At 43.7% G+C, this 115,343-nt stretch carries 102 protein-coding genes and 1 tRNA gene; 57 read left to right on the top strand and 46 right to left on the bottom strand.

Annotation, left to right across the window (positions count from 1 at the left end; translation table 11 throughout):
• Nucleotides 1-32: 32 nt before the first annotated feature.
• Together JMV76_RS12120 and JMV76_RS12115 are read right to left on the bottom strand one after the other, a co-directional pair.
• Nucleotides 33-827 carry a YdcF family protein gene (locus JMV76_RS12120; protein WP_201502862.1) on the bottom strand — a complete coding sequence of 265 codons (795 nt, stop codon included), beginning with the start codon at nucleotides 825-827 and terminating at the stop codon, nucleotides 33-35.
• Between the two features lie 109 nt (nucleotides 828-936).
• The gene (locus JMV76_RS12115) at nucleotides 937-1,842 is read right to left on the bottom strand and encodes a LysR family transcriptional regulator (protein ID WP_201502861.1); all 906 of its coding nucleotides are present in this window, start codon (nucleotides 1,840-1,842) and stop codon (nucleotides 937-939) included.
• Between the two features lie 157 nt (nucleotides 1,843-1,999).
• Here JMV76_RS12115 and JMV76_RS12110 point away from each other — a divergent pair, with 157 nt between their 5' ends.
• The 6 genes from JMV76_RS12110 (at nucleotide 2,000) to JMV76_RS12085 (ending at nucleotide 9,511) form a co-directional block, all read left to right on the top strand.
• Nucleotides 2,000-2,389, top strand: coding sequence for a RidA family protein (locus tag JMV76_RS12110; RefSeq protein WP_201502860.1), 390 nt, complete (start codon nucleotides 2,000-2,002; stop codon nucleotides 2,387-2,389).
• 48 nt (nucleotides 2,390-2,437) lie between these two features.
• Nucleotides 2,438-3,913 carry an aldehyde dehydrogenase family protein gene (locus JMV76_RS12105; protein ID WP_201502859.1) on the top strand — a complete coding sequence of 492 codons (1,476 nt, stop codon included), beginning with the start codon at nucleotides 2,438-2,440 and terminating at the stop codon, nucleotides 3,911-3,913.
• A 151-nt stretch (nucleotides 3,914-4,064) separates the two neighbouring features.
• A complete protein-coding gene (locus JMV76_RS12100) occupies nucleotides 4,065-5,054 on the top strand; it encodes a membrane dipeptidase (protein ID WP_201502858.1) in 990 nt (329 codons plus the stop codon).
• A gap of 196 nt (nucleotides 5,055-5,250) precedes the next feature.
• Nucleotides 5,251-6,936, top strand: coding sequence for a BCCT family transporter (locus JMV76_RS12095; RefSeq protein WP_201502857.1), 1,686 nt, complete (start codon nucleotides 5,251-5,253; stop codon nucleotides 6,934-6,936).
• Between the two features lie 126 nt (nucleotides 6,937-7,062).
• Complete coding sequence (locus tag JMV76_RS12090; RefSeq protein WP_265090304.1) at nucleotides 7,063-8,802, top strand: hypothetical protein; 1,740 nt, start codon at nucleotides 7,063-7,065, stop codon at nucleotides 8,800-8,802.
• Nucleotides 8,786-9,511 (top strand): DUF3726 domain-containing protein, encoded by a 726-nt coding sequence (locus tag JMV76_RS12085; RefSeq protein ID WP_201502856.1) that lies wholly within the window; start codon nucleotides 8,786-8,788, stop codon nucleotides 9,509-9,511. The genes JMV76_RS12090 and JMV76_RS12085 overlap by 17 nt, the downstream gene beginning before the upstream one ends.
• A gap of 169 nt (nucleotides 9,512-9,680) precedes the next feature.
• Here the strand turns inward: JMV76_RS12085 and JMV76_RS12080 are convergent.
• Nucleotides 9,681-9,771 (bottom strand) — tRNA-Ser (locus JMV76_RS12080).
• A gap of 128 nt (nucleotides 9,772-9,899) precedes the next feature.
• On the opposite strand from JMV76_RS12080, the gene JMV76_RS12075 reads away from it, so the two are divergent.
• The 3 genes from JMV76_RS12075 (at nucleotide 9,900) to JMV76_RS12065 (ending at nucleotide 11,782) form a co-directional block, all read left to right on the top strand.
• Nucleotides 9,900-10,793, top strand: a complete 894-nt coding sequence (locus JMV76_RS12075; protein WP_227690363.1) for a DNA/RNA non-specific endonuclease — start codon at nucleotides 9,900-9,902, stop codon at nucleotides 10,791-10,793.
• Between the two features lie 84 nt (nucleotides 10,794-10,877).
• Nucleotides 10,878-11,141: a hypothetical protein gene (locus JMV76_RS12070; RefSeq protein WP_201502855.1), complete on the top strand. Its 264-nt coding sequence runs from the start codon at nucleotides 10,878-10,880 to the stop codon at nucleotides 11,139-11,141.
• Nucleotides 11,142-11,398: 257 nt separating this feature from the next.
• Nucleotides 11,399-11,782: a DUF2147 domain-containing protein gene (locus tag JMV76_RS12065; protein ID WP_045445845.1), complete on the top strand. Its 384-nt coding sequence runs from the start codon at nucleotides 11,399-11,401 to the stop codon at nucleotides 11,780-11,782.
• A gap of 111 nt (nucleotides 11,783-11,893) precedes the next feature.
• On the opposite strand, the gene JMV76_RS12060 is transcribed toward JMV76_RS12065, so the two are convergent.
• The 4 genes from JMV76_RS12060 to JMV76_RS12045 form a co-directional block, all read right to left on the bottom strand.
• Nucleotides 11,894-13,156 (bottom strand): ammonium transporter, encoded by a 1,263-nt coding sequence (locus JMV76_RS12060; protein ID WP_045452414.1) that lies wholly within the window; start codon nucleotides 13,154-13,156, stop codon nucleotides 11,894-11,896.
• A gap of 75 nt (nucleotides 13,157-13,231) precedes the next feature.
• Nucleotides 13,232-13,570, bottom strand: a complete 339-nt coding sequence (locus JMV76_RS12055; RefSeq protein WP_010197981.1) for a P-II family nitrogen regulator — start codon at nucleotides 13,568-13,570, stop codon at nucleotides 13,232-13,234.
• Between the two features lie 455 nt (nucleotides 13,571-14,025).
• On the bottom strand, nucleotides 14,026-14,880 hold the full coding sequence (locus tag JMV76_RS12050; protein WP_201502854.1) for a universal stress protein: 855 nt from the start codon (nucleotides 14,878-14,880) through the stop codon (nucleotides 14,026-14,028).
• 174 nt (nucleotides 14,881-15,054) lie between these two features.
• A complete protein-coding gene (locus JMV76_RS12045) occupies nucleotides 15,055-16,554 on the bottom strand; it encodes a SulP family inorganic anion transporter (protein ID WP_087813692.1) in 1,500 nt (499 codons plus the stop codon).
• A gap of 662 nt (nucleotides 16,555-17,216) precedes the next feature.
• On the opposite strand from JMV76_RS12045, the gene murD reads away from it, so the two are divergent.
• Together murD and ftsW are read left to right on the top strand one after the other, a co-directional pair.
• Nucleotides 17,217-18,653: a UDP-N-acetylmuramoyl-L-alanine--D-glutamate ligase gene (gene murD, locus JMV76_RS12040; RefSeq protein WP_201502853.1), complete on the top strand. Its 1,437-nt coding sequence runs from the start codon at nucleotides 17,217-17,219 to the stop codon at nucleotides 18,651-18,653.
• 317 nt (nucleotides 18,654-18,970) lie between these two features.
• A complete protein-coding gene (gene ftsW, locus JMV76_RS12035; protein WP_226950337.1) occupies nucleotides 18,971-20,167 on the top strand; it encodes a putative lipid II flippase FtsW in 1,197 nt (398 codons plus the stop codon).
• 92 nt (nucleotides 20,168-20,259) lie between these two features.
• Here the strand turns inward: ftsW and gluQRS are convergent, their stop codons facing one another.
• The 6 genes from gluQRS to JMV76_RS12005 form a co-directional block, all read right to left on the bottom strand.
• A complete protein-coding gene (gene gluQRS, locus JMV76_RS12030) occupies nucleotides 20,260-21,204 on the bottom strand; it encodes a tRNA glutamyl-Q(34) synthetase GluQRS (RefSeq protein WP_201502852.1) in 945 nt (314 codons plus the stop codon).
• A gap of 247 nt (nucleotides 21,205-21,451) precedes the next feature.
• Nucleotides 21,452-21,889, bottom strand: a complete 438-nt coding sequence (gene dksA, locus JMV76_RS12025) for an RNA polymerase-binding protein DksA (protein WP_045445865.1) — start codon at nucleotides 21,887-21,889, stop codon at nucleotides 21,452-21,454.
• A gap of 493 nt (nucleotides 21,890-22,382) precedes the next feature.
• Nucleotides 22,383-23,228 carry a metallophosphoesterase gene (locus tag JMV76_RS12020; protein ID WP_201502851.1) on the bottom strand — a complete coding sequence of 282 codons (846 nt, stop codon included), beginning with the start codon at nucleotides 23,226-23,228 and terminating at the stop codon, nucleotides 22,383-22,385.
• A gap of 250 nt (nucleotides 23,229-23,478) precedes the next feature.
• Nucleotides 23,479-24,297, bottom strand: coding sequence for a metal ABC transporter permease (locus JMV76_RS12015; protein ID WP_055125361.1), 819 nt, complete (start codon nucleotides 24,295-24,297; stop codon nucleotides 23,479-23,481).
• 106 nt (nucleotides 24,298-24,403) lie between these two features.
• Entirely contained in the window at nucleotides 24,404-25,201 is a 798-nt protein-coding gene (locus tag JMV76_RS12010) for a metal ABC transporter ATP-binding protein (protein WP_227690360.1), read from the bottom strand.
• 80 nt (nucleotides 25,202-25,281) lie between these two features.
• Entirely contained in the window at nucleotides 25,282-25,875 is a 594-nt protein-coding gene (locus JMV76_RS12005; RefSeq protein WP_201502850.1) for a Fur family transcriptional regulator, read from the bottom strand.
• Nucleotides 25,876-26,160: 285 nt separating this feature from the next.
• Here JMV76_RS12005 and JMV76_RS12000 point away from each other — a divergent pair, with 285 nt between their 5' ends.
• The 13 genes from JMV76_RS12000 (at nucleotide 26,161) to JMV76_RS11940 (ending at nucleotide 39,218) form a co-directional block, all read left to right on the top strand.
• Nucleotides 26,161-26,961, top strand: coding sequence for a metal ABC transporter solute-binding protein, Zn/Mn family (locus JMV76_RS12000; RefSeq protein WP_227690358.1), 801 nt, complete (start codon nucleotides 26,161-26,163; stop codon nucleotides 26,959-26,961).
• 291 nt (nucleotides 26,962-27,252) lie between these two features.
• Nucleotides 27,253-27,651: an ATP synthase subunit I gene (locus JMV76_RS11995; RefSeq protein WP_201502848.1), complete on the top strand. Its 399-nt coding sequence runs from the start codon at nucleotides 27,253-27,255 to the stop codon at nucleotides 27,649-27,651.
• A gap of 684 nt (nucleotides 27,652-28,335) precedes the next feature.
• On the top strand, nucleotides 28,336-29,202 hold the full coding sequence (gene atpB / locus JMV76_RS11990; RefSeq protein ID WP_055125357.1) for a F0F1 ATP synthase subunit A: 867 nt from the start codon (nucleotides 28,336-28,338) through the stop codon (nucleotides 29,200-29,202).
• A 33-nt stretch (nucleotides 29,203-29,235) separates the two neighbouring features.
• The gene (gene atpE / locus JMV76_RS11985; protein ID WP_010197960.1) at nucleotides 29,236-29,484 is read left to right on the top strand and encodes a F0F1 ATP synthase subunit C; all 249 of its coding nucleotides are present in this window, start codon (nucleotides 29,236-29,238) and stop codon (nucleotides 29,482-29,484) included.
• A gap of 117 nt (nucleotides 29,485-29,601) precedes the next feature.
• Complete coding sequence (locus JMV76_RS11980; protein WP_045452424.1) at nucleotides 29,602-30,072, top strand: F0F1 ATP synthase subunit B; 471 nt, start codon at nucleotides 29,602-29,604, stop codon at nucleotides 30,070-30,072.
• A 13-nt stretch (nucleotides 30,073-30,085) separates the two neighbouring features.
• The gene (locus JMV76_RS11975) at nucleotides 30,086-30,709 is read left to right on the top strand and encodes a F0F1 ATP synthase subunit delta (protein ID WP_201502847.1); all 624 of its coding nucleotides are present in this window, start codon (nucleotides 30,086-30,088) and stop codon (nucleotides 30,707-30,709) included.
• 93 nt (nucleotides 30,710-30,802) lie between these two features.
• Complete coding sequence (gene atpA / locus JMV76_RS11970; protein ID WP_055125356.1) at nucleotides 30,803-32,347, top strand: F0F1 ATP synthase subunit alpha; 1,545 nt, start codon at nucleotides 30,803-30,805, stop codon at nucleotides 32,345-32,347.
• A 226-nt stretch (nucleotides 32,348-32,573) separates the two neighbouring features.
• Entirely contained in the window at nucleotides 32,574-33,455 is an 882-nt protein-coding gene (atpG, locus tag JMV76_RS11965) for a F0F1 ATP synthase subunit gamma (RefSeq protein ID WP_045445883.1), read from the top strand.
• A gap of 50 nt (nucleotides 33,456-33,505) precedes the next feature.
• Complete coding sequence (gene atpD / locus JMV76_RS11960; protein WP_045452427.1) at nucleotides 33,506-34,939, top strand: F0F1 ATP synthase subunit beta; 1,434 nt, start codon at nucleotides 33,506-33,508, stop codon at nucleotides 34,937-34,939.
• Between the two features lie 104 nt (nucleotides 34,940-35,043).
• The gene (locus tag JMV76_RS11955; protein ID WP_021812807.1) at nucleotides 35,044-35,460 is read left to right on the top strand and encodes a F0F1 ATP synthase subunit epsilon; all 417 of its coding nucleotides are present in this window, start codon (nucleotides 35,044-35,046) and stop codon (nucleotides 35,458-35,460) included.
• A gap of 656 nt (nucleotides 35,461-36,116) precedes the next feature.
• Nucleotides 36,117-36,833 (top strand): response regulator, encoded by a 717-nt coding sequence (locus tag JMV76_RS11950; protein WP_045445894.1) that lies wholly within the window; start codon nucleotides 36,117-36,119, stop codon nucleotides 36,831-36,833.
• A 314-nt stretch (nucleotides 36,834-37,147) separates the two neighbouring features.
• Nucleotides 37,148-38,836, top strand: a complete 1,689-nt coding sequence (locus JMV76_RS11945; RefSeq protein WP_201502846.1) for an ATP-binding protein — start codon at nucleotides 37,148-37,150, stop codon at nucleotides 38,834-38,836.
• A 202-nt stretch (nucleotides 38,837-39,038) separates the two neighbouring features.
• Nucleotides 39,039-39,218, top strand: a complete 180-nt coding sequence (locus JMV76_RS11940) for a hypothetical protein (protein WP_045452429.1) — start codon at nucleotides 39,039-39,041, stop codon at nucleotides 39,216-39,218.
• A gap of 76 nt (nucleotides 39,219-39,294) precedes the next feature.
• On the opposite strand, the gene JMV76_RS11935 is transcribed toward JMV76_RS11940, so the two are convergent.
• Nucleotides 39,295-40,773 carry an ATP-binding protein gene (locus JMV76_RS11935; protein ID WP_201502845.1) on the bottom strand — a complete coding sequence of 493 codons (1,479 nt, stop codon included), beginning with the start codon at nucleotides 40,771-40,773 and terminating at the stop codon, nucleotides 39,295-39,297.
• Between the two features lie 494 nt (nucleotides 40,774-41,267).
• Here JMV76_RS11935 and rpsP point away from each other — a divergent pair, with 494 nt between their 5' ends.
• From rpsP to rplS, 4 genes are all read left to right on the top strand, one after another.
• Nucleotides 41,268-41,537, top strand: coding sequence for a 30S ribosomal protein S16 (gene rpsP / locus JMV76_RS11930; protein WP_045452431.1), 270 nt, complete (start codon nucleotides 41,268-41,270; stop codon nucleotides 41,535-41,537).
• A 186-nt stretch (nucleotides 41,538-41,723) separates the two neighbouring features.
• Nucleotides 41,724-42,257, top strand: a complete 534-nt coding sequence (rimM, locus tag JMV76_RS11925) for a ribosome maturation factor RimM (RefSeq protein WP_045445903.1) — start codon at nucleotides 41,724-41,726, stop codon at nucleotides 42,255-42,257.
• Nucleotides 42,258-42,344: 87 nt separating this feature from the next.
• Entirely contained in the window at nucleotides 42,345-43,115 is a 771-nt protein-coding gene (gene trmD, locus JMV76_RS11920) for a tRNA (guanosine(37)-N1)-methyltransferase TrmD (RefSeq protein ID WP_087813637.1), read from the top strand.
• Nucleotides 43,116-43,297: 182 nt separating this feature from the next.
• A complete protein-coding gene (gene rplS, locus JMV76_RS11915; protein ID WP_045445905.1) occupies nucleotides 43,298-43,690 on the top strand; it encodes a 50S ribosomal protein L19 in 393 nt (130 codons plus the stop codon).
• A 275-nt stretch (nucleotides 43,691-43,965) separates the two neighbouring features.
• Here rplS and JMV76_RS11910 read toward each other — a convergent pair whose 3' ends face one another.
• On the bottom strand, nucleotides 43,966-44,523 hold the full coding sequence (locus tag JMV76_RS11910; RefSeq protein WP_198330012.1) for a DUF4442 domain-containing protein: 558 nt from the start codon (nucleotides 44,521-44,523) through the stop codon (nucleotides 43,966-43,968).
• 515 nt (nucleotides 44,524-45,038) lie between these two features.
• On the opposite strand from JMV76_RS11910, the gene JMV76_RS11905 reads away from it, so the two are divergent.
• Together JMV76_RS11905 and uvrC are read left to right on the top strand one after the other, a co-directional pair.
• Nucleotides 45,039-46,565 carry a DUF3360 family protein gene (locus tag JMV76_RS11905; protein ID WP_201502844.1) on the top strand — a complete coding sequence of 509 codons (1,527 nt, stop codon included), beginning with the start codon at nucleotides 45,039-45,041 and terminating at the stop codon, nucleotides 46,563-46,565.
• Nucleotides 46,566-46,707: 142 nt separating this feature from the next.
• Nucleotides 46,708-48,552, top strand: coding sequence for an excinuclease ABC subunit UvrC (gene uvrC / locus JMV76_RS11900; protein WP_201502843.1), 1,845 nt, complete (start codon nucleotides 46,708-46,710; stop codon nucleotides 48,550-48,552).
• Nucleotides 48,553-48,617: 65 nt separating this feature from the next.
• On the opposite strand, the gene JMV76_RS11895 is transcribed toward uvrC, so the two are convergent.
• From JMV76_RS11895 to lgt, 4 genes are all read right to left on the bottom strand, one after another.
• Nucleotides 48,618-48,971, bottom strand: coding sequence for an energy transducer TonB (locus JMV76_RS11895; RefSeq protein ID WP_201502842.1), 354 nt, complete (start codon nucleotides 48,969-48,971; stop codon nucleotides 48,618-48,620).
• 11 nt (nucleotides 48,972-48,982) lie between these two features.
• Nucleotides 48,983-49,552: a dihydrofolate reductase gene (locus tag JMV76_RS11890; protein ID WP_201502841.1), complete on the bottom strand. Its 570-nt coding sequence runs from the start codon at nucleotides 49,550-49,552 to the stop codon at nucleotides 48,983-48,985.
• 75 nt (nucleotides 49,553-49,627) lie between these two features.
• Nucleotides 49,628-50,518, bottom strand: a complete 891-nt coding sequence (locus JMV76_RS11885) for a thymidylate synthase (protein WP_201502840.1) — start codon at nucleotides 50,516-50,518, stop codon at nucleotides 49,628-49,630.
• 74 nt (nucleotides 50,519-50,592) lie between these two features.
• Complete coding sequence (gene lgt, locus JMV76_RS11880; protein ID WP_087813630.1) at nucleotides 50,593-51,477, bottom strand: prolipoprotein diacylglyceryl transferase; 885 nt, start codon at nucleotides 51,475-51,477, stop codon at nucleotides 50,593-50,595.
• Nucleotides 51,478-51,754: 277 nt separating this feature from the next.
• Here lgt and JMV76_RS11875 point away from each other — a divergent pair, with 277 nt between their 5' ends.
• The 3 genes from JMV76_RS11875 (at nucleotide 51,755) to JMV76_RS11865 (ending at nucleotide 55,710) form a co-directional block, all read left to right on the top strand.
• Nucleotides 51,755-53,386 (top strand): DUF4139 domain-containing protein, encoded by a 1,632-nt coding sequence (locus JMV76_RS11875; protein WP_227690356.1) that lies wholly within the window; start codon nucleotides 51,755-51,757, stop codon nucleotides 53,384-53,386.
• 96 nt (nucleotides 53,387-53,482) lie between these two features.
• Complete coding sequence (locus JMV76_RS11870; protein ID WP_201502838.1) at nucleotides 53,483-54,367, top strand: NRDE family protein; 885 nt, start codon at nucleotides 53,483-53,485, stop codon at nucleotides 54,365-54,367.
• Between the two features lie 248 nt (nucleotides 54,368-54,615).
• Nucleotides 54,616-55,710 (top strand): NAD(P)-dependent alcohol dehydrogenase, encoded by a 1,095-nt coding sequence (locus JMV76_RS11865; protein WP_201502837.1) that lies wholly within the window; start codon nucleotides 54,616-54,618, stop codon nucleotides 55,708-55,710.
• Between the two features lie 96 nt (nucleotides 55,711-55,806).
• Here JMV76_RS11865 and JMV76_RS11860 read toward each other — a convergent pair whose 3' ends face one another.
• Nucleotides 55,807-56,328: an RNA pyrophosphohydrolase gene (locus tag JMV76_RS11860; RefSeq protein WP_045452438.1), complete on the bottom strand. Its 522-nt coding sequence runs from the start codon at nucleotides 56,326-56,328 to the stop codon at nucleotides 55,807-55,809.
• 519 nt (nucleotides 56,329-56,847) lie between these two features.
• Here JMV76_RS11860 and JMV76_RS11855 point away from each other — a divergent pair.
• Entirely contained in the window at nucleotides 56,848-57,261 is a 414-nt protein-coding gene (locus JMV76_RS11855) for an OsmC family protein (protein ID WP_055125345.1), read from the top strand.
• A 14-nt stretch (nucleotides 57,262-57,275) separates the two neighbouring features.
• On the top strand, nucleotides 57,276-57,701 hold the full coding sequence (locus JMV76_RS11850) for an MAPEG family protein (RefSeq protein WP_201502836.1): 426 nt from the start codon (nucleotides 57,276-57,278) through the stop codon (nucleotides 57,699-57,701).
• Nucleotides 57,702-57,743: 42 nt separating this feature from the next.
• On the opposite strand, the gene JMV76_RS11845 is transcribed toward JMV76_RS11850, so the two are convergent.
• The 7 genes from JMV76_RS11845 to JMV76_RS11815 form a co-directional block, all read right to left on the bottom strand.
• Complete coding sequence (locus JMV76_RS11845; protein ID WP_201502835.1) at nucleotides 57,744-58,769, bottom strand: tRNA dihydrouridine synthase; 1,026 nt, start codon at nucleotides 58,767-58,769, stop codon at nucleotides 57,744-57,746.
• A 104-nt stretch (nucleotides 58,770-58,873) separates the two neighbouring features.
• Entirely contained in the window at nucleotides 58,874-60,373 is a 1,500-nt protein-coding gene (locus JMV76_RS11840; RefSeq protein ID WP_055125342.1) for a UvrD-helicase domain-containing protein, read from the bottom strand.
• Between the two features lie 218 nt (nucleotides 60,374-60,591).
• Complete coding sequence (gene tatC, locus JMV76_RS11835; protein WP_201502834.1) at nucleotides 60,592-61,476, bottom strand: twin-arginine translocase subunit TatC; 885 nt, start codon at nucleotides 61,474-61,476, stop codon at nucleotides 60,592-60,594.
• Nucleotides 61,476-62,171: a Sec-independent protein translocase protein TatB gene (gene tatB, locus JMV76_RS11830; RefSeq protein ID WP_201502833.1), complete on the bottom strand. Its 696-nt coding sequence runs from the start codon at nucleotides 62,169-62,171 to the stop codon at nucleotides 61,476-61,478. The genes tatC and tatB overlap by 1 nt, the downstream gene beginning before the upstream one ends.
• Before the next feature lie 41 nt (nucleotides 62,172-62,212).
• Entirely contained in the window at nucleotides 62,213-62,455 is a 243-nt protein-coding gene (gene tatA, locus JMV76_RS11825; protein WP_045445916.1) for a Sec-independent protein translocase subunit TatA, read from the bottom strand.
• 188 nt (nucleotides 62,456-62,643) lie between these two features.
• Nucleotides 62,644-63,504: a bifunctional phosphoribosyl-AMP cyclohydrolase/phosphoribosyl-ATP diphosphatase HisIE gene (gene hisIE / locus JMV76_RS11820; protein ID WP_201502832.1), complete on the bottom strand. Its 861-nt coding sequence runs from the start codon at nucleotides 63,502-63,504 to the stop codon at nucleotides 62,644-62,646.
• A gap of 113 nt (nucleotides 63,505-63,617) precedes the next feature.
• Entirely contained in the window at nucleotides 63,618-64,061 is a 444-nt protein-coding gene (locus JMV76_RS11815; RefSeq protein WP_055125338.1) for an acyl-CoA thioesterase, read from the bottom strand.
• Between the two features lie 598 nt (nucleotides 64,062-64,659).
• Here JMV76_RS11815 and rpmI point away from each other — a divergent pair.
• From rpmI to JMV76_RS11790, 5 genes are all read left to right on the top strand, one after another.
• Complete coding sequence (gene rpmI, locus JMV76_RS11810) at nucleotides 64,660-64,857, top strand: 50S ribosomal protein L35 (protein WP_010197866.1); 198 nt, start codon at nucleotides 64,660-64,662, stop codon at nucleotides 64,855-64,857.
• A 150-nt stretch (nucleotides 64,858-65,007) separates the two neighbouring features.
• Nucleotides 65,008-65,364, top strand: a complete 357-nt coding sequence (gene rplT, locus JMV76_RS11805; RefSeq protein ID WP_025651520.1) for a 50S ribosomal protein L20 — start codon at nucleotides 65,008-65,010, stop codon at nucleotides 65,362-65,364.
• 344 nt (nucleotides 65,365-65,708) lie between these two features.
• Nucleotides 65,709-66,764, top strand: coding sequence for a phenylalanine--tRNA ligase subunit alpha (gene pheS / locus JMV76_RS11800; RefSeq protein ID WP_201502831.1), 1,056 nt, complete (start codon nucleotides 65,709-65,711; stop codon nucleotides 66,762-66,764).
• 71 nt (nucleotides 66,765-66,835) lie between these two features.
• Complete coding sequence (gene pheT, locus JMV76_RS11795; protein WP_201502830.1) at nucleotides 66,836-69,250, top strand: phenylalanine--tRNA ligase subunit beta; 2,415 nt, start codon at nucleotides 66,836-66,838, stop codon at nucleotides 69,248-69,250.
• Nucleotides 69,251-69,497: 247 nt separating this feature from the next.
• Nucleotides 69,498-69,797 carry an integration host factor subunit alpha gene (locus JMV76_RS11790; protein ID WP_045445928.1) on the top strand — a complete coding sequence of 100 codons (300 nt, stop codon included), beginning with the start codon at nucleotides 69,498-69,500 and terminating at the stop codon, nucleotides 69,795-69,797.
• A gap of 234 nt (nucleotides 69,798-70,031) precedes the next feature.
• Here the strand turns inward: JMV76_RS11790 and JMV76_RS11785 are convergent, their stop codons facing one another.
• Nucleotides 70,032-70,388, bottom strand: coding sequence for a hypothetical protein (locus JMV76_RS11785; RefSeq protein WP_045452446.1), 357 nt, complete (start codon nucleotides 70,386-70,388; stop codon nucleotides 70,032-70,034).
• Between the two features lie 522 nt (nucleotides 70,389-70,910).
• On the opposite strand from JMV76_RS11785, the gene ypfJ reads away from it, so the two are divergent.
• Entirely contained in the window at nucleotides 70,911-71,801 is an 891-nt protein-coding gene (gene ypfJ / locus JMV76_RS11780; protein ID WP_201502829.1) for a KPN_02809 family neutral zinc metallopeptidase, read from the top strand.
• 188 nt (nucleotides 71,802-71,989) lie between these two features.
• On the opposite strand, the gene JMV76_RS11775 is transcribed toward ypfJ, so the two are convergent.
• The 3 genes from JMV76_RS11775 to trxA form a co-directional block, all read right to left on the bottom strand.
• The gene (locus JMV76_RS11775) at nucleotides 71,990-72,229 is read right to left on the bottom strand and encodes a hypothetical protein (RefSeq protein WP_055125335.1); all 240 of its coding nucleotides are present in this window, start codon (nucleotides 72,227-72,229) and stop codon (nucleotides 71,990-71,992) included.
• A gap of 567 nt (nucleotides 72,230-72,796) precedes the next feature.
• On the bottom strand, nucleotides 72,797-74,065 hold the full coding sequence (gene rho, locus JMV76_RS11770) for a transcription termination factor Rho (RefSeq protein WP_055125334.1): 1,269 nt from the start codon (nucleotides 74,063-74,065) through the stop codon (nucleotides 72,797-72,799).
• 526 nt (nucleotides 74,066-74,591) lie between these two features.
• Nucleotides 74,592-74,918 (bottom strand): thioredoxin, encoded by a 327-nt coding sequence (trxA, locus tag JMV76_RS11765; RefSeq protein ID WP_201502828.1) that lies wholly within the window; start codon nucleotides 74,916-74,918, stop codon nucleotides 74,592-74,594.
• Between the two features lie 369 nt (nucleotides 74,919-75,287).
• On the opposite strand from trxA, the gene JMV76_RS11760 reads away from it, so the two are divergent.
• Both JMV76_RS11760 and JMV76_RS11755 read left to right on the top strand, forming a co-directional pair.
• Nucleotides 75,288-76,001, top strand: coding sequence for an RluA family pseudouridine synthase (locus JMV76_RS11760; protein ID WP_201502827.1), 714 nt, complete (start codon nucleotides 75,288-75,290; stop codon nucleotides 75,999-76,001).
• 53 nt (nucleotides 76,002-76,054) lie between these two features.
• The gene (locus JMV76_RS11755) at nucleotides 76,055-77,680 is read left to right on the top strand and encodes a flavin-containing monooxygenase (RefSeq protein ID WP_201502826.1); all 1,626 of its coding nucleotides are present in this window, start codon (nucleotides 76,055-76,057) and stop codon (nucleotides 77,678-77,680) included.
• A gap of 34 nt (nucleotides 77,681-77,714) precedes the next feature.
• On the opposite strand, the gene JMV76_RS11750 is transcribed toward JMV76_RS11755, so the two are convergent.
• The 3 genes from JMV76_RS11750 to JMV76_RS11740 all read right to left on the bottom strand — a co-directional run bounded on the left by JMV76_RS11750 (nucleotide 77,715) and on the right by JMV76_RS11740 (nucleotide 82,205).
• Nucleotides 77,715-78,656 (bottom strand): D-2-hydroxyacid dehydrogenase, encoded by a 942-nt coding sequence (locus JMV76_RS11750; protein WP_201502825.1) that lies wholly within the window; start codon nucleotides 78,654-78,656, stop codon nucleotides 77,715-77,717.
• A 200-nt stretch (nucleotides 78,657-78,856) separates the two neighbouring features.
• A complete protein-coding gene (locus tag JMV76_RS11745; RefSeq protein WP_045445938.1) occupies nucleotides 78,857-79,813 on the bottom strand; it encodes a response regulator in 957 nt (318 codons plus the stop codon).
• Between the two features lie 79 nt (nucleotides 79,814-79,892).
• Nucleotides 79,893-82,205 (bottom strand): sensor histidine kinase, encoded by a 2,313-nt coding sequence (locus tag JMV76_RS11740; protein ID WP_201502824.1) that lies wholly within the window; start codon nucleotides 82,203-82,205, stop codon nucleotides 79,893-79,895.
• A 657-nt stretch (nucleotides 82,206-82,862) separates the two neighbouring features.
• On the opposite strand from JMV76_RS11740, the gene rapA reads away from it, so the two are divergent.
• Both rapA and JMV76_RS11730 read left to right on the top strand, forming a co-directional pair.
• Nucleotides 82,863-85,751 (top strand): RNA polymerase-associated protein RapA, encoded by a 2,889-nt coding sequence (rapA, locus tag JMV76_RS11735; RefSeq protein WP_201502823.1) that lies wholly within the window; start codon nucleotides 82,863-82,865, stop codon nucleotides 85,749-85,751.
• 496 nt (nucleotides 85,752-86,247) lie between these two features.
• Complete coding sequence (locus JMV76_RS11730; RefSeq protein ID WP_045452453.1) at nucleotides 86,248-87,150, top strand: acyl-CoA thioesterase; 903 nt, start codon at nucleotides 86,248-86,250, stop codon at nucleotides 87,148-87,150.
• A gap of 115 nt (nucleotides 87,151-87,265) precedes the next feature.
• Here JMV76_RS11730 and mutY read toward each other — a convergent pair whose 3' ends face one another.
• Nucleotides 87,266-88,534: an A/G-specific adenine glycosylase gene (gene mutY, locus JMV76_RS11725; protein ID WP_201502822.1), complete on the bottom strand. Its 1,269-nt coding sequence runs from the start codon at nucleotides 88,532-88,534 to the stop codon at nucleotides 87,266-87,268.
• A gap of 391 nt (nucleotides 88,535-88,925) precedes the next feature.
• On the opposite strand from mutY, the gene JMV76_RS11720 reads away from it, so the two are divergent.
• Nucleotides 88,926-89,441 (top strand): GlcG/HbpS family heme-binding protein, encoded by a 516-nt coding sequence (locus JMV76_RS11720; protein ID WP_265090303.1) that lies wholly within the window; start codon nucleotides 88,926-88,928, stop codon nucleotides 89,439-89,441.
• A gap of 157 nt (nucleotides 89,442-89,598) precedes the next feature.
• On the opposite strand, the gene ylqF is transcribed toward JMV76_RS11720, so the two are convergent.
• From ylqF to JMV76_RS11695, 5 genes are all read right to left on the bottom strand, one after another.
• Nucleotides 89,599-90,555, bottom strand: coding sequence for a ribosome biogenesis GTPase YlqF (ylqF, locus tag JMV76_RS11715; RefSeq protein WP_201502821.1), 957 nt, complete (start codon nucleotides 90,553-90,555; stop codon nucleotides 89,599-89,601).
• A 124-nt stretch (nucleotides 90,556-90,679) separates the two neighbouring features.
• On the bottom strand, nucleotides 90,680-93,739 hold the full coding sequence (locus JMV76_RS11710) for a DUF2339 domain-containing protein (RefSeq protein WP_201502820.1): 3,060 nt from the start codon (nucleotides 93,737-93,739) through the stop codon (nucleotides 90,680-90,682).
• Nucleotides 93,740-93,893: 154 nt separating this feature from the next.
• Nucleotides 93,894-94,364 (bottom strand): hypothetical protein, encoded by a 471-nt coding sequence (locus JMV76_RS11705; RefSeq protein WP_201502819.1) that lies wholly within the window; start codon nucleotides 94,362-94,364, stop codon nucleotides 93,894-93,896.
• 139 nt (nucleotides 94,365-94,503) lie between these two features.
• Complete coding sequence (locus JMV76_RS11700) at nucleotides 94,504-95,295, bottom strand: SDR family NAD(P)-dependent oxidoreductase (protein WP_201502818.1); 792 nt, start codon at nucleotides 95,293-95,295, stop codon at nucleotides 94,504-94,506.
• A 273-nt stretch (nucleotides 95,296-95,568) separates the two neighbouring features.
• Nucleotides 95,569-96,309 (bottom strand): dienelactone hydrolase family protein, encoded by a 741-nt coding sequence (locus JMV76_RS11695; RefSeq protein ID WP_201502817.1) that lies wholly within the window; start codon nucleotides 96,307-96,309, stop codon nucleotides 95,569-95,571.
• 315 nt (nucleotides 96,310-96,624) lie between these two features.
• Between JMV76_RS11695 and JMV76_RS11690 the strand changes: the two genes are divergently transcribed.
• A complete protein-coding gene (locus tag JMV76_RS11690) occupies nucleotides 96,625-97,098 on the top strand; it encodes a YcgN family cysteine cluster protein (protein ID WP_227690375.1) in 474 nt (157 codons plus the stop codon).
• A gap of 79 nt (nucleotides 97,099-97,177) precedes the next feature.
• Here the strand turns inward: JMV76_RS11690 and JMV76_RS11685 are convergent, their stop codons facing one another.
• Nucleotides 97,178-98,524 (bottom strand): Lnb N-terminal periplasmic domain-containing protein, encoded by a 1,347-nt coding sequence (locus JMV76_RS11685; protein WP_201502815.1) that lies wholly within the window; start codon nucleotides 98,522-98,524, stop codon nucleotides 97,178-97,180.
• A gap of 261 nt (nucleotides 98,525-98,785) precedes the next feature.
• On the opposite strand from JMV76_RS11685, the gene JMV76_RS11680 reads away from it, so the two are divergent.
• The 5 genes from JMV76_RS11680 (at nucleotide 98,786) to JMV76_RS11660 (ending at nucleotide 106,285) form a co-directional block, all read left to right on the top strand.
• Complete coding sequence (locus tag JMV76_RS11680) at nucleotides 98,786-99,685, top strand: CBS domain-containing protein (protein ID WP_045445952.1); 900 nt, start codon at nucleotides 98,786-98,788, stop codon at nucleotides 99,683-99,685.
• A 243-nt stretch (nucleotides 99,686-99,928) separates the two neighbouring features.
• Nucleotides 99,929-101,512: an apolipoprotein N-acyltransferase gene (gene lnt, locus JMV76_RS11675; RefSeq protein WP_201502814.1), complete on the top strand. Its 1,584-nt coding sequence runs from the start codon at nucleotides 99,929-99,931 to the stop codon at nucleotides 101,510-101,512.
• A gap of 180 nt (nucleotides 101,513-101,692) precedes the next feature.
• Nucleotides 101,693-102,130, top strand: a complete 438-nt coding sequence (locus JMV76_RS11670) for a hypothetical protein (RefSeq protein ID WP_060491940.1) — start codon at nucleotides 101,693-101,695, stop codon at nucleotides 102,128-102,130.
• A gap of 375 nt (nucleotides 102,131-102,505) precedes the next feature.
• Nucleotides 102,506-104,068: a peptide MFS transporter gene (locus JMV76_RS11665; protein WP_201502813.1), complete on the top strand. Its 1,563-nt coding sequence runs from the start codon at nucleotides 102,506-102,508 to the stop codon at nucleotides 104,066-104,068.
• Nucleotides 104,069-104,467: 399 nt separating this feature from the next.
• Nucleotides 104,468-106,285 carry an aminopeptidase P family protein gene (locus JMV76_RS11660; RefSeq protein ID WP_201502812.1) on the top strand — a complete coding sequence of 606 codons (1,818 nt, stop codon included), beginning with the start codon at nucleotides 104,468-104,470 and terminating at the stop codon, nucleotides 106,283-106,285.
• Between the two features lie 124 nt (nucleotides 106,286-106,409).
• Here the strand turns inward: JMV76_RS11660 and JMV76_RS11655 are convergent, their stop codons facing one another.
• From JMV76_RS11655 to JMV76_RS11645, 3 genes are all read right to left on the bottom strand, one after another.
• Complete coding sequence (locus tag JMV76_RS11655; RefSeq protein WP_201502811.1) at nucleotides 106,410-107,282, bottom strand: hypothetical protein; 873 nt, start codon at nucleotides 107,280-107,282, stop codon at nucleotides 106,410-106,412.
• Between the two features lie 115 nt (nucleotides 107,283-107,397).
• The gene (gene fabF, locus JMV76_RS11650; RefSeq protein WP_201502810.1) at nucleotides 107,398-108,777 is read right to left on the bottom strand and encodes a beta-ketoacyl-ACP synthase II; all 1,380 of its coding nucleotides are present in this window, start codon (nucleotides 108,775-108,777) and stop codon (nucleotides 107,398-107,400) included.
• Between the two features lie 96 nt (nucleotides 108,778-108,873).
• On the bottom strand, nucleotides 108,874-110,211 hold the full coding sequence (locus JMV76_RS11645; protein ID WP_201502809.1) for an anhydro-N-acetylmuramic acid kinase: 1,338 nt from the start codon (nucleotides 110,209-110,211) through the stop codon (nucleotides 108,874-108,876).
• 119 nt (nucleotides 110,212-110,330) lie between these two features.
• Here JMV76_RS11645 and tyrS point away from each other — a divergent pair, with 119 nt between their 5' ends.
• From tyrS to JMV76_RS14900, 4 genes are all read left to right on the top strand, one after another.
• Complete coding sequence (tyrS, locus tag JMV76_RS11640; RefSeq protein ID WP_201502808.1) at nucleotides 110,331-111,542, top strand: tyrosine--tRNA ligase; 1,212 nt, start codon at nucleotides 110,331-110,333, stop codon at nucleotides 111,540-111,542.
• A 130-nt stretch (nucleotides 111,543-111,672) separates the two neighbouring features.
• The gene (locus JMV76_RS11635; RefSeq protein ID WP_045452466.1) at nucleotides 111,673-111,903 is read left to right on the top strand and encodes a DUF1653 domain-containing protein; all 231 of its coding nucleotides are present in this window, start codon (nucleotides 111,673-111,675) and stop codon (nucleotides 111,901-111,903) included.
• 191 nt (nucleotides 111,904-112,094) lie between these two features.
• A complete protein-coding gene (locus tag JMV76_RS14905) occupies nucleotides 112,095-112,244 on the top strand; it encodes a hypothetical protein (protein ID WP_227690354.1) in 150 nt (49 codons plus the stop codon).
• 107 nt (nucleotides 112,245-112,351) lie between these two features.
• Nucleotides 112,352-112,750: a hypothetical protein gene (locus JMV76_RS14900; RefSeq protein ID WP_227690352.1), complete on the top strand. Its 399-nt coding sequence runs from the start codon at nucleotides 112,352-112,354 to the stop codon at nucleotides 112,748-112,750.
• A gap of 24 nt (nucleotides 112,751-112,774) precedes the next feature.
• Here the strand turns inward: JMV76_RS14900 and JMV76_RS11625 are convergent, their stop codons facing one another.
• Nucleotides 112,775-113,527: an SDR family NAD(P)-dependent oxidoreductase gene (locus JMV76_RS11625; RefSeq protein WP_201502807.1), complete on the bottom strand. Its 753-nt coding sequence runs from the start codon at nucleotides 113,525-113,527 to the stop codon at nucleotides 112,775-112,777.
• 80 nt (nucleotides 113,528-113,607) lie between these two features.
• On the bottom strand, nucleotides 113,608-114,255 hold the full coding sequence (gene upp / locus JMV76_RS11620; protein ID WP_045445969.1) for a uracil phosphoribosyltransferase: 648 nt from the start codon (nucleotides 114,253-114,255) through the stop codon (nucleotides 113,608-113,610).
• A gap of 403 nt (nucleotides 114,256-114,658) precedes the next feature.
• On the opposite strand from upp, the gene JMV76_RS11615 reads away from it, so the two are divergent.
• On the top strand, nucleotides 114,659-115,225 hold the full coding sequence (locus JMV76_RS11615; protein ID WP_353511612.1) for a DNA glycosylase: 567 nt from the start codon (nucleotides 114,659-114,661) through the stop codon (nucleotides 115,223-115,225).
• Nucleotides 115,226-115,343 lie beyond the last annotated feature (118 nt).

The raw sequence follows: 115,343 nt of genomic DNA, 5'->3' as shown, positions 1-115,343 counted from the left end.
GCTTGTTCAAACTGGTGAAATATACACCTCCATCAATACTCTCCTAACAACCAGCCACTGACAAAGGCAAAATACTCGCGAAACCAAGCGTTATAACGAATGGATAAAGGTGTGGGACTGGCGACGGTGATCGGTTGTGTATAGCCCTGATGTCGCGCAATGCTGGCCGCGCGAATGCTATGAAAGTCACTGGTAACGATGGCGATAGGATCAGTGATAGATAGCCCTTTTGCTTCTAACAACGCTCGGCTGTTAGCGAGGTTTTCTTCCGTACTGGTACTTTTACCTTCTTGTAAAATGCGTTCGAATGGCACGCCATGTGCCTCATGCAAATATGTGGCCATGATATCGGCTTCGCTACGTGTACGCTGAAAACCAACGCCACCACTGGTTATCACCAAAGCATCTGGTTGTGTCTCGATAAGGGGCACAGCGGTGTCCAAGCGCTTGGCGAGCGTCGGTGTCGGCTTACCTGCAACCGTGCCAGAGCCTAATATAATAATCGCTGCCACTGTCGGTGCAGGCTGCTTGCTAAGCGCAATCTGCTGTTGTAATGACCAAATAAATAGAGCGAAGCTCAACAACCAAAGTATAAATACAGCCCATAACCCATACCAAAGGCGGTTAAAGCCATAATGTTGGCCGCAAAACCTGCGTATTGCATGCCAAAACATCCCATGTATGACAAAAACCATGCCGAGTAAAAAAGGTACAACCGAGCCGAAATTAACTTTACCGACGACCATCAATGCAGCGCAATCGATGATAAGTATGATGCCGATAACAGATAAGAGGCCACGAGTAACGGAAATTAAACCTTTAGACATAGTGAAAGACGCTTTTATTCAAGTGAATGGAATTTCTGATAGTGGCTTATAAAAGTAGGCGGTAATGAGCTATGTTTTAACCCATTATTAATCTATTTTTAACCTGTCTTTATAAAATATAGTGATTCTGGACATATTGAATGCACAGTTCATGAAACGCTTGTGCTGGCGGTGAAATCGTTTTATTTGCCAATTTAAAAATACCAATTTGTCTGTCTAAGGCAGGTTCAAGTAAGTCGAGCCATACCAATTCTGGCTCATTCGACGGAAAGGCGAGCTTGGGTAGGGTGGTTATGCCAAGATCATTGCGTAATAATGAAAATAAGGACGTAATATTCTCGACTGTGTAACGCGCATTGCGGTTGAGCACCTCGGCGGGTGTGTTTTCGAGCAGTCGACAAGTGCCATTATAAATAAAAGGCTGGGTCATCAGTTGTTGCCATTTAAGCCCTGCTTTTTGTTGGTTTCTTGACGGTTTTACTGGTTGATTTAACGAATTGCTTTTTAAGCAGACCACGCCAATCGGGTCAGATATGAGCAAGGTGAAATCTATATTTGATTGGTCGATACTGGTGCAGTTGCCCAATGCCAAATCGATTTCACCTGCCAATAAACGATTGGCCACACCGACAGAGTTATCATCTATTAGTACAATCTCGACATCAGGATATTTCTTGGAGTACTCAACCAACACGCTAGGCAAGAGTTTTGTCACCAGTGATGGCACGCTTGCAATCCTTATTTTGCCTTTATCGCCAGCGGCTGCTCCTTTTAAATCATCCTCTAGCGCTTGATAAACCGTCATAAACTGCTCAATTTTGGGTAAACAAGTCTCGCCAAAAGGCGTGAGTGTTGCTTTATTTCCTCCTTCAAATAAGCGCTGACCCAGTGTTTTTTCCAATTCCTTTATCGAGGCAGACAACGCCGCTTGCGAGCGATTGGCTCGATCCGCCGCCGCCCGAAAGCCGCCTTCCTCTACCACGCATAAAAAGTGACGTAATTGCTGTAATTTCATAGGCTTATTCTTCACCACTATTAATATATAAGATATCGTCTATGATAGATTAAATCTATCATATTCTAAATTTAATTAGTTAGATTTATCGTTAGTACTTGGGTAGGATAACTCTATAGCAATCGCTGCCCAATCATTGATCAAAGGATATGACGACATGACGACTCATTCAACCAAACAAGCCATCAAAACCTCACTTTATGCGTCTAAAGCCCCTCTAGAATGGGCGATCACTGGCAATGGTACGTTGTACACCGCGCAGATTCCTATCGATGAAAATGGTGATGTGGTTGCAGGTGGTATTGAAGCGCAAACCCGTCAAACGTTAGACAATCTCAAGCACACACTAGAATGTGCCAATGTTGGTATGGATTCGGTACTACAGGTCATGATCTATGTGACCGATCGCGACTATCTAAAAACGGTCAATCAAGTTTATGCTGAATACTTTGAAGCACCCTATCCAAATCGGGCAGCGCTCGTGATAGCAGGACTGGCTCGTGAAGAAATGCTGGTTGAGCTGGTCGTATATGCCGCTGTGCCTTAAAACTAATTTTAATATTCCATCTTTTAATACTTTATCAAGGAAGCTCTTATGTCAGCACACACTGCCCAACAGATATTGCAGCAAGACCCAACCAAATCACTTTATATCAATGGTGAATGGCAGGCGGGCGTAAATACCGTTGCCAATATTAACCCATCTGATATCACTGACACTATCGGTGAGTTCGCACAAGCCAGTGGCGATCAAGTCAAAGAGGCAATAGCGGCGGCGCGTCACGCTCAGCCAAAATGGGAAGCGACTCCTTTAGAAAAAAAGCAGTCTATCCTACAAGCGATTGGCGATGAAATGATTGCTCGCTGTGATGAGCTAGGTACGCTGTTGTCTCTTGAAGAAGGCAAGCCGTTTGCGGAAGGTCGCGGCGAGATTTACCGCGCAGGTCAGTTCTTTCATTATTATGCCGCCGAAGTGTTGCGTCAAATGGGCGACCTTGCCGACTCTGTACGTCCGGGTGTGAAAGTTGAGGTCACCCGCGAAGCTGTCGGTGTGGTCGCGATTATTTCACCTTGGAACTTCCCAACCGCCACTGCTGTGTGGAAAATCGCCCCAGCCTTAGCCTTTGGCAATAGCGTCATTTGGAAGCCTGCGAATTTAACCCCTGCCAGCGCGGTTGCATTGGCCGAAATTATTCACCGTCAAGGCATGCCTGAAGGTACATTTAACTTGCTATTAGGTGGCGGCTCTAGCGTTGGTGATGCGCTTATTAATTCTACAGATATCGATGCGGTTAGCTTTACGGGTTCTGTGCCAACAGGTCGCAAGGTCGCTGCTGCGACGGCACCGAACTTTATTCGTTGTCAGCTTGAGATGGGCAGCAAAAATGCCTTGGTTATCGCTGACGATGCCGATTTGCAAGTTGCTATTGATGCGGCGGTGGCTGGTGCGTTTGGTGGTTCGGGACAAAAATGTACCGCTTCTTCGCGACTCATCGTAATGGATAGTATTCATGATGCCTTCGTCGAAGGTGTGGTCGCAAAAATGAAAACTTTAAAGGTCGGTCATGCGCTTGATGACGGTATCTTTATGGGTCCTGTTGTCGATGACAAGCAGCTGGCGTCAAACATGGACTGGATCGAAAAGGCCAAGCAATCAGGTGCAAATTTAGCCTTTGGTGGTGAGCGTTTAGAGATGCCGCATGACGGCTACTATATGTCGCCTACGTTATTTACCGAGACGGACAACAGCTGGGATATCAACCAAGAAGAAGTGTTTGCACCGCTCGCTTGTGTCATGCGCGTCAAGAATTTAGAAGAAGCGATTGCGATGACCAATGATACGCGCTTTGGTTTGACAGGCGGCATCATTACGCAAAGCTTGCGTAGCAGCGCGATATTTAAAGAGCAAGTACAAGCTGGCTGCGTGATGGTCAATCTAGCGACTGCGGGTACCGATTACCATGTGCCGTTTGGTGGTCGTAAAGAGTCGAGCTTTGGCCCGCGTGAGCAAGGTCAATACGCTAAAGAGTTTTATACCATCGTCAAGACTGCTTATCAAAAAGCGTATTGATTTTTAGTAAAGGGTAGCTTTTGTAGGCTGGGTTTTTAACCCAGCATCGTAATTTTGCAAAGTCTTAAGCTGGGTTAAAAACCCAGCCTATGCCAAAATTTACTTAGAAAACAGCCGACACTATTTGTAAAAGCATAAAAAGGGAATTGATATGTACCAAAATCATATCGTCATCGACGGATTACAGTATAGCCATTGGGATCGCGACTACTTCAAGATGCTAAAAGATAGTGGTATCAATGCAGTACACGCAACCTTGGTCTATCACGAAGATGCGCGTCAGACCATGACACGTTTCGCTGAATGGCACGCACGTTTTGAGCAAAATGCTGATTTGATTTTACCCGTGTACTCGGTTGCTGATATCAAAACGGCAAAAGAGCAGGGTAAAGTCGGTATCTTTTTTGGGGCACAAAACTGCTCACCAATTGATGACGAAATTGGCCTGATTAGCGTCATGCGCCGCTTGGGTTTATTAATTATGCAACTGACTTATAACAACCAAAGCTTACTAGCGACTGGCTGTTATGAGCAGAACGATAGCGGTATTACGCGTTTTGGTCAGCAAGCCATCGCTGAGATGAATCGCGTCGGTATGATTATCGATATGTCGCACAGCGCTGAGCAATCAACGCTTGAGGCGATAGAAGTCTCCTCGCGTCCGATATGTATCAGCCATGCCAATCCAACGACTGCGCACGATGCCCTGCGTAATAAATCAGATACGGTCATTAGCGCCTTAACCAAAGCGGGCGGGCTGTTAGGTTTTAGCTTATATCCGTTTCATTTGCCGAATGGTAGTGATTGTACGCTTGATGACTTCTGCACCATGATTGCCAATTGCGCTGATAAATACGGTGTCGAGCATTTATCCATTGGTAGTGACTTGTGTCTCAATCAACCCCAAGCCGTGCTTGAGTGGATGCGTAATGGGCGCTGGTCAAAAGCGATGGACTATGGTGAAGGCAATGCCAATAATTCAGGTTGGCCAGATACCTTGCCGTGGTTCGCTGGCAAGGAGGGTATGGAAAACATCTATAACGGTTTGCTAAAACATGGCTTTAATGAGATTGACGCTGGAAAAGTCATCGGTCAAAACTGGTTTGATTTCCTTGGAAATGGCATAAGGCCTTTAGCATAAAGGATAATTCTAGCAAGTTATCGCTAAAAATCGCTATAGGACGACAGACGTTTTATAGCGCATACCCATTTGAAATAGATAGCTTTGAAGTAAATGCCTTTGAAATCAATAATATAGTGAGGTTATCTGGTTATATCCTCATTGCGATACCTCTGATTTAAAACGCAACATTAGCCTTAGCATATGGAGCCACATCATGGCCGATTTAAAGGGACTTAACCAAGGTGAGCAAGGATGCTCAAACGCTGCCAATAGCACAGCGGATAAGGTCAGCACTGTACCAGCTGCTGCCGATATTGATGCGTTGGGGCTAAAAAACCCGGCCTTTCGGTATAGTGGCGGGTTTATTACGATTTTTGTGCTCATGGCGATTTTTGCAGAAGCACAGTTAGCAACGATCGTGGATGTTGGTTTTAAATGGTCGGCCAATATCTTTGGCCCTTTTTGGCAAATTCTGCTTCTCGCTACTTTCGTCATCGCTTTAGCGGTTGGTGCAGGTCGCACGGGTCGTGTGATTTTGGGCAACTTACCAAAGCCTGAAATGGACAATTTCAAGTGGATGGCCATCCTATTTTGTACATTGTTGGCTGGCGGTGGGGTTTTTTGGGCGGCGGCAGAACCTATTGCTCATTTTGTGTCAGCGCCTCCTTTATACGGTGAGTCACCAGACTTGCAACAACGAGCATTTAACGCCTTATCACAATCTTTTATGCATTGGGGATTTTTGGCGTGGTCGATTGTCGGTAGTTTGACCGCGATTGTGGTCATGCATTTGCATTATGACAAAGGCTTGCCGCTGAAACCTCGCACACTTCTTTATCCTATGTTTGGTGAGCGCGTACTTACTGGTCAAACGGGCGCGATTATCGATGCTTGTTGTATCGTCGCCGTTGCCGCTGGTACGATTGGTCCTATCGGTTTTCTGGGTCTACAGACCAGCTATGCCCTCAATACCTTGTTTGGTATTCCTGATACTTTTGCCACCCAACTTATCATTATCATATTCGCGATTGCGCTTTATACCTTATCAGCGATCAGTGGTCTTGCTCGAGGCATGCAATTGCTCAGCCGCTTTAATGTCATCTTGGCAGTTGCGCTGATGGTCTTTATTTTGATATTTGGGCCGACCAATTTTATCGTCAATGGTTATATTCAAGGTGTCGGCACGATGGTCGATAACTTTATTCCGATGGCCACTTTTCGCGGTGATGAAGGCTGGCTTGGCGGTTGGACCGTGTTCTTTTGGGGTTGGTTTTTGGGTTATGGCCCGATGATGGCCATCTTTATCGCTCGTATTTCACGTGGTCGTACCATTCGTCAATTGATTACCACCGTATGTATTATTGCGCCGCTCGTTACCTGCTTTTGGTTCACCGTCGTTGGTGGTTCGGGTCTGGCGTTTGAGATTGCCAATCCGGGCAGTGTCAGTAGCGCCTTTGAGGGCTTTAACTTACCTGGTGCACTATTAGCCGTTACCCAGCAATTACCCTTTCCTTTAATTACCTCGATATTATTTCTAATTTTAACCACCGTTTTTATCGTCACGACAGGCGATTCGATGACCTATACCATCAGCGTCGTCATCAGTGGCGAGCGTGAGCCAAACGCCATGATTCGTACCTTTTGGGGCATCATGATGGGTGTAACAGCGATTGTTTTAATCTCGCTTGGTTCAGGGGGCGTGACCGCATTACAGTCCTTTATCGTGATTACCGCTGTGCCAGTCTCTTTTATCCTGCTGCCATCGCTATGGAACGGACCACAAATTGCCCAGCAAATGGCGCGAGAGCAAGATTTGTATCGACCTAATCAGGTAGAGGTAAGACATAAAATCAGCGAAGAAAAACGTGCTAAGGAAAAGCTTACTCAAAAAACTGATTGATCACCAAACGGTCAAGGTCAAAACAACGATCCTCAAAACGGCTGAATATTTATTTACCAATAGATATCATCATTGAGATTATTAACAAAGCTGCTGGCTCAGTATATTAGGTAAGGTAGTGAAATTATGAATATGATTCATGCAAATAATGAAAGCATTAACGTCAAGCCGCCCCAACTTACCACTGAATTTCGTACTCGTGACGTGATTATGAATGCAGAAAGGTTGGGCGCGATGCACCAAACTCGCATTAGCTTTGTGCGCACGTTACTGCGTAAGATTGATAGAGAGCAATGGACGCTCAGTACCCATTTGTGGGGTTTGGATGAGCAAGGCTATGGCACGGTTATTTATCGCCTCAATACCCCAGAGCATCTGTATCATCTGGTGGTTTTTTGTAATGAGCTGGCTGATGAAGAGCGTAATGATAGGGTGATTGCCCAAAAATGGGATGTGACCTTTGGTCTGGTCTTTGGTGAGATAAGTGAAGAGTTACTGGATAATCTACAAGCCAACGTACCGCTGCAAGAAGCAGGTCGCAACTCTAATATGGTGATGGTGCTGGCACGAGCAAATAAAAGCGTACGGGTCTTTGATCATATCGTTAGCTCACTCGCCATTGGTCAGCAACCAGATTTAGATATACTTGCGCAAGTGGGTTATATATTGCGCACTACTGCCGTCTATGGCAATGGTAAGTTTGGTATTTATGACTTTAAACCGTTAGATCACAGTGCAGATTTTGATCAATCCTTTCGAGCGCAGATGTGTGCCGTGTATTTGCTGCGTGAGTTTAGCTTAGATTGGGTCGATTATTTGGCAAAGCAAAAAGGGGGTGATAATGCCATTTCGCTACATCCAGAGATTAAGCGTTACTTGGGAGTTGGTAACGCCACCGGTCTGGGCATGGCACCGTATCTAATCAACCATCCTTGTGTCGTCGATCAATGGCTAACTACCCGTGAAGAAGCGTTGCAAGTGACACTGATCTACCAGATTGAACCCAAAAAAACCGTATATTTTGCCAGTTTAATCAAACGTGCTATTCAGCATTTTAGCGAGATTGTTACCATCAATGAGTCGCAAATCAAACTCAATGAAGCGGTCGTTGCAGAATTAGCCGTATTACAAAATAATTTGATGGCAACCATTAATCACTACAGTACATGGGCGGAGTTCTTACAAGCTCACCATCATCTAAGCCTTGAGAGCCAAGAAGTGATTATCTCTTGCTTGATGGAGCTTTATCCTGAGCGTGTCGATGCGTTTCAAGAAAAAATAAATGCCGATGAAACGCTGTCGCTACCGAAAGGCAAGGTGATCCAAGATTTAATCGATGTATTAGAGCGATATTATCAGTGGGCGATTAATATTGATTTTAGCCAGCCCGATAATAGCCATTGGTTTTGGTATCGTTCGGTGGATAAAGAAGAGCCAAGGATGGGCGTGCGCGGGCAAGAACCGGGTGCTGATCGTGAGCTTGCATTAGACATCGCACGGCAAGCAAATAAGCTGTATCTCGCGTTGAAACCCACCGATCCAAAGCAGCTCATTTCAGAGTTCATCTTAAATCAGCCAAAATATCGCTCGATTGCGCGCCGCGTTTGGACGATAGGACATAAGCCACTGGGCGATATTCAGATGAATGTCTTGCATAAAACCGCATTACCCATGCACCTGTTACGGTGTAAATTATCGATGTTTGGTGCCACCAAGTTCGATCCCAGATCAGATCGCTGGGTGCGGATCACCTTGTTTCAAGGTGCGCCTTTGTTTGCAGAAGTGCATAGTGATGAATGGCTGTTTCCTTTATTACCCGATTTATCGAAAGAGCAGGGAGGTTTGACTCATGATCGTATCGCATAATGAAATCGTGACGATAGTACACAAAGCCTTTACTGGGATGCACCGTGAAGTAGGCGAAGCGGATGTGATTGCTACTATGGTCGCTGAGTTACAGATGGCGGGCTTGGACGGTATCAGACACTTTAACAATGCCAGTCCGTATATCTTAACTGAGCACGATACGCCAATCGATATCGTCCATCAACAAGACGGCGCTATTCGTTTAGATTTGCATGGTAGCAGCTTGGCTTGTCACTTGCCGACTATCATCGATTATGCGCTTGAAAAAATGGGTGATTTGGCGCATTTTCATATTTATTTACAGAACTGTCATAACCGCTGGTTGGCTTATAGCGAGCTGGTGGGGCTGGCTGCCAAAGGCTTTGCTTGTCTGGCTAAATGGGACAATGGCTCTGTGCCCAAGCATACATTATTTACGTTAAATCAAGGTTTTGTGTATCCTGATTTATACTTTTTTGACCAAGCACAAGCCAATTATAATACCAATGATATGATTATTGAAATTGCGACCCAAAATTTTGATATTGAACAGGACATACAGCATTTCAATCATAAAATATCGACAGATGAGCTATTTGAAACCCATCAGCGCGCATGGAAAGAAGGCATCTATGTCGACGATGAGCAGTGGGCGATACTCAAAAAAACGGCTGCGGCGATGTTGGTAGAAAATAGCGAAACATCAAGTAAAAGTGCGGGAGGGGCGTAAGCGAGAGGAATGTAATAAATAAAAGGTTACAAAATGACATAGGCAAATAGATTAAGCCAAAAAGAGGTTTATAATTAAAAATTTCAGAAAGTATTTTGGATTAAAAGGTATTTCGGAGTTGTTTGAACAGATGGGAAAAGCTAGAGGCTTTGATTAAGCAGAATAAGATTGGCGGTGAAGGAGGGATTCGAACCCTCGATACGCTATTAACGCATACACACTTTCCAGGCGTGCGGTTTCAGCCACTCACCCACTTCACCGTTTTTAGACGGCTTAGTATAGCGGATACTGTCTAGAATGTCACGACTTGCACCTTATCTTTCTTTATTTACAAACGCCTGCTACGATAGCGTATACGTAATGACAAGTATAGATGGTTGAAAGTTGAATGATAAGTTTCGGTAGGCTCAATGCCCGTTTGAAAAACAGTATTACAATGACCGTGATGGCGGTGGTCGTAAGCATAACTTCAGCGCATGCTGATGACTTTACTCAGTGTAGCGAGTCTTTTTATGGCGGTGTCTATCCTGAGTTTATTAATACCAAGCTAAGCAACAAAACCCAAGCTTTATGCATGGATGGTTTTGCCGTTATGTATTCTGGCGTATCGCGTACACCGCTTTGGTCGGCAGAATATTTGGATCGCAAGCGTTTACAACAAGCAAAAGAAATCGATCGTGAAGACAGCTTTCATGAAGAAAGTAGGTTACCAAAATCCGCACGTGCTTCATTGTCCGACTATTCAGGCTCTGGCCATGATCGCGGGCATTTAGCGCCCAATGCCGATATGGCGAATCGCAGTCAACAATATGATAGCTTTAGTCTTGCCAATATCGCCCCGCAGTCACCGCGCAACAATCGCTATATCTGGCGTAATATTGAATCAGCCACTCGCTATTTGACCCAGCAATATGGAGAGGTTTATAGCATTACTGGAGTAGCCTTTACTGGAAAAACAACCAAGCAATTGGCAGATCGTGTACTGGTGCCCAGCCATTTTTTTAAAGCCGTCTACATACCAGCGATTAATCAAGCAGGGGTCTATTATGCACCCAATGATGAGTCAGAACGCATAGAGGTTATTAGTGTTGATGAACTCTCGACCAGAATTGGTATCGATGTGCTGCCCGTCTTGGATGCCAAAACCAAAACACAGGCATTTGATCTGCCATTAAAGGCGGGTGAAAGCTCCGAGTTGCCCGATGAGCCAACAGAAGAGCCGGCCTGGATGCTGTTTGTTTGGGCGATTCTTGAGTGGGTAATCGTCCAATTGCAAGCATAATGCCTTTATGACACAAGTCTATATATAATAAAAGGCACAAAAAATCCAAAAATTACGCAAGGTACTAATAAAAAGGAGAATCAAATGATTGATCCATTTGCCAATGACCACCAAAGCATGCAAATTGGTGAGCTTATCATCGAAAACCAAACAGATAAAATTATTATATATGGCGATATTGATTTGACTCTTGATGCTACTGGATATGAGCAAGCGCAACAGTTACATGAACTAACAAGCAAGATTCTTCAGGCGTTTGAAAATAATTCTATTTACAATAATAGTCAGCATAAGTCAAAAGAAAAAGATGACCGGTTGGATAAAAATATCGACAATCCTTTTTTATAACTATTTGATATAGTTCAATTTTTATAGAAATAATAAACTATAAAAAAATTACTAGGCAAAAGCTTAAAATTGCTTATAATGAGTCAAGACATCGCTTATGTCGTATAAAATTTTGATGAGCAGTTTTTTTAGATGCGCTAACCACTCGCAAAGAGTAGAAAGTCGCATAGCTGTTAATAGGGATTTTAGCGAAGGATAAGCCTAGGAGATCAGAAACATAACGTTTCGAGTAATCATTGTATGAAGGGAATCAGTCTATGAAATTATTTACCAAAACCACTCTAGCTGTTGCAGGTATCAGTTTAGCAAGCATGGCATTCGCCGCTGATCCTTTGGCCAATACCACGTGGCAGACATTTGATGAAGGTAAGCCAAAAGGTACCGTAAAGATTACTGAGTCAAACGGTGTACTAACAGGTACGCTTATTGCTACCAACTCAGCCAAAGGTAAAAAGCACGTTGGTACGACCATTATTAAAGGCTTAAAGTCTGATGGTGGTGGCAAATATAGTGGCGGTACGATCACTGATCCTGAAAAAGGCAAAGACTATCGTATGACCGCAAACTTGAGTGGCAACACCTTAAATCTAAAAGGTTATATCGGTCCATTCTCACGCAGTCAAACGTGGAAAAAGAAATAAACCGATAGCTTATTTTTAGTATTAGACCTAATATTTATAAATAAAAATCCCGCAATACCTTTTGGTAATGCGGGATTTTTAGTACATATATTTTAATATTGGCTTCAGAGCTTATCTCACAAATTCTGGATATGCTTCCATACCACACTCTGCTATATCCGCACCTTCATACTCATCTTCTTCAGAGATACGCAGACCAATCACTAATTTGATAACCGCCCAAGTGATTAAGCTGGCGATGAATACCCAAGTAAAGATAGTGGCTGCACCAGCAATCTGACCTACGAACGATGCTGCTGGGTTGGTAATCGGTACGATAAGTAGACCGAACAGACCGACTACACCATGAACTGAGATAGCACCCACTGGATCATCTATTTTTATTTTATCCAATGCTAAGATAGATAGCACAACGATAACGCCAGCGATCAAACCAAACAGTGTTGCTTGTAATGCAGATGGGGTTGAGGGTTCTGCTGTGATAGCGACTAATCCTGCGAGTGCACCATTTAAGAGCATGGTTAAGTCGGCTTTGCCAAAGATGATGCGTGCTATTATTAAAGCACCAATTGCACCGCCTGCCGCTGCTGCATTGGTATTCAAAAACACCATAGCAACCGAGTTAGCACTGGCAATATCACCCAGTTTTAGCACCGAGCCGCCATTGAAACCGAACCAACCCATCCAGAGAATAAGTGTTCCAAGCGCTGCCAGTGGTAAGTTGGCACCTGGAATGGCGCGTATTTCACCATTAGGGCCATACTTGCCTTTACGTGCACCTAATAATAATACCCCTGCCAATGCAGCCGCAGCACCCGCCATATGGACGATACCGGAACCTGCAAAATCAGAAAAACCCATGTCGCCTAAATTGAACATCCCAAATACATCATTGCCACCCCACGTCCAGCTACCCTCTAATGGATAAATGACACCAGTCATCACCACAGCAAATAATAGGAACGACCACAGCTTCATGCGCTCAGCCACCGCTCCTGAAACGATCGACATACAGGTTGCAACAAACACCACTTGGAAGAAAAAATCCGACGCAGCGGAGTAAACAGAATCACCGTCAAAGCCATTTTCAGCGGAGGCTGCTAGGGCATCTGCTACCAGCGTTTCATTACCCGCGATACCGCTCAAGAATAGGTTGCCACCATACATAATGGCATAGCCGCATATCATGTACATGGTACAAGCGGTGGCAAAAAGTGCGATATTTTTGGTTAAAATCTCAACGGTGTTTTTTGAGCGGACGAGTCCAGCTTCTAACATGGTGAAGCCTGCTGCCATCCACATGACGAGCGCCCCGCACATTAAAAAGTAAAACGTGTCAAGTGCGTACTGGAGCTCGAAGATTTGATTTTGCATGTTAATTCCCCCTTGAATTGATGCAATACAGCTATCGGTATGATCTATAAATCTGTGTCTATATGGCCTTGCGCGTTAGATAGCGTCAGGGCCTGTCTCGCCCGTACGAATACGAATAACTTGCTCGAGTGCAGTGACAAAGATTTTGCCGTCACCAATCTTGCCCGTGCTAGCGATGCGAGTGATCGCTTCGATAGCAGGTTCGACCATCTCATCAATAACAGCCACTTCGACTTTTACTTTAGGTAAGAAGTCCACCACGTATTCTGCGCCGCGATAGAGTTCTGTGTGACCTTTTTGGCGACCGAAACCTTTGACTTCAGTAACAGTGACACCTTTAACACCGATGTCAGAAAGCGCTTCACGTACATCATCGAGCTTAAACGGTTTTAAGATCGCAGTGATTAGCTTCATAAAATATTCCTTATTTGTGTGATGCCGCAGGTTGATCGAAGCATTGTGGTGCATCGTATCGCTGCCATGCTAACTATTAGTCATTCAAGAACTGTGCCAATTTACTCAAGGGGGATAGGTAAGATTGGATTTGTTTGTTCAAAAACAGCCATAGTTATGGCAAAAAATACTGGTTATGCTGCAATGGTATAAACCACCGTTATGAGCATAGAGAATGCGAATTAACCTTTAGCGTTGAACTGACGAAAACTTTATTATAACCAACTTTTTAGGTGCTTGGGGAGACCATCCATCTATTTCCTGTGATGATTTGCTAACCTAATTTGGCATATGAAACGAATCACTTGAGGAGAAAGTAGGGAAAATTGTGTGATACGGTAAGCGGCAGAGCTTAACATGGATGTATAGGCTCTGCGCTCAAAGAGAGAGGGGTGGCTGTGTAGATCGGCTAAAGCCTATACCTTTGGGAAGAGTAGGTAGGGGGTTTTGGTGCTACCGAGCAGTTTTTTTGTGTCGCTACCTTTTAGAAGTTCACGCAGACGAGATTGGCCAAAGGCACCGGTCATCAGCATACCGATATCATTTTCATTTTGATAATAATTCAAAGCTGAAGTGACATCGCGGCAGTCCAGCAATGCTTTTTTAGACTTGATGCCTGCTTGTTTGAGCCGCGCATAAGCTTCACGTAGCGAATCGCAATTTTCAGAGTTTTCTTTACCGACCATCACGATATGAACAGTTAATGCGCGAACCAGTGAGGTTTTGCAGAGCCAATTGAGCAATTTATGTGAAGTAGGACTGTTGTCAAAAGCAAATAACACGGTCGTAGGGGGCAAAAATGGTGCATGAGTCACCAAAATGGGGCAGTGACTGACTCTAATTAACTGGCTCAATGTCGATTTGCAGGTGACATTGTGACCTATAACGATCAATTGTGCTTTGTCATCGACGTAATCGATACTTTCATTGAGGTGTTCATGGCGATGCAAAGTGTAGGTTTTTAGTTTTTGTCGCTGCTGCTCGCAATAGGTGGTGGCTTGATGAAGCAAAAGCTTGCCTTGGGCTTTTAGCTCACAATTACTCAAGTGCTCCTTGGTGGTGAATTGCTCTAGCAGCATGCTTTCATCATCGATATTCAGACAGCCTGAATAATTCACAGCCGCTTTTTGTTGCAAGCTCGGTACAGAATGCAATAGTCCAACAGGTGCTTGTAGACGAGTCGCGGCCCACATGCTGGCTTCTAACACTGCTTGCACGTGGTCTGGGCAGTCCAAGCAGGCAATCACACTATCTGGTTTTAAATTACTCATAAGACCACCACATTATTCCAATATTAAAAAGACAGAATAAAAAGACAGCTGCTTGGCTCAAGGGTGGGGCGATAATGCTTATGCCCAACCCTTTGTACCAATGCAGCTGTTTATTCAACTGTCTATTTATGAGCGGTTAATCAATATTAGCTCAATAAATAGACGTGGCTTTGTTTAATCCAATAAGCCAATATCTCGGCGATCGTGGATAGAGAAGCGATCAATCAGGGTTCGGCTCGCATTATTGAGTCCCACCACTTTGACATCAATGCCCTCACGTTGCAAGCGCATGACCAGTTTGTCCAAGGTGTCTACAGCACTGACATCCCAAAAATGCGCTTGGCTGACATCAATTTGAATACTGTCCAAAGCTTCTTTGGTATCGAAGCTGTTTAAGAACTGGGTCGTAGAAGCAAAGAATACTTGTCCTTGCACATAATAATAACGAGTATTAGTACTCTCATCATACTCACTAAATACTGTTAAGAATTGACCAATTTTATTGGCAAATGCTAGCGCCGATAGCAGCACGCCCACCCCCACACCATAAGCTAGGTTGTGCGTAAATACTGTGGTCAAAACAGTCGCTAGCATGACAATATTAAATGACATCGGATGCGTTTTAAATTCGCGAATAGACTGCCAGTTAAAAGTACCAATGGAGACCATAATCATCACAGCGACCAGTGCCGCCATTGGAATTTGACTGACCCATTCACTTAAGAACACTACCATAATGAGCAGTACGATACCTGCCATCAAAGTGGACAGACGCGTACGTCCGCCAGATTTGACGTTGATCATAGATTGACCAATCATGGCACAGCCTGCCATGCCACCGAAGAAACCTGATACGACGTTGGCAATCCCTTGACCACGACACTCGCGGTTTTTATCGCTTGGCGTATCTGTCAAATCATCGACGATAGTCGCTGTCATCATCGATTCTAATAAACCAACGATGGCAAGTGCGATAGAGTAAGGCGCGATGATCAGTAAAGTATTTAGGTTCAATGGAATGTCAGGTAATAAGAACATCGGTAATGAATCAGGCAAATCGCCCATACTGCCGACATTACGAATATCAAGATTCATATACATGGCGACAGCGGTCAAACCAACGATACAGATCAGCGGTGACGGAATCACGCGACCGATTTTAGGAATCAGTGGAAACAAGTAGATAATCGCTAAGCCCGCCGCCGTCATGATATAAACTGTCATGCCAACGCGTTCAGTCATCGGGTTAAGCTCAGGCAGCTGGGCGGCAAAGATCAATATCGCGAGCGCATTGACGAAGCCAATGACTACCGAGCGCGACACAAAGCGCATCAAATTGCCGAGCTTTAAGATACCCATTACAATCTGAATCCCACCACACAATAAGGTGGCAGCTAGCAAATACTGCAAACCATGCTCGGCGACTAAGTCAACCATCACCAGTGCCATTGCCCCAGTTGCTGCCGAAATCATGCCTGGACGACCACCGACGAAACTGATCACGACTGCGATACAAAATGAGGCATACAAGCCGACTTTTGGATCAACACCCGCGATAATAGAAAAGGCAATGGCTTCAGGAATCAGCGCTAAGGCAACAACCAAACCGGATAAAACGTCGCCGCGAACATTGGAAAACCACTCGTCACGTAAGTTATCAATAAAAGATGTCATAAGTAAACTGCATAGGGTTAGAGGCAAAAAAAGTAATCATTACTCATTCATAAAATGATCGCATCGCTATAAAAGTAGCTATTCATCTTGCTTTTACGGCAACATGTGCTGTGTCATATTGCGGTATTGAGTTATTAAAGGTCAGTAATAAGTAGGTCTATTGATTTACTTACTGGTATCGCTAATACGCTCACCAATAATTGATATGATGATAAATTCAGTGAGATTACCTAAAAAAATAGTTAAAATAAGGTGCTTAAAGCAGGGCGTTTATAAGAGCACCTACAGTAACGAATAGCGTCAGCAATGATATGCTGCGGTAGAGGGTAATAAATAATTTCTCAAATAAAAATAGCCGCTCGACATGACCCGTCTATAGTAGTAACTTTGCCAAACAGAAGTGACAATAGCGTGCTAACTGTGACAACATGCTAAACTAAAATGCTTGGGTAAATACCCAGTCACTTACAGATTAAGGCAACTATTATAGCATTAGCCACTTAATATAAAAACAGGCGCATAATAGCACATCGTCATAAAAAACCAGTACCGAAATCTGAACGATACCGTTATGATGCGTCTCATCTTGACGGCATCATTTTGCTTCTTTATAGACTAGGTTTGTTTGATGCCATTTTGCTCGTCCAACAGAAGGAATAAATATGACCACCAACGCTGCAACAGACGCCTTACTTCACAAAGGCAGTGGTCTACAAGTCGTGGTCGGTTTGGGACAATCTGGATTATCAGTTGCGCGCTATTTGGCCAATCAAGGCTATCAGGTTGCTGTTACTGATGCTCAGGTAACACCTAGCTTAGCAGATCAACTACCCGCTGAGATTAGTATTCGCCAATTTGGTGCGATTGACGCCGAGCTCTTGCAGCAAGCGGCACGTATTATTATAAGCCCCGGTATCTCTCTTGCTACCGAAGCCGTCGCCGCTGCCCGCCAAGCGAATATTCCAGTGGTTAGTGATATTCAGCTATTTTGTGAGGCTTGTACCGTACCGATAGTGGCGATTACTGGCTCTAATGCTAAGAGCACCGTGACCACCTTGGTCGGGCAAATGGCCGCCGATGCTGGTGTCAATGTCGGTGTCGGCGGTAATATTGGCGTGCCAGCGCTGACCTTGCTTGATAATACTGATATGAAACTGGCGGTACTTGAGCTGTCGAGCTTTCAGTTAGAGACGGTGACCAATTTGGGCGCGCAAGTGGCGACGGTTCTAAATATGTCGCCTGACCATTTAGATCGCCACGGCGATATGCTGGGCTACCATCAAGCCAAACATCGTATCTTTCAGGGTGCTAAGTCCGTGGTTATCAATCGCGAAGACGCATTGACGCGTCCGCTCGTGGCTGATAATTTGCCCAGAGTGAGTACCGGTATACATGCTCCTGATAAAGGTCAATATGGTCTTATTACTACTCCTGAAGGTCAGATTTATCTTGCCCACGGTACAGAAAAGCTACTGTCTGCAGATAAACTGTTGATTAAAGGTCGTCATAATCTGCTCAATGCACAGGCAGCCTTAGCGTTAGGCGAACTTGCTGGTTTGCCATTGGGCAGTATGTTGAATACCTTACAGCAGTTTACTGGACTTGAGCATCGTTGCCAGTATGTGGCAAATGCTGCAGACATTGATTATTTTAATGATTCAAAAGGCACCAATATCGGCTCAACGATGGCAGCTATCGAAGGGCTGGGCGCAGTCTATGCACCAAAGGATGGTAAACTACTATTGATTTTGGGTGGACAAGGTAAGGGTCAACAGTTTGGTGAATTGACGCCGTTTATCAATCAGTATGTTAGCCAAGTACTGTTTATTGGTGAAGATGCGCCGCTGATTGAACAGCATCTGCGCGCGGCTAAGATAAGCGCCGATGTGGCGTTACATCAATGCCAAACTTTAGAAAATGCCTTTACAACCATTCAACAAGTCACGACAAGCAGCCTATCGCAAGTGCAAGCGGTGTTATTGTCACCTGCTTGTGCCAGCTTTGATCAATATAGTGGCTACGCAGCTCGCGGTGAGCATTTCAGTCAGTTGGTTGGTCAATTAGCAACTGAGTCGTCAGATATGATGACTGCGGAATAAAAGGTTTGGTGATTTAAGCATTTGCATGATAAGTGCTTAGCGAATCTCAGCATTTAATAAAGAACTCATGTATTTAATAAAGAATAAGGGCAATGCAATAGGATTGCCCTGAATTGACTTTTATGATGCGCGCGCATTTTCTGTATAAATGATTGTTTTGCTTATAGATTGCTGCTACTGTCAATCATAGCCAGTCAGCAACATGAATGGTCAGCTTATTTGCTTAGTAATCTGTCTGGTACTGTCTATTTTCTATTTTTTAAACGGTGGCGTTTAATAGACGCCGTGTTTTTTCGTTCGTTAGTGTATATAAAATTATGGCGCTCTCTTCTCTTTTTCGTTCCTCGTCCCAACCGAAGCAAGCATCTGGCTCAGATGGTATTCTTTCTATGCCGTCAGCACGCGCCATTCTCCTATCGAGTGTTGGCTGTATGTTGGTGCTCAGTTTATTGATGGTGGCTTCCGCTTCTATTCCTTTTGCCCTCAGTCGCGGCATGACAGAGCTGCACTTTTTCAAAAACCAGCTGCTGTATATGATGATCGGTTTGACGGTCGCTACGGTTTCTTATTACAGCGTGTCTTTGCGAACACTATATAAGACTGAAACCCAATTTATCCTATTGGGTATCACTGGCATGCTGCTAGTGGCAACCCTCTTTAGTACGCCTATTAACGGCTCCAAGCGTTGGCTGAACCTAGGGGTATTTAATTTTCAGGTGGCAGAGTTGGCCAAGTTGGTGATGATTGTCTTTGTCTCTGATTTTGTGGTGCGTCGCTCTTTTGAAGTTCGTAACGGCTTAGACGGTTTTTTGCGGATTATGTTGGTGGTGGCACTCATCACCATGCTGCTATTGTCACAGCCAGATTTTGGTTCTTTTGTCGTTATTTTAGGTACTATCTTTGCGATTTTTTATATCGCTGGTGCGCCTTACAAGCACTTTTTAGCACTGGGCGCGGCTGCCATCGGTGGTGCGGTATTGATGGTGACGACAGCGCAGTACCGATTGGTACGTGTGATGTCATTTATGGATCCGTTTGATGATGTGCAAGACACCGATTATCAGCTGGCACGCAGTTTGATTGCCTTTGGTCGTGGACAATTTACAGGCGTTGGTTATGGTGAGAGCGTACAGAAACTATCGCATTTGCCTGAGGCACATACTGATTTTCTACTAGCCATTACAGGGGAAGAGTTAGGCTTTGTTGGGGTTACTATGGTACTGGTGCTCGAAGCGCTGATTATCGGTAGCGCGATGCGTATCAGTTATAACGCGCTCAAGCGTCGGCAGATGCGTATGAGTTATACCGCCTTTGGTATCGGTGTGGTGTTTATTGCACAAACAATTATCAATGCGGCGATGAATATGGGCGCGATTCCAACCAAAGGACTGACTATGCCATTCTTCAGTTATGGTGGCTCATCAATGTTGATTAGCTTGGTGATGGTTGCGTTATTGCTAAAAATTTATAAAGAAAGCCCTGAAATCGAAAAAAGCCAATGCCGTTATTATTGATAGGTTGAGCATTAGTCATAGGCTCGATGCATCATGACTGGCATTATCCAAAAAAGCGTCGCTAAATAGTGGCGCTTTTTGCTAGCTGACTTTTATCCATTGGGCATATTTAACTGTTGCTTGCCTTGTAGCGGCGTACTGTCCCATTGAGCAATGGCTTGCTTTAACATACGAGTAGGTGTGTCTCTATCGACGGCTGGTTGCTGTAATAGTTGTAAAGCATCGGCGATAAGTTTACTTGGATCTCGTGTATCAATGGGTTGCGCTAGGTTCTGCTTGGAGAGTTTTTGTCCATCAGCATGACATATCAGTGGCAAGTGATACCAGTGATCGATGGCAGGCAAGCGTGCGGCATCCATGATGCTGATTTGCGCTGTCGTCATGGGTAGGATATCTAGACCGCGCATAATATGTGTCACCTGTTGCAGTCCATCATCAAGGCTGGCAGCCAAAATATAATTGATCATACCATCTTGGCGACGCACCACCATATCACCCAATGTCTGCTGAGGATTATCCCACTGCAATCCTTGAATACCGTCGTTAAAACCAATCTTATAATTCGGTAGCTGTATGCGTAGCTTATGTTGCTCTCTATCAAGGTCAGCGCTGACACAGCAGCGTGGATAACGTTTCCTGTTTGGTTGCAATGGGTTGGCATCGTCATAAGCTGGGCTCAGCTCTTCTTGCGCCCAGTATTGCTCTAAATCTTTACGCGAGCACTGACAACCATAAGTGAGCGGATGCAGGGCTGAGTGTAGATAATCATTATAAATATCAATACGCTCAGATTGATAAATGATATCACCATCCCAGTACAATCCAAGCGCTTCCAAATCAATCAAAATTTGCTCAGTAAATTGCTGATCACAGCGTTCGGTATCAGTGTCTTCAATACGCAGTAGCCATTTACCACCAATGGATTTTATATGGCAAAAGCTGGCAAGCGCGGTCGTCAATGAGCCAAGATGCAGTTCACCAGTCGGTGAGGGAGCAAAACGACCAATCAGCTGTACTGGTATGATTGGAGTGGGCATAGGAATAAGGTTAGTTTTCAAAGTAGGAAATTATCGGTAAAAAAGGTAGAAGATAGAATAATAAATATATCCGTAAAAAGATATTTGTGAAATGAGTCTGTTTTGTTAGCAAATCAATATAAGCAAGCTTAAAGCTCTGTATCAGCCACGATTTATTGACTAAAAACCAGTCATCTAAAACGCAATAAGCGACCATGTTATGGTCGCTTATGCTTACATTCTACTATTGAGATGAGTCGTAACTCTTTTAAGCGCCTTGATTTTGGCGTTCTTTAATCTCAGACAGGGTTTTACAATCGATACACTGGGTAGCTGTTGGGCGCGCTTCGAGACGACGCAGACCAATCTCTACGCCACAAGTTTCACAAAATCCATAATCATCATTTTCAATTTCTGACATAGATTTATCAATTTTGCGAATGAGCTTACGTTCACGGTCACGCGTACGCAATGCGAGGGCAAACTCTTCTTCTTGGGTGGCGCGATCATTGATATCTGGCATAGCACTGGACTCGTCTTGGATATAAGTCTTGGTGCGATCCGCTTCGCCAATCAGTTGGCTCTTCCAATCCAATAATATAGCCTTAAAGTGCTCTAACTGCGCATCAGACATGTACTCTTCGTCTTTGGCAGGCACATAAGGAGTAAACTTAGCTTCACTTGGATTCGTGGTCAGGGTGCTCATATGGGTATCCTACTTTTTTCAAATTAATTCAATAAAACGACGTATCAAAAGACAAGACGCTATCAATGTCATAAACGCTATAATTTGTCCCTTTATAAAACGTTTTACCACTTGGTAACACAAGTAACACAGCGGATCTAATAGTACAGTTATCTTGATATGCTCAAAGCAATCTATCAATGGTCAGGTATATGGTTATGCATATTTTTATTTAAATAGCGTTGTCTTAATAATGCGACAAATCACTGACTGTGGAGACTTAGCTGTGATCGATTTAGCCATCCTAGCTATTATAATTCTACCTAATACCAGATACTAGGCAGTCCTCATTTCGTTTTATACGTTGTATCATTGTTTCTGACAATAATGAAGTTATTTTTCATCATCATGTCGTTTTTACCGTGCCAGCCATTGTATTCTGAACTCAGAAATATCAGTCAATAGCTTGAAATATAAGGGCTTACATCAGTATGGGTGCCAATAAATCTGGGCGTCAAGTATCCAGTCTTTCTACCCAGCTTGCAACCTTTCCATTGTTGGCTAATTGCAACCAACGGTAACCGGGCGCGACGTTTTTATCATAGGAGAAATCATTCTCATAAGGCTTAAACTGGTAGCAAGTAGATGGCGTACTATAGACCGTGACTCCTTGACGATGGCGAACCTGCTCTTGGTGCGTATGACCACTGATAATGACCTTGAGATGGTCAAATCCTAACAGATGCTGCCAAAAGGCCTCACTATTCTCTGCCATATGCGTGTCAATCCAGTCAGAGTCTACGGGAATGACATGATGATGTAGAGCAATCAGCGCAGGCTTATCACAAGCATCGAGTCTCTCGCATAACCAGTCAATATCGGTAGGCGTTATCTCGCCCGCGACTTTACCCGTGATGGATGAATCTAATAACAGCAGCTGCCAACGATCAGTCTCAATGACATGCCGGCTTAGCAAGCGCGGGTCAGCAGGTTGAGCAATCAGTTCGCGCTCAAAGAATGGCAAGTCACTGCCTATTTCATCCGTCACATCATGATTGCCTGCGATACAAGCAAAAGGAATATGGGTCGCTTGCAATACCTCAAAAATATGATCGTAAATAGCGGGTTTGACTTCATTGACTAAGTCGCCAGTCACGATAATCAAATCGCAGCGAATATCGCTACTCAATGCTTGCTGTAGTACTGTTTCAAAGCACTGCTGACAGACAGTGGCTTCGCTATTGTTAGTATCGCCATCAACACTAGAAGAAACGGGCGTTGATAAATGCAAATCTGTGATTTGTAGTATGTTTACCTGTTCATCTGGTGTGCTAATGTTATTAACAGGATAGCTTAGCATTGGGTCAGTCCCTCATCGAATCGAAACAAGTGATGCTGTTAAAACGAATGATAGATAAATGGATGTCCTGCATCGAGTAGACTAATGAATTTTGGTCTGACCAATATGTTTTTTGGCTTGACGCCGCTAGTATGTCGATGGTATTAGGGCAAGTTTATAACATAAAATCAATGAAAGCTCTATCATATTGATGAAATAAAGTTGGATAAGAGGATAAAAAACCAGCGGCTTTATGTGAACCATAATGTGTCTAACGGCGCGCTGACCAAATTTTTGCAGTGCTGAGCTTTGAGAAAATCAGCGCGATAAAAAATAAAATGGCTAATATTAATACGATAGCAAGTCCTGTCTGAATATCTAGCCAGATGCTTCCCCAAACGCCTAGTGTCACCCCAAGCTGTGCGATCAGTAGCGATATAACGACCATTTGTTTTGGCGATGATGACCACAAACGTGCCGTTAATGCTGGTAATACCAATAAACCGCTGATTAGTAAACTACCAACCGCTTGCAGGGCAATCGCACAAAATCCCGCCAATACGCCCATGAAGAACAGCCGCTGGCGTGTCGGATTAACACCTTGAATACGCGCCAGTGCTTCATGAGTGGCAAGCTTAATTTGTGCAGGCCATATATACATAAGTAGACCGAGCCCTACCAGCACGCTACCAGCAAGTAAGGGCAAGTCTGCCCAATCAAGCTCTAGCAAATTACCAAACAAAAACCCCAGTACGTTTGCTTGTTGGTCAGTCAACTGGGTCAAAGCCAATAAACCTAAGCATAACAATGACACCGCCACCACCGCCAAAACCGCATCGACAGGCAGGCGCTCATCATCGATTAATACCAGCCCTAGCACCACCATGACGCTGACCAAGGCAATGCCAATACCCATAGGTAATTGCCACCATACTGCTAAAGCCACGCCAAGCAAGGTACCATGTGCTAAAGCATCAGCAAAAAAAGCCATGCGTCGCCACAAGACTAAGCAACCTAAAGGCGCTGATAGTAACGCTAAAATACTGCCAGCGATCCAAGCGGGGGCAATGATGGCTAACCAAGCAGTCATAATGAATATCCGTAAAAGTTTTTATAAAGCTCAACGCTCGATATGTGTTTGATGTATCAAGCTTCGATATATTTTATATTTGTGAATGTTCAACGCGCCTTAATGATTATAGTTCGCTTGGGGCGTGATGCTCACAGGCATGCGGTTGATGTACATAAGGCTGCTCATAATGATGCCCAAATAGCTTTTGAAACTCACTACTAATGGCAAGCTCGCTTGGTTGTCCCTCACAGCAAATATGCTTATTAAGACAAATCACGCGTCGACTGCCTTTCATGACCCAATGCAGATCATGCGATACCACCAGCATGGCACAACGCAAAAACTCCGGCAGCTCATCAATAAACTGATAGAGCCAAACCTCAGTATCAGGGTCCAGTCCTTGCATCGGCTCATCTAAAATCAATAAGTTGGGTTTGTCTAACAGTGCTCGCGCGAGCAAGACCCTTTGTGTCTCACCACCCGACAGGTGCAGCATTTGTCGCGATAGTAAGTGCGTCAATGACAAGTTATCAAAGATAAATTGACGCTGCTCAGACGTTAAGCGCCTTTTATCCGCTTGTGCCAATAAATCGCAGACTCGTAATGGCAATATCGGCGGTACAGCAAAGCGCTGCGGCACATAGCCAAGCTGTAACTTTTGATGAGAGTTAATGTGCCCTTTAGTTGGCTCAATCAATCCCAAAATAAGTTTGACCAACGTTGACTTACCAGCGCCATTGGGTCCAATAAGACTGACTGTTCCATTAACCGCAATGTCGATATCAATATGTGAGAGTAAGCGTTGATGCCCTATATCGTAGCTGGCATCGCTTAGGCTCAGCAGTTTACTCGCAGTATTAATGGTTTTGCCATCAACAGCGGAAAAGTTCGGTTGATTAGACGGTGAGGTAGACAGGCTCATAGTATGACAACCAATAAGTGAATGAGTAATACAAATAAAAAATGGATGACAAAGACTTACGCTTCAGTGGTTAGGGCGTGCTACTGGCACGCTTGGCAACGACCACTCAGCTCAATCACACTGCGTTCCACAATAAAGCCAACGTCTTGCTCAGCAAAACTCATCATTTCCTGTACGGGTACACTGATACATTCTTGTACACGCTGACATTGACCACAGATTAAAAATGCTGCGGTATGCTGGGCGCGTGGGTGACAGCAGGGCACATAAGCATTGATAGAGGTCAATTGATGTATCAAGCCTTCACTCAATAAAAACTCCAGACTGCGATAGACAGTGGGTGGCGCGACATTTTTTGGCATTTGTTTTTTAGAGCTAATTTCTTTAGATGCCGCTTTCGTTGGGTGCTGTTGCGAGCTAAGCGCTTCGCTGCTGTCATCATTGTTATCAGGCTCTGATAAGCGCATTTGCTGCAATTGCGTGATCAAATCATATGCACCGATAGGTTTATTGGCTGCCAATACCAATTGATATATTTGCTGGCGCAATGGGGTAAAGCGTGCACCGTTCAGGCGACATTGTTCTTTTGCTGCCATTAGGCGCTCGGTCACGTCATGCGGCGTAAAGTCCTGCACATCATGTAAATGTTCGCAGACTGATAAACTGGTGGACATGGTGCACGCTCCTGCAAAAAAAATGGCACTGTTATTATAGTAATTTATAATGTTATAGTATAACATACTAAAAATAAGAGCAGATAAGTGATCTTGGCTTATTTATTGATACCTTAATGATCACTCAGATACAACAATGATAACGTCTAAATGTTTCCACTTATATTTTATCTTTCATACATTAAAGAATCTATTATGAACTCAGTTTTCAAATATTTTTTAAGCTCAACCATTATACTACAGCGATGGTTCATTACGGGCATAGTTGCATTAGGCCTCTTTACTGTGAGTGCACAAGCGGCAACAGTCAGCGTGAGTAACTACCCACTGTTTTTATTGAGTCAAGCAGTGACTGAAGGTTCACCGCCCGCCAAGCAGTTATTGCAGGCCGGGGAGGTAGGTCATCATGGCAGTATCAGCCCAGGCGATATTAAAGCCATTCAGGACAGTAAATTTGTCGTGTGGTTTGGTGAGCCATTAGAAAATAACTTGGCGGCAAGCCTTAATACCGCACCCAATGCGATTGCCTTATTTGAATTTGATGCCTTTAATCGTCATCCGCTACGTGACGTTCAAGGCAAGCCTATTGCTGGCACCTTGGATCCACATATATGGTTAGATCCTGAAAATGCCAAAGCCATGACTCGTGCTCTTGCCGTGATTCATAGCCATGCTAATCCGCAATATAAAGCACTTTATCACGCCAATGCACAAAAATTTGCTCAGCGAATGGATAGGGGAGTGGCATCTTTCGTAAAACAAGCTAAAGGCAAGCAGCAAACCCAGCCTTATTGGGCCTATCATGATGCTTATCAATACATCGAATCTAGCACCAACCTAAAGCTTGTTGGCAGTTTAAGCACTGACCACCATTTGGCACCACGAGCAAGCCAAATACGCTGGCTAAATGAGAAGCGTCCAGCCAAACAAATGTGTCTTGTTAGCCCAAGTCAACCAGCCAAAGGTCTACTCGCTAAGTTACAGCCTGTAAAAACCACTGTGCAACCTGAAGATATGAGCAATAGTAAAGACTTTGTCAGTGGTTGGCAGACGATGGCACAGCAAATCTATCAATGTACATCGTAGGATAACTGATTAACTATAGTGGCTTGCAACGCTTTAGCAGCCATTATGTAGTCATATTTTGGGTGTTATCCATTGGTCAGTAACTATGATGTCTATGAGTGATTCAGCTAGGTCACTGATAAAAGGTATATTTTTCTTGCTTAACGGTGGTATGCCCCTTATAATAAGTGGCGTTTTATTTTGGTTAAAAGGTAACACCTGTAGAGTGAGCCGTTCACGGATAAAAGTGTCGCGACGATGTTATATTGCCACCTTATCCCAATGCTGTAAGGCTATAGGATTACATTACCGATGACCGAGCCTGCCAAACGCACACAAAAAGATAAAATTGGCATCTATATCAAACGCCAAGCGTGGATATTATTTATCCTTATTATTATTGCTTGGGCTTTAGATACCAGTTGGCTACATAGTGAGCTTACTGTCGCAAAAAGCGCCGCTATTGGTGCGCTACTCAGCTTTGCTACCCAAGCTGTATTTGCTTTTTTTATCTTTTGGTACACTGGATATCGCGCGCGCCAACATATTGTTAGCCAGCTATATCGAGGTCAAATGGCCAAATGGCTATTGACTGTGTTTGGTTTCGCACTAATTTTTATTACCGTACAACCCCTATCTGCGCCTGCGCTGTTTATCGGTTTTATGGTAATGCAAATTAGTCACAGTTGGATGTTGTGGCATATACGCTAGCATTAATAGACGATGACTATATCAATAGTTGAGTGCTTAATAGTGCTAGGCAAGTCACCCTGCCGTCCAGCTTCTCTATGACTGATTTCATAAGAAAGTCAAAACATACAAAACTGTCTAAAGACAGCGCCAATGATCATAAAGACTGTGATATGAGCGTTTAAATGAGTATAGCGTGTGATAATGGAGTCGATAGCCAATTATTAGCTATCAGTATTGCCTCTAATTAAATTCTTACAATTTAATTAATCACGCAAAGCTATGTTAGTAAACGTTAATAGTAGCTAACTTATTCATACAGTGCATAAAAAAGTCATAATTGACTTTACACGAATACAACGCTGCATTAATATAGGCAGCTAAATATTTTGCTTATGAACGCTGTATTAAGCGTCGATCGTGGAAACGCGTCAGTAAGTAAACACAGATATAATAATTTCGCGTACATATACAAGGGCTATTACTGAATCATCATAAGCCCTTTTTTGATAGCTAAAATTTATCTTAAGTTATCAAATTGCGCACTAGTAATAGAACTATGGGTTGGATGTTATTGATTACATGAGCGCTTTAGCATGGTTCATCGGCTTGCTAGCAGGTCAAATAGGATCGTTAAAACCTCATCAGATGACAACCATATTTTTGGTAGTTGATTAAATCGTTGATTAATAAGAAGCTGACATTATGGCAGGCGAGCAAACAACAACAGACTATATCTCTCACCACTTAACGAACTGGACGTACGGCTATCTGCCGGGCGAAGGCTGGAAAGTTGCCTATACTGCTGAAGAAGCTAGTGCAATGGGCTTTAAAGCCATCCACCTTGATTCTATGCTTTGGTCAATTGGTCTAGGCATTGTTTTCTGCGCCATCTTCTGGATGGTCGCTAGAAAAGTCACTTCAGGCGTGCCGGGCAAAACTCAGGCCGCGGTTGAGATGATCGTTGAGTTCGTTGATAACAACGTTCGTGATTCGTATAGTGGTACCTCAAAGCTGATTGCGCCTTTGGCGTTGACTATCTTTGTATGGATATTCTTAATGAACTTGATGGATTTACTACCCGTCGATTTTATTCCTATGATTGCTGGCCAAATCGGCGCAATGATGGGACATGATCCACATCATGTGTTCTTTAAGATCGTTCCAACGACGGATCCTAACATTACGCTTGGCATGTCTTTTTCTGTCTTTATACTGATTCTGTTCTATAGTATCAAGGAAAAAGGTTTGGGCGGCTTTGTTGGCGAGCTAACACTGCATCCGTTTAGTGCCAAAAACCCTATCGTACAAATTATTTTAATACCCATCAACTTTATTTTAGAGTTTGTTACTTTGATAGCGAAACCTATCTCTTTAGGTCTGCGTCTATTCGGTAACATGTATGCTGGTGAGTTGATTTTCATACTGATTGCTCTAATGCCGTTTTGGATTCAATGGGCGTTATCAGTACCGTGGGCTATTTTCCACATCTTAATTATTACACTTCAAGCGTTCGTATTTATGATGCTGACGATAGTTTATATGTCACTTGCATCATCAACTGAACATTAATTAGACATTCAATAGGTAAATGAGGATACATCCATGGATCCAGTATTAGGTGGTTACACAGTTATCGCAGTAGCACTACTTATCGGTTTAGGTGCACTAGGTACAGGTATTGGTTTTGCTATTCTAGGTGGTAAATTCCTAGAAGGCGTTGCGCGTCAGCCAGAACTTGGTTCACAGCTGCAAACTCGTATGTTCATCGTAGCAGGTCTTCTTGATGCTATTCCGATGATCGGTGTTGGTATTGCTATGCTATTGTTGTTCGCTAACCCTCTAGCAGGTTAATCAGAAAGCTCAGTTGTAAATGTTTGGTAGTCAAAGTTTGTATCTTAACCATAGCCAAAGTTTGGCTATCAAATATGATCAATGAAACTGATTTTTCATTAACAAAGAGGTGATCACGTGAATATCAATTCTACCCTCATCGGTCAAGCCATTGCTTTTGCAATCTTTGTGATGTTCTGCATGAAATTCGTGTGGCCACCACTTATTGGTGCCATCAATGAGCGTCAGCGTAAAATTGCTGAAGGCCTGAATGCCGCAGAGAAAGCAAAAGCAGATCTGGCGACCGCTGAGCAAGACGTCCAGCAGGAGCTTGATCTTGCAAAGACAAAAGCTGCTGCTTTAATCGAGCAAGCGAACAAGAGTGCCAACCAGCTTGTCGAAGATGCAAAAATGCAGGCCCAAGTGGAAGGCGAGCGCATTCGTCAACAAGCGCAAGCGTCTATCGACCAAGAAATCAATCAAGCGCGTGAATCATTACGTGCCCAAGTTGCTGAACTGGCTGTACTTGGTGCAGAAAAGATTTTGCAAGACAAAGTCGATGTGCAAAAACATGCCAGTATGTTAGACCAACTGGCGGCAAAGCTGTAACTGTGAGGATATAATGGCTGACTTATCAACCTTAGCACGACCCTACGCTAAAGCCGCGTTTGACTATGCCAACGAAAACGGGGCCGTAAACGAGTGGGAAAATTTCTTGTTTGTCGCCAGTGCAATTGTCAATGACAAAGCGTTCCGTACATGGCTAGAAAATCCAGCCGTTACGGCTGAGCATAAGTCAGCTGCTTTGGTTGATCTTTATGACTCACAAGTGGCTGGTGATAGCGACTCTGCTTTTAAACAGCTACTAGGCGAGAGCAAAGGCTCTCGTTATGGTAATAGTATTAGCTATCCTAAAGTGTCACCAGCGCTCAATAATTTTATTAAGCAGTTGGCGCAGCAAGAGCGTCTGGCGCTGCTTCCTGAAGTTTATGAGCATTATCGCCGCCACAAGGCAATAAGCTTAAAGCAGCTTGATGCTTACGTGACCTCTGCCTATCCATTGACTGACGCTCAGCGTGAAATGCTTCAAACGCGCCTTGCTGCATCGTTAAATGCTAGTGTGGTGATTCATGAGTCGGTCGATCTAAGTCTATTGGCAGGCGCTACCATCAAAGTCGGTGATAAAATCATTGATGATTCGATGCGCGGCAAGTTACAACAGTTAAAAACACAGCTAACGGCCTAATGCCATTTACCAGCGCAGTCATCTATGATCTGCGTGAAAGTAAGAGCATTTAAGTCAGTGGGCGGGTTATCATAAATTAAAGGAAACAAGGCAATGCAACAATTGAATCCAGCGGAAATCAGTAACCTGATTAAGCAGCGTATTCAAGACCTTGATGCGGGTGCAACTGCAAAGAATGAAGGCACGATTGTCAAAGTATCTGACGGTATCGTGCAGATTCATGGTCTTGAAGATGCCATGTACGGCGAAATGATTGAGTTTGAAGGCGAAATCTATGGAATGGCGCTTAACTTAGAGCGTGATTCTGTCGGCGCGGTAGTACTTGGTGATTACCTAAAGCTGCAAGAAGGTCAAAAAGCCTATTGTACTGGTCGTATTCTTGAAGTACCAGTAGGTCCTGAGTTGCTAGGTCGTGTTGTTGACGCCTTGGGAAATCCTATTGATGGCAAAGGTCCTATCGATGCCAAAATGACTGATAAAGTCGAAAAAATCGCCCCAGGCGTTATTGATCGTCAATCAGTAGATCAACCAGTAATGACGGGTTATAAAGCCGTTGATACTATGATTCCAATTGGTCGTGGTCAGCGTGAGCTTATCATTGGTGACCGTCAGACGGGTAAAACCGCGATGGCTATCGATGCGATCATCGCGCAGAAATCATCTGGTATCAAGTGTGTATACGTCGCAATCGGTCAGAAACGTTCTACCATTGCAAACGTCGTACGCAAGCTTGAGCAAACTGGTGCATTAGCATATACCACGGTTGTGGTTGCATCAGCATCAGAGCCTGCCGCACTACAGTATATCGCACCGTATTCAGGTTGTACGATGGGCGAATACTTCCGTGACCGCGGTGAAGACGCACTGATTGTATTTGATGACTTATCAAAACAAGCCGTTGCTTATCGTCAAATTTCACTATTGCTACGTCGTCCGCCAGGTCGTGAAGCGTATCCTGGTGATGTATTCTATTTACATTCACGTTTACTTGAGCGTGCATCACGCGTAAACGCGGCGTACGTAGAAAAATTCACTAATGGTGAAGTAGTTGGTAAAACCGGTTCTTTAACCGCACTGCCAATTATTGAAACCCAAGCTGGTGACGTATCTGCATTCGTACCGACTAACGTGATTTCAATCACTGATGGTCAGATTTTCTTAGAATCAAGCCTATTCAACTCAGGTATCCGTCCAGCAGTTAACGCTGGTATCTCGGTATCTCGTGTGGGCGGGGCAGCTCAGACTAAGATCATCAAAAAGCTATCTGGTGGTATCCGTACTGCACTGGCTCAGTATCGTGAACTGGCCGCCTTTGCTCAGTTTGCCTCAGATCTTGATGACGCGACTCGCGAACAGCTTGATCATGGTGAGCGTGTGACTGAATTGATGAAGCAGAAGCAGTATCAGCCAATGTCAATCTCTGAGCAAGCTGCAGTTATCTATGCATCGAATGAAGGCTTTTTAGCGGACGTTCCTGTTGAAAAAATCGGTTCTTTTGAAGAAGCTTACTTACGCTATATGCATGATGAGCAGAGTGAATTGATGCGTGAAATTGATGATACTGCGAATTATAATGATGATATCGCAGGTCGTTTGAAGTCATCTTTAGAGACCTTTAAACAAAATCACAGTTATTAATTTAACGGGTTAAGCCGAATTGGTTATGGCTGTCTTTGATGGCTAATAAAGTGGCGCATTGTCTTGTATTTTTTTATTAAGACAGTAGCGCCACTGTTCTAACCATTGACGGTATTAGATCGCGTCATGCACAAAATATATAACATTAATTTGTTAGATTGATGTTATATACTAAATAATTGTCGCATGCGCCAATGCTTTTTAACCCTCTTATATTGGAATCATTATGGCAAGCTTAAAAGAGATACGTGCCAAAGTCACCAGTATTAAAAGCACCCAGAAAATTACTCGTGCTATGCAAATGGTTGCGGCAAGTAAAATGCGCCGTGCCCAAGAGCGCATGGAAGTGGGTCGCCCGTATGCTGATAGTATGCGCCGGGTTATTTCACATTTGGTGCATGCCTCATCAGACTATAAACATCCGTATATGGTCTCGCGTCCAGTCAATAAGGTTGGCTATATTGTCATTACCTCTGATCGCGGTCTGGCGGGTGGTTTGAATATTAACTTATTCAAAGCTTTATCTAAGAGTATCCAGCAGTATCAAGATCAATCTGTACAAACTGAGTTTGCAGTCATTGGCGCTAAAGGTGTGAGTTTTTTCAAAAACTTTGGTGGTAAAGTGACCTCGGCAGTAACCGATTATGGTGATAAGCCAACGTTTGAGCAGATAAACGCACCGGTTCAAGCGATGCTTGACGATTATACTAACGGTAAAATAGACCGCATCTATGTGGTTTATAATAAGTTTGTTAATGCGATGACCCAAAAGCCGACTGTCAATCAGTTGGTACCTTTACCAGACAGTGCGTTTGGTGAAGAAGAGAGCGGCATTCAAACAGAACTGAGCTGGGATTATATCTACGAGCCTGATATCAAAACATTGATTGATGAGTTGCTTGGCCGCTATATTGAGTCGATTGTGTATCAAGCGGTAATGGAAAACATTGCCTCTGAGCAGTCCTCACGTATGGTTGCAATGAAAGCGGCGACAGATAATGCTGGTGACCTAATTAACGATTTACAGTTGGTTTATAACAAGCTGCGTCAAGCGGCGATTACCCGAGAAATCTCGGAAATCGTTGGCGGTGCTGCTGCTGTTTCATAATTGAAACCCCTTATGAAACCCACTATATACAGAAGTTCAAGGAGAACGCAATGAGTAGCGGTCGTATTGTACAGATTATTGGCGCGGTTCTTGACGTTGAGTTCAACCGTAGTGAAGTTCCTCAGATTTATGATGCCTTGCAAGTAGATGGTACCGAAACCACCCTAGAAGTACAGCAACAACTAGGTGATGGCATCGTCCGTACTATCGCAATGGGTTCAACTGAAGGCCTAAAGCGTAACTTAACAGTCACTAACACTGGTGCGCCTATTGCTGTGCCTGTTGGTATTGGTACGCTTGGCCGTATCATGGATGTTCTTGGTCGTCCTATCGATGAAGAAGGTCCTGTAGAAGCTGATGAAAAATGGTCTATCCACCGTGAAGCGCCAAGCTACGCGGATCAGTCAAACAGCACTGAGCTGTTAGAAACTGGTATTAAAGTTATTGATCTACTTTGCCCGTTTGCTAAAGGTGGTAAAGTTGGTCTGTTTGGTGGTGCTGGTGTTGGTAAAACCGTTAACATGATGGAGCTGATCAATAACATCGCTCTAAAACATGAAGGTTTGTCAGTATTTGCTGGTGTTGGTGAGCGTACTCGTGAAGGTAACGATTTCTATCACGAAATGCAAGAAGCTGGCGTTGTAAACACTGAAGACTTTAGTAAATCTAAAGTTGCGATGGTATACGGCCAGATGAATGAGCCACCGGGTAACCGCTTGCGTGTTGCGTTGTCTGGTTTGACCATGGCTGAATACTTCCGTGATACCAAAGATCCTGCCACTGGCAAAGGTCGTGACGTATTGCTGTTCGTTGATAACATCTACCGTTATACACTAGCCGGTACTGAAGTATCAGCACTACTTGGTCGTATGCCATCTGCGGTTGGTTATCAGCCAACACTTGCTGAAGAGATGGGTATGCTGCAAGAGCGTATTACCTCAACTCAGTCTGGCTCTATCACCTCAGTTCAAGCAGTATATGTTCCTGCGGATGATTTGACGGATCCATCACCAGCAACGACGTTTGCGCATTTGGATGCAACGGTTGTATTGAGTCGTGATATTGCTTCACAAGGTATCTATCCAGCGGTTGATCCGCTAGATTCAACCTCGCGTCAGCTAGATCCATTAGTCATTGGCGAAGAGCATTATAACGTTGCTCGTGGCGTGCAAGAGATTTTGCAGCGCTATCGTGAGCTAAAAGACATCATCGCTATCTTGGGTATGGATGAGTTATCAGAAGAAGATAAACTAGTCGTTTATCGTTCGCGTAAGATTCAGCGCTTCTTATCACAGCCATTCCACGTTGCTGAAGTCTTTACTGGCGCACCTGGTAAATATGTACCACTACGCGATACCATTGCTAGCTTTAAAGCAATCATCGCTGGTGAATACGATGACCTACCAGAGCAAGCGTTCTATATGGCTGGTGGCATCGACGAAGTTGTTGCTAAAGCAGAAAAAATGAAATCTACTGCAGCGTAAGTTGTGTTAGCATTTGCTAAAGGGCAGATAGACCATAAAAAGTCTATTTGCCAGTTAGTAACGTCTCGCAGTTTTGATTGTGTTTTGATCGTAAGGAGTTAAGTATGGCAACGTTACAATGTCGCGTCGTAAGTGCTCGTGAAGAGTTGTATTCAGGCGAAATTAGCATGTTAATAGCTACTGGTACCGAAGGCGAGATTGGTGTATTGCCAGGTCACACACCGCTTATTACTTTGTTAAAACCGGGTGCGATGCGAGTGCAAACACCAAACGGTGAAGAAGAAGTGATTTATGTATCAGGCGGTGTTTTAGAAGTACAGCCGAAGATGGTTACCGTATTGGCTGATACAGCGATGCGTGCACATAACCTTGATGAAAGCAAAATTGTCGAAGCACGTAAAAAGGCTGAGCAAATGCTGGTTAATCAATCGGATACTGTACAAACTAATGCAGCTTTAGCATCATTAGCAGAGTCTGTGGCACAGCTACAGACTATCCGTAAGTACAAAAACCGCGCTTAATTTTTTGTGGAAAATTTTAGAGTTTCCTTTTGACTCTTACCACAGATATAAAAAAACAGTCCATCATGGGCTGTTTTTTTATGTTTATTATTTAATATTCTATGCTTGTTGATCGAGGATAAATACACGATTTATGATGCAATTTCGATCTCGACAGTCAGTTTTTTAAATATGAGTGTTAACTAACTATGCACACATGAACTATGCATTTACTAATTATGTATCGAATAATAATAGGCAGTACGGGAATAGTAGATGAAAAAGTCACTGGCAGCAAAGGTGATATATCGCTATATTAGACGTAACAGGAATACAAGTATCAGTATCAATCAAGTATCCTATCACTGTGCGCTGCATTAAGATTGGCTGCTTATAGAAATTCAGGTGAAGAAAGGGTCGTAAAAAAACATTTCACTTGCTATTATTTGTATAAAGCTCATAATTTTTGGACGTAAACTAAAGTTTTAATGGGTGTAGTTTATAGGTTTTGTTAACGACTATAAGCTATAGTATAGGAAGCTGTATGTTTAATAGTATACTGTGCTACCAAGTTTGTAACAGCTATACCAACATCAATTGTGCCACTTAATGGTGCTATTAATTTTACCGCTCTTACTTTTACTGCTTTTAAATGAGATGTATTAGAGGATATAACAATGACAACGAATGAAGAAGACAACACCCCCCGAATTTTGATTGTTGAGGATGATGAGCGTCTGGCCATGTTGACTCAAGATTACTTGGTCAAAAATGGTTTAGAAGTCGCTATCGAAACCGATGGTAATCGTGCTATTCGTCGCATCGTCAGTGAACAACCAGATTTGGTCGTACTTGATGTCATGCTTCCTGGTAGCGATGGACTGACGGTATGTCGTGAAGTACGCCCGCACTATCAGAATCCTATTTTGATGCTGACTGCGCGTACTGAAGATATGGATCAGGTACTGGGTCTTGAGATGGGTGCTGATGATTATGTCGCTAAACCTGCTCAGCCACGTGTCTTGCTAGCACGTATTCGTGCGTTATTACGTCGCTCAGAAAATGCCCCATCAGAAGATGTACCACAGCGCCTAGAATTTGGTGAACTGGTTATCGACAATGGCGGTCGTTCAGTGAATTTAGGTGATGAGTTGGTTGATTTCACCAGCGCTGAATATGACTTATTATGGTTGCTTGCTTCTAATGCGGGTCGAATTCTTTCGCGTGAAGATATCTTTGAGCGTCTACGTGGTATTGAATATGACGGTCAAGATCGCTCAATTGACGTTCGTATCTCACGCATTCGTCCAAAAATCGGTGATGATCCAGAAAATCCAAAACGTATCAAAACCGTTCGTAGTAAAGGGTATTTGTTCGTTAAAGAAGGCAACTAAGTCAATTTTGCTCCGGCAACGGCTCATTGCTCATTAGCGTGACCAAAGAAACCAGCAACTAGGCTGGTTTTTTTGTGGCTAAATTTTAATTTTTGAACTTAAATACAGCGTTATGTGGTTTAATTAAGCAATTATTGTGGGTGCTGCCTAAATGTACATGAGGTAAATGGATTTTAGGTGATGCTCAGTTATAAATTAAAATACAGCAGCCAGAATGGTTTCTTATTCAACAGTGTTTGATATCATTTATCACGCAGCGCTTGTTTGCTGAATGATGTCGGCAGTTTTTCTTCATTAAGTTGGTTACGGCACGTATGTCATTAGTCTCTTCTTTAAAACACAGTATCTTTGTTCGTATTTATGCTGGGCTACTCATAGTCTGTTTGTGTGTGGCATTGTTTGCTCAACTGTTGATGGATACCATCAACAAAGAGCGCGTCCAATCCTACCGTGAAAACATGGCAACAGGGGCTTTTCATCTGGTGAGTGAAGGTATCGCTCATCAGGAAAGTGAAGAGCAGCGTGAATATTGGTTGTCTGATGCCAGTAGTTTATTTGGCTCAGAATTCAAAGTTTTGCCTATTGATGAAGTAGACTTTAATGCCAGTGAACTGCGGCGTTTTGAAAATGGCAATACGGTCGTTCGTTATACCGAGCAACCTGTCTATGCCGATGTGTATTATCGTCTACCGGACAATCAAAGCGTTTTGACCGCTAGAATATCGCAAGTGACTGAGCAGCAAGTACGGGCAATCGCTGTGTTTTTATTAGATGATTTGTCTTACTATGTGACGTTATCTGACAAGCGTACCCGTTTGGCTGAGCTGGAAAAAAAGTTTTCCTTTCCTTTAGAGTTTAAGGCCGTCAATACACTGGATTTGGATACCGATCAGCTTGCACGATTACGCCGAGATGAAGTGGTTATTTCCTTACAAGATACCAATAGCAGCAAAAGTAATTCGGCTATTAGAGTAGTGGTGCCTTCTGAAATCAATGACATGGCGATATTGATTGGTCCGGTGCCATTATTCAATTGGTTCCCACTTAATCTGATTATTAGTATGATTCTTATCAGCATGTTTTTAATCAGCTTAGGAGTGTATGCGTTGATTTTTCCACTTGAGCGTAAATTGCAGTTGATTCAGGTTGGTGTCAATGAGGTGAGTAAAGGTGATCTTGAAAGTCAAGTTCAAGTCATTGGGCAGGATGAAATTGCCCGTTTAGCCGCGACTTTTAATGCCATGACCTCGCATATCAAGCGCCTTATTGAGTCGCAGCGAGAATTAACGCGAGCGGTATCACATGAGCTGCGTACACCGGTGGCTCGTATTCGTTTTGCCGTTGATATGTTGGCTGATACGGATGACGAAGACTCACGTTTTATGCAGCGTGATTTTATTGATGAAGATATCGAAGCGCTTAATGGCTTGATTGATGAGATTTTGACTTACGCCAAGCTCGAAGAAGGCTCACCAAAGCTGGATTTAGAACCAGTCAATCTTAGAGAGTTATTGGAGCAGATTGAGCGTGAAACCAATGCCTTGGGTAAGCCTATCAAAATAGTGACCAAGCTGCCGAATGCTAAAGTAACCGCTGTCGCAGATAGGCGTTATTTACACCGTGTGATTCAAAATCTGGCGGGCAATGCCTTACGTTATGCAGAAACCACGATTATCATTAGTGCTGGCGTCAGAAAGGGCAATGCTTTTGTTAGTGTTGAGGATGATGGTCATGGTATTCCAGAAGCAGATCGTGAAAAGGTCTTTATTCCATTTTCACGTTTAGATGACAGTCGCACACGCGCCTCAGGCGGCTATGGTTTAGGCTTGTCTATTGTATCGCGCATTGCCTTTTGGTTTAATGGTAGTATGAAAGTCGATGAGAGCCGAGAGCTTGGCGGTGCACGATTTGTCATGACGTGGCCTATCAAGCCACTGACACAAATTTTGGCTGCTGATGAACTGACGCAAGAAAAAAGCGAGCGTGGTTTTGAAGATAAATAATGCCACTGCACAGGGTTGTCGTTATTTTTTAGTATAAAAATAGCGGCATCAATTAAGCAGTGTGTGACAAATAAACTTGCTCAATTTCTAAGCAGTGTTCTCAATCTCATCTTTAGAATGAATACACACCTTAGATAGAATTGTCGGTTAATTTTTATTATTAACGGTTTAAAGATAGCTTTAAATCAGAGGAGGGCAAAGGATGCCATATTTATTTGGTGGTTTGGTGGTACTAAATGCAATAACGTTGGGCTACTATTTATTCTTGCAGCAGCCATCGACGACGCAAACGTTAACAGCAGCACAAGAAAGTATTACGCAGCCATTAGCGTTTACGAATAGCGCCAAATATATTCCACCTATTATTGGAAACAAAGACTAGGTGTTATACAACTAAATAGTCGCAGCGAATTGTTTTGAGCATTTATTAGCTTTAGTGATGAACAATTCAACTGCTATCAGTCTTCTTTGTTCCAAATCTTATCATTAAAGACAGGCATTTTTTCTGTATCGTTTGCCATGGTTGTATCTCCAGCAACCTTGGAAAGCAGAGGAATACGCACACACACTTGTAAACCTCCGTCGGGATGATTAATGGCTTCTACCGTCCCATGATGCAATCTGGCGATACGATCGACAATCGCTAGACCTAAACCACTGCCTTGTGTGGTACGTGCTGTCTCTCCGCGTTCAAAAGGCTGCATAATACGTTCTAGCTGATCTTCTGCAACGCCATCACCACAGTCACGCACACATATCAGCAATTGTTCTTGCGCCTCTCTATTGACGACATTTTCACTGACGACATCGCTATCTTCCTCTTCAATGGTTTCTATAAAAGTTGGCACAACAGTCGCTGACAGGTAAATGGGCGGTTTGCCATAACGCTTGGCATTATTGACCAGATTGATCACAAGGCGTTTGATAGACATGGGGCGCACAGGAACCACTTTGTGACACTCTGATTGATAGATGAACTCCATTGGTGCAAATTGCACCATGATCTCATTAAAGATGGTATCCAAATTGGTTAGGCTGACTGGCTCATCGGAGCCATCTTTCATAAACGAGATAAACTGCTCTAAAATGGCATCCATGTCTTCAATATCATAAATTAATCCCTCTCGGAAAAAGTCATCAGGTAGCATCTCAGCAGTCAAACGCATACGAGTTAGAGGCGTTCGCAGATCATGCGAGGTACCAGCGAGCATGATCGTACGCTCTTTTTGTGCTTGATTTAACGTCGTGAATAGACGATTGAATGCCATGTTGACCTGACGTATCTCCGTAGGTCCTTTTTGTGTTGGCAACGTAGTGGCATGACCGAGGCGAATATAGTTGGTCGCAGCACGCTGTAAATATCGTAGCGGACGATTTAATTGCCGCGCCAGTAGAATAATGGTCAGCAGCGATAAAATAGGCAATCCGATTAGGAAAAGCACCAATAATGCTGGACTATATTGTGAATAATAAACCACGGGTTCACGAATCCAAAAGCTGTCATCACGGCTGTCTTGCACCCAAAGCTGTGGTGTCGGTTTGAATTTAAAATAAACCTCGACAGGTCGACCCAATTGCGCACCGATTTCGCGTTGTAAGACATCAGTGAAGACGCCGACAAAGGCCTTATCAGACACTGCTGGAAAGTCATTAGGGTTATTCACTACCACGACATGTGAGTGTTGATAAATCCATTGGCGTACTTCAGGACGATTTTTCCAGTCTTTGTTGACACTATTCATCAACTGCAGCTCGCTCGTCAAGTAACGCGCATGGTTTTTAAGCTCGGGTAAATATAGACTGCGCCAAAAAAACAGAATCGACAAGCTGACACTGATAAGAACAATGAAAGAGACCATCAAGGTTGTCAGCCAAGTGTTGGAGTAAGAGCGCGTAAACCGCCCTTTGCGACGTGGTTGCGATTTTGGTGTGGTCATATGGATCCAACATATTAAAAGATGCTTTATTGAGTTTAGTGTAAAAATGGTGCTTTCTTATGTCGTTCAAAAACAACATGCGATACTTATGAATAGCATAATGGTTGCGATTCTTGAGCGATGGCGCAATTCGTTAGGCGATAGCATCATTCACTCGCTGACTATGTCATAGAGTAGCATAATCAATGAATGACACGGATGGCTTTAAAACAGTAGGCAACAATTGAATACTCAAATTTGCACTAATATAGTACTGAGTAATATAGCACCGAATAATACAGCGCTGAATAATACAGCAACGAGCCACTTGGACATGATGTAGAGGCAGTATCTTCAGTTAAAAATCAGTGGTGATGATCAATTGTATTTTACATCGATGGGCATTTAAGCTATTGTTAATAAATAATTAAATAAGCGCAGTTTATGTTTTCAATAAATCAAGACTGTGATATAATTATGCCCTTTTTGGTATACCTGCGAAAGAGAGAATTCACATGGTTGTTATTCGTTTAGCACGGGGCGGTGCCAAGAAACGCCCATTTTATCAAGTAGTTGTTGCTGATCAACGCCGCGCGCGTGACGGTCGCTATATTGAAAATATCGGCTTTTTTAACCCACTCGCTAAAGAGTCTGAAGAAGCAGTACGCCTAAATATGGAAGCGTACAATGCGTGGATCGCAAAAGGTGCACAACCTTCAGATCGCGTTGCTTCATTGGTAAAAGCTTTCAACAAGTCTGTCGCGCAAACTGAAGCAACTGCTTAAGTTCTGTGGTCACTGAGACGCTGATAGCATGTCTATAAGCAGTCTCGATAGACTTTAGTAAAAAAACATAGCGTAACTGGTCTAACTAGGTACGCCATTAACTGTTTATCGCTTTTAACTGCGTTTATCGTTTTTAATTGCTTTTTATTTATCTTCGCTGTGTTCATCATTGTTAGGTTAGCCGTTATGTCTTCTGCTCCAAACGCTAGTGCCCTTATGAAAATTGGTCAGCTCAAAAAGCCTTATGGCATCAAAGGTTGGCTTTGGGTATTTAGCGAGACAGATGATCGTACGGCGATATTTGACATTAAACCTTGGTGGATGAAAACCGCTACCGGCATGAAACCTTTAACCGTTAAGGCTTGGCGTGAGCAAGGCACAGGAATTGTGGCTCAGTTTGAGCAGATTCCTGATCGCAATGTTGCTGAGACTATGAACGGGGTAACTCTTTGGGTCGAGCAAGACATTTTGCCAGAACCCGCTGAAGATGAATATTACTGGTCGGATTTGGTCAGCCTGCGCGTTGTAAATGAGCAGGATGAGTATCTAGGCGACATTACTGAGATGTTTGAGACTGGCGCTCACGCTATTATGCGGGTTGCGGCAAACTCAGACAGCTTAGATGCCGATGAGCGCCTGATTCCATGGCACAAGCAAACTGTAGTACAGGTCAGTTTGACTGAAAAAACAGTGCTGGTGGCATGGCCGAGTGATTATTGATAATAATTTTAACTTTGCGGTTAAGCTTTATCAGTAATAACACCGATTTATTTAGCCAATATTAGCCACTGCGCAAGTAGATACCTAATGTATTTTGCCGTTATTAGTATTTTCCCTGAGATGTTTGCCACGATTCGTGAGTTTGGAATCACGGGTCGGGCAGTCACTCAGAAACAAGTGACGATTGAATGCATTAATCCGCGTGATTTTACCAGTGATAATTATCGCCGTATTGATGAACGTCCGTATGGTGGCGGTCCTGGCATGGTGATGATGGCTGAGCCATTATCCCAAGCGATTGAGGATGCGCGCCTGCGAGCAAGTCAGCATGGCTGCCGTGTCGACAAAGCGCACTGTCCGGTGATATATATGTCGCCACAAGGACAGACGCTGAGTGAGAGTAGTGTGGTCGATATGACTGAGTATGACGGCATGATTATATTATGTGGTCGTTACGAAGGTATTGATGAGCGCCTACTGTCGCAATATGTTGACATGGAAATATCGCTTGGTGATTACGTACTTACCGGTGGTGAGCTACCAGCAATGGTGCTAATGGATAGTGTGATACGTCGTCTGCCTGATATTATGGGTGATGATAAGTCAGCTGAGCAAGACTCGTTTGTCGATGGCTTGCTTGATTGTCCACATTATACTAAGCCGCATGAGTTTGCTGGTATGGCCGTCCCTGAAGTATTGCTTTCAGGACATCATGCCAATATCGCTAAGTGGCGCTTTAGCCAACAGGTCGAACGTACGCAAGCGCGTCGTCCAGACTTATGGCAAGCGTTTACGCCAACGGTAGAGCAAGCAAAGTGGCTAAAAGCATTGGCAAAAGCAGATAAAAAACAGCGTTGATAGCGGCTAAAAAGATAAACAGTTAAGCAACAGAATTTTGAGCAACAACAAAACGAGTCATAGCATAATGGCCGTTTGTCATAACCCACTTACGTTGTGTCTCATTAAAAAGATACGATCCATTATTACAAACAGGTGATATGCGTCAAGCCTCTATTATCTAATGTGAGGAGATAACTCTCATGAGCAACAAGCATCCATTGGTTCAGGTCATCGAAAATGCTCAATTGATTGAGCGCCCAAGCTTTGCACCCGGCGATACCGTTGTGGTTCAAGTAAAAGTACGTGAAGGTGAGCGTGAGCGTTTACAGGCTTTTGAAGGCGTTGTAATTGCTAAACGTAACCGCGGTTTAAACTCAGCGTTTACCGTACGTAAAATCTCAAGCGGTGTTGGCGTTGAGCGTGCATTCCAATTGCATTCACCAATCATCGATAGCATCGAAGTGAAACGCCGTGGCGCTGTTCGCCGTGCGAAACTATACTACTTACGTGAGCGCTCTGGTAAATCAGCACGTATCCGCGAGAAGCTTGCTCCGCGTGCACCTAAAGCTGTTAAGCCAAAAGCTAACGCTTAGATTATATCCAGTATCTGCTTTTAAGCATTGTGCTTAATATCGCTTTATTGCTGAACTGTCTATTATGCGATTCGGCAATAGCGAAAAACCAGATACAAGCCCTTATTCATAGGTTTATCATATAAATAAGCGGGTAGTACCAAAAAAGACAAAACCCCAATCTGTGCGACTGCCAGATTGGGGTTTTTGTTTCTGTTGTTTTAATTAATGCGCTTTAATTAATATGCTTTAAATCACAAATCTAGAGAAACGTTTTAAAAATTGCCTTTAAAGTTCTAACCATCGAGATTTTCGATACGGCTATTTTGGTCTTTAGATTTGCTGTACTTACGCAAGCGTATATAGAGCGTCTTAGTGACGGTAGCGATAATTTTTTGTTGATCATCGACGATATCTGCTTGGTATTCCCGAAATACTGGCTCGCCGTCTTTTGCTAATTCCTGAATCGTGGTGATTTCATTGCTAGGAATTTTTAGGCGCGCAGTGACTTTGCTATTACCAGGGGCAATAAACTCAATATGTGAGCTTTTGTCCCAGACCACGTAACTGCTGCCCAGTTGGTGCATCAGCATTATCATATAGAATGGATCTACCATCGAATACAGGCTGCCGCCAAACTGAGTGCCCACGATGTTTTTGTTCAGCGTATTCAGCCCCATACTTACCACACACAAACCTTGATCGAGATTGAGGTGATCGATTCTGATACCAGCGCCTACGTACGGTGCATAAGTGTTGATACGCAGCTTCAGTAGGTGGGGTGTCAATAACGGCATGATACTTTGTTTGGCTCTGCGTTTTAGCGTCTCAAAATTGGTAGGTAGCAAACTCATAAATTCGTCCTATTGCTTCTTTTATATTTTTTAGTGATACCGTTTGAGTCAAATTTTTTAGTGTACTTCTATCAAAGAGCAGTCACGAAAGGGCATTTATCATAAGTAAAAAATATCAAAACCGCTAGGCTTAAAGCGTAACTGACATGAATTTTCTATGGTTACTTAAAAGTTATAATAAACTATTTATTATAACTATCTTTAATATTTAGTTATGTGATAACAAATATCTAGATACAGATAATTATTAAGAAAAAGGTCATTTATTCTAATTTAAAGTTTATATTAAGTGTGTTTTTTCCTCATGGTTTTCTATTAAGTTCAATTTTGCATTAAATAGAAACTTTAATTTATAGATTATAATAGTGTATCGACTTTTTGAGTGGTTCTAAGTTCGCATTTCGAGTTCTCATGTCATACAATGGCTTGCAATTTTTAATGGACGCTTTAGTCACATTAAATGTCACTATCAAATTATCAGTTAAATTAAGCCTCAGACGACACAAGGAAATGTGATGAGTAACTCTCAGATCCCTTCTTCAGGGTCTAATCAGCAGAAGTCAAACCCATCCGATTACGACACAGAGTTATCAGGTAGTTATGTCGATTTGCACAAACCAAGTTCGAGTTTTGAGAGTCGTGATGATTATCTCAATCATGAATTGCAAATCATGCAGCCCAAACGCTGGCGTCCCAATTTGCCGTTTCGTGATTATCGCTTTGAGTATGAAGATACTATTCCTGCAATGGCGGCGACGATTGGTAAAGTGGTTATGGTGGGTGCGATTGCTGCAACATTTGCAGGTCCACTTGGTTTGGGCGATGCGTTTGTTTTAGAAAACGTTCGTTATGAGCTATTAATCGTTTCATTCTTTATCATCTTATTTTCAGGATTTTTACTCCCGACAGCCAACCTTGCAGGTACTCACGGCCCCCTTATTCCCCTTATTCCTATTGTTGTAGCCGCTGGTGGCCATCCAATGGCGTTTGGTCTGCTCATCGGTGCCTTCGGCTTGCTATTGGCAATCAGTAAAGGAGGCAGTCTGCTGGCAAATCTGACCAGTAAAGGTGTGTGCGGTGGCCTCTTGATTTACTTAGGGTTTATCGGTACGACCTCACAGGTCAAAAACCTCTTTGCTTGGGCAGAAGGTATTGGCATGTCGCATATTGCCTTTTTTATTATTTTGGCAACTATCCTGCTATATGCATTACTTGAGCACTGGCAAAAACGCTGGCTTGCGGTACCGCTAAGCTGTGTACTAGGTGGCGGACTTGCATTTGCATTGGGCGCTCCTTTTGAGTTTAAAACCGCACCAGGCTTGCCGAATATGAACCCGATGTATTGGTGGGGTGAAAATACCGGTTGGATGCTAGGATTGCCGACGGTTGAAAGCTTTATTGTCGTACTGCCATTTGCTATTTTGGCGGTTGCGATGTGGTCACCAGATTTCTTGGGTCATCAGGTTTTTCAAAAAATCAGCTATCCTAAACGTACTGAAAAAGTGCTCATGGATATTGATGACACAATGACTAGTGCATCGTTTCGTCAGGTCGTCGGCTCTGTATTGGGCGGTGCTAACTTTGCTTCATCGTGGGGCACGTATATTGTCCCAGCAGCGATTGCCAAACGTCCGATTCCTGCTGGTGCCTTATTGACGGCATTGTTTTGTATTATCGCAGGGGTTTGGGGCTATCCAATGGATTTGGCTATTTGGCAGCCAGTGATGTGTGTGGCCTTAATCGTTGGTGTGTTTATTCCACTGCTTGAAGCTGGTATGGAAATGACTCGTGAAGGTAAAACCACTCAGTCTGCTGCGATTGTGGTGTTTGCTTCAGCGCTTGTAAATCCTGCCTTTGGTTGGTCACTCACGTTGTTGCTCGATAACTTAGGCTTGATTGGCTCTAAAGAACGTAGCGCCAATTTGACTAAAATGAGCCGCTGGATCATACCGGGTATTATGTTTGTGGTATTGACTGGCGTGATGGCTATCGTTGGTATGCTACCGGGTATTCCGGCATTGATGGCTAACTTTCGTCATTAATAACATCTTACTTATCCACGAAAAAGTCAGCCTTAGTGTTGGCTTTTTTATGGGTGATGCTATGATAATAATTGGCTTGTAAAACAATGACTCCCGCCCCATAACTAGCAGTATTATAAGACTTTTAAGAGCAATAAATTCTATGGTCAATGTCTCAGAATCGAGTCCCATCGATGACAAGAAAGCCCGTCTTAAGCATTTAATTCAGCGCCTGCCAAATTTGCCAGGGGTCTATAAGATGCTGGGTAAAAATGGCGATATCTTATATGTCGGTAAAGCCAAGTCACTCAAGAGCCGTGTGAACAGCTACTTTGCTAAAACCATTGACCATCCAAAAACACGGGCGCTAGTGGCACGGATACATAATATTGAAACCATTATTACCCGTAGTGAGACCGAAGCGTTATTGCTCGAGCAAAACTTGATTAAAGAATATCGTCCGCCTTATAACGTACTGTTGCGCGATGACAAATCCTATCTCTATGTGTTTATTTCAGCAGATAAGCCTTACCCGCGATTGGCTTATGGTCGCGGTAAAGGCAATCACCAAAAAGGTCGCTTTTTCGGTCCTTTCCCCTCTGCTCATGCTGCCAAAGAGACACTGGTACTGATGCAGAAAATGTTTCAAATGCGCCAATGTACCAACACTTCTTTTAAGCAACGTAAGCGTCCTTGTCTTGAGTATCAGATTAAGCGCTGCCGTGCGCCTTGCGTGGGCTTGGTATCGCCTGAAGAATATATGGAAGACGTCAATAATACTATTCGTTTCCTAAAAGGCGACTCTAGCGATATTCATAGCGCTTTGATTGAAAAAATGGAAGCTTCTGCTGAAGAATTAGACTTTGAAAAGGCAGTGTTTTATCGCGACCAGCTGTCTATGCTGCGCGAAGTACAAGCCAAGCAAGCTGTTTATACTGTGCAAGGCGAGGCGGATGTGATTGCTATTGCCAGTCAAGCAGGGATGACTTGTGTCAACGTCTTGACCGTACGTGGCGGGCGTGTGCTTGGCGGTAAGAATTACTTCCCTGATGTTGATAGCAGCGAGCCACTTGCTGATAATTTATCGGCATTTATTACTTCATTTTATTTTCAGGTGACGGATGACTTGCCACCCGAAATCATGTTGAGTCATGAATTACCGGATCAAGTGGCGGTCAGTGAAGCGCTAGCGAGCCATTTTGGCAGTAAAGTCGTGATCAAAACCAGTGTTCGTGAGCACCGTGCCGAATGGTTAGATTTAGCCAAACTCAATACCAATAATGCGCTAAAAACCAAGCTGGGCGACTATTTAGAGCTGCATGCGCGCTTTGGTGCCTTAAAAGATGTCTTAGCGGACGTCACTGATAGAACCGTTGATCGCATAGAGTGTTTTGATATCTCCCATACGATGGGCGAGGCGACCATTGGTAGCTGCGTAGTCTTTGACCAAGGTGGCTCGCGTCGCCGTGATTATCGTCAATATGCGATTCATGACATTGTCGGTGGTGATGACTATGCCGCAATGAAACAAGTGCTGACACGGCGCTATAAAAAGCAGCCATTGCCTGATTTGTTGCTGATTGATGGTGGTAAAGGGCAGCTTGGCATCGCCAAAGAAGTGCTAACCGAGCTGGGTATTCTTGGTGATACTTTGCTGATTAGCGTGGCAAAAGGCGAAGGACGTAAGGCTGGGCTTGAAGTGCTGCATTTTATCGATCATGAGCCGTTAGATTTACCGATGGATAGCAAGGCGCTGCATTTACTGATGCATATTCGCGATGAGGCACATCGTTTTGCGATTACGGCGCATCGTAAGAAGCGTGATAAGCGCCGTTCATCGTCAGTATTAGAGGTGATTCCGGGGCTGGGTGAAAAGCGCCGCCGTGATTTACTCAATCATTTTGGCGGATTGCAACAATTGCTCGGTGCATCGCAGCAAGAATTGGCAGGCGTGCAAGGTATTGGGCCAGTACTTGCAAAAACGGTTTATAAAGTATTGCACGAGTAGGCGTTTACATTCTACCTACCTATCTATCTGTCTGTCTAAATTTTTAGTAGTAGGGTAAACAGTTTCTAATGTATTACATAGGTAATGGGTACAGTAACTTTTGTTGTAATAACCTCATTATCCTTAGTACCGGCTTTGAATATCATTTTTCTAGCATCACGTAGAGCACTTCGGTCTAATGACACGACGCCTGATGACTCAGTAACAGAAATGGAACTAATTTGACCAGATTTATCAATCAACATGCTCAGGACAACTTCATATTCCTCACCAGCTTTCAAACGTCTAGCTGCTCTGTGTGGAACTGTGAACTGAGGTTGACGCAATATTTCAGCAGGCTTAATAACAGGCTCTCTTATCGCTAGACTCTGACAGCCCGATAGTAATATGCCAGTAAAGATAAAGGGTAGTAGTTTCATAACCAGCTGACCTAGTCTGCTTTTATTTTATAAGTCACAAATTTAAAATCTAGTGCACTTTTTTCATCATGCATTTTCTCAGATTCTTCGGCCACTTCAAACTCATTTGGCAATTCAGGATAAAAAGCGTCGCCATCCGTAATCTCAGTATCGACGTGGGTCAGCTCAATGCGATCGGTATACATCAACGCATCGCTAAAAACGCGCTCGCCACCAATTACCCAAATAGTATCCAGATGCGCACCATGTGCCAGACTTGCCGCTTGCGTTAATGCATCATCTAAATTATGCACCACGTAAGCATTGCTTTTACCGACCAAACCTTTTTGTTCGGCATAATCTAGCTGGCTGCTGATGATGAAGCTCACGCGTTTTGGCAAAGGCTTGCTGCCCATGGATTCAAATGTCTTACGACCCATAATGACGATACCTTGGATCGCACCATCATTTTGTTTGGTCGTCATGCTTTTAAAATGCTGCAAATCTGCTGAGATATGCCACGGCAGCTCATTATCTTTGCCGATACAGCGGTTGCTACTGATAGCTGCAATTTGGGCAACTTCGGTGTGGGCATAACTCATAACGTATCCTTTTTATTGTCTTTAACATGCTACTTAAAGTGCTGCATTTATTTAAAACTTTCAATCAGACAAAGGCTAGACCGCAACCTTTGCCTTAATCGCAGGATGCGACTCGTAACCATCAACCCTAATATCATCATAGTTAAATGCAAAGATATCTTTCACATCAGGGTTAAGCGTCAGCGTTGGCAGCTTATAAAGCTCACGCGTCAACTGTAATTCAACTTGCTCGCGATGGTTTTGATAAATATGACAATCGCCACCCGTCCAGATAAATTCGCCCACTTCTAATCCGCATACTTGCGCGACCATATGGGTCAGCAAGGCATAACTGGCAATATTAAATGGCACACCTAAAAATAAATCTGCTGAACGCTGATAGAGCTGGCATGACAGTTTATTATCCGCCACAAAGAACTGAAATAGCGTATGACAAGGCGGCAGCGCAACTTGATCTGCTTCACCGGGATTCCAACCAGACACAATCAAACGTCTTGAATTGGGATTGGTTCTTATTTGCTCAATGACTTGGGTGATTTGATCGACACCATCGTTATTGTAGCTCCCATCTTCACGCTGGCTTGCGCCATAATTGCGCCACTGATGACCATAGACAGGGCCTAAATCACCAGCAGGGCGGTTAAAGCGCGCTGTCTGTTCAGCCGTTGACCACTCATTCCAAATACGTACGCCATTGGCTTGTAGATAATCAACATGCGTACTGCCACTTAAAAACCAAAATAGCTCATAGACGATAGATTTAAAGTGGACTTTTTTAGTGGTTAATAATGGAAAACCGTCGGCTAAATTAAAACGGAGCTGCGCGCCAAAGTGGCTCAGCGTACCAGTGCCAGTACGATCGCCTTTTTCAGTGCCTTCAGTGAGGACAAGACGCAGCAAATCTAGATAGACTTGCTCATTTTTACTCTGCTTGTTGTTACTAATAATGGAGTTACTCATGGTCATAAGATTGCTCTTCTACGCTATTAAAACGCATAGTTGTATTGTTTTTTAACAGGCTACTTGATGTGAATTAGTGCTTAATAAGCCGACTGCTTACCCCAGTCATAGATACCGCGTTTGTAAGCGTATACCAGCATAATGAAACCAATAATAATCATGGGAGCGCTGAGTATCTGCCCTTTGGTCATCCAACCTAGTAATACAAATCCTTGGTCCGCATCTGGTTGGCGGAAAAACTCAATGATGAAGCGGCTGATGCCATAGCCCAATAAAAATACTGCCGATGCTGCCATACGTGGGCGCGGTTTTGATGAATACCACCATAGGAATAGGAATAATAATAACCCTTCGGCAAGTGCTTCATACAGCTGTGAGGGATGACGAGGTAGCAAATACTGCCCATTTACTTCAAGCATCAACTCTTGTAGCTCAGGGTTGGTTTGCAATTGCTGCATATCAGTAGCAGCTGCTTGCGGGAAGTAGGTAAGCCAGTTGTAGCCACCGTTAGAGACACGGCCCCATAGCTCGCCATTGATGTAATTGCCAATACGACCAAATAACAAGCCCGTTGGCACACAAGGAACGATAAAGTCCAGCACCTGAAACGGGGTCTTTTTATACTTACGGGCAAAATATAACATGCCCAGTAAGACACCAATCATGCCGCCATGGAAAGACATGCCGCCTTCCCAGACTTTGAAAAGGTAAGCGGGATTTTGTAAAAATTCACCGAATTGATAAAACAATACATAGCCGACACGACCGCCCAAAATGACGCCAAGTGCGCCAAAAAATACCAAGTCGGACACCATGTCAGTGTTCCAATTGTCACGTTTGGTGCTGCGATACCAAGCCAGACCAAAGGCGGCGGCAAATGCCAACAAATACATTAGGCCATACCAGTGCACTTCTACTGGACCCAAAGACAGCGCTACAGGATCGTACTGAGGATGTATCATCATAAGGGCATCATAAATTTGGTAATAGAATGCTGCTCATAATAGCAAAAATAGCCAGTGAGGCATACCAAATTACGGTGAGGCTCATCTCATGGTAACAACTTATCTGCTACGGGTAACATCTGGAAAGAAAGCCAGAAAACCGCTAAGATATAAAAAAGCTGCTGAAAATAAATGCCATCATAAATATTGCATCATTATATTTAATGAAGCGTTAGATACTGCGCGCTTGCGCTAATGCACCGTATTAATGGATTAACCGTATTTTTAAGGAATGATTATGCAAGCTAAGTTATCAAAAGTAGCAATACTACCTAATTTTTTACCCTCTAAAAAACAGTTGACGCCACTGGGTTTATTTAGCTTAGCGGCTTTAGCTTTGACTCCTGCTCAGGCAGCGAACAGTAGTATTGAGCAAGTGACCATTTATCAGGGCTTAGCGAGCGTGACTCGTGCGTTACCAATCAATGGTAGCGGTGAGCAGACACTGGTTTTTTCTTGTTTGTCACCTTATATCGATAAAGACAGTGTGAGCGTACAAGCAGCAAATGGCATCAATATTGGTGAAGTCAGTATCGAGACTTTAAGCGATGAGCAAGCAGCGCAGTGTCAGTATCAAGGTGAGGCGAGAGTGCAGACACAGCAAGATAATTTGGCAGTTATCAATGCTGAGTTAGAAGCGGCACGCTTAGCTAAAGCTTACTTGCAGAATTTAACCAAGGTCACGCAAATCAGTACAGATGGCACGCTTGCCAATAATGCGCGCGATCTGGAAACCCAAGCGGTCAGTATCAATAAACGCATACTAGAAATTCAGCAGCGCCAAGCCCGTGCACAAGATGCGCTCAACCAACTAATGGCGGGCAGCGCGACTTCCACTCAAAATAGTGTGACTCAAGTGAGTGTACGTACTGCCAGTCGAGTACCAAGCAGTGTGAAACTGCACTATCAAGTACGCGGCGCGGGTTGGGAGCCAACGTATCAAGCAAGGCTGAATACTGAAACCAAGCAATTAAATATCATTGCCTCTGCGGTTATTGCCCAGCAGACAGGAGAAAACTGGCTCAATGTCCCTTTGATGCTAAGCTCTGTCAATCCCAATCAAAACACGACCAGCCAATTGCCACGAGTTGAGCGTTTTTCTTTATATGAGGAAGATAGAGAAAATCGGACTATATCTGTACCACCTATGGCGGAAAACATGCCTGTTGTGGTATCTGCAAGAGACAGCTATGGCGGTGCCTCGACACCTAACATGGCGCCGCTGCCAAGCTTTACCGTTAGCAGTCAGAATAAAAACGGCATTACCGAATACCGCTTGCCCCAGCGTATTAGTATTCCAAGCGATGGCAGGCGCGTACGGACGGTCATTGATGAGCAGTCGGGCAGTAGCAAGCTATGGATTCGTAGTACGCCGAGCGTGGAGGCAGCTGGCTATTGGTATGCATCCGCACCTTTCTTGACACCAGCTTGGGTAGATGGTTCGCTACAGCTATACCGTGATGATAATTATGTCGGGCAGGCGCGCTATAATTATCAAGCGCTCAAAGAGCAAGGTATCGGTTTTGGTATTGACCCTAATACTATCGTAAAGCAGATAGCTGATGAAGATAAGCAGGGTGATAAAGGCGCATTTAATCGCACGCAAACCTTGACTAAAACACAAGCTTATCAATTTACCAATCAGCACAACCGATCTATGCATTTACAAGTATTGGGCAGTGAGCCAGTTAGTCGCGACGATAGTCTTAAAGTAACCGTCACTCATACATCGCCAGTGACTGAGCGTGACTGGAATGACAATAAAGGCATGGTTGCGTGGGAGTTTGATTTACCAAGCAAACAATCGAAAGTCATCCAGTCGACCTCTCAGATTAGTTATCCTGCTAGCAAAAACTTATCAGTAAACTAATTTGTCAGTGAACTAAGTTCACACTTAAATCAAGCTTGGCTGTTCGCTAAGCAATGACATGTTATTAAGTATATTTTTAGTAAAATTAGGAGTCTTATGTGTATTGTCGCCATTGCTTGGCAACTCTTTGATGAGCTGCCTTTGGTGTTATTGTCCAATCGCGATGAATTTTTGCAGCGTCCGACAGAGCTGCTACATCAATGGGAAGATAAGCCTATTTTTGCAGGACGCGATGTACAAAGTGGCGGTACTTGGCTGGGTATTCATCAACAGCCCCATCAAGCCAATCATCAGGACGGTCATCAAGCGCCTCAAGAGTATTATCAGCAAAACGGACGTTGGGCTGCGGTATTGAATTTTCGCGATGGCGTGCAGGCAAGCTCTGATGAGTGCTCACGCGGGGCGCTAGTCACGGATTTCTTAACCAGTGATATCAGCCCGATGGAGTTTGCACGGCAGATTAGTTTGCAAAACTATGCTGGGTTCAATCTCATTATTGGTGATATGACACAAGCCGTTATTGTCAATAATCGTGGTCATGCTCCTATTCCACTATATGCAGGACTGCATGTCATTTCCAATGGTCAGCCTGAGGACAGCTGGTTTAAAACTGAAAAGCTGCGAGGCAGGCTGCGCCAAGAAGTATTGCCACTAATTGCTGAGAATAGTGAACCTGAGTATTGGCAAGAAGCTGCCTTTGCGGTATTGTCTGACAATACGCAAGCCCCAGTGGATAAGCTGCCGGAGACTGGAGTGGCTGTTGAGATTGAGCAGATTCTGTCTTCTATTTATATAGAGCCTGTTGCTTTTAATCATACGCAAAATAATTTGCCCACTTATGCGACACGTACCCAAAGCATTTTAACCCTGAAATGTCATTCTCAGTTGGCAGCTTCCGCAGTGGATGAGATTGCTAGATTAGTAAGCCGAGAGTGTCGGCATGATAGTTATAAAGAATGTCGGCATGATAGTCATAAGTAGCCTATAGGCTTTTAATCTATTAGTTTTTTAATCTATTAGCTTTTTCATCTACTCTTAATGAGGCTCACGTACAATTTTCATGAGAAGTTTGATACTACAGTTTTAATATCGAACAAGAGAAAATCACCAATCCCTTTATTAAAGAATGGATTTCACTTTAAATTACTATTTATATGGCGTAAGATAAATATAGATGTCACTAAAGTTCATACCAGTTGAGTAAATGTTTATAAAACAAGGAGTGTGAAATGAGCATGATGAAGTCACTGATATTTATTGAACCAGGCAAAATTGAAATTGTAGATAAAAAAATCCCTGATGTAGGCCCTAATGATGCCTTGATAAAAATTACGACCACGACCATTTGTGGTACTGACATCCATATCTTTAAAGGTGAGTATGCCGTTGCAAAAGGCTTAACCATTGGTCACGAGCCAGTAGGTATCATTGAAAAGCTTGGTAGCGCAGTCATGGGCTATGAAGAAGGGCAGCGAGTCATTGCTGGCGCCATTTGCCCAACGTTTACCTCCTATGCCAGTCAAGATGGTTTCCCTTCACAAGACGGTGGCTATCTTGATGCAGATGGTAGATGTTCTTGTCACGGTTATAAAGCCACAGGCGGCTGGCGTTTTGGTAATCACATTGACGGTACGCAAGCAGAGTATGTGCTAGTGCCAGATGCGCAGGCCAATCTATGTCCAGTGCCAGATGGACTGACGGATGAGCAAGTGCTGATGTGCCCTGACATTATGTCGACAGGCTTCAAAGGCGCAGAAAACGCCAATATTCAGATTGGTGATGTGGTTGCTATATTTGCACAAGGCCCTATCGGTTTATGCGCTACTGCTGGAGCAAGGATTAAAGGCGCGTCACTGATTATCGCTGTCGATGGCAATAATGAACGTTTGGCCATGGCAAAGAAACTGGGAGCAGATATTACTCTAAACTTTACAGAAGTTGACGTGGTTGATGAGATCATGAAAATCACTGGTGGTCGTGGGGTGGATAGCAGTATCGAGGGGTTAGGTTTACAGTCTACGTTTGAGCAATGTCTCAAAATATTAAAACCAGGCGGTACACTCTCAAGTTTGGGTGTGTATTCTGAAGATTTAGTCATTCCAATGGCTCATTTCGCCTCTGGTCTTGGCGATCATACGATAAGAACGGCTCTCTGCCCAGGAGGTAAAGAGCGTATGCGCCGATTGATGAATGTCATCGAGTCGGGTCGAGTAGATTTATCAGAGATGGTGACGCATACCTATGCCTTGGATGATATTGTAGAGGCCTATGACTTGTTCATGCATCAGCGTGACGGCGTACTAAAAATTGCTATCAAGCCATAATTATTCCGCAAGATATAATCGCTATATAATAGAAAAGCCTGCATCTAAAGGATACAGGCTCTTCTATTACGTGTTACTTTTAATCAAAATGTCAGTTCATCCTATCAACAAGTGATTGTCTTGTTCAGGAATAATCAGCTCTTGTCTTAGAGGTAGCTCAGGCACTAGCTCTTGCAAGGCACGGCGATAAACGCCTCGTTTAAAATGAATTACTTGTCCAAGTGGATACCAGTAACTGACCCATTGCCAATGATCAAATTCTGGTTTGCCCTCATCAAAGCGGATATGTTGAGTGTTCGTCTCATCTAAGCGTAGCAAAAACCATTTCTGTTTTTGCCCAATACATAAAGGGTGCTGTCCATGCCGCACATAGCGTTTTGGCAGACGATAACGCAACCAATCTTGCGTCACTGCCAATAAGTCTACATGACGCGGATGCAGGCCGACCTCTTCCCAGAGCTCGCGATACATCGCATCCATCGGCGTCTCCCCACGGTCGATACCGCCTTGTGGGAACTGCCAAGCGTTGTGACCAATACGTTTTGCCCACAGAACCTGCCCTTGTGTATTTGCCAAGATGATGCCGACATTGGCGCGAAAGCCGTCTGCATCTATCATGATTAAACCTTTTTAATTTATTTAAAATAGCCTATTTTGAGCTAGAACCGTGACAGCAATCATAATTATTATAAGGTGATGGTTGTCGATATTAGGTCAAAATAAGATTCATTACCGTTATTAAACCAAGAAACAAGCAAAATGTGTAACAGTATTTTGCTATAAAATGTTTCACGAGCTTAACTGTTTAAAATCAACCAGTTATAATTAAACTTTTGTAATGTTTTTTTGGGAATCTTACTACAAAGATAGGTTCTAACAATAAGAGGATAGGTTTGAATAATAAGCAGTAGGCGCTATATGAATGTTAATTCACTGCTAAGAAGATTTTAGTAAAAAGGTTTAATTAAAAATAAGGCTGCAAAAGACAAATAGGTGAGCTATTTATAATAATAATGATTTTGGATGATAAGGGCTCAATAAAATGTGCCATTGGCTTATGCTACACTAGCTAAGTAAAACATATTGTCAGAAAATAAAAATCGGGCAACGAGCTAATTAAAATAAGGAATGGTCAAGATGTCAGAGTCAAAAGCAAGTGTAACGTGGCAAGAAAACAAAGCATTTATGGGTGTGTCACCATCAGGGCATAATGTACAGATCGATGCCGATAAAGAAAAAGGCGCAAGTCCGATGGAGCTGATTCTATTGGGGCTTGGTGGTTGTGCTAGCTACGATGTGGTAGCGATTTTACAAAAATCGCGCCAAGAGGTGACAGACGTACGTTGCGAGTTGACCGCTCAGCGTGCTGAAACTGTACCAGCTGTCTATACTGACATTCACATGCATTTTGTGGTGACAGGTCAAGATGTCAAAGAAAGCCAAGTAGAGAAGGCCATAAAACTGTCTGCAGAAAAATATTGCTCAGCCAGTAGAATGTTGGTACAAGGTGGGGTGAACGTCACCCATGATTTCGAAGTGATTGCAGGGTAGGGGCAAGTATAATAATGAATGCACTTCTGGAATTAGTCTCTAATACCGCAGCGTCCGCCATTTGGGCGATGGTCGTAGCAAGTTTACTACCGCTTGCCATGGCATTGACAGCGAAAGCTATTGGCGGCTTTAATTTGGCTGACAATGCCCATCCACGTGATTTTTTACAAGGTACGACGGGCGCGGCCGCACGTGCTAACGCGGCCCAGCAAAACAGCTATGAGACGTTGCCAATATTTTTGGCAGCAGTACTGACGGCAATGCTGTTCTTTGTCCCACAATCGATTATCAATATACTGGCTTGGTTGTACGTGCTGATTCGTATCGGTTTTTGCGTGGCTTATATTACTAATTTGGCGACGTTTCGCTCCATACTTTGGGTGTTATCGATTGCCTGTTGTTTGATGTTATTCTATTTAGCGATTAGAGTGAGTATTTAATCTTATTCGTTAGACAGATTGGCTTTAAGATAAAAGCAGCTATTATTGGCGCACACTGGCTTGCAGTGCACTAATGATAGCTGCTTTATTTTTTTCTCTTTTAATACTGTCCCATAAAACTTTTGCTTCGCTATAGCCTTTGATGAGCATTGCTAACCACTGCTTGTAACGACCAACCAAGATAACTTCAGTTTTAGCCTGGCCTTCCAAAAATCTTATCTGATGGGTGACCATCGCTTCCCACGACAACGTTGCTGCATTTAGCATGGCATCATCTGAACCGCAATCCACGCGAGCAACCAAATCGGGACGGGTAACCGCGCCGCGACCCAACATCAAATGCTCTGTACCAGCTTGAGTCATACAGTTTTTCGCGTGTTCTGCATTCCATATTTCACCGTTGGCAATGACTGGAATATCTAGCGTGTTAAAGCTTTGGATTTTGTCCCAATAGGCTGGTGGTTTATAGCCTTGGGTTTTGGTTCGTGCGTGAATGGTTAGCCAATCAGCACCACTGTCGCTAATCGCAGCTTTGATATCATCCATGCGGCTGGTATCGGTATAACCTAAACGAATTTTAGCTGAGACTGGAATATGAACGGGAACCGCTTGCCGCACCGCGCTGATAATCTGATACATGGTTTCGGGTTCATCCAATAATACCGAACCACCACGGTGGCTATTGACCGTCTTGGCAGGGCAACCAAAGTTGATATCAATTGCTGGTGCACCAAGCGCGGCAGCATAAGCAGCATTTTCTGCCATGAGTTGCGCTTCACTACCAAGCAACTGGACATGAATAGGCGTGCCAGAGGCAGTTTTAGCATCCTGACGCAGTTCTGGAACGTATTTATAAAATACATGCGCAGGCAATACGTGTTGAGTCACACGGATAAATTCGCTAACCGACCAATCATAAGGGCGACCCAAGTCTGAGGCAATTTGCGTGAGGATTTGCCGCATTAATGGATCGGTCAAACCTTCCATTGGAGCGAGCAGGCGGACGGGATTGGCGAATAACTGACGGATGGTATTTTGACGTATTTGAAGTTGCTGATTAGTATTCATGCTTGTTGTTCACTGCTAAAAGGGTACTATTAAAGGATTGCCATAAAGACAGGTAGGCTAGAGGTTTAGAGTGGCAAATACAGAGAGTGACTAACTGAGGAAAATTAAGTATTACCAAAAATCACTTTTTTGCCTGTCTGTAATCCCGATATCAAGTCTTTAATATTATGGATGTCCAAATTGCTCTGGGCACGTGTGCAAGCGACGTAGAGCAAACGCAACTCTTCAGGGCTTATTTTGACCGCATTGGTGGTCACATCATAATAGAAATCATCGTCCAGCTGTACCTTTCCCCATTCGAGCCCTTTCGCTTTATGGGCAGTGGAGATAACATAATCAGCATTTTCGATACTGGTGAGACTATTGACCGCTTGGCTCAGGACATTGGTGCCATGATCATCGACGAGTTTCACCAGTGTTTTTAGATCACTGCCTTCATTGGTTTCAGAATACTCTTGCACATCACCCCAATTATAAAAATACGCCAGTTCAGGTACACCGTACGCCGACTTACCGTTTTTCAAGTTTTCGGCTGCCTGACAAAATTTAAGCATACGATCGGTATCGGCTTGTAGCGCCACGCGGTGTCCCAATTTTAATCCAGTCAATAATTGCGACATTGCGGCGGCATTAGTGCGGCAAAGGATGGCATCTTTTTTACTATGTACCATACCCTTATCAGTAGAAGATTGCTTATTAGGATTGCCTTTTAACGGGACGTCTTCTTGCAATGCTTTGAGCAAAGTATTGGCAATCTCAGCAATCGGTTCGCCAAAACGAAACGACTGGGTCAATAAGGTTTGTGGTAAGGGCAGTTTTTTCATCGCATTGACTGCGCCGCGCCATTCATAAATTTGCTGATGAGCGTCACCCACATAAATCACTTGCCGTGGCTGCTGGGTTAAAATTCCCATCATCAAGGGATCGGCATCTTGAGCTTCATCAAACAAAATAAAATCAGCGGGAATACTGGGTTTAGACAGTGCCCAAAGTTTCAGATAAATATCATGCCCGATACCAGCTGGATGGCGCGCATCAATCGACTGTAGCCAACGCTGCTCGACGGCTGGATAGAGCATTTCACGCAACTGCTCGGCATCTGAATCATCGAGCCAGCTGGGAAACAATATATGTCTAGGTGCAGGATAACTGGCATGGGTACTACAAAAATTGCTGACAGCATCACTGACGAATCGCGATAGTCGGGCTGGAGTGAGGGTAATATATTTGTTTATACCATCCATTTGCCGACGTACTTGGACGGGCTGCAAACCCAAATCATCACCCAAACGCTTGGGTGAAAAACGCGGTAACGACAGCTTAGCAGTGATATCACGGGCGACATGCCGATAAGCAAGCGAATGAAAGGTGCGACATTCCACATGCGGTGGAAACTTTGAGCGTGCATCATTAGCAATGGTTTTGTTAAAGGCTAAGTATAAGCCGCGTCCACGTAAACGCTCTCCAATCAGTTTTAAGGTCGTCGTCTTACCAGCACCCGCATAAGCCACCACTTTAAATGACTTGTGATCCATCGCCATGTTGAGCGCGCTCAGCTGCTCATCAGTGGGATCGCTCATATAAGCTGGCATAGATGCGGACATAAAAAATTACCTAAAAGAGTAAAACGGATCAAAAATGACGGGGGTAAAAAAAGCCACTGCATAGACAATGGCTGACTCATCATGTGCACTTGCAAAATGCTTGCAAGCGCATATGACAATAATACAAAAACTCATAGAAAATAAAGGTAGAAATAAGCAGGTTATAGTAACAGATTAGCGCGTTGGCTGTTTTTGGAATAAGTATCTGACAAGTGATGTTATTCTTTATTTAACCCTGTATCGCTTGCTAAAGTAGGACTGTGCTCTTCTTTAATTAATACTTTCGCTAAAAATACTCCTAGCTCAAACAACAACCACATCGGAATGGCGAGCATCAACATCGACACCCCATCAGGCGGTGTCACGACCGCAGCAACGGCGAAACAGCCGACAATAATATAACGGCGTTTATCTTCTAAGCTCTGAATGGAGACGACGCCCGTCAATATCAATAGCAAGGTGACGACTGGAATCTCAAAGGTTAAACCAAATACCATAAAGAGTTTGAGTGCAAAACTTAAATAACTATCGATATCGGTCATCGGCAATACGTTCTGCGGCGCGAACATAATAAAGAATTTGAGAACGCCTTTGAGTACAATAAAATAAGAGAAAGCCACACCCGCATAAAATAAAAATATAGAGGACATTAAAACGGGAATAGCGATTTTTTTCTCTTTTTTATAGAGACCAGGAGCGACAAACGACCAGATTTGATACAAGATGTAGGGCATTGCAAAGAATGCAGCGACAAAAACAGTCAGGCGTATCGGTGCCATAAAGTTAGAGGTGATATCCGTCGCGATCATCGTTGAGTTGGCAGGCAACTGGGCAACCAATGGGTTGGACAAAAAATCATAGAGCTCGCGTGAAAATCCGACCAAAGCCAAGAATATGACCAGTACGGCAACACATATCTTAATCAAATGATGACGCAGTTCAATCAAATGCTCGGTAATCGGCATATCGCCAAGTGAGCTTAGGATATCGCCAGAGTCCTCAGTATTGCTGTCGACATTACCATCTATGGTAGCTGTTGAGGTCTCGATATCTGAATCCACGACTTTTTCTTGACGGCTTTTTTTACGTTTAAATAAGCCCACTAATGACTCTCCTGCTCATGAACAGAAGCCTGTTTAGGTAAAGGACTGTCTATATGGCTGTTTAGTAAGATATCGGCTTTATAATTTGGTAAGTAGGGCGGTTGCGGCAAACGACGCGCTTTATCATAAGCTCCAAGACGAAACCACATATTTTCCCACGGTCTAGTTGTGATGGTTTGAGACACTGGATTGACGTTATCGCTACAGTCAGTTTTTAGACTATCATTATCGCCTTGTGCCGATGACTGCTCAGGGCTTTCTGGTTTCTCAGCCTGTCTATTACTGTCATAGGCGTAGTCAAACGCTTTTGGCTGCACTGGTCGATTATCATCATTCTCACTACTGGCTTGACTACTTTGGCTAGGCGTATTGTCATTGCCTGGATCACGCGATGCTTTTAAATGCTGGTTTTGCGAGGATTCAAACTCTTGCATACTGCCGCGCATTTCCGCCATCTCGCGCCTCATATCTGCTTCAGTCTGGCGAATTTTGGCCAGCTCTTTTTGCATAAGCTGGCGGGTCTCTGCCAAATCAAGTTCAGCTTCGATTTCAGATTGCAGGGTGGATACCGTGCGGCGAATTTTGGCATACCACTGCCCAGCGGTACGCGCTGCCTGTGGCAGTTTTTCTGGGCCCAAGACGATTAGGGCGATAACACCAAAGAGAAGTAGTTCAGAAAAGCCGATATCAAACATAATGTTCCGATGTCATTGTCTAAAAGGTCACTGTCTAGAGGCTATACATTATGCGTGTCATCAACCTTGGTGGTGGTTGGGCGCTCTTCAGTGTGTGCATTGCCATCATGATCGAGCACCACATGCTTTTTAGCATGCTCAGTATTTTCATCTTTGACCGCTTCTTTGAAGCCTTTGACTGCGCCGCCCAAATCTTTGCCAGCATTTCTAAGCTTCGAGGTGCCAAATACGACCACCACTACCACCAATAAAATCAGCCAATGCGTAATAGAAAAACTACCCATAAAGGTATCCTTGTGTCTTGGTTTTCAGTCTTTGTATGCCTACTTTGGGTGTATCGAATATCGTTATATTCAATAAACAGCCTCGACATACAATGCGAAGTAAAACAGAGCTATATTATAACCTGCACTTGTGACAAAAAGGTGAAATCAACAATAATCAAACAGGGCAACGGCCAAGCTTATAGAAACTATCGCGCCGCCTTTTCGTCGATACCTGATAGACCAAAACGTCGACCTAGCTCGTTTAATACCGCATCCGACTCAATATCGAACCACGCCAGTCCTACTAATGTATGAAACCAGACATCGGCAACCTCATAGATGAGCTCGTGACGAGCGTCATCATATTGCGCTTTATTGCTATTTTCGTCGCAATTGGCAAAATCTTTGGCGGCAATGATACTTTCAGTACTTTCTTCGCCAACTTTCTCTAGGATTTTATTTAAACCCTTTGCGTATAAGCTTGCTACGTACGAGCTATCAGCATCCGCTTGTTTACGCTCTGCCAATACACCGTCAAGCTGCTGCAAAATAGAGCGATTGGTAGTGTCGTTGTCATGGTGACTGTGACTGTGGTTGGCATCTGAAGGGATTACATCGTGAGCCTGCGTCTCGTTACTTTTAGGAATGGATTTTGCTGCATCGCTTGAATGATAAATATCAGCAGGGTCTTTTAATACCTTATCGACGGTTTGCCATTCCGGCGTTTGGCCCGACAAATCTAAACGCTGATAGAAGCAAGACTCGCGACCAGTATGGCAAGCGATACCGCCAGCCTGAGTGACACTAAGGACAATCACGTCTGCATCACAGTCCAAGCGAATATCATGTACGGTCTGAGTATGACCCGATGACTCGCCCTTATGCCACAATTTGGCACGTGAGCGCGAAAAATAAACCGCTGTCTGCGTTTGCGCGGTTAACTGTAGTGCTTCGGCATTCATCCAAGCCATCATCAAAATACGCCCAGACTTATGATCTTGAGCAATTGCAGGAATCAAACCATCATCATTAAATTTTATGGCAGCCAGCCAAGCAGGTAAAGTCATAATATATCTGTCTTCTTATTTATATAGAAATGAAAGAGGAATAAGTGAATCGTAACGGATTGTATTTATGGTCTGAATAAAAAAGCGGTTGGTGTTAGGGTATGTCCTCAATATCAAATCCTGTAGAGATGTGGGTACAGCGCTTCTTTCATAATTTTATCAAGCGCAATCGACTTATTGAGGCGAAAGTCATAATTGACAAAATGCTGCCGCGCCTTGGCTACTGTTTCTCCATTATGCATACGGGTAATTTTTATCACTATAGTGCCACCATTATCGTATAACGGCTCAACGCCTACTTCAAATAATAGCTCTTCACGCGCCCGTATGCGGCTAACAATACTTAGCTGTAACTCATCGATAATTAAACCGTGATAATCTGCATCGATCTCTTTAATACCTTTAGAGTAAAAAAATCTTTGCCGCGCCTCACATAGCAATGCCGTCAATGATTCGAGCGTCAGGTACTGAGCCATATCAAGCTCAATATGACGCACACGCATCACTGTTTCAAAGACAAATATGTCGTTATCAAAGTCTAATTCTTGTTTTGACACGTTATCTCCTAGATTGATTGCAGGCTATGAGTGCTGCTAATCATGGTGTAGGTTGGTAGCTTCATCATCGTACGATAGGCGCTCGATAAGTGTTATAAATAACTTTGTATTATTAGCGCTCAGCTTATACTAAGGTTCAGTCTCTACTTAAGCACAGCTTAAGCTGACATTCAATCTATTTGGCGGTAAATCCGCAGTTTTATGAGTGTTTTGACTAAAATCTTTATAAATGGGCTCATACCCATTATCCACTGTCATGCCTACTAAGGCGTGTCCTCATTTTAAAAATGATGATAAGAATGAGATAGATTGCCGTCAAACAAGGAAAGTAGCGCAAATAATATCGAGATATGAATCAGCTATTTGACTTAGCTTGGCAAAATCTAACCGTTTTTAGTCCATTTGGTTGCTTTCGTTCAGATTGAGGACACGCCCTAGGCGAGGCGTAAAAGTTTCCTTGGCAAAACAGTGCATTATCTGCTAAAATACCGCCTCCCACCTCGAGGCAAATAGAGGTTTAGTGGGTGTTTTTACAGCCACTATTCGTTATTAACTATTTGACGACCAGGTTCTATCAAAGACAAAGAGGCAAATCATCATGAAAGTTAAGATGAAAACCAGAAGCGGTGCAGCTAAACGCTTCAAAAAAACAGCGAACGGCTTCAAGCGTAAGCAAGCAAACAAAAGCCATATCTTGACCAAGAAATCAGCTAAGCGTATTCGCCAGTTGCGCGGTCTAAAGATGGTGGACAAGTCTGACGAAGCAGCAGTTCGTCGCATGTGCCCATACATCTAGTAGGCTATCGTCATTTAGCTTTAATTAAGCGCTGTTTAATTTATAGCGACTAGATTAAAAATATCTGACTTTGCAATCTGATAACGATGTCTACTATTCGATGACATCGTGATTCGTTTAATAATGATTAAAGAAATCTTGGAGTAATTTATGGCCCGTGTAAAACGTGGTGTACAGGCGAATCGTCGTCACAAAAAAATCCTAAAACGCGCAAAAGGCTACTACGGTGCCCGTTCACGTGTTTACCGCGTAGCGGTACAGGCAGTGACTAAAGCTGGTCAATATGCTTATCGTGACCGTCGCAACAAAAAACGTACCTTCCGTCGTCTTTGGATTGCACGTATCAATGCTGGTGCACGCTTAAACGGTTTAAGCTACAGCCGCTTTATAAATGGCATGAAATTGGCTAACATCACTGTCGATCGTCGCGTACTTGCTGACATCGCTATGCATGATGCAGCGACTTTCACAGCGTTGGTCGAAAAAGCAAAAGCGGCATTAGCATAAATATTAACCTTCCTTTAGGGTTGCTGCTTGTTTAGTCAGAATTTACAAGTAGTTATCTATATGGACAGGGATAATATTGATTAATAGTATGATATTAATAAAAGCTACCGCTGGTCGGTGGCTTTTTTTATATCACATTATCTAATGTTACCGCATTTTTTGAGCACCAGCGCTAAATATGCTTTTTTGAGATAGCTTTTATTATCGTCTAAATATTCAAGCCATTCATATCACTGGTATTATTTTTGAATGACTGGGTAAATGGTTTGCAATATTTGGTCAAATACCTACAATTACCAATTACTATTATTAATAGTCCGTTTAAATCAGGAAGAATGCGTCTTATGACTACCCCTGCTGCTACCACCGATTTGTCGGCGCTACCGACCTTGTCCACAGAGCTAAGCGAGCTTAATGAAGCACAGTTAACCGAGTTTGCCAGTGCCGCTGAAGCCTTAATCCTACAAGTCAATGATGTACGCTTATTACAAGATTTGCGTGTGCAACTGACGGGTAAAAAGAGCCCATTAACTGGCTGGTCAAAGCAGATGGGGAAACTCAGCAGCGACGATAAAAAGACCTACGGCGGCTGGTTACATCAAGTCCGTAGCCGTATTCAAGAAGCGTTAACAGCGCAGCAGCAGCAGCTAGAAGTCGCGGCATTAAACGCCAAGCTTGCAAGCGAAAGTATTGATATCACCTTGCCTGCTCGCGGTGGTCAAAAAGGTCATTTGCATCCAGTGACCATGATTACCCAGCGTATGCAGCAGTATTTTATACAAGCAGGTTTTAACGTTGCTACTGGTCCTGAAGTCGAAAGCGATTATTATAACTTTGAGGCGCTTAATATTCCGTCGCATCATCCAGCGCGCGCGATGCACGATACCTTCTATTTTGATGCGCATTATCTGCTACGTACGCATACTAGTCCTGTGCAGATTCGCACCATGGAAAAGAATGAACCGCCTATTCGCATTATTTGCCCAGGTCGCGTTTATCGCAATGACTCGGATCAAACGCATTCGCCGATGTTCCATCAGCTAGAAGGTTTAATGGTCACTGAGTCGAGCACTTTTGCCGAGCTAAAAGGTTTGATTAGCGAGTTCTTAGAAGCATTTTTTGCCAAAGAGCTGACTGTACGTTTCCGTCCGTCATTTTTCCCCTTTACCGAGCCGTCAGCTGAAGTGGACATCCTCGATGACAATGGTAAATGGCTTGAGGTTATGGGCTGCGGTATGGTACACCCACAGGTGCTGACCAACTGCGGTATTGATGCCGAAAAATATACTGGCTTTGCTTTTGGAATGGGGATTGAGCGCTTCGCGATGTTATATTACGGCATCGATGATTTGCGCCTGTTTTTCCAAAATGACGTACGCTTTTTAAAGCAGTTTGGCTAGATTTTATTATTTAATAATACCTCTACCTTTACTCCAAAACCTTTATTATAAAATTCTGATCTGAGATATTTATGAAAATTAGCGAACAGTGGCTACGTCAATGGGTAAACCCCAACAATAGCAGTGAGCAATTGGCCGAACAACTCACGATGGCAGGACTTGAGATTGATGATCGCTATGCGGTTGCCCGTGCCTTCAGTGGTGTGGTTGTCGGTGAAGTCATCAGCGTCGAGCAGCATCCAGATGCCGATAAACTGCGCGTTACGCAGGTTAATATTGGTGCAGCTGAACCGTTACAAATCGTCTGCGGCGCACCCAATGTCACCGTTGGTATGAAAGCACCCGTTGCGACCGTTGGTGCCATTTTGCCTTCTGATAATGGTGCAGGTTTTGAAATTAGAAACGGTAACCTACGCGGTGTCGACTCTAACGGTATGCTTTGCGGCGCGTCTGAAATTGATTTAACCGATAGCATCGATGGTCTGCTTGAATTGCCAGCTGATGCACCGATTGGTATGGATATTCGTGAGTATTTAGGTTTAGACAATCAGATATTAGATATCTCTATCACCCCAAATCGCGGTGACTGTTTTAGTGTACGCGGTATTGCACGCGAAATATCAGTTATCAATGATTTGCCAATGCAGCTGCCTGATATTCCTGCCAACGTAGCAGCTACTGAAAACGCTGCTGGTACTGCTACGCCAGCGGTAACGGTTAGTGCAATTGAAGCGTGCCCGCGCTATTTACTACAGTCAATCAGCAATATTGATCGTAGCATCGACACCCCAAAGTGGATGCAAGATGCGCTGGTTCAGTCAGGACTACGCTCGCACAACTTTTTGGTTGATGTGACCAACTATGTATTGATGGAGTTGGGTCAACCGCTACATGCTTTTGATGCCGATACTATCGAGGGCGATATCGTGGTGCGTTTGGCACAGCCTGAAGAAACGATTGTCTTATTAAATGAGCAAACCATTACTCTAACGGGTGATGAATTGCTCATTGCTGATGATAAAGGCGCACTTGCACTTGCCGGAATCATGGGCGGTCAGCGTAGTAGTGTGACTGATAGCACAACCAATATTATTGTAGAAAGCGCTTTCTTTAGTCAGCTAGCTATTGCCGCACGCGCACGCCGTTTTGGGTTACATACCGATGCCTCACAACGCTTTGAGCGTGGTGTCGATTTTGAGTTACCAGAGCTGGCACTGGCACGTGCTGTTGATTTGATTACTAGCGTTACTGGTGGGCAAGCCGGACAAATAGTAAAAGCAGAAAGCAGTGAGCATTTACCAGCTCGCGCACTGATTACTTTACCAATTGCTAAAGTTCGTGATGTCATCGGTATTGAGATTGAGCCAGCAGTCATGGTTCGTATCTTAACCCAATTGGGCTTTGAGGTAGTGCAGCAAGCCGATAGCCTGATTTGCACGCCACCTTCTTATCGCTTTGACATGAGTATTAAAGAAGACCTCATCGAAGAAATTGCGCGTATCTATGGCTATGACAATATTCCAAGCGTGTTGCCGCATTTGCAAGTCAGCATGGATTATGACGATACCGCAGACTTGACACACGAGATGAAGCTGGCGCTGGTCGATAATGGCTATATGGAGGCGATTAGCTTTAGCTTTAGTGACGCAAAAATAGAAGCCTTGCTCGATGACAAAGCCCTAGGAGAAGTACTGGCACTGGCCAATCCTATTTCTAGTGACTTAGCCGTGATGCGCCGTACTTTGCTATCAAGCTTATTGCCTTGCGTGCAATATAATCTCAATCGTCAGCAGCCACGCGTTCGTTTCTTTGAAACAGGGCTTAGTTTTGTTGGTCAAAGTATTAGTGAGTTGGTGCAGACACCAAGTATTGCGTTAGTAGCAGTTGGCGATGTCTGGGACGAGCAAGCGTATCAAAACCGTGCGTTAGACTTTTATGATCTTAAGCATGATATTGAGCAGTTATTACCTGCACAAATGGATAGCGCCCATATTCGCTATGAGCGCAGTGAGCTTGCTTTCTTGCATCCGGGTCAAAGTGCTAAGCTCTATATTGATGATGAATATGTCGGTTGGTTGGGTCAGTTGCATCCTAACACGGCTAAGCAGTTAGATTTGCCAGCTACGTGGGTTGCTCAATTATCACTTGCGCCATTACTGACCCTTGCCCGTGAGCAGCATACCATCACCACCCCAAGCAAATTTCCACAAGTACGCCGTGATATTGCCATTTTAGTAGACAGTGAGATCAGCTTACAGACATTAGAGTCGACGATACGCGCGGCAGCTGGTGAGCTATTGGCTGATCTGTGGCTGTTTGATGTGTATCAAGGCGACAAAGTGCCAGCTGGTCAGCGCTCATTAGCTTTTGCGCTAATATGGCAAGACAATGCACAAACGCTATCTGATGACGCCATTAAAACCGCGACTGACAAAGTGGTGCAAGCACTAACTGAGCAACATGCTGCAAAGTTGCGTGACAGCTAACATATAACTCTTATCATAGACATGCTCTGTAGCCTCACTCTTAAAGAGGCTATAGGGCATTGCTATTTATAAGAATTATGATTTTATAAAATTTTTTTTCATAAAAATAGTTAAGTGGTTATTAATAAAGGATTTTAAAGCAGTCTTTGTTAAAAAGAGGTTAGAAAACCTTTATAATAGCTAGCATTAACCCTCATACCGCTAAACCATGATATTCGACATCACGACATAGCATAGGAGTCGTACTGTGAGCACCTTAACCAAATCTGACATGATTGAGCATTTGATGAGTCATCTTGACCTAACACGCCAAGAAGGCCGCTGTTTGGTAGAGAATTTCTTTGATGAATTGTCAGAAAGTTTAATTGATGGCAAAGAGGTCAAGCTTTCAGGCTTTGGCAACTTCGAGCTTAAAGATAAAAATAGCCGTCCAGGTCGCAACCCTAAGACAGGAGAGCCAGTCGCCGTATCAGCACGCCGTGTGGTGACTTTCAAAACAGGGCAAAAATTCCGTCAACAAGTTGATGAGCGTCTATTTGACGAGTAGCAGTAACTGTCAATCGTATAAAACTGAACATATAAATATATCATGACTTCATGATGGTTGTTAAAGTTACGCTTTATTATTAATGTGAGATGGTTGATCTACATTTGATCAGAGACATTAAATATCATATACAACTATGAATAACCATGAACAATGGTAAATGACACGCACAAAAAAAGAGAGCTTAGGCTCTCTTTTTTTTACTACAGTATTTCTATCATATAAACGATAAAATTACTGAGCTGGTTCTTCAATAACTACAACTTCGTCAGCTGCGTCTACAGCTGGAGTTTCGCTAGCTACGTCAACGCTAGTAGTAGTACCGTCTACAGGTACTTCAGCATCGATTTCGTCAGTAGCAGTAGCAACTTGAGCATCAGCGATGTCAGCTTCAGCTTCAGCAACAGCAGCGTCAGCATCAGCAGTTACTTCACCTTCAGCAGCAGCTTCGTTTAGCTCTTCTGATGCATCTTGCACTTCTTCTTGTGCGTCAGATAAATCTTCAGCAGCGTTTTCTTTGTTGCTGTCACAGGCAGTAAGGCCCATAGTTGCAGTCATGATACCAGCTAGAGCAAGTAATTTTAAGTTCATAAGGTTTTCTCCGGGAAAATGAAATGATCAGTAGCAGCAAAAAAGGTTGAAAGCTGAGATTTCTCAGAATTCAACTAGTCTTAGTTACAGCTACTCAGCTTTCACGCATTCTATAGGATTTCTATATAAATAGAAATAGGCTGTACAATTAAGTAACAATAAAATTGTAAATAGTGTTTTACATCACTTATTCGTTATAATTTTTAATACAACGAGCCAAATTAATAGACGTATAATCAATGACATCACCCTATTCTGATGACTTATTCGATGTCTTGATTTCTACTATGTTTTTAAGCATCTATTGTATCTATTAGGAGTTTAATAGTCATTAAATGTCTTGATTAGTGCGATATCAAGAGCCCAGTAAAGTAGAATTTATCAAAAATACTTTGGCATTACTTACGTATCAGAAATCGGATTTGATCAAAAAAATAAAGAATTGAGTCAAAATTACACTATATAAAAAATCATCAATACGAGTAGCAATATATATATATCGTATATTTGAGGAATGAAACAATGAAATGGCAAGGTAGACGCGGCAGTTCCAATGTGCGCACCAGTAGTGGTGGCGGCAAAATGATAGGCGGTGGTATCGGTGGAATTATTATTGCTGGCATTTTATGGCTGGTATTTGGGGTAAACCCAATGACCGCTTTACAGACGGGTCAAGTAGTAGCAGGCGCTGGCAATAACAGTGCCGCTACCGAACCTGCGACAAGTAACGATCGAGATACGCAGTTTGTCAAAGTAGTCTTGGCTGATACTGAAGAAGTTTGGCATCAAATATTCAAAGAAGCAGGCAGCACCTATCAGGAGCCATCATTGATTCTCTTCAATGGTCAAGTTAGCTCAGCCTGCGGCAGTGCTAGCTCCGCGACGGGCCCATTTTATTGCCCAGGCGATCAGACTGTCTATCTAGACAAATCTTTCTTTGTAGAAATGCGCCAAAATCTCGGTATAACGGGTGATAAGCAAGGCTCTGGCGACCAAGATAATCAAGGTAAAGCGGGCGATTTTGCGCAAGCTTATGTTATTGCGCATGAAGTTGGTCACCACGTACAGACTTTGTTAGGCATCAGTCAGCAAGTTAATGAAGCCAGCCGTCAAGTCACTCGTGCACAAGCCAATAAGCTATCAGTACTACAAGAACTACAAGCTGATTGTTTTGCTGGGGTTTGGGCACAACGTAACCAAGAGCGTGTACAGTTTTTGGAGGCAGGTGATATCGATGAGGCCATCAATGCCGCTGGTCAAATCGGTGATGATCGTTTAGCGCGTGCTAGCGGTGGAGCAGTCGTACCTGATAACTTTACCCATGGCACCAGTCAGCAGCGTGTTCAGTGGTTCACTCGTGGTTTGGAGAGTGGCAACGTGCAGTCTTGTGATACTTTTAGCGGGGCATTATAGGTTAGTATCGCTATGATATTTTAGCGTAGTAACTATCGCCTAAAAAAGGCGATCCAACAAAAAGCCTGCAATATCGATTGCAGGCTTTTTGTATTTTAGAGCGTTTTAGGCATATTCAATAGATTTAAAATACACACAGTTGAAATGCTTAAAAACGGTCTTGATAGCACCAAATAATCATTTAGCGATTATCTGCTGTTGTTAAGAATGTAAGCACCAGCGCCACCTACTGCAGCACCACCAAGTGCGCCACGAGCGATGTCTTTGCTATCGCCGCCACTTCTAATAAGTGCACCAGCAGCAGCGCCGGCAGCAGCACCTTTAGCGGTATTGCTCAAGCCACTATTGTAGCCATTAGTTGCACAGCCACCCATGATAAGGGCAGAGCTAGTAAGAGCAGTCATTGCGATAGTTTTAGCAAATTTCATAGTATCACCTGTTAGGTTATCAAAATCAAAATACGATATTTTTATTACCACTAATTTTAATACCGATAGTAAGCTGTATTAAAATATTTGGGCAAGTATCTTAGAATAATCTATTGTGCTACCGCAAGACATACAAAGGTCTGCATTAGTAAGGATTACATCAAGGATGTTAAATATCTCGAAAATTATACTGCTATTAACACGTGATAGCAGAGTATATCTATACTGGCTCCTATACTAACCCATATAATAATTTCTAGGCGTAGTAAAAGCGCTAAGCTTTGCAAATAGCCTGTAAAGGATGTTTCTCCACTGTATCGTTGGTAGGGGTTTTGCTTAGGGTTATTGTATTTATATTGATAGTAAGCTAACTGTTTTTAAAAATAGTACTTTTGGCGTCTAATAGTGAGGCATTAAGGTCTGTTCTCATTTTTATTGCCATTTATAAATTCAGGACATGCCTGAATATATAAAAAATGAATACAAAATGAAAAGACCGCACGAATGCGGTCTTTTCTACTTAATTGGCTTATCTATTGAGTATGGCAAAGCAGCACGGATCTATCATTAGTTCTGTGATTTACGTTTCATCTGCTCAAAGAATTCGTCATTGGTTTTCGCTTCTTTTAAGCGGTCCAGTAAGAACTCAGTGGCTTGTACGCCATCCATTGGCTGAAGCAGTTTACGTAAAATCCAAACCTTGCGCAGTTTATCTTCATCAAGCAGACGCTCTTCACGGCGTGTACCAGATTTTTTGATATTAATCGCAGGGAAGACACGTTTTTCAGCCAGATCGCGCTCAAGCGTAATCTCTTGGTTACCAGTACCTTTGAATTCTTCAAAGATAACGCTGTCCATTTTACTACCCGTATCGATAAGCGCACTGGCAATAATGGTCAAACTGCCACCTTCTTCGACATTACGTGCGGCACCGAAGAAGCGTTTTGGGCGCTCTAACGCATTGGCGTCTAGACCACCAGTCAATACTTTGCCTGATGACGGAATAACTGTGTTATAAGCACGCGCCAAACGAGTAATCGAATCCAGTAAAATAACCACGTCTTGTTTGTGCTCGACCAAACGTTTGGCTTTTTCGATAACCATTTCAGCGACTTGTACATGACGCTGTGGCGGCTCATCAAAGGTAGAGGCAACCACTTCACCGCGTACCGTACGTACCATTTCGGTGACTTCTTCTGGACGCTCATCAATCAATAGGACAATGAGATAGCATTCAGGGTTATTACGAGTAATCGACTGCGCGATGGTCTGTAGCAGCATTGTTTTACCCGCTTTTGGCGGTGCGACGATGATAGAACGCTGACCTTTACCAATCGGCGCGATTAGATCGATAATACGACCCGTAAGATCTTCAGTAGTGCCGTTACCAAGCTCGAGTTTTAAATGCTCAGTTGGGAATAGAGGTGTCAGGTTTTCGAAGATAAGCTTATGACGTGAGCGATCTGGGGTATCAAAGTTGATTTCGCCAACTTTCAATAACGCAAAATAACGTTCAGAATCTTTTGGTGGACGAATCGTGCCAGCGATACTATCACCAGTCTTCAGACTAAAGCGGCGAATTTGGCTAGGGCTGACATAAATGTCATCAGGACCGGCTAAGTATGAGCCTTCTGATGAGCGTAAAAAGCCAAAACCATCCGGAAGAACCTCAAGTACGCCGTCACCATAAATGGCTTCACCGTTCCGCGCATGGGTTTTTAGGATAGCAAAGATGATGTCTTGTTTACGGCTACGCGCCATATTATCAAGACCCATTTCTTTGGCGATAGCCAATAGCTCAGCGATTGATTTTTTCTTTAATTCAGTAAGATTCATAGATAGGTCATTAGCAATTGATCAGATGAGAGATGCCATTAGCAGCACAAGTCACGACAGTGATTAAAACAACGATAGTATGGTGATAGAGGGTGCGTGCACAGAGCTGGATTTATGTAGTTTGGATATTACGTGTCAGCTTATATACGAATTGCAATCGTTTATGCAAGGTAATAAGAAATAAGGATAAAGAAGTCTACATAAGAGTCTGCGTCAAAAACTCAATATCAGTAATTGTGTTTAGTCATTTCGTTCAGCAATGGTGTTTATAACGACGATTGTGTTTTTGTTGATAAACACGAGGAGAATAGCGATAAGACAGTTAGGAAAACCGTTAGTTTTCTGTTGTCAGCAGACTATACGGTCTTCACAATAGCATTGTCAATAAATTTTGCCAAAAAAGTCGTCTAATTGAGTTTTTTGCATAAAAAACAAGCAAAAAAGCCACTATCTACGTTAGATAATGACTTTTTCGGCGGTGATGCTGTCTCTTTAGAATGCTTATGCAAAACGAGCAAGTCTCAACTTAGAGATGCTTGTCTAACACTTTTGCCAATTCAGCTTTTGGCTGCAGACCCATCACTGAATCAACTTTTTCGCCATCTTTAAAGACAAATAGCGTTGGGATATTACGGATACCAAAACGGCTGGCTGCTTGTGGGTTGCTATCCACATCAACTTTGACGATTGTAACTTTACCTTGGTACTCAGTGGCTAGATCTTCTAAAATAGGGGCGATTGCTTTACAAGGACCACACCATGCTGCCCAGAAGTCTACCAATACTGGCACATCTGATTGCAATACGTCTTTGTCAAAGTCGGCATCGGTAGTATGTAAAATAAGGTCTGACATAATTTATCTCTCTTGTTTTATTATTTCTATCGCCATCCATCAACTAATATATTTGTTGCATAATAGAATGATGGGTGACCAAAGAAGCGTTTAGAAGTGGTTAAAATGTGCCATTATATTAACATGTTTGCTCAGGGTTAACAGATGCAGGCTGGTTAAATTGTTTAACAATTACGATTAGCACAATAAATCGACACATAACGACATAGGCATGGTTTTATCTGTCACTTGATAATACTGTCTGTGTCTTTTGCTCAAAAATAAGCGGTTTATCACACTATATCTATACTCTAATATCTACCACTTAAGACAGCTTTCATATGTAAGCTCATTAATCATTCAAGCCCATTTATATAAGTGCCTATTTTTATGCCTTTTACTGCTGAAGAAGTCAACGCCCTCAATGCTCAAGAAAACGCCTATCCGCTTGATTTTTTTCAAGCATTTGCGCAACAGATTACTGTCTACGAAGATGATGATATTTGGGTGGTTGATAAGCCTGTAGGTCTGTTGAGTGTCGATGGCAAAACGCTCAAGGTTAGTTTGCTGGCAAGACTTGAGCGTGCCAATCCCGCGGTCAAGCTGATTCATCGTCTAGATATGGATACCTCAGGGCTGCTCATTTTTGCCAAGAATGCTGCCGCGCAAACCCATATTAGTAAGCAATTCATTGAACGTTTGCCACAAAAAAAATATCAGGCACGCGTCTTTGGAGAGTGGGAGCATGTCGGCGCAACGGGTGAGATATCCGTACCAGTGCGCTATGAGCCAGAGACGAAACCGCGCCATATCGTCGATCCTAGCTGGTCAAAGCATGCCTTAACTTTATATGAAGTCATCAGCCATGAGCAGTGCAACGGTCAGACAGTCACGCGCGTAATGCTAAAGCCTGTTACGGGTCGTAGTCATCAGCTGCGCGTCCATATGGTGCATGTGGGTCATGTGATGATTGGCGATCCTATTTATGCAGAAGGTACGGCTTTAGCGATTGCGCCAAGACTTAATCTCCATGCCCAGCAATTGCGTCTCAAGCATCCTACGCTTGGTGCGTGGATGGATTGGGAAAGTCCAAGCCCTTTTTAAATGAATTTATGCCAAATTTTTTAAACCCATCATGCAAAAACAAGGAACGTATTATGCTTGATATGACGGCAGCCAAACAGGCAGCTAAGAAACGCTTCAAAGCTAAATCGGCACTCTCAGACACACCAGTGGATTATGAAGTACTGATTATCGGTGCAGGAATTGCCGGTATTGGTATGGCGTGCCGATTGCAGCAGCAAAAACACAAAGGACTGTTTGGTCATAAAAATCCAGGTAAGCAGAAACGCAAATCATCAAAGCAACAGCAGAAAAGTGCACAGCGATTTTTGGTGTTAGAAAAACGAGCAGATTTGGGTGGTACATGGGATTTGTTTACCTATCCTGGCATCCGCTCTGACTCTGATGCCTTGACGTTTGGCTACAGTTTCAGACCATGGCTAAATCACAGGATTTTGGCAAAAGGCGGTGATATTAAAAACTATATTGCTGATACGGCGCGTGAGTTTGGTATCAGCGAACATATTCGCTATCAGCACGAGGTGCAGCAGCTGTCTTGGTCAAGTAGCCATCAACAATGGACGGCGATGGTAAAAAATCATGCTAGCGGTGAGGTGTTTACGATAACGGCAAAGTTCGTCGTTGGCGCCACGGGTTACTACGATTATGAGCAAGGTTATCGTCCTTCTTTTAATAAAGAAGCAGATTTTCAAGGTGAAATCATCCATCCGCAGCATTGGCAAAATGTGGATTATGACGATAAGAAGGTAGTCATTATCGGGAGCGGTGCCACAGCGATGACATTGCTGCCAGCTTTGATGGATGAAAAAGGTGGGCAATGCGCGCGTCACGTCACTATGTTACAGCGTTCTCCCACGTATGTGGCAAGTGTACCGGGCGATGATTATACGCTTGATTGGCTAGCAGGTAAATTTTCACCGTTGTCAAAAGAGCAAGCTTATACGCTGCTGCGTACTCGTAATGTATTGATTCAACAAGGTACTTATCGAGCGGCTATATTGGCACCCAAGCTTATGAAAGCGTTATTAAAACGCGGTGTCAAAACAGAGCTAAAGGGTAGCGGTATCGATGTGGCGCATTTTGTACCGGACTATAATCCTTGGGACCAGCGGATATGTGCGGTGCCAGACAGTGATTTATTCAAAGCATTGCATGGCAAACGCGCCAGCGTCGTCACCGATCAAATCAGCCATTTTACCAAGACGGGCATCATGCTCGAATCGGGTAACTCTCTCGATGCTGATATAATCGTCACAGCGACAGGACTAAAGCTACAGATGCTCGGCGGTGCCAAAGTATATATTGACGGGCAGGCGATAGATATTGGTTCGCGCATGACTTATAAAGCGGTCATGATTGAAGATATACCAAATATGGTGGCACTGTTTGGTTATACCAACGCCTCATGGACGTTAAAAATCGATTTGGCGTGTCAGTATGTGATGCGACTGCTGGGCTATATGCATCAGCATCGCTATCAAGTGGTATTGCCACAAGCACAGACTAAAGATGCCAAAGCGCTTACGCAGACAGATACAGTGATGGGCGCGCTATCGTCAGGATATGTCAAGCGCGCTCAACATGAGCTACCCAAGCAAGGCGATATATATCCTTGGCGGGTGACAAACAACTATCTAAGCGACCGCATCATGCTCAAACATCGCAAAATAAAAGATGATTGGTTACGTTTTAGTCGTTAAGGTCGCTTGGTTACAGTCGTTTGTTAAATGTTTTTTAATGGCTATTAATAAAATCAGCAACTTGTTTGCTTAAGATCTGCCACAAGGTTTCTTGGGCGCTTTTGCTGCCCCACGCATTATGCGGGCTAAATATAACGCGCGGATGCTTGGCAATGGTCAATAAAGGGTCATCATCCATGATAGGCTCTTGCTCAAAAACGTCGCTGGCGTAGCCGATGATTTGCTCATTGTTAATGGCATCAGTCAGCGCTTGGCTATCCACGATGCCACCACGAGCGACATTGACGATGAGCGGCTGTTTGACCATTTTTGCTAAAGTATCTGCATTAATTAGGTGCTGAGTTTTCTCGTTTAATGGGCAATGCAAGCTCAGTACATCAGACTGTGCCAGTACGTCGTCAAACGCGGTATAGTCGTCATTGCGCGGTGCGCGTCCTTGCTGCTCCGCCCACAATACTGTCATTCCAAAGGCACGAGCAATGTCGGTCACGCGTTTGCCAATAGTGCCAACGCCAATAATACCTAGTGTTTTATCTTCTAAATCTATTAGCGGAATATCCAGTAGGCAAAAATTACCGTTTGCTTGCCATGTGCCATCAGCGACTTTTTGATGATAATAAATACCCGCGCGCATGGCGTTGAGCATGAGCATAAAGGTATGTTCGGGCACACTTTTGACTGCATAACCTGCGACATTATAAAGCGCCACATGGTGCTCAACACAAGCGTCTTGATCGACGTTGTTCATACCAGTAGCGGTCAGTTGAATGAGCTTGAGCTTGGGCAATTTGCTTATCACTTCAGCGCTGATTTGCACTTTATTGGTGATAATGATGTCAGCGTCTTTGCAGCGCTCTACGATAACAGCAGCATCTTTTGGGGTGTCATCATAAGTGAGGTAATCGCTGATGCCGTCTGGGGCTGGCAAGTCGATGCCATCAGAAAAGGTGCCTTTATCTAAAAAAACCGCGCGCATGGTTATTCCTTATCTCATTATTATCGTAAATGGGGCTTTAGCTGCTACTGGCTTAATGTAGCACGTTGGTGATTTTAGTCAAAAAGGTCGTCAAAAAATCCATCAAAAAAGTACAAAGCAAAAAACCTCTACTTCAATATTGAAATAGAGGTTTTGTTGATTGAGACGGTAGTCTTTTGTGCTTATTTGGTTTTATGGACTTATAAAGAAAAGCGTTTACGCAATTTGCCAATAAGGCTACGTACGCGACTGCTCAAATCAATACGCACATCGTTTTCAGGGTCATGCTCGACTTCATAGCGTTTGACCAAGTCAGGGCTAGCTTTTAGCTTCGCATGATGCTGAAATGCACGGTTGACGCTAATCTCAAGCAGGCTGGCGCGCATCGGTTTCGGCAAGCAGCGATAGACCTGACCTTTATTAATCAAATCAATCAGCAAGCCAGCGTCTTGAAATTCAGTCTGTACCAAAACCACCAAATGCGGCGCATCTTGCTTTAAGGTAAAGATAATCGGCGCGATATTCTCACCGCTGACATTGATATCGGTGATACAAACACCGATATCTTCATTCGCCAAATAATCGTACGCTTCTTCTAAACTCTCAGCGTGCAGTACTTTATAACTGTGAGAAAATTGCTTACGTATTTGCTCAATCAACTCATTGGTTTCATCGATCACCAGCAGCGTTTGCTTATTACCTGAACTGTCGAATTGGTCGGCATCTTCGTCTGGATTATAGGTCAAGGCGATTTCGGTTGCACGTCCGACCACGGTGATCAGCTCTTCAGATTTACAAGGCTTAGTCAAATAACGATAAATCTCACCATCGTTAATAGAGCCAATAATCGCGTTTAAATCGGCATAGCCCGTCAATAAAATACGCATGGTGGACGGTGAGACATCTTTTACTTCGCGTAAGATATCCACACCGACTCGCTCAGGCATCCGCTGGTCACTGACCGCCACGTGTACATGGTTGTTCTTGATATAGTCAATATACTCAGTCGGGTCGGTGGTGATAAAGACGTCATGGGTCTTACGAAACAGCAGTTTCATAGACCGTAAAATGCGTTGTTCATCGTCGATAAATGCCAACTTCGGCTTTGACTCAGCGCTGGTTTCAACTGTGGTTAAGTCATTTTCTAATTCATTCATGATGATATCCTTATGATGATGAATAATAGTCGTTAAATATCTAAATATGTTCTACGTAACAGGGCAGCTGATCCAGCGCTTACGCAACTAGGTTTTGCTCTGTTAAGTTATTATTAATCGGTAGTATTAACGTAAATGTGGTGCCAACGCCTTCGGTCGATACGACTTTGATATCGCCATTATGTTGCTCCATAATTTGCTGGCTGATTGCCATACCCAGACCTGTGCCTTCGCCTGCGCCTTTGGTCGTAAAGAACGGCTCAAAGATTTGATTGAGAATTTCTGGACTCATACCTTTACCGTTGTCGATCACATCAATATAAACATTGTGATCATCGGCACGGGTGCGCACTTCGATTTTGCCATCAGGTTTTTCTCCCATGGCTTGCGCGGCATTGTTCAGTAGATTGACCAAGACTTGGTTAATTTGCGACGGTGAGCATTTCACTTCAGGCGTGGGCGCAAAATCAGTCACAATCTCTTGATGTCTAATGGAGTTGCCAGCGATTTTAAGCGAGGCTTCGATACATTCGCGCACATCGATGGTTTTCACTTTTGACTCATCAAGACGGGCAAAGTTACGTAGATTTAGTACCATTTCAGTGATTTGCTCGACGCCAAATAACGAATCTTTAATCAGCTCTTTTAATTCAGCTGATAGGTCATCTTCTTGGATTTCATCAGAAGCACGGATAATATCCGCCAATAGCTTGTCAATTTTTCCATCAGCCGCCGCGTCAGTTTTAACGCTTTTTAATCCTTGTACCAATTCAATCAGCTCTTCGTATTGCTCCGTCAACTGGCCAATAATTTCAAGATTATTTTGCACGTATGATAAAGGTGTGTTCACTTCATGAGCAACGCCTGCCACCATTTGTCCCAACGTTGCCATTTTTTCTGAACGAATCAATTGCAACTGCGAGTTTTTCAGCTCTTTTAGCGTTTCTTGCAGCTCAGCAGTACGTTCTTCGACTTTAATCTCTAGCTGTTGGTTAATGTTGGCAAGCTTACCTTCGTTAGACTGGATTCGGTCTAGTAGGTCATTAATAGAGCCATTCACCAGTCCAATCTCGTTGCGACCTTCTGCGAATTTAACCTCGCTCAGCTTATTGTACTGCTTATTATTAATTAAGTTTTCCGCTTCAGAGATTTTATCAGTGGTTTCTTTCAAGGGTTTGAATGCTAAGAAAGTCAGCATGAAGTAAATGACGCCAGCCGTAATCAATAGTGCTAATGCAATCCAGTTAACCAAGTTTTCACTGAGATTATCGGCAATGGCGTTAATTTCAGCATCAGGTTGGACAACGATCAGCTTCCAATAAGTCTCAGGAATCTCAAAGACATAGGCTTGACTGCCGTTATAGTAACTGTCTTTTGCCAGCTCGAAGCTCTGTAATAAGCGGCTGTCCATGGCATTTTGCTTGTTTTCACCGTTATTCAGATAAGCGGCATAGTTCACCAAATAATAACCTTTTGCCGTACCAGTCTCAGCTTTATCAAGCGTGGTCAGTACCTGCTGAACTTGTGGTGAGACGCTAGCGGCGACTTGTTCGATGATCTCATTACGTTGAACATCTAAGAAATCAAGCACGGGTTGCCAAGCAGGGTCTGAGTTGATGACTTGTTTGATATCAAGCGGCGTACCCGTTTTCTCATCAACATAGCTTAAGCGTTCAGTGTTAGAGGAGGCGATCACCTTGTCACTATTATCCAAGAGTAGAATGTAGCCTGAGCCTGAGCTTTCGCTTAACTTGACGATGTTTTCTTGTAGCTGATTCAGCGTAAAGTTAACCGTACTGGCACCCCAAAACTGATTGTCACGCTCGATTGCCACACCGCAGCTCATCGCCAGCTCGCCTTTGGTTTGGCTGGCGCGCACATGGTTCCAAATACAGCTCTCAGGTTTGAGCAACTTTAAGACGCTAAACCAATCTTCTTGATAATAAGGGTTGGTAGGATTTGGATCGCTCAACACCGCTTGATAATCACCGTTTTGACGAACCATCAAAAATGGATGGGTCGCGGTATTTGCCCCAAGTGCGCCTTTTTCAGGCCAAATGCCGCCACTACCCAATAGATTATAATCACGCTTATCAAAGGCATTGGCAGTACTCGTTTGTAAAATCGCCTCTTCTGTGGGCAAGGTTTGCGCGCTTTGCTGTAGTAGCAAGGCACTACGCATCACCCGATTGATATCGGCTGAAATACTATTTACCGCGGTATTGCCACGTTCAGCCACCAATTTTGCAGATTCAAGGCGGATTTTCTCATAGCCCTCTTTATCAACAACATAAACGACGACCGCCAGTACGACCGCAAAAGCAATAAATAAAATAGTGGTTACTTGGGTACTGACTTGATTAAAAAAGCCAACTTTTTTGGAGGCACTCATGATGGTGATAGTCCTTGGGATAATAGTGACCACGAAGAAGAGTGCCAATGCTAGGTATTGGTGGCAATCAATTAGGTGGTAATGCGTAATCTTAATTAAAATGGTCTGTACATAATGGCAAAAAAATTAAAAGTATAACTTTACTCTTATAACTTAACCGACTTAACTATTGATGTTTTTATAACTTAAAGGACTATAAAAGGCCATACTGTGCCCATAAATCCTTAAGGATAATTAATCATGAATACTAGGCGGCAAAAGAGTAGGTGTAGACGTGCGTTTGAATAATTCAGGTAAGAAAGAGGAAATGTTCTATTGCATTTCTCAACAATACAGAATCAATTTTATAATGACAATATTTTTTCTTTACTTGCGAGTCGTTATCTTATTGTTTTATATGACCAACTTATGCTTGGCGTTGATATAATCTTGCAATAATCTGCTCTTGAAAAGTCAACTTAGCGCACTCATCTAGCTGCTAACGTTATATAATGGTCGGCTTTATCTTGCGACCTAGCTAATGAGCTGACGCTGCCGGTATGGCCGGCGACCTCTCAGACTATTAAGTAATGACATCGCGCTAGTGATTCACGCTAGCAAATCTCATTATGAGCTATCTATTTTTTCCTATTATCTGAGTACAAAAGACATCGCCCTATGACTATCTCTATCGCTTCATTGCACAATACTGAATTTGCCGTTGGTCAACGTTGTTTATCTGATACGGAGTCCGAGCTAGGCTTGGGTGTGGTCATCGATGTAGATGACCGATGTGTGCACATTCTATTTCCACAAAGTGAAGAGACGCGCGTCTACGCCAAAAACTCCGCGCCATTATCACGCGTGGTGTTTAAAGTCGGCGATAGTATTTCTGATCAAGCGGGTAAGAGCTATACCGTAACCGCGGTCGAAGAAGTGATGGGTGTACTCAAATACAGTGTCGATGAGCATGAACGAGGCATTATGGAAACTCGTCTGGCTGCCAATATCACGCTTGCCAAGCCGCTTGAGCGTCTGCTGGCTGGTCGGATTGAGCGTGGTGATTGGTATGAGCTGCGTCAAGATATCTTGCGTATGCAGTCGGCGCTAGCGGGTCATCCGCTTAAAGGTTTGATGGGTGCACGTGTCGATATCATTGAGCATCAGCTCTATATCGCTCATGAAGTTGGCAAGCGTATCGCACCGCGTGTGTTGCTTGCTGATGAAGTGGGTTTGGGCAAAACCATCGAAGCAGGTTTGATTATTCATCAACAGCTGCTAACGGGCAAAGCTGAGCGTGTGCTCATTCTGGTACCAGATAGTTTGCAATATCAGTGGATGATTGAGCTGCGTCGTCGTTTTAATCTAAATTTTGCCTTATTTGATTTGGTACGTGCAGCAGCCATTAAAGAGCACGATCCTGAGCAAAACGTCTTTGCCACTGAGCAATGTATCATTGCGGGTATGGATTTATTACTCGATCACCCTGATTTGTACGACCAAGCGATGGATGCAGGGTTTGATTTATTGGTGGTCGATGAGGCGCATCATCTGCATTGGGATGAAGCGCAAGGCGGCAATGATAAATATGACTTGATTGCTGACTTTGCCGAAGAAACGCCAGGGGTCATGCTATTGACAGCAACGCCAGAGCAGCTTGGCGCACAAAGTCACTTTGCTCGTTTGCGTTTGCTTGATCCGGATCGTTTTGATGATTTGGATGAGTTTATCGATGGTCAAGAAGCCTTTGCTGAAACGGCTGCCGTTGCTGGTGTATTGATAGAAGATAAGCCATTAAGCGACAGTCAAATTGCCGCTTTAAGCAGCTTGTTAGACATCAGTCTTGATGAGTTGGCAACGATTAATGATGACGAAAAACTGCGTACTTATGCGCTTAATGAGCTATTAGATCGTCATGGTACAGGTCGTATTCTATTCCGTAATACCCGTGAAAGTGTCAAAGGATTCTATGGTCGTAGCAGCCAGCCGTACCCACTGGCATTACCTGCCGCATGGAAAGACAGCTATCAAACCAATGGTAAATTGCGTGAGCAGCTATGGGGCGAAGAAAACCAACCTGATGGTGGCTGGCTAGAAGATGACCCACGTGTGCCTTGGTTGATTGATATTTTGCGCGGTGAGCTTAAGCACAAAAAAGTGCTGTTGATTGCCCGTAGTGGCGCGACGGTTGAGAGCTTGGAGGCGGTATTACGCTTACATGCTGGTATTAAAACCGCTATCTTTACTGAGCAGATGACCTTACTTGAGCGTGACCAAGCAGCGGCGTTCTTTGCTGATAGCGAAGGCGCTCAGATATTGTTGTGCTCAGAGATTGGTTCGGAAGGTCGTAACTTCCAGTTTGCCAGCCAGCTGATATTGTGGGATTTGCCCGCCAATCCAGATACCTTAGAGCAGCGTATTGGTCGCCTAGATCGTATCGGACAAACGCAGCAAATCATGCTGCATGTGCCTTATGTACAAGGCACAGCACAAGAGCGTCTGTATAAATGGTATCACGACGCGCTGAATATGTTTAATCAAATCTCTCCAACGGCGCAGAGCGTGCAAGAGCAGTATATTCAAGAGCTAAAACCCATGCTTGAAGGCGCGGATACTGACGAGAACCGTGCGATACTACAAGATATCATCGAAGAAGCGAAACAGACGCGATTGGGGTTAGAGGCACAGCTACAAGCGGGTCGTGATCGCTTATTAGAATACAACTCGTGTCGCCCACGTGTTGCCAAACGTATCGCTGACGCCATGCGCGATTTTGATGGCCATAATCTATTGCCGCAGTTTATTGAGCGCTTTTTTGCCTCAGCCAATATCGATCACAATATCCAGCGCGATGGCTCGTGGGTGATTGCTCCGATTGATAGCACTGAAATTAGTGATTATATCGATGGTCTGCCACTCGGTGACGAAGATGGCATGACGTTGACATTCGAGCGTGAGCAAGCACTGCAGCGTGAAGATATCGAGTTTATCACTCACGAACATCCATTGATGCGCGCGATTTATGAGTTGGCGAGTACCAGCACCTTTGGTAATACCACGGTGGCGATGCTAAAAAGTTCTGCTGTACCACAAGGTATGGTGCTGCTCGAAGTGAATTTCCGCGTTGAAGCCATTGCGCCAAGGTTGCTCAATTTACCAGCGACGCTGACCACGCAAAATATCCGTGTATTTATCAGTGAGCAAGGCAGTGATTTGTCCTCGCGTATCAGTGCGGAGATGATTATGCCGCATATTGAGCGTCTGGATAAAAACCGTGCTCGCCAAGTCATTAAAGTACGCGGTGATGTGATTGAGCAGCGTTATTATGAAGCGGAAGAGATTGCCCGTCAGCAGTTAGCGGAGATTGGTGAACAAGCCAGTGCCCGTTTTAGCCAGCAGTGGTCACGTGAAATCAAACGCCTAAAGCATCTACAAACGATTAATCCTAACGTACGCCCTGCCGAGATTGAACGCTTGGAGCAACTAAAAGCCCAGGGTGAGCAAGCACTAGGTAGTCTGTTATTAGTCCCAGACTCCATCCGTGTGTTAGTGGCAGTGAAGCCATAAATGTAAATGATCAAAAGAACGAGATGTTTAATAGCATCTCGTTTTTTTATGATTAATATCGTTTATATTAGGGCGCGCCTTAAGGCATGTTAAGCAAAAATATCAACATGATATTGCCAAGTGAGCGTCGCTCTCTAGTCAAAGCCATCGATATTGGGTAAGATGTTTATCTTTTCGATTTATAGCCCATTCGCTATAAAAGGGTAACCGCGTCTCGTGTGAAGTATCACATATACCTTTGTACTCGATTGCTTTGTACTTCTTTTAAGCTGAAACAACGATATAATAAATGCTGGTGATAGCGCTGCTATGACCGTGTTTTTTGCGCTAAAATTTTCGTGTTAAATCTCTCTTGTGCATTTTCAGCAAGTGATTTCATATTATTTTACATTCAAATGCAAAGTGTCTTTTGTCTTTCGCTATATGATATTGATATCGTTGGGTGCGTATTTTCAGATGCTTAGCGTTTTTGATAAAAATAAGGAAACCTATCGTCATGTCCGATTATTCGCAATTGATTGATGAGCTGCTAGCTACTGTAGCGCTTATTGAAGTGACCCCCGATGTCTTTGAGGGTAAGAGCCATGACTATGTTGGCAGTCGTATTTTTGGTGGACAAGTGCTCGCCCAAGCCATCATGGCGGCGGCGCATACACTGGATAAAGACAAACCCTGTCATTCACTGCACGGCTATTTTTTGCGCGGTGGTGATATCACGCAGCCAGTTATTTATCAGGTGCGCCGCTTGCGTGACGGTCGTAGTCTGTCTGCGCGTGAAGTGACGGCGATTCAGTATAAAGAAGTGCGTGGTAAAGCGCCCATTGAGCAAGTAATATTTTCAATGATAGCCTCGTTTTCGCCGATGGAAGAGGGTTTAGAGTATCAAGAAGACATGCCCGTCTATCCGCCACCAGAGGATTTACTGGCTGAGCAAGATTTAAAAGAAGAGTATGTCGGAAAAGTCCCAGACGCACTCAAAGCCCGTTTTATGCGGCGTCGCCATGTCGAAATTAAACCAGTTAAACCGCGTGATCCGATTCATCCAGAGCCAATGAAACCGAAGCAGGCGAACTGGTTGCGTATCCGCGAATTGGGCAATCAACCTGTTGCGATTCAACAAGCGCTATTGGCATTTTCGTCCGATTTTTATCTGGTTGGTACAGGGCTGATGTCACATGGTGTTAGCTTTATGACCAGCGGCTTGCAAGCGGCTAGTATTGACCACTCGATGCATTTTCATCGTAATTTTGATCTAAACGGTTGGATGCTATACGACATGTGGAGTGATACCACGTCTAATGCCAAGGGTTTAAACCATGGGCAGTTTTGGCAAGATGGTAAGCTGGTTGCTACGGTACAACAAGAAGGCCTGATGCGTTTACGTGTGCCAAAGTCCTAAGCCCTCATCTTCTGATAAATAAAAAAAGCGACTCAAGATACATTTTGAGTCGCTTTTTTAATGGCGTGTTACGTGTTTTTTTAAGCAGTTCTTTTCAACGATTGCGTTCAAAGGATTATTCTAAAATCTTGACCATTGCTCGTGGCAGTCCAAGTGTTGCCTGAGCGTCAACAGCATTTAGCCAATTAATATTAATTTGTGCTGCTTCTAAGGCTTCGGTTATTTCGGCAATTTGCTCAGTATTTAAAATCAGCGATTGCGGTGTCAAATACCAATGAAAATGGGTCAGTGAATGTTTAATAGGGGCATCGTCTAATAAAGTTTTACTGACTGCTTTTGCTGTCAATTTATGCTTGTCTAACCACTCGTTGATAATTTGCTCGGCAGTGGTAAATTCTGCTTCGTATACTTTTTCATTACTGGTCACTTTTAATAATGTATCGTCAATTTCAGTCGTTTTTTCTGAGGCAGTTTTAGTATTCACTTTGCCTGCGGTTTTTTCAACAAACTGTAAAGGCAAACTCCACAGTCCGCCCCAAATGCCATTGTCAGGGCGTTGTAGCCATAGTATTTTGCCATCAATATCTTCAATCAATAACGCATTGCTAAACTTGCTGGGTTTGGGCTGCTTTTTTGCTTTGACTGGATAATCTGTTTCGCGTCCTTGCTCGTGGGCTAGGCAGTCCTCTTGAAGCGGACATAGTAGGCAGGCAGGCTTGCTACGCGTGCATAACGTCGCGCCCATATCCATCATGGCTTGCGCAAATAATCCTGAGTCATCGACAGGCGTCAAACGCTCTGCCAATGCCCACAGCTCTTTGGTCGTGGCAGATTTGGTAATATCACCATCGATAGCCGCCCAACGCGTGAGGACGCGTTTGACATTGCCATCACAAATGACGCCATAACGATGCAGTCCCATCGCCATAATCGCGCCAGCGGTCGATGGCCCGACGCCAGATATGGCTTCCCACCCTGCTAGCGTCTGCGGAAAGTCGCCCGTCTCATCAATGACTTCGACCAGTTGTTTCGCGCCTTTATGCAAATTACGCGCGCGCGCATAGTAGCCAAGCCCCGCCCAATGCCCCGCAACCATATCCCATTCTGCGGCGGCTAAATCTTGTACCGTTGGAAACGACGCCATAAAACGGGCAAAGTAGGGCAGTACCGTCGTTACTTGCGTTTGCTGGAGCATGACTTCGGATAGCCAGACGATATAAGGATTGGGCGCGTCGGTTTGGTGCTGCTGCCAAGGTAGGTCATGGCGACCGTTTTCGGCGAACCAATCGAGTAGGCGCGGGGCGAACGAATCGAGAGAAGTAGAGTATTGAGTAAAAGTGTTTTCTATCGTTGTGAGGTTTGCAGTGGGGGTAAGCTGAGTCATATCATCAATTTGTGGCATATTAGTGTATGAATTATAACCGATTTTTGAGAGAAGTGAGTTTATATCGCTGTCGTGCGCTGTTTGAGATTACCACGATGTAAGCGTCTTTTGAGTACGAGTGTTAAAAAACAGAGTATGTAACAGAAAACTTAATATAGAGTTGCAAATTTATAAAGTAAATCTTACAAAATTAAGTGAATTTTGTAGAAAAATTAACTTATCATTGTTGTGCTTTTTGCAAGATTATGACTCTTATTCTCGCTAGGGTCGCAAGAGCACCTTTGAGTTAACGATAACTCATTGTCTGGTTTCATCAAATACGCTTATTAAAGCTCACCAAGCATCATTTCAAACAAACGCTCACATGTATGAGTAATATTTAGGACTCTTTATGAAGTTAATGTCGAACTACTTATCTAAAGCAATATTGGCGCTAGCAGTCATTGGCTGTTCAGCCAACGTTTTGGCCGCCAAACCAAATCTAGTATTACAACAGCCCAATGTTTCTTTAGAGTTGGCCAATGAATTAATCGATGCCACCATGGCAGCCTGTCACGCAGAGGGCAAATCTGCCGTTGTCGCAGTTGTTGATCGTGCTGGTAATTTAATCGCGCTACAGCGTGATGATAACGTTGGTCCGCACAATACTGATGCTGCTGTTCGCAAGGCATTTACGGCATTATCTACCAAAACGCCTTCACGTACGTGGGCAGATAATGCTCGCGCTAATCCAGACTCAAATAACCTGAATACGGTAAATGATTTACTGCTGATCGGCGGTGGTGTGCCGTTAAAATTTGGTAATGATGTGATCGGCGCTATTGCAGCGGGCGGTGCAGGTGGCGCAGTACAAGACGAAGCTTGTGCGTTGAAAGCTATCGAAAAAGTCATGCCTAAACAGAAGTAGTTGATGACTTAGATATCGCTAAATGATTTGGATATCATTGAAAAACTTCGATATCGCTATCAGTAAACACAAAAAAAGCCCTTAGGGGCTTTTTTTGCATGAGCTCTAAAATAATTTTATGCAGCTAACATTATAGACACAAAGGGTTATCGATTTATTATTTCCGATTCTTCCGCGTTTTCAAACGACGTAAGCGCTTTTCTTCTTCTTTGGCGATTCTTTTTTCTTCTGCTGCTAAGCGTTGCTCAGCGACGATGAGTTCTTCAGCTTCAGACATGGCTGGCGTCTCAAGCGTAATACGCCCAAGCTTAGCGCTACGTAACTCGTTGATCAAAATCTCAGACATGCGGTACGTATCGACTTGATTGCCCGAACGTACACAGCCGCGATTGCGTCCAGCGACTTCAAAAAACTCCCAATCAGTCTTTGGTAGCGCTTCAATTTTGTAGCGGGTTTTTAGCAGCTCAGGATAGGCTTGCATCAAGTATTCAGCGGTATAGCTGGCAACATCAGCGAAATCAAAAGCCGTATCACGAATACCGCCCGTCGCTGCCAAACGATAGCCAGAGTTTTCGTTTTCGACTTTTGGCCATAGCATACCGGGCGTGTCATAGAGCATGATGTCATCGTCTAGCTTAATCAATTGCTGCGACTTAGTGACCGCTGGCTCATCGCCAGTTCTGGCGACAGCACGTCCAGCCAAGGTATTAATCAATGTTGATTTACCAACGTTTGGAATTCCCATAATCATGGCTTTGATTTGGCGACCCGTGCCCACTTTATTGGGTACAAGTTGTTTACAGATGGCGATGATACGTTTGACATCATTGGCTTTATCAGTATCGCAAGCAATGGCTTTCACACCGCTTTGCTGCTCAAGATAGTCCATCCAAGCTTGGGTCAATTCAGGATCAGCAAGGTCGGCTTTGTTCAGGATTTTGATGACGGGTTTTTCGCCGCGCAATGCCGCGACCATCGGGTTTTCACTACTATATGGGATACGCGCATCGATCACCTCGATTACCAAATCCATCTGTGGCATGATTTCTTTGATTTCGTTACGGGCTTTGTTCATGTGCCCAGGGAACCACTGAATACTTGCTCTCTTATCCATCTGCTTTCATAACCTTTTATAAAAAATGCGCAAAGTAAGACGATCGTCATTTACTTTTCATGGTGTCCAGTTTACTACAGAACCACCTTGCTCACGCTACAATTTCGCCCAACCAGATGCGCGGTTACTCTTGAGCTGGATCTTCTATTTCATCGCGGGCAGGGGGTAACGGTGCAAGATAACCAATTAATAGTATTAAGCTGCCTGCGCCAAGGAAAGATATCACTCGCCAAATCGCTTCTGTCTGTGACAAATCAACCAATACCAGTTTGAGTACGACAATACCTAATAGCCCGATGCCCATAAACCAAAGCGTCCGCTGCCAATAGCGACTGGCGACGATGGTGGCGACTAAAGCTAAGAGCGTCCATAAAATAGTCAACCCTGTCTGCACTTGCTCGCTATTCCATGCGCCGTCCTGAGCGCTGTCCCACAACGGTGTACCGATAAAGGCATGTAGCGTTCTGACCAACATACTGGATATCAGCCAAAAGCTAATAAGTCCCAACATAACCAATAAATAATCGGCGGTAAATATACTCTTAGTTTGGGGGGCTGCACTTGATTCGATAAGACTCTCATCGCGGCGATGTTGGCTCATATAATATAGACTAAAACCAACCAATAGCGTCAGCAATGAGGTAATGTCGTATAAATTCAATAGCGGAAAATATGACATATCCCAAATTACACCATCATATGACCAGTTGGTAATGATGACCCAATTTAAAGCAATGGGCGCAAAGATAGCCGCGCAGCTCAATAGCGCTTGTTGCCAATCAAACAAGTATAGTGGACTTTGCTTGCATGCCTTGTTTGTACGCGTATTTTGCTTGGGATAGTAAGCATAACGATGACAGCACCATAATCCAGCCAATATTAAAATGGCTGGCATCAATACAGCCATCACCCCAGCGGAATCTGCTAGTCCATAGTGGGCGGCGGCAGCAATGATTAGAATGCTAGCTCCCAGCCAGCTTGTGCCATCGTAGCGTGACAGCTCGGAATGGTCGTACCATGTCTTTAACCACAACTGTCCGATGACCAACCAACCAATGATTAGACCAGTCAATAGTAGCCAATCTGCTCCTTGCCATATCAAATGAAACTCGAATTTTTGCGGCAATTGTATGACGAGCATGAGATAAAAGACGATCGATAAGCCGTGGCTAAGTTGTCTGATTTCTATCCACGAGCGATAACGATTGATTGTCCAATAAATGGCAAGGCTAATTAGAGCTGCGAGTGCAATCATGGTCGTCGTTGCTAGTGTCCAACTGGCAAACCACTGGTTAAAATCAAGCAGCAGCACTTGTAGTAGCCACGCTATAGCCGTAAAGGTCAAAAACCTTATGAGTATAGGACTGCGCCAAACAAGATTAAACACGGTGCTTTTGCTGTTGATTGAGGTTAGCCATTGCTGTGCGGCTTGGGTGCTAATACCTAATGCGTCGGCATAGGTTGCTATCGCATCTGGCGTGGCGTTTTGCTCTTGGGAGAATGCTAAATTATTGTTTAAGCTACTATTTAAGGCGTTATCCAAGATGTCGCTGCTATCATTCAACATAGTTGGCGAGTTGTTCGTGCGTAAGATAAATACAGTAGCTAGATAGCTGATAGCCGAAATGGTTAAGGCCAATGTCGGATAATCCTGAATGGCGAAGACCACTTTTATCATCAGCATGCTGATACTGATTAGCTGCAATAACAAACCAAATAGCACTGACCACGCTCGCAATGAACGCCGTCCAAACCACACCAGCGCCAGTCCTTGTACTGACCAGCCAAAAGCAATCCATTCAGCATCTAATGCTAAAGGGATTACCAGCGCCAAAAAACCAAATCCTAAAGCCAGCATGCCTTCGGTGATTAAGGCATAACGTTGGCTACGCTGCACAAACAACCAGCCGAGTCCTAAATAAACAGTGGCTAAAATAGCACTCGCGATGGTTAAAGCGTTAGGAATGTCATCTAATAATGCCGCAAATAAACCAAAGGCTAATATCGGCACTGAAAACAGTAAGCCAGTATCAATAGGGAATACATAGCTATTATTTCTTGCGTGAACGCTATCTAAATGCTTTACGTTGTCTGCGCTATCTGTCTGGATGATGTCTGTTTTATTAAGAGTATTGTAGGCAATGATTTGTTGGGCATAGCGAATGACGACAAACAGATATAGCAATAAGTGTAAGGTGACCAGTAAGACTAAAGACCAGCGCTGCGCCTCAATGACCGTGCTCAAATTCTCACTGATGCCCCAGTAGTAAGCCAATCCAAAGGTCACAGTGACACCGAATAAATTCAGTATTTTCCACGGGCGGTAATGCGCGATAATCGCAATCGTCACGTTCAATAGTAGATAGTAACTAAACAATACCATCAAACTGCCTGTGTCTTCACTGGTCAAAATAGGCGCAAAAAATCCACCCGATAATGCCAACAAAGCCAGTGGAAAAGCGTTTTGACGCACGGCGAGTGCAATGGTAATCGCAGATAATAGCCCAAGCCCAATAAAGCTCGGTAGACTAGGCAAGACTTGGTAAACGCTATAGGCAAAAAAGGTCGTTAAATACGCAATCGCTAAGCCTGCGCCTTGTAGAGTGATGCCATAAGCAAAGCGGTTTTTTGCCAATTTTAGACCTAATGCTGCCAGACCTAAACCGAGGATGCCTATCGCTAAAAGCTTGGACGCTATCGACACTTCGATATAGTCGCTTAACAAGCGAAGTAGTAGCACCACACCGATAAGTAGGACGATCACGCCAACGCGTACGACCAGATTGCCGCCAAAAAACCAGTTTTTGATAGAGTGAATCAATGAAGTGACGATAGGCAGTGAGCGCTCATCAGGCTCTATGGGCGATGGTTTTTTTGGAGAATGGGCTGGTTTCGGGTGAAGCGTAGCAGTAGGTAAAGGAGGTGCTGAGTCAAATAGCTCCTCGATAATAGATTGAGGCGAGTGAGTATCAGCTATCGTTTGAGCCATTGGTTCAGTATGAACGTCTACGTCATTATCGGCGTTATTATTCATAGAGCTGACACGGTGTTGCTGCGCTTGTAACTCATCTTGCAGTTGCGTGATGTCTCGTTGAAGCTGATCAACGCGTCGCTTTAATTTATGGTAAAAAACGATAATCACTACTAGACAAACAAGCAATACAAATCCGCTGATATCAGACATAGCGCTACCACACCGTTACTCAATATTTGATGGCTTGATGATGACTCGATTTCAAAGCAAACACAAGCAAAGCGCTCATCAAAAAAAAGGGCTAGCCCAAGATTATTCGTTCACGATCATGGAGCTGACCTTGATGCTTTATAAACTGAGATATTTAAGCGGCATATAATTTATGTCTTTCTGATAATGTACATTCACGCAAGGTTAGATAATTCACCATACCTGAGACAATACCTGCAACAACACCGATAATAATTAAAGCTGAAATCAAAGATACTTCGACCGTACCTGCGTATTTTTGCCATAGTACAGCAAGAGAGGTCAGTACCCCAAAGGTGAAAAATCCATGCTTTATCGTCAACCAAAAAGCGGTTGGGAAGAAGGCTACTTTTTTTTCTTTGATGCCAAAATAAGCCACCATAGTTAAAATCATGGCTAACGTAATCGATAAGGTAACGGAGGTACCGAGTACCGTGTCTTCATTATTGGTAATAGAGTCAACAGATATTGCGATTGATGAGTATGTTTTTAAGAAGAAATATTGTATGCCGCCGTTAATGAAAGCATTGATTACGCCAGTAAGCATAGCGCCTTTTAGCAATTTTGCGTTTAATGTTGTTGTCATGGTTTATGTTCCAAGTCTAATCAGGTAGGTTTATGCATAAAAAATACTGAGTAGATAAAACTCTACCCAGTATGGTCGAATGCTCAACACGCCCTAGTATGTATCGTTTATAAATTTATGATTAAAGTGATGGCTGAGTTTATGAGGTTGGCATTTTACTTTTGTAAACGCCGCCGCCATTGACTGTCAGTTCAGCACCAGTAATCCAAGACGCTGCATCACTTAACAAAAACGCCATCGCTTGAGCGATATCTGCTGGCACGCCACGTCGTTTTAGGACGATACCTTTGACCACATTATCGATCATCTCTTGGGTATAACCGGCTTCTTCAGAGGAAGCACCATTATCTACTGTACCGATGATTAATGAATTAAAGCGCACTTCAGGACCTGAGGCGACCGCCATACTTTTTACCATATTTAGCAAGCCCGCTTTAGCTGTGCTGTATTCGATAAATTCTGGCGTTGGTGTATTGCCAACCATGGACCCAGAAAATACCACAGAGGCGTTTTCTTCTTTTTCTAAATACGGCATACATAAACGAGTCAAATGATAAGATCCCAAGGTGTTGAGCTTATACGCATTGACCATTTTTTCGGTGGTAGATTCCCACAAAGGCGTATTTGCACCCCAACCGACGTTATTGACTACTGCAGAAATCTTGCCGAATTTTGCAATAGTTGCATCGACCAAGGCTGCAATTTGTGTCTCGTCAGTAAAGTCGGTTTTCAGGCCTAAGGTTGCATTGCCTGTTTCTTTTTCGATATCAGCGGCAATTTGCTTCACTTTATCTTCATTTAAATCAGCGAGGACAATGTTGCCTCCTAATGAGCTTAAAAACCGTGCCGCCTCGCTACCAATAGCGCCTGCTGCACCACTGATAATGATGGTTTTATGATGAAAGTCGAATAGTTGTTGGATGGTTTTCATGGTTTTACCTTATTATTAGTGAGTGATTAGAGAGCTATCAGCAAGTGGTGTGACCGATTTTATAAATCACGACTGTGCAATAATCATGTTAGCGCCTTAAATCCTTACCAATAGTAAGCCTTTGTAAGTGTGTAATGATCAATATGGATTTGTTTACGATAAAAAAGCAGAGTGCGGCGGGCGCACTCTGCTATATATTAGGTTAATAGATAGGGATTAATAAATAGTGTGTTAATAACCTGAAAATAGCTATTGATATGCCTGATTCAAAGATTATTTACCTAAGTTTTTTTTCATAAATTCAAGCATGTTTTCCCAGCTTTGCTTGGCAGCAGCTTCGTTGTAGCCAAGACCAACATCATTCTTAGCAGCGCGCTCATCGGCATGTGGATTGGTAAAGCCATGTTTAGCGTTGTCATAAACATCGATAATATAGTCAACACCAGCAGCATCTAGTTCTGATTTTAGACCTTCTATTGCTTCCATGGATACCATTGAATCATCGCGACCGTGAGCAACCAATACGTTAGCGGTGAAGTTTTTATCCGCTGGCTGTTTTGGTGTTGGGTTGCCATGGAAAGTGGCGACCGCTTTTAATGGCATGCCTTCGCGAGCCATATCAAGCACGACTTTGCCGCCGAAGCAAAAGCCAATCGCTGCTAGATTGTCACCATCAACGGCTAACTGGTCGCTAAAGTCATTAAGGATTAAACGGCAGCGCGCCATCAGCATATCTTGATCTTCTAATACTTGCTCCATCCACATATTCGCTTGTGCAGCATCGGTGGTCAGCTTGCCTTCACCGTAGACGTCCATTGCGACGGCAGCATAACCTGCTTCTGCCAAGCGCTCGACCACTGATTTTGGGTGATCAACGATACCCCACCATTCTGGCGCTACTAAAATTCCCGCAACAGGATGGTCGTCAGATGCATTTTCTGGCAATGCCACATAGCTGATAAGCTGGACACCATTTTCGGTGGTACTGATTAATTCAAAAGTCTTAATTGACATATTATTATCCTTTTTTATGTGAGGAGTTTTACGTTATAAAGGTTATTTGTCTGTGTTTTTGCGACATCGTTTGTCTTACTTTTACTACCTTAACGCTCAACCTAGGCAAAAACAGCTATAATACTGTAACGCTCTTTATCAAAATGCTACGGCACCTTTATGACACTAAACTTGTTAAACAACTGTGCAGCCCACCTAGACTCTGACGCAACGTTGCCGTTAAAAGTCACAGAAAAATCAGCTGTGAGCTTATTTCCTGACAGTGGCAATCAAAGTAACAGTAATAGCGACCATGACAATAAGCTCAATGATACCTTGCGTCCGAATTTTTGGTCGCGCTTTGCACTGTCAGAATTAAATCATAGCGAATGGGAAGCGTTGTGTGATGGCTGTGGCAGCTGCTGTTTGATTAAGTATATTGACGAAGATGAGAATGGCGATGTGGATGAAGAGTTGGTCGAGTATACCGATGTGACTTGCCAGCTAATGGACTGTACGACGGGTTATTGTCAGCACTATGACACGCGTCAAGAGCATGTGCCAGACTGTATTCAGCTGACCATGGACAATCTGCCGCAGATGATGTGGTTGCCTTCGCACTGCGCCTATAAGCGTTTGTATAAAGGACAAAATTTGCCAAGTTGGCATTTGTTATTGACCCAAGATGCAGTGGTAACGCAGCAACAAATGCGTGCTGCCAATGTTGGCGTGGCTGGGCGCTGTGTTTCTGAGACTGGTATGTCTGATGAAGTGATGGAGGAGCGCGTGATTAGCTGGGTTAAGCCTTGATAATACTGAGAGTTACTGAAATCGGTGACATCAGTGACGTTGGTATTATTGCAGGGTAAAAGTACAATGCTACTTGATTTTAATAAGAAGCCTGAGCCGCAGATTTGGCTTTTGCCTCAGCATCTTCTTGCGTGTCAGCCAATGGCGGGATAGGAATGTCCTGGCGAATTTGTTCAGAGAACTCGCGGCTGTTTTTGTGACTATTAACGCCAGACTCTAGATTGATTTGATTATTGAATCCTTTAACCTTTGAGTTGATATGGGTACGCGCGTACCATGTATCCATTGACCAAGGCTGTCCAGTCTTTTCTGGAGTAGCGTCAAGCATACCGACATCATATAGATAATTTGGCAGCCAGCCAGAGACCCAAATCCGATAATCCCACGGCAGGCGATCGCCACTGACGATACGCGCCATATAAAAAATGATATTGGTGCAATTACTGAGTAATGTGTTGTACCAAGCAGGCTTGGTATTCAATTCATCGGCAGCAGTTAAGTAAGATTCAAATAGTGACTTGACCTCGTGCTGCTGCAAGTTGCTAACGGGAAATAGATAAACTTGCTCGCCACGCGCATTCGTTCGGGTATAAATAATATCGCGCTCTTCTGCGGCAATCAGGCTCAGCTCATAGCGTCTAAAAAACCCTGCCAATGCCGAAAACGATTCGCCTTCTTCTTTACGAATCTCAAACGAGAAAGCAAGCGGTCTATCGTCTTCAAAACGAAAGCTGACCAACGTATGAGCAATCAGTGGACCCATCCAGTAAGAGTTGGTGACATCGACGCCAGATAGTTTGGACATATCAATGGTACGTGTGTCCCAGCGTTCGGTCGCCTCCGTGTCGGTATGCCAATCAAAGTTACGTACATTGGTTAGGGTCACTAAATCAGGATTGGTTGCATCGCGCTCATAGGTGACCCTTTCACTTACCTCAGCCATCCAGTCGCGCTCTTGTTGGGGTTCAATAGAAAAAAACCAGCCAACGCCTACCAACCAAATAGCGCCATATAAAGCGGTTAACCATTTATTTGCTGACTTGCTATTTATGGTTGCTTTACTGCTGCGCTGTTTATGATCAAAGCGCTGAGCTATTTTTGGCCAACAGCGAACGCCCAGTAAGGCTGTCAATACACCAACAATGAAAAGTGCGGCTAACCAAGTGATGGCAGAGCCTGCCCCAAACTGATACCAAATCGCCAGCAATAACCAGACGGCTGACAGTAGCAAGGTAATAATGATGAAAAACTGTACAAGATAATATCGCCATGTAGGTATCGGTTGGCGACCATTCGCAGTGTTATTTTTTAAGCCTTGTCTATTCGAACCATGATTATTTGGCTCAAGCGTGTCCAAGCCGTTATCTGAACGATGGCTATGTGAGTGCGGCGTGAGCAGGCGAGAGAAAAAGGAACGTAGCGACATAGGGTGTGCTTTGGTGTGTGAAGGCTTTGACCATAGCAAAGTTTATAACGTACTGACAATACAATTTGAGTGAATTTATCGTTGAATGTCGGTGAGCCTTGCGCTAAAGTGAAGCTACTTTGATGTGCTCTATTTATAATTTAATAATCAAAGATCTATTTTATTTGCTGTATTCATCCCCATCTACGTCTGTTATTACGTATTATTGTTTTTACGTATTATTTTAATTGTTATTAACTAAAGAGGTTAAATCACATCACCATGTCTGACGACACTCCCAGCCCGAGTAGTTGGTCGATGCGCGGCTTAAAACGCTGGCTATCGACCGCCCCCGAAACCCGTGACGAATTGATTCGTCTGGTACAAGACTCGCGCCAGTTCTTAGAGCCTGATACCGTCGATATGTTAGAAGGCGTGCTGGATCTGCCTGCGACACAAGTGCGCGAAATCATGACTCCGCGCCCGCAAGTGGTTGGGCTGCACGAAAGCACCAGTCTCGCTGAGGTGATGGATATCATCCTTGAGACCACCCATTCGCGCTATCCTGTCTTTGACAGTCAAGATGATGATGCCGTCATTGGCATTTTATTGGCCAAAGATTTGATTCCTATTCTTGTGCATATGGTGCGCGATCAAGAAGATAAAATCGATAGCAAACGTTTGAGAGATCTGGTACGTCAGCCGCTATATATTAGTGAGACGGCACGTTCTGATACCTTGTTACGCTCATTGCAGCGTACCCAAGTACATATGGCGATTGTCGTCGACGAATTCGGCAACTTTGGCGGTGTCGTTACCATGGAAGACTTGCTTGAAGAGATCGTCGGCGACATCGTCGATGAGCATGATGACTTCGATGAAGACAGTGATATCAATAACATCGTCGCTGATCCTGAAAAGCCAAATACGTGGCGTGTGCAAGCGTCTACCGTGATTGAAGACTGTAATGATGAGCTTGGCAGTCATTTTGATGATACAGATGTCGATACCATGGGTGGTCTAGTCATGCAGGCGCTTGGTTATGTGGGTGATTTGGAAGGTGAAAGCGTGGTGATAGATGATTGGAAAATCACTATTACTGATGTTGAAGGGCGTTTTATCCAAAATCTTGAGCTCACCAAAATCAATCCTGATCAGCAAATATTGATAGGCAGTCATTGATGTGTCGATAGCGACCTAAACATTGTTTGATATACTCAAAAAAACACGATTGCGGTCGTGTTTTTTTGTGTTTGCTATTGGGTATTTGCTACGCAATGTTACCTATTAATGGGTTGAGACTGGTATCATGGGCGGGTTTAACTTTTAGATACTGTACAAAACACAATACGGTCTGCTTCAGCTTGGTTTTCATCTGAATGTTGACGCTTAAAATTTTGAAAAATATGGTTTTGGATAACTGCTATGCGCCTGTCTACTGTTGATTTACAAAAACGCCTGAACCCTGATAAGCCAAAGGGTTTGCCTATAGCGCTGACGGTATTGATTGCGTTGTTGGCAGGTGCGGTGTTTATATTTGCACTGGCGCCTTATGGCATTTGGCCACTGGCGCTAGTGTCGCCTGCTATTTTATACGCCTTATTGATGCCTGATATGAGTGGCAAGCGTGCTTTTCTTATCGGTCAGGCGTACGGTACGGGACTTTGGTGCGTTGGTGCATTTTGGTTATACACCTCTATTCATGTCTATGGCGATACGCCAGCATGGCTTGCGCTGATTATGATTGCGCTGATGGGGCTAGGCATGGGGTTATTCCATGGCTTTTTGGCGTTGGTTTTCAACCGTATGGTCGGTCGTCAGCCGTTGTCGTTTGCGGCGCTATGGATACTCCAAGAATGGCTGAAAACGTGGCTGTTCACTGGATTTCCGTGGTTGTTTGTTGGTTATGCCTTTACGGAGCAGTATTGGTTATCGTCATTAGCACCAGTCGCTGGCGTCTTTGCAGTGTCTTTTGTGGCGGTATTATTGGCAGCCAGTTTGGTTGAGCTATTGCGTCGCCGTGGCGGATATATGATTCCGTCGATAGCATTGTTGGTAATTAGCAGCGCGTTATGGTTGATTAATCCGCAATGGACGAAACCAAAAGGTACGCCTGATTTGTCCGTGTCCTTAATCCAAGGTAATATTCCACAAGATTTAAAATGGCTCACCGAATATCAAATAGAAACCCTGAAAATTTATGCAACTCTGACAAGTACTGAGTGGGATCGCGATATCGTCTTATGGCCAGAATCCTCGATTCCTATGTTTCAAGATGAAGCGATTGGCTTTATCAGTGAAATGGTTAAAATGGCCAAAGAAACAGATACCACGTGGGTAACAGGTATTCCTTATAGAGATTTAGAAAACTTTGACCCAAAAACGGATAAATATCCGCCATTTTATAATAGCGTGGTTGCGCTAGGTAGTGACGCTGAGGGCATGTATAAAAAGCAGCGCCTGGTACCATTTGGTGAATATATTCCCTTCGAAGGCATGTTAGATATCTTGCCAAACCTTGCTGGTAGTCAAGAAATCATGAGCTATAGTCGTGGTAGTGACAACCAATCACCGCTGCGTGTACGTGGTCATAATTTGGGCTCAGCAGTCTGTTATGAAGTGGCTTACCCTGATACCACTCGTAAAAACGCGATTGGCACGGACTTCTTATTGACCATCTCAAACGATGCTTGGTTTGGTACGTCGGCAGGTCCATTGCAACATCTGCAAATGGTGCAGATGCGCGCGCTAGAGAATGGGCGTTGGTTTATGCGCGCGACCAATACGGGCGTGACCGCGATCATCGATCATAAAGGTCGTATCGTCGAGCGTGCACCGCAGTTTGAGCGCACGGTATTGCGCGGTGATATTCAGGCGCGGGTTGGTAATACACCTTTTATGAGCTTCGGTAATTATCCGATTCTCTTTATCATTACGCTGTTACTTGTCTTGAGCTACTTTGGTAAGCGTGGGATGCCGCAACCGCGTTTGGGTAAGTCGCTAAAATAATTGGCTATTATTACCAGTGATAATGAATCGCTCGAATGGGTTATGATAATTAACCACAAAAGCGAGTGGCAAAGTTTGTTGATAATAAATCCTTTAAATACTTAAGGGTTTTAACAAATCGGTACGAATTGCGATATAATAGACCAATATTTTAAATATTTTGTGCAAGGTGGATAAGGTATGTCAGAACATATTGTCGAAAACAACCCTAAGAAAGAGTTCTTATTTGCTTTAGGCGGTGTTGCCTTATTTTTAGGTATCGTCTTACTTATTGGTATTTCTGGATTTTTGCGTCCAGCAGGCGAGCACATTACTGCTGAGACAACCGAAACCTCAGCGGCGGCTGATGAAGCAGAAGCGATTGCTGCTGAAGACACTGCGCCAGCTGAAACAGCACCTGTAGCCGCGGATGCTACAGCGACTGATACTGCTGCAGATGCAAGCGTCACCCCAGCGACCGATACTGATAGCGCTGTGGTTACCGCAGAAGCGGGTACTGCCACTGCTTCCGGTACAGTTAGTCAAACTGCGGTTGCAGATGCTGATCTAACGGCTGAGCAAGCAGACGGTGATTTGGAAGCGGGTGATACCACTGATGAAGCGGTAGCGGCACAGTAATATACGTAAGTCGATGCTACTTTTTTAAAGTATGGCTCGACAAACCGCTTTGCTTAAAGTCCAAGTATTTTCGCTTAAAGCCTAAGTGTTTTTGCTTAAAGCCTAAGTATTTTCGCTTAAAAACTAAGTATTATGGCGATATTATTGTAATACCATAAGCACAACAGCGTCGTCATCAATGCCATTGATGCTAAAAATAAAAGCCCGCTTTCAGCCAATGATAGCGGGCTTTTTTGTGGGTATTTGTGTAATTATTGACCAATTATTTCTTTACTTGATTATATCCAAGTGAAACAATGATGCGCCTATATGACCGCTTGTCGGGATAATTATATATTTGGTCGTTAATACAGTGGTCTTTAAAGGAATAAAGTTATGAGTACAGAATCAAAGTCAGAGGTTAGTGCTGCTGAATTGGCAGCACTAGATAATGGATTTATGGGGCACCCTAAGCCGCTACGTCCATTGTTTTTCACAGAAATGTGGGAGCGATTCTCTTATTATAGTATCCGTCCACTATTAGTATTATTTATGGTAGCGACCGTCGGTAGTGGCGGTTTTGGTTTCGATGAAGTTACAGCTTCTGCTATCTATGGTATTTTTGCTGGTTCGTTATATTTAGCGGCAGTACCGGGTGGCTGGTTGGCTGATAATTGGCTCGGTCAAGAGCGTGCACTCTGGTGGGGTAGTATTATTATCGCCCTTGGTCATTTGTGTATCGCACTATCCGCTATGTTTGGGATGACGCTGTTTTTTGTGGGTTTGATGTGTATCGTTCTCGGTTCAGGCTTATTTAAAACCTGTATCTCTGTGATGGTCGGAACGTTGTATCCCAAAGGCGATGCACGCCGTGATAGTGGCTTTACTCTATTTTATATGGGTATCAATATCGGTGCGCTACTGGCTGCCCTTATCGTTGGCGTATTTAAAGAAAAAGGGATGTGGCATGTAGGCTTTGGTGTCGGTGGTCTTGGCATGTTAGCTTCACTATTGATTTATCGTTTTTCAGCTAAAAAAACCTTAAATCGTTATGCTCGTGCCAAAAACATTACGCCTGAATGGGAACAAACGACTGGACGTTTCAAAAATGTAGGTCGCTGGGTTGGCGGGTTTCTCGCGCTACTTGCTGCTATTACTGTCTTAGTGTCGACTGGTATTATGCCATTTAACCCTGAAATGGTTGCTCAGTATATGACTTACCTCATTGCAGCAGTCGTCATATTATACTTTGCTGTCATGTTTATTTCACCGCGATTGGATAAAACTGACAAGCTACGTTTGTTAATTTGTTTTATCTTAATCATCGGCTCGACGCTATTTTGGTCAAGCTTTGAGCAGCAGCCAACGTCTTTTAACCTGTTCGCCGATCGCTATACAGACCTGAATGTTTTAGGCTTTGAAGTGCCTAGTATTTGGTTCCAATCGCTTAATCCCTTATTTATTTTAATATTAGCACCGATCATCAGCATTGTCTGGGTCAAGCTTGCCAATCGAGGTCTTGAGCCAAATAGTATGGTAAAGTTTGCGCTTGGTATGTTGTTTGCCGCTGCAGGCTTTGCTTTGATGATATTTGCCTCAAAAAGCATTTTGACTAGCGATGGTGGATTGGCTTCACCTTTATGGTTAGTGGGTAGTTTATTATTACTGACTCTCGGTGAGTTGGCGCTCAGTCCTGTTGGTCTGTCTGCAATGACTAAGCTTGCGCCAAAAGGCATGCAAGGTCAGATGATGGGGCTTTTCTTTGCTTCTCTTGCTTTAGGTAATTTGGTTGCTGCGTTCTTTGGTGGTCAAGTATCAGCGGATAAGATCGAAGGATTACCGGGCTTATTTACGATGATGACGATCTTTTTGGTGGTCACAGCCGTTGTCTTATTGGCATTAGCCAAACCGATCAATAATATGCTGCAAAAAAGCGAGCGTGCAGATACGCTGAGCTAATTCAGACACACGGTTAACGGATTTAGGGTCAATAGCAATACCAGCAAAAATGTTAGATGGCGAGACGTGTTACCATGATTGGTAGCACGTTTTATGGTGACACTTAGTAAGTTATTGCCCCCACGCTATTGAAAGTACGCTTTCCGCCCAAACATCTAATGATGCTCTGCTGTAATGCTCCTAAAAATAGTTAGCCTTATCTATCTGGTCATTGACAACACTTTAATTTTTAAGACATTGAGCGTCTTACGCAGGTTGTTTAGATGCTAAGCATTCAGTGAATGATGAATAACTAACGCCTAAAACAGTTTACTCGCTCAAATAAGACGACTATCCATAGTCGCCTCACAATATGATTTTTCCAAATCTTATTTTTTAAAATCAATAAGGACACCTTTTATGAATAAACAAAGCATCCACGATCGTATCGACAGCCTACGTCAGGCGTTGGTAGCACAAGATCTGACCGCGATTATCGTACCGTCTGCTGATCCGCATTTATCTGAGTATTTGCCAGAATATTGGCAAGCGCGCTTATGGTTATCAGGATTCACAGGCTCAGTCGGTACGCTCGTTGTTACCGCTGATTTTGCTGGATTATGGACGGACAGCCGCTATTGGGTACATGCCGCTGACCAATTAGAAGGTACTGGTATTAGCTTAGAGAAGCTTGCACCGGGTCAGCCAAATCATATTGATTGGCTCGCCGAGCACTTGGCTGAGGGTGATAGCGTGGCAGTCGACGGCAATGTATTGTCTATCTCTGAGCAAGATAAATTGTTAAATGCCTTTGATGCCAACGACATTACCTTAATCACTGAGCGTGACGTATTGACAGTAATATGGAGCGATCGTCCAGCGCTACCTACTGCCAGCCTATATCAACACGATGCGCAGTTTGTTGCGCAGTCTGCTACCTCAAAACTTGCCGCTGTACGCGCAGGTATGGCTGAGGCAGGCGCAACCCATCACTTGCTTTCAAGCTTAGACGATATTGCTTGGTTGACCAATTTACGCGGCGCTGATGTTGATTATAACCCTGTGTTTTTGGCACATATGCTCATTAGCGAACATGACGCGACATTGTCTATCGATAATAATAAAGTCAGTAGCGAGATAGCACAAAGCTTAAAAGACAGCGGTATCGCCCTTGCTGATTATGATGCTGTGCAAGATGCGTTGGGCACATTGACTGCTGATGACTTATTGCTATTAGACCCAAGTAAAGTGGCAGTGGGTACGTTATCTAAAATGGGCGATGGCATAGGTTTTATTGAGCAAATGGCGCCAAGTACGTTGCTAAAATCGGTTAAATCTGACGCTGATATCGACCATGTGCGTGAAGCCATGCGTCAAGATGGCGCGGCATTAAGTGAGTTTTTTGCCGCATTTGAGCAGCGTTTAGCAGACGGTGAGCGTTTAAGCGAGCTGGACGTTGATAGTATGCTCATCGAAGTGCGCAGTCAGCAGCCACATTATGTATCGCCAAGTTTCCCGACTATCGCAGGCTTTAATGAAAATGGTGCGCTGCCGCATTATCGCGCAACACCAGAAAAATTTAGCTACTTAGATGTCAATGAAGGTGAGGGTGGTTTATTACTCATTGACTCAGGCGCTCAATATCAAAACGGCACGACTGATATCACGCGTGTGGTCGGTATTGGACAGGTAAGCAGCGAACACAAACGTGACTTTACCACCGTACTCAAAGCCCATATTGCCTTAGCAAAAGCACATTTCCCCGATGGTATTGCTTCACCACTCATCGATGCGATATGCCGTGCACCATTATGGCAGGCACAGATGGATTATGGTCACGGTACTGGTCATGGCGTTGGTTATTTCTTGAACGTCCATGAAGGCCCACAAGTGATTGCTTATAGTGCCAGCATGCCGAAAGAGCGCGCTATGAAAGAGGGCATGATCTCAAGTAATGAGCCTGGTCTATACCGTGAAGGAAAATACGGTATTCGTATTGAGAACCTGATGGTTAATAAACGTGTTGCCCAACCAGTAGAGACGGAATTTGGCGACTTTCTTAATTTTGAGACCGTCACTTATTGCCCAATTGATACTCGTTTAATTGAGTCGTCATTATTAACTCAAATCGAAATTGATTGGTTGAATAATTATCATAACCAAGTCTATGCAGAGCTAAAAGATCGTGTTGAAGGTGCAGCACTTGACTGGCTGACTGAGCGTACTAAAGCTATCTAAAGTAAACGCTCATATCGACGAATCTAAAATGAAAAAACCCCCGTAAAGTTTACGGGGGTTTTTTAGTACTAGGAATTTATTACTGAGGATTTATTGCTAAAAGGTGATGCGTAGGAAGCAGCGTTTAGCTTGGTTTAGACTCTTTGTCAGTTCCTGCTTCATCTTCGCTTAGATTTTGAGTCACTTCAGCACGTAACCAAGATTTTAAATTCTCAGACATTAGCATCATTTGCTCACTGAGATAATCATCAATTTGCATTTCCAGCTCACGGATCATCTCTTGATGCGTAGTACTTAGTTTCGCATCTTTCAGTGCCAGTTTGATGGCGGCGCTGGCTTTGTCATTGACCGCTTTTATACTGTGGTCGTCATTGATATGCTTGTCATGAGCGACATTAGCATGTTCACTGATGGTTTTGTTCTCAGAGCTGGTAACAAAGTTGTTATCAGCATTAGATTGCGTCGCAGCCGATTTTTCAACATTTTGGTCTTTTTCAACCGTGTTATCAATGCTGAGCGATTCTGAATCACTCGCATCATTGGCATTCATAGCAGTCGTTTTATCAGCAATATTCTTCTTTTCAGCGGCTATTTGCTCAGTTTTCTGTTGTTCTTTTTGCGCGGTATCTGCTGCTTCACGAAGTTTGGTTTCTTCTTTTAATCTAGCACTTTCTTTTAATCTGGCATCCTCTGCCGCTTTTACTTTTTGTTGTTCTTCTCGCTGCTGTTTTTCTGCGGTCGCTTGCTCTTCGGCTTTTTTGTCAGTAATGGCTTTAGCGATGGTTTGCTCCGCTTCATGGTTTTCGTAGAGCTCATCGATGTGGGTATCCAAATCATGAGTATTAAAGACAAAGCTTTCAAATGGGGTATCGTTTTGCAGTAAGGTGGTGATGTCTTTTAGCTCTTGGGTAATTGCTGCGCGAATAGGCTCAGGCGCACACGTCCAGCGCTGGTAAAACTGATGGGAAAATGAGTAGCTTGACATGGTATCGTCCATAAATGTTCCAAAAATTACCCCTTATCATACGCAAATACGATAAGGGGCTGCAAGTGGACAAACGTAGCAAATCTGACACCAAGGTTACAACGACTGATATGGTGAGTTTTATACCTTAATGATTCACGGGCCAGCGCGCAAATACTAACGAGCCATTGGTACCACCAAAGCCAAAGCTATTGGATACTGCATACTGTAAATTCTCAACTTTGCGCGATTGGTTGGCGACATAGTCGAGGTTGCAGTTGTCTTCCACATTGTCCAAATTAATGGTGGGTGGCACATGCTGATGCTGTAGGGCAAGGACGGTGAATATGGCTTCAACAGCACCTGCAGCACCAAGCAAATGACCCGTCATCGATTTGGTTGAGCTGACCAAAATGCGGTCTTTGACTGGAGCAAAAACGGTTTCAATAGCAATCGATTCAGCGACATCACCCGCAGGGGTGCTGGTGCCATGAGCGTTGACATAACCAACACTCGATGGCTCAATGCCTGCATCATTGAGGGCATTACGCATCGCTCTTGCCGCACCGCTGCCATCTTCAGGGGGCGCGGTGATGTGACTGGCATCATCACTCATCCCAAAGCCGACCAGTTCAGCGAGTATGGTTGCACCGCGTGCTTTGGCATGAGCGAGGCTTTCTAGTACTACCATACCCGCGCCATCACCGAGCACAAAACCATCACGGTCTTTGTCAAAGGGACGCGAGGCTTTGGTCGGTTCGTCATTACGAGTTGAGAGGGCATGCATGGCACCAAAACCTGATATGCCAAGTGGGCTAGAGCCTTTTTCACTACCACCTGCTAGCATGACATCGGCGTCACCATAAGCAATCAAACGTGCAGCGAGACCCATCGCATGGGTAGCGGTGGTACAAGCCGTCGATGTCGCAAGGTTGGGACCTTTTAAGGTATGTTTAATCGCCACTAAGCCTGCTGCCATATTTACAATAGAGCCAGGAATGATAAAGGGCGAAACTTTCAAAGCGCCTTTTTCTCGTAGCGTATCACGACTGTTTTCAATGGTTTGGATACCACCAATACCTGAGCCTAAAATAATGCCGAATCGCTCTTGATCGACATTTTGCACAGGTGCATCAGCAGCACTTACTTCATCGATAAAACCAGCGTTCTGTAATGCCATACTAGAGGCGGCAATACCATAATGAATAAATTCATCATAGCGTCGCGCGTCTTTGGCATTCATATATTGCTTGGCATCGAAATCCTTGACCACGCCAGCAATTTGAGCGCGATAGCCAGTAGCATCAAAATGTGTAATTGGCGCGATGCCGCTATCACCATTGAGCAGCCTAGTCCATGAGCTATCGACGTCGAGTCCCAAAGGTGTCAACGCACCCATACCCGTAATTACGACGCGCAAGTCATCGCTACGCTTATAGTGCGGTAGTTTCTGACGCGGTTGATACTCTGCTGTTGCGCTAGCATCATTGGTAGCTTGATCAGTAAGTGAACTGCTGTGTTGGCTCATGCGATATATCCTATACTTACAAGTCCTAAGAGGAGGGTATTTCAGAATTCATTATAAAACACATAAGTGCACGTGTGTAAACTAAAATTTGACCAGTCAGGCGAAACAAACCTGACCCAAAACCACGCCTTTACTGGCGCCGGTGACAGCTGGTAAGTTACCCGTTTCGCCCATCAGGGTTTGTCGTGCGAGCCATGCAAAGGCGACGGCTTCGACCCACGCTGGATTCAGTCCTAAGCTTGCGGTGGTCTCTACTTTGCAATGAGGCAAATGCGCTTGCAAGCGAGTCATCAAATAATCGTTTAATGCACCGCCACCACAGACGTAAACCGAGCTATTTTCATGAGCATTAATAAACATATTAATTTGCATGCTGGCACTCATCGCTGTCAGCTCAGTAAGCGTCGCCTGCACATCCGCTGACGAATAGCGAATATGGGCAGATGCCTGATCGAACTTTTGCAGCTCATCCTGTAGCCATGCTAAGTTAAAGTCTTCACGCCCCGTGCTTTTCGGATACGTTCGCGCGAAAAACGGATGTTCTATTAGCTGATTAAGTAGCGGCTCAACCACTTGTCCAGACTGCGCCCACGCGCCGCCATCATCATAATCTTTATCAGTATGCAATGCCGTCCACGCATCCAACAATAAATTGGCAGGACCCGTATCATAACCAATCGCAGGACTATCGTTTGCTGGCAAGACTGTGATATTGGCAATACCGCCTAAATTTAATAACACGCGCGTGCTATCAGGCGTGGCAAATAACGCTTGATGAAAAGCTGGAACCAACGGCGCTCCTTGACCACCAACCGCCATATCACGGCGGCGAAAATCACTGACGACGCTGATGCCAGTACGCTCAGCGATGATATTGGCATCGAGCAATTGCAAGCTAAAGCCCAGTTGCGGGCGATGGCGTACCGTTTGACCGTGACAGCCAGTCGCCAACACCGACTCTACATCAGTATTCGATTGCTGCAATAAATTATTGACCACCTCGCTGGCAAATTCAGCGTATTCTTTACTTGCCCAACCGAACCAGTCTAATTCGCTGTTTGGTTCACCCTCTGCGGGTATTAATTCTTGAACACCATTAGGCTGACATAAAGCCAATAACACTTCACGCAAACGCGGCGGAAACTCTTGGCTATGAGTTGCTAACAGTCGCATCGGTTGCTGGGTATCTTTTTCAGCACTACTATCACTACTAAACTGACAAAGAACCGCATCCATTCCGTCTAGACTGGTGCCAGACATCATGCCGATATATAAACCATCATCGAAGTTTTCAAATACCGTTTGCTCAAGTGCATCGGTCAAGGTGGCATAATTTAAATCGTCATCTAAAGTTTTATCCAAAGTGTTATTTAAATTATCGTCATAATTTATAGTTGAATCATTAGTATCAGCAATCGATGCAGGGTTGGTCATGGCAATTTACCTTAAAAAACGCTAGTATATCTCTCAAATTCTAACATCTTTTACTGGCTACGAGATTCTAAATAGCCCAAACGCGTTACCCTTTTAATAAAGACAATAAAGAGAGCATCATGACCACGCAAACCTACACCCTAGAAGAACAGCTTGCCCTGATCCAACGCGGTACACAAGAAATCCTATCTGAAGACGATCTGATTAAAAAGCTGAAACTCAATCGCCCGCTACGTATCAAGGCAGGTTTTGATCCTACTGCGCCTGACCTGCATTTGGGGCATACCGTGCTGATTAATAAACTCAAGCATTTTCAAGATTTGGGTCATGAGATTTACTTTTTAATCGGTGATTATACCGCCAAGATTGGCGACCCTTCTGGCAAAAACAGCACCCGTCCGCCATTGACCGACGAGCAAATCAAAGTCAATGCGCAGACTTATGCTGAGCAAGTCTTTAAGATTTTGGATAAAGAAAAAACCAAGATAGTCTTCAACTCTGAATGGTTCAAGGATATGTCAGCGGGCGATATGATTCAGCTTTCTAGCCAGCTGACTGTCTCGCGTATGCTTGAGCGCGATGATTTCTCTAAACGCTATGCTGCGCAAACGCCGATTGCGATTCATGAGTTTTTATATCCATTGGTACAAGGCTATGATTCTATCGCCCTAAAAGCGGATGTCGAGCTTGGCGGTACTGACCAAACCTTTAACATCCTAATGGGACGCACCCTGCAAGGTCGTTATGGTCAAGAGCCACAAGTGTGTATCACCGTGCCATTCTTAGAGGGGCTAGATGGCGTTAATAAAATGTCTAAATCCCTGAATAACTATGTCGGCATTTATGATGCACCGGGTACCATGTACCAAAAACTATTGTCTATGCCAGATACCTTAATCCGTCGCTATTTTGAATTTTTAAGCTTTCAGCCGATGGAAGAAGTCGAAGCGTTGATGGCTGAGATGGAAAATGGTCGCAATCCACAAGAAATCAAACGTATTCTTGCTGAAGAACTAATCGAGCGTTTCCACGATGCTGATGCTGCCGCTAATGCGCACAAGTCAGCAGGTAACGTACTTGCCGATGGTGAACTGCCAGTCGATTTACCAGAAGTGACCTTAGATTTGGAAGGGCAGGACGCATTATTTATCACGCAAATCTTAAACCAAGCGGAACTGGCTAAAAATAGCTCATCGGCTAAAGACATGATTAAGCGCGGCGCAGTAAAAGTAGATGGCGAAGTGGTCGATGCGAGCTTTAGCTTAACGTCTGGTCAGACAGTCGTTATCCAAGCAGGCAAAAAAGCATATGCGAAAGTGACGGTAGCTTAATAAGTGACTGGGACAAGCTATTGGTATTAAGGATAAGGTCGACATTGATTGTCGGCCTTACTTATTTTGCGATATGAATTTATTGTGACAGTATTTGATTCGTGAATTTATAACAAATTAGGATTCAATCATGATAGAAAAAACGGTTCCCCAAGGTATTTACCGCCATTATAAAGGCAGCCTTTACCAAGTATTGCATACTGCTCAGCATTCGGAAACCGAAGAATCGCTAGTCGTTTATCGCTGTCTCTACGGCGAGTATGGCGTATGGGTGCGACCATTAGCGATGTTTACGGAAACTGTTGAAGTTGACGGTGAGCAATTACCACGATTTGAGTTGGTTAAAGCCTTAGCTGATTAAGGTCGGAAAAACACTTAAAACTTATTGCTCAAATAAAAAGCGTCTGTTAAGGACGCTTTTTTTATATAAATGAAGCGGTCAAATGAATTCAAGCACGCACTCTATGCCGCTATTCGCTAGCAAATGATTGTAATAGGGGATATATATAATAGATACTATATATACTAAATGATTAATAAGGATATCAGTCTATGGGCAAGCTGACGTTACCATTGCTTGATAGCAGCCTATATCCACAAAGCTTGCAGCAGCAAAAATTTGCTAATCCGCAGGCACTATTGATGGCAATGCTGATAGCAGATATCACGCCAGATGCCAATTTTTTACTAGGCAATTACTAGCTAATGATACTTATCAAGACTGGATTAATAGCAGTGTATTTGGGCGTTATTTACATCGTAATTTTACGGCGTTCTCTCCGCAAACAGAAGACAGTTTCCATAGTGATATGCCTTCGCTGTTTCGTCAGGAATTGATGCGTCACGCGCAGTATTTACCGCTAGAGCAAGTATTGTCTTTTGCAGGTGATATGCCAAAAAGCGTGCGCCAAACAAAGGTTTTAAGCACAACCATTAATCCTGCCACAGTCATCATTAATGCTCAAAAATTAAGTGCAAAAGCTACGATGGATACTTCGACCATGGTTATCAATCAGATAGTGATTAAAGGTAAGCAAGTGGTAGGGTTTCCGATACGCCATAATAAACGCACTAGCGAGCGTTTGCGTAATGAAGTGCTGATTTTGGATTTTCAAGAGTTGCGCTTGGTTAATGAGATGAATATCAAAGGCAAAAAAAGAAGCAACATAGGTGAGACTATATTGCTTCGGTCTTATGAATTATGTTAATGAGCCAAACGGTCAGATAAAGGTTTAAGAATCTTGCTTGGCAATCGTCAGCCCGTTATAAGTTTGCGCAACTGGCATTACTTCTAAACGATTGACGTTAATATGAGCAGGCGATTCAATCAGCCATAATAAAATATCGCTAATATCATCGCCGGTCATGGTTTTAAAGCCGTCGTAAACCTTGGCGGCTTTATCGTCATCGCCGTGGTAACGGACGTTTGAAAACTCAGTGCCCGCGACATTACCCGGTTCAAGGTTGGTCACGCGCACTTGCGTACCAATTAAGTCAGCTCGCAGATTTAAGCTAAATTGTTTTACAAAGGCTTTGGTTGCACCATAAACGTTACCGCCAAAGTAAGGCCAACTGCCCGCAATCGAACCGACATTAATGATATAACCGCTATCGCGCGCTACCATTGCTGGCAAGACTGCATGGGTCAGTGCCATCAACCCTTTCACATTGGTATCAGTCATACGCATCCAATCATCAAGACTGGCATTTTGCGCAGGTTCTGTACCGAGTGCCAGTCCCGCATTATTGACCAAGACATCGATTTGACTAAAGTTGTCAGGCAAATCAGCAATGATTTGCGGGATAGTAGCCGTGTCACTCACATCCATGACCACAGGTAAAAATGCTTCGCCTAAAGTGTCTGCTAAAGCATTCAGCTTATCTAGGCGTCTGGCACAACCAATTACGCGATGACCATTGGCAACCAAACGCTCGGCCAGCGCTTTACCAAAACCTGCGCTTGCTCCTGTAATCAATACGTTCATCTTATATCCTTATCATTGATGTTTTGTACCTGTGTCATGGGTGTTACGACGACGGCTAGTCTTGATTTACTAGATTTTTTTTACTTGTTGAATAATTGCTTGCCAAAGATTTTATCGCCCGCATCGCCTAAACCTGGGATGATATAACCATGTTCATCTAAATGGCTATCTAGTGCAGCGGTATAAATGGTCACGTCAGGATGTGCTTCATTGACCACACGTACGCCTTCAGGTGCCGCAACCAATACCAATGCTTTAATATTAGTACAGCCATTTTTCTTTAACATCTCGATGGTCGCGACCATTGAGCCGCCAGTGGCTAACATTGGATCAATGATAAGGGCTGGGCGTTTGTCCATATGGCTGACAAACTTTTCAAAGAACGGCACCGGTTGTAAGGTTTCTTCATCACGTTGCAAGCCGACGACAGAGATTTTTGCTGTAGGAATCAAATCGAGCACGCCGTCCAACATGCCAATACCTGCCCGTAAAATAGGTACAATCGTTGCTGTCTTACCGATGATTTGCTCACCAGTGATTTCACCACACCAGCCTTGCATTGGGAAGGTTTCGATTTCAAAATCACGGCTTGCTTCATATGCCATCAAGCGTGCAAGCTCTTTGGTCAACGTGCGAAACTTATAAGTGCTACAGTCTTTTTCGCGCATAAGGCTGAGTTTATGACGGACTAACGGGTGATCAATGACGGTGATTTTTAAGTCGCTCATAAGGTTTCTCTTGGTTTTTGGTCTGATGCTTGCGCAGTTACTGCGGTTGCCATTAGTATAAAAGATACAAACACTTACTGCACTTCAACCTTATATCTGTCTCACAAATAGTAAGCTTGCTACTTTGATAATAAAGTAAGCTAAATATATTTATAGCAGGGTTGGTCTTATTTAAGCCGACTATGTTTGACTATAATCGCGCCCTAATAAATGAAGCAGTGTTTAGGCTTGCTATGATAGCAAAAAAACCGCTTTTCTGATGAAGAATCTTATGACTACACAACCATATCACACTCATAATAATACGCATAAAACCGATAACAGCTTAATATTATCTGAAGCCCAAGCAACAGAGGTAGAAACGCATCCGTTCGTTCCCGTTTTACCACCTAATGCTACGGTAATGATGATGGGCACTTTTCCACCGACCGCTGATAAATGGGCAATGCCATTTCACTATCCAAACTTTTACAATGACATGTGGCGTATCTATGGTAGTGTTTTTTTTGATGACGTGGATTATTTTAGAGTAGGGGATGAGAAGCGCTTTGATCCTGAGCGTATTCGCGCCTTTATGTTCGAGCGAGGAATTGCTTCTTGTCCGACCGTCAAGCAAGCGATTCGTGAAACGGGCAATGCCTCAGATAAGAACTTAACCGTCGTCACACCCGTTGACCTAGATAGTATATTGCCACAAGTGCCACAGGTTGAAACCTTATTTACCACGGGCGGTAAAGCAACAGAAGTGCTGCTTGGTTTATTAGCCGAGCCACCTGCTAAATCCAAGTATCCTAAGACCAATCAAAGTATGGATTATCCTTACCAATGGCAAAACGATCACAATCGAAAAGTGGATGTAAATAATCTTACCTTATATAGGTTGCCTTCAACGTCACGCGCCTATCCTTTAGCCTTAGATAAAAAAGTCGCTGCTTATAAAGAATTCTTCAAAAAGATAGGCAAGCTGTAATGTAAAGTTGCCATTTATAGAAAGAGGTAAGAAATTTTAAGGAAAAAAAGCTATCCTTGCTCAAGACCTCATACACTGCCGCCCGATTGAAGCAAAAGTAGCGTCGCCATTCTGCCAA

The sequence above is a fragment of the Psychrobacter cibarius genome, assembly GCF_904845955.1.
In the GTDB taxonomy this organism is placed as follows: Bacteria; Pseudomonadota; Gammaproteobacteria; order Pseudomonadales; family Moraxellaceae; genus Psychrobacter; species Psychrobacter cibarius_B.
Note: the sequence above shows the minus strand (reverse complement) of the source record. Positions and strands in the feature narration are given on the sequence as shown.

Excerpts from the sequence above, each read along its gene's own strand:
- JMV76_RS11865 (WP_201502837.1), top strand. The coding sequence starts at position 54,616 with ATGAGCATGATGAAGTCACTGATATTTATTGAACCAGGCAAAATTGAA.
- JMV76_RS12055 (WP_010197981.1), bottom strand. The coding sequence starts at position 13,570 with ATGAAGCTAATCACTGCGATCTTAAAACCGTTTAAGCTCGATGATGTA.
- JMV76_RS11625 (WP_201502807.1), bottom strand. The coding sequence starts at position 113,527 with ATGAACGTATTGATTACAGGAGCAAGCGCAGGTTTTGGTAAAGCGCTG.
- JMV76_RS11945 (WP_201502846.1), top strand. The coding sequence starts at position 37,148 with ATGTCATTAGTCTCTTCTTTAAAACACAGTATCTTTGTTCGTATTTAT.
- JMV76_RS11890 (WP_201502841.1), bottom strand. The coding sequence starts at position 49,552 with ATGAGTTATGCCCACACCGAAGTTGCCCAAATTGCAGCTATCAGTAGC.
- JMV76_RS12090 (WP_265090304.1), top strand. The coding sequence starts at position 7,063 with ATGAATATGATTCATGCAAATAATGAAAGCATTAACGTCAAGCCGCCC.
- rpsP (WP_045452431.1), top strand. The coding sequence starts at position 41,268 with ATGGTTGTTATTCGTTTAGCACGGGGCGGTGCCAAGAAACGCCCATTT.
- JMV76_RS11720 (WP_265090303.1), top strand. The coding sequence starts at position 88,926 with ATGAAGTTAATGTCGAACTACTTATCTAAAGCAATATTGGCGCTAGCA.
- JMV76_RS11975 (WP_201502847.1), top strand. The coding sequence starts at position 30,086 with ATGGCTGACTTATCAACCTTAGCACGACCCTACGCTAAAGCCGCGTTT.
- JMV76_RS11850 (WP_201502836.1), top strand. The coding sequence starts at position 57,276 with ATGAATGCACTTCTGGAATTAGTCTCTAATACCGCAGCGTCCGCCATT.
- JMV76_RS11785 (WP_045452446.1), bottom strand. The coding sequence starts at position 70,388 with ATGAACTTAAAATTACTTGCTCTAGCTGGTATCATGACTGCAACTATG.
- lnt (WP_201502814.1), top strand. The coding sequence starts at position 99,929 with ATGCGCCTGTCTACTGTTGATTTACAAAAACGCCTGAACCCTGATAAG.
- atpE (WP_010197960.1), top strand. The coding sequence starts at position 29,236 with ATGGATCCAGTATTAGGTGGTTACACAGTTATCGCAGTAGCACTACTT.
- JMV76_RS11860 (WP_045452438.1), bottom strand. The coding sequence starts at position 56,328 with ATGATAGATGCAGACGGCTTTCGCGCCAATGTCGGCATCATCTTGGCA.
- JMV76_RS12095 (WP_201502857.1), top strand. The coding sequence starts at position 5,251 with ATGGCCGATTTAAAGGGACTTAACCAAGGTGAGCAAGGATGCTCAAAC.
- pheT (WP_201502830.1), top strand. The coding sequence starts at position 66,836 with ATGAAAATTAGCGAACAGTGGCTACGTCAATGGGTAAACCCCAACAAT.
- JMV76_RS12100 (WP_201502858.1), top strand. The coding sequence starts at position 4,065 with ATGTACCAAAATCATATCGTCATCGACGGATTACAGTATAGCCATTGG.
- JMV76_RS14900 (WP_227690352.1), top strand. The coding sequence starts at position 112,352 with ATGCCTTCGCTGTTTCGTCAGGAATTGATGCGTCACGCGCAGTATTTA.
- JMV76_RS11995 (WP_201502848.1), top strand. The coding sequence starts at position 27,253 with ATGACCGAGCCTGCCAAACGCACACAAAAAGATAAAATTGGCATCTAT.
- rho (WP_055125334.1), bottom strand. The coding sequence starts at position 74,065 with ATGAATCTTACTGAATTAAAGAAAAAATCAATCGCTGAGCTATTGGCT.
- tyrS (WP_201502808.1), top strand. The coding sequence starts at position 110,331 with ATGACCACGCAAACCTACACCCTAGAAGAACAGCTTGCCCTGATCCAA.
- rpmI (WP_010197866.1), top strand. The coding sequence starts at position 64,660 with ATGAAAGTTAAGATGAAAACCAGAAGCGGTGCAGCTAAACGCTTCAAA.
- JMV76_RS11685 (WP_201502815.1), bottom strand. The coding sequence starts at position 98,524 with ATGTCGCTACGTTCCTTTTTCTCTCGCCTGCTCACGCCGCACTCACAT.
- JMV76_RS11775 (WP_055125335.1), bottom strand. The coding sequence starts at position 72,229 with ATGAAATTTGCTAAAACTATCGCAATGACTGCTCTTACTAGCTCTGCC.
- uvrC (WP_201502843.1), top strand. The coding sequence starts at position 46,708 with ATGGTCAATGTCTCAGAATCGAGTCCCATCGATGACAAGAAAGCCCGT.
- dksA (WP_045445865.1), bottom strand. The coding sequence starts at position 21,889 with ATGAGCACCCTGACCACGAATCCAAGTGAAGCTAAGTTTACTCCTTAT.
- upp (WP_045445969.1), bottom strand. The coding sequence starts at position 114,255 with ATGAGCGACTTAAAAATCACCGTCATTGATCACCCGTTAGTCCGTCAT.
- rplT (WP_025651520.1), top strand. The coding sequence starts at position 65,008 with ATGGCCCGTGTAAAACGTGGTGTACAGGCGAATCGTCGTCACAAAAAA.
- JMV76_RS11760 (WP_201502827.1), top strand. The coding sequence starts at position 75,288 with ATGCCTTTTACTGCTGAAGAAGTCAACGCCCTCAATGCTCAAGAAAAC.
- JMV76_RS11705 (WP_201502819.1), bottom strand. The coding sequence starts at position 94,364 with ATGACAACAACATTAAACGCAAAATTGCTAAAAGGCGCTATGCTTACT.
- JMV76_RS11645 (WP_201502809.1), bottom strand. The coding sequence starts at position 110,211 with ATGACCAACCCTGCATCGATTGCTGATACTAATGATTCAACTATAAAT.
- JMV76_RS11730 (WP_045452453.1), top strand. The coding sequence starts at position 86,248 with ATGTCCGATTATTCGCAATTGATTGATGAGCTGCTAGCTACTGTAGCG.
- JMV76_RS11950 (WP_045445894.1), top strand. The coding sequence starts at position 36,117 with ATGACAACGAATGAAGAAGACAACACCCCCCGAATTTTGATTGTTGAG.
- murD (WP_201502853.1), top strand. The coding sequence starts at position 17,217 with ATGACCACCAACGCTGCAACAGACGCCTTACTTCACAAAGGCAGTGGT.
- JMV76_RS11755 (WP_201502826.1), top strand. The coding sequence starts at position 76,055 with ATGCTTGATATGACGGCAGCCAAACAGGCAGCTAAGAAACGCTTCAAA.
- atpA (WP_055125356.1), top strand. The coding sequence starts at position 30,803 with ATGCAACAATTGAATCCAGCGGAAATCAGTAACCTGATTAAGCAGCGT.
- ftsW (WP_226950337.1), top strand. The coding sequence starts at position 18,971 with ATGGCGCTCTCTTCTCTTTTTCGTTCCTCGTCCCAACCGAAGCAAGCA.
- JMV76_RS11615 (WP_353511612.1), top strand. The coding sequence starts at position 114,659 with ATGATGATGGGCACTTTTCCACCGACCGCTGATAAATGGGCAATGCCA.
- pheS (WP_201502831.1), top strand. The coding sequence starts at position 65,709 with ATGACTACCCCTGCTGCTACCACCGATTTGTCGGCGCTACCGACCTTG.
- JMV76_RS12065 (WP_045445845.1), top strand. The coding sequence starts at position 11,399 with ATGAAATTATTTACCAAAACCACTCTAGCTGTTGCAGGTATCAGTTTA.
- JMV76_RS11660 (WP_201502812.1), top strand. The coding sequence starts at position 104,468 with ATGAATAAACAAAGCATCCACGATCGTATCGACAGCCTACGTCAGGCG.
- ypfJ (WP_201502829.1), top strand. The coding sequence starts at position 70,911 with ATGAAATGGCAAGGTAGACGCGGCAGTTCCAATGTGCGCACCAGTAGT.
- JMV76_RS11870 (WP_201502838.1), top strand. The coding sequence starts at position 53,483 with ATGTGTATTGTCGCCATTGCTTGGCAACTCTTTGATGAGCTGCCTTTG.
- JMV76_RS12015 (WP_055125361.1), bottom strand. The coding sequence starts at position 24,297 with ATGACTGCTTGGTTAGCCATCATTGCCCCCGCTTGGATCGCTGGCAGT.
- JMV76_RS11655 (WP_201502811.1), bottom strand. The coding sequence starts at position 107,282 with ATGGACGATACCATGTCAAGCTACTCATTTTCCCATCAGTTTTACCAG.
- JMV76_RS11885 (WP_201502840.1), bottom strand. The coding sequence starts at position 50,518 with ATGACCATGAGTAACTCCATTATTAGTAACAACAAGCAGAGTAAAAAT.
- atpB (WP_055125357.1), top strand. The coding sequence starts at position 28,336 with ATGGCAGGCGAGCAAACAACAACAGACTATATCTCTCACCACTTAACG.
- hisIE (WP_201502832.1), bottom strand. The coding sequence starts at position 63,504 with ATGACTTTACCTGCTTGGCTGGCTGCCATAAAATTTAATGATGATGGT.
- JMV76_RS12010 (WP_227690360.1), bottom strand. The coding sequence starts at position 25,201 with ATGAGCCTGTCTACCTCACCGTCTAATCAACCGAACTTTTCCGCTGTT.
- trxA (WP_201502828.1), bottom strand. The coding sequence starts at position 74,918 with ATGTCAGACCTTATTTTACATACTACCGATGCCGACTTTGACAAAGAC.
- tatB (WP_201502833.1), bottom strand. The coding sequence starts at position 62,171 with ATGTTTGATATCGGCTTTTCTGAACTACTTCTCTTTGGTGTTATCGCC.
- trmD (WP_087813637.1), top strand. The coding sequence starts at position 42,345 with ATGTATTTTGCCGTTATTAGTATTTTCCCTGAGATGTTTGCCACGATT.
- atpD (WP_045452427.1), top strand. The coding sequence starts at position 33,506 with ATGAGTAGCGGTCGTATTGTACAGATTATTGGCGCGGTTCTTGACGTT.
- JMV76_RS11895 (WP_201502842.1), bottom strand. The coding sequence starts at position 48,971 with ATGAAACTACTACCCTTTATCTTTACTGGCATATTACTATCGGGCTGT.
- JMV76_RS11695 (WP_201502817.1), bottom strand. The coding sequence starts at position 96,309 with ATGTCAATTAAGACTTTTGAATTAATCAGTACCACCGAAAATGGTGTC.
- JMV76_RS11935 (WP_201502845.1), bottom strand. The coding sequence starts at position 40,773 with ATGACCACACCAAAATCGCAACCACGTCGCAAAGGGCGGTTTACGCGC.
- rapA (WP_201502823.1), top strand. The coding sequence starts at position 82,863 with ATGACTATCTCTATCGCTTCATTGCACAATACTGAATTTGCCGTTGGT.
- JMV76_RS11710 (WP_201502820.1), bottom strand. The coding sequence starts at position 93,739 with ATGTCTGATATCAGCGGATTTGTATTGCTTGTTTGTCTAGTAGTGATT.
- JMV76_RS11680 (WP_045445952.1), top strand. The coding sequence starts at position 98,786 with ATGTCTGACGACACTCCCAGCCCGAGTAGTTGGTCGATGCGCGGCTTA.
- gluQRS (WP_201502852.1), bottom strand. The coding sequence starts at position 21,204 with ATGCCCACTCCAATCATACCAGTACAGCTGATTGGTCGTTTTGCTCCC.
- JMV76_RS12120 (WP_201502862.1), bottom strand. The coding sequence starts at position 827 with ATGTCTAAAGGTTTAATTTCCGTTACTCGTGGCCTCTTATCTGTTATC.
- ylqF (WP_201502821.1), bottom strand. The coding sequence starts at position 90,555 with ATGGATAAGAGAGCAAGTATTCAGTGGTTCCCTGGGCACATGAACAAA.
- JMV76_RS11840 (WP_055125342.1), bottom strand. The coding sequence starts at position 60,373 with ATGTCCGCATCTATGCCAGCTTATATGAGCGATCCCACTGATGAGCAG.
- JMV76_RS11635 (WP_045452466.1), top strand. The coding sequence starts at position 111,673 with ATGATAGAAAAAACGGTTCCCCAAGGTATTTACCGCCATTATAAAGGC.
- JMV76_RS12020 (WP_201502851.1), bottom strand. The coding sequence starts at position 23,228 with ATGCTAAGCTATCCTGTTAATAACATTAGCACACCAGATGAACAGGTA.
- JMV76_RS11665 (WP_201502813.1), top strand. The coding sequence starts at position 102,506 with ATGAGTACAGAATCAAAGTCAGAGGTTAGTGCTGCTGAATTGGCAGCA.
- JMV76_RS14905 (WP_227690354.1), top strand. The coding sequence starts at position 112,095 with ATGGGCAAGCTGACGTTACCATTGCTTGATAGCAGCCTATATCCACAA.
- rplS (WP_045445905.1), top strand. The coding sequence starts at position 43,298 with ATGAGCAACAAGCATCCATTGGTTCAGGTCATCGAAAATGCTCAATTG.
- JMV76_RS11670 (WP_060491940.1), top strand. The coding sequence starts at position 101,693 with ATGTCAGAACATATTGTCGAAAACAACCCTAAGAAAGAGTTCTTATTT.
- JMV76_RS12005 (WP_201502850.1), bottom strand. The coding sequence starts at position 25,875 with ATGTCCACCAGTTTATCAGTCTGCGAACATTTACATGATGTGCAGGAC.
- JMV76_RS12070 (WP_201502855.1), top strand. The coding sequence starts at position 10,878 with ATGATTGATCCATTTGCCAATGACCACCAAAGCATGCAAATTGGTGAG.
- JMV76_RS11740 (WP_201502824.1), bottom strand. The coding sequence starts at position 82,205 with ATGAGTGCCTCCAAAAAAGTTGGCTTTTTTAATCAAGTCAGTACCCAA.
- JMV76_RS11955 (WP_021812807.1), top strand. The coding sequence starts at position 35,044 with ATGGCAACGTTACAATGTCGCGTCGTAAGTGCTCGTGAAGAGTTGTAT.
- fabF (WP_201502810.1), bottom strand. The coding sequence starts at position 108,777 with ATGAGCCAACACAGCAGTTCACTTACTGATCAAGCTACCAATGATGCT.
- lgt (WP_087813630.1), bottom strand. The coding sequence starts at position 51,477 with ATGATGATACATCCTCAGTACGATCCTGTAGCGCTGTCTTTGGGTCCA.
- JMV76_RS12060 (WP_045452414.1), bottom strand. The coding sequence starts at position 13,156 with ATGCAAAATCAAATCTTCGAGCTCCAGTACGCACTTGACACGTTTTAC.
- JMV76_RS12105 (WP_201502859.1), top strand. The coding sequence starts at position 2,438 with ATGTCAGCACACACTGCCCAACAGATATTGCAGCAAGACCCAACCAAA.
- JMV76_RS11750 (WP_201502825.1), bottom strand. The coding sequence starts at position 78,656 with ATGCGCGCGGTTTTTTTAGATAAAGGCACCTTTTCTGATGGCATCGAC.
- atpG (WP_045445883.1), top strand. The coding sequence starts at position 32,574 with ATGGCAAGCTTAAAAGAGATACGTGCCAAAGTCACCAGTATTAAAAGC.
- JMV76_RS12075 (WP_227690363.1), top strand. The coding sequence starts at position 9,900 with ATGATAAGTTTCGGTAGGCTCAATGCCCGTTTGAAAAACAGTATTACA.
- JMV76_RS12115 (WP_201502861.1), bottom strand. The coding sequence starts at position 1,842 with ATGAAATTACAGCAATTACGTCACTTTTTATGCGTGGTAGAGGAAGGC.
- JMV76_RS12045 (WP_087813692.1), bottom strand. The coding sequence starts at position 16,554 with ATGACATCTTTTATTGATAACTTACGTGACGAGTGGTTTTCCAATGTT.
- JMV76_RS11940 (WP_045452429.1), top strand. The coding sequence starts at position 39,039 with ATGCCATATTTATTTGGTGGTTTGGTGGTACTAAATGCAATAACGTTG.
- JMV76_RS11845 (WP_201502835.1), bottom strand. The coding sequence starts at position 58,769 with ATGAATACTAATCAGCAACTTCAAATACGTCAAAATACCATCCGTCAG.
- JMV76_RS12085 (WP_201502856.1), top strand. The coding sequence starts at position 8,786 with ATGATCGTATCGCATAATGAAATCGTGACGATAGTACACAAAGCCTTT.
- JMV76_RS11700 (WP_201502818.1), bottom strand. The coding sequence starts at position 95,295 with ATGAAAACCATCCAACAACTATTCGACTTTCATCATAAAACCATCATT.
- JMV76_RS11905 (WP_201502844.1), top strand. The coding sequence starts at position 45,039 with ATGAGTAACTCTCAGATCCCTTCTTCAGGGTCTAATCAGCAGAAGTCA.
- JMV76_RS12110 (WP_201502860.1), top strand. The coding sequence starts at position 2,000 with ATGACGACTCATTCAACCAAACAAGCCATCAAAACCTCACTTTATGCG.
- JMV76_RS11855 (WP_055125345.1), top strand. The coding sequence starts at position 56,848 with ATGTCAGAGTCAAAAGCAAGTGTAACGTGGCAAGAAAACAAAGCATTT.
- mutY (WP_201502822.1), bottom strand. The coding sequence starts at position 88,534 with ATGACTCAGCTTACCCCCACTGCAAACCTCACAACGATAGAAAACACT.
- JMV76_RS11875 (WP_227690356.1), top strand. The coding sequence starts at position 51,755 with ATGCAAGCTAAGTTATCAAAAGTAGCAATACTACCTAATTTTTTACCC.
- JMV76_RS11745 (WP_045445938.1), bottom strand. The coding sequence starts at position 79,813 with ATGAATGAATTAGAAAATGACTTAACCACAGTTGAAACCAGCGCTGAG.
- JMV76_RS11910 (WP_198330012.1), bottom strand. The coding sequence starts at position 44,523 with ATGAGTTTGCTACCTACCAATTTTGAGACGCTAAAACGCAGAGCCAAA.
- rimM (WP_045445903.1), top strand. The coding sequence starts at position 41,724 with ATGTCTTCTGCTCCAAACGCTAGTGCCCTTATGAAAATTGGTCAGCTC.
- JMV76_RS12050 (WP_201502854.1), bottom strand. The coding sequence starts at position 14,880 with ATGAGTAATTTAAAACCAGATAGTGTGATTGCCTGCTTGGACTGCCCA.
- tatA (WP_045445916.1), bottom strand. The coding sequence starts at position 62,455 with ATGGGTAGTTTTTCTATTACGCATTGGCTGATTTTATTGGTGGTAGTG.